Below are 113,199 nucleotides of genomic sequence, written 5' to 3' on the forward strand. Positions count from 1 at the left end.
AGTCCGAGGCTTACCGGCGCCAGGGCGCGGTACCCGGCGGCACCCGTCGCAACCGTGACGCCCTGGGGGCCAGCCTGCCGCAGATGGATGAGGCCCACTGGCAGTGGCTGTGTGATCCGCAGACCTCGGGCGGTCTGTTGATCTCGGTACACCCGTCCTGGGAGGACGATGTCGAGCGGGTCGGCCGCGAGTTCGGTATCGAGCTTGCACCCTTCGGCGAGGTCGTCGAGGCCAGCGGTGAGGCGCTGATCGAGGTGCGCGGATGAAGTTGCCGCTGGTCCCGGCGGATCCCGCCCTGCTGGTCGAGGGGCGCACCTTGATCGACGTGCGGGCGCCGGTGGAGTTCGCCCAGGGCAGCCTGCCCGGGGCGGTCAACCTGCCGCTGATGAACAACGAGGAACGCCATCAGGTCGGGATCGCCTACAAGGAGTCCGGCCAGCAGGCCGCCATCGCCCTGGGCGAGCGGCTGGTGTCCGGCGAGATCAAGGCCGCGCGCATCGAAGCCTGGAAGCGTCAGCTCGAGGCGGCCCCGGACGCCATCATCTACTGTTTTCGGGGTGGCCTGCGCTCGCAGATCGCCCAGCGCTGGCTGCTTGAGGCCGGCGTCGAACGACCGCGCATCGAGGGTGGCTGGAAGGCCATGCGCCAGGCGTTGTGCGCACGCATCGATGACGCCGCCGCCCAGCCCATGCTGGTGGTGGGTGGCCTGACCGGCTGCGCCAAGACGTCCATCGTGCAGGCCCTGGACAACGGTCTGGATCTGGAGGGCTGCGCCCGTCACAAGGGCTCGGCCTTCGGCCGCCATCCACTGATCGCCCCCAGCCAGATCGACTTCGAGCACGCCATGGGCCTGCGACTGCTGTCATTGCACGGGCCGCTGGTGCTGGAAGACGAGTCGCGCCACATCGGCGCGGCCAATATACCGCTCGAGTTCTGGCGGGGAATGGAGCCGGCGCCGAGGATCCGCGTCGAGATGCCGCTGGACTGGCGCCTCAACCAGATCCACAAGGACTACATCGACGACCTGTGGACGATCTATCGCAATCAGTTCGGCGAGCGCCTCGGCTGGTCACTGATGCGCAAGCAGTTGTCGACGGCGCTGGGGCGACTGAAGAAGCGCCTGGGCAGCGCGCGACTGGCCCGCCTGCAGCGGCTGCAGGCGCTGGCCTTCCGCGAGCAAGAGGCCGGAAACCGCCAGGCCCACGAGGCCTGGCTGGCGCCTTTGCTTACCGAGTACTATGACCCCATGTACCGCTACCAGCTGGAGAAGCACACCGAGCGTCGCTTCCTGCATGTCGGTGACTGGGACAGCTGCCTCGAGTTTGCCAGGGCCTGGAGCCAGCAGCAGCGGGACGGGGTGGCGAATTAGACGTCCGGTGCCGTGCGCAGCCACTGGCTCAGCAGGCGATCCAGCAGCGGCGCCAGGGTATCCAGGCGCCGGGCCTCGGCAAGGATCGTTTCTGGCGACTGGGTCCTGGGGCTTGCGTCGGCGCCTTGCGGCAACGGCATCGTCTCGAGAAAGGCCGTCAGGCTCTCCTGGTGATGATGCAGGTGGCAGGCCAGGCCAACCACCCGGCCGGCGTCCCAGGCGAAGCCGAGCACCGGGCTTGTCGGCGTGCCGCCCAGCGGCAGGGCGTCATCGGGTAGTCCGAACACCTGGCGATGCCACAGCAGGGCGGGGAAGTCGTCGGGCAGGTCGAAGGGGCTGTCGTCGGCCAGGCTGACGGTCTGCCAGCCGGCTTCGGCCTGGGTGCCACGGCCCACTGGAGCGTCCAGCGCTTCGGCGATGCGCCGGGCGCCGGCGCCGAGCCCGAGCAGCGGCTTGTGGCCGTCGAGCATCTGGTCGATCAGCTTGCGTTCGGCCTTGAGCCAGGGTGCCTGGTCGCGGTCCTCGAGATCGTCGAGGATGATCAGGGCGTCGCAGTCCCCGGGGCGCGGCACCAGCTCACCGTCGTAGAGGTGGAAGACGGTGAAGCTGTGGCCCATGCTAGCAAGCCAGTCGCCGATGCGTGCGGGGCCCAGGTCAGGATGGTGCTTGAGCAGATGAAGGTGCATGGGGGCCTCGCTCAGACTGAGGGTGGGCGGCGCCATCCCTCGATGAAAATGCAACCAGAACGAAAGGTTACATGAATCCGGACGTCCGAGAACAGATTCTTACCATCATCAGCGAGATTCCTTCGGGGCGGGTGACCAGCTACGGACGCATCGCCGCCATGACCGATGGGGCCAGCGCACGCATGGTCGCGCGGGCGCTGCGCGATCTGCCGTCGGGGCATGAGCTTCCCTGGTTCAGGGTGGTGACGGCCTCGCGCAAGCTCGCCGACCATGGTGGAGCCGACGAGCAGCGCAAGCGTCTGATCGATGAAGGTGTGGCCTTCGATGAGCGTGGACGGATCGCCCAGGAGCGCTTCTGGCCTTGAGTCGCCCAGTCCGCTTTCGGCCATCGCCGTTTTCCCGACATTCGACACGCGACCCTCGACCTTCGACTCTCGCCCCTTGAACCTTGAATAAAGGGACCGGCAGCCCGTTTATTGCCAGCACAGGAGCCATCATGGCAAAGCCAGGATTTCACCAGCGCCTGCAGGCGCTGACTCTACGTCAGCAACAGGCCTTCATGGCCGCGTTGACCGAGCGCATGCTGCCCAACTATGCGCTCTACGCCGATACCAGCGGTCACGGGGATCTGGCGGGCATGAGGGCGATCCTCGACCTGGTGTGGGAGCAGTTGACGGTCAAGGACGCCAAGATCGACTTCGATCTCCAGGCCGAAAAGCTCGGCGAGCTGGAGCCACCCCAGCAGGACGACAGCTTCGGTGCCCGTCGTGCCCTTGATGCGGTGGTCGCGTTGTCGGCGATCCTCGACACCCTGAGGGGCGATGCGCCGGACGCGGTGCTTGAGGTCAGCAAGGTCTCGAAGGCGGCGGTGCGCTCCTTTATCGAGCTGACCGAGGGAGAAGACGATGCCGAAAAGCTCGCCCAACTGGTCAAGCAGCACCCGCTGATGGAAGACGAGAACGACTTCCAGGATGCGGCGCTGGAGGCGGCCGAGGAAGAGCCGAGCAAGAAGCACGTCAAGGCGTTGAGAAAGCTTGGACGCAACGGTGGTGTCAGCAATCTGGGGCTGACCCTGGACTGACCCAGGCCACTGCCCGCACAACCAACAACCCCCGCCGGGCTACCCGGGCGGGGGTTGTTGGTTGCTGGCTCCGCAAGCCCTGGCTGAAGAGCCAGCCAAAGGCGTCGGTCAGAGGCGCATGGTGATGCCCTTGTCGGCCATATAGCGCTTGGCCTCGGGGATGGTGTACTCGGCGAAGTGGAAGATGCTGGCCGCCAGCACCGCGTCGGCGTGGCCTTCGGTCACGCCCTCGACCAGGTGGTCGAGGTTGCCGACACCGCCGGAGGCGATGACCGGCACCGCCACCGCATCGCTGATGGCGCGGGTGACGCCCAGGTCGAAGCCGGCCTTGGTGCCGTCGCGGTCCATGCTGGTCAACAGCAGTTCGCCGGCGCCGTACTCGACCATCTTCTTGGCCCATTCCACCGCGTCGAGCCCGGTGGGGCGACGGCCGCCGTGGGTGAAGATCTCCCAGCGAGGGGCTTCGCCTTCCTCGCTGACGCGCTTGGCGTCGATCGCCACCACGATGCACTGGCTACCGAAGCGCTCGGCGGCTTCACGCACGAACTCAGGGTTGGTCACCGCTGCGGTATTGATCGAGACCTTGTCGGCGCCGGCGTTGAGCATGGTGCGGATATCGTCGCAGGTGCGGATGCCGCCGCCTACCGTCAGCGGGATGAACACTTCGCCGGCGATGCGCTCGACCATCTCCACCGTGGTGTCGCGGTCCTCGTGGCTGGCGGTGATGTCGAGAAAGGTGATCTCGTCGGCGCCCTGCTGGTTGTAGCGCTGCGCCACCTCCACCGGGTCGCCGGCGTCACGGATGCCGACGAAGTTGACACCCTTGACCACTCGGCCGGCGTCGACGTCGAGACACGGTATGATGCGTTTGGAAAGAGCCATGGAGCCTCCTCAGCCTTGGGTCAGTTCGTCGCACAGGCGCTGCCCTTCGGCGACGTCCAGGCTGCCTTCGTAGATGGCGCGTCCGGTGATGGCGCCGAGAATGCCCGGCTCGCCAGCCGCCACCAGGGCGCGCAGGTCATCGAGGTTGGTCACGCCGCCGGAGGCGATGACCGGAATGCCACCGTCCCGGGCCAGGGCTGCCGTGGCCTCGACGTTGACGCCGTTCATCATGCCGTCGCGAGCGATATCGGTGTAGACGATGCTGGAGACGCCGTCGTCGGCAAAGCGCTTGGCCAGATCCACCGCCATCACCTCGGACACCTCGGCCCAGCCGTCGGTGGCCACGCGGCCATCATGGGCGTCGAGGCCGACGATGATATGGCCGGGGAAGGCGCGACACATTTCGGTCACGAAGTCAGGCTCCTTGACCGCCTTGGTGCCGATGATCACCTGGGAGACGCCGGCCTTGAGGTAGTGCTCGATGGTCTCGGCGCTGCGAATGCCGCCACCGATCTGGATCGGCAGGTCGGGGTACTGGCGGGCAATGGCGGTCACCGCCTCGCCGTTGATCGGACGCCCCTCGAAGGCGCCGTTGAGGTCGACCAGATGCAGGCGCCGCGCGCCGGCCTCGACCCAGCGAGCGGCCATGGCGACGGGGTCGTCGCCATAGGTGGTGGCCTCGTCCATGCGGCCTTGCTTGAGACGAACGCACTGTCCGTCCTTGAGATCGATGGCGGGAATTACCAGCATGTTGTGTCCTCGGGGTGCCTTTTCAGGGGCGTGCCAGTGTGATCGATGCAGGCAGGGCGTAGGCCGTGCCGGTGCAGATGTCGGGCGGCGGCCAGGGCAAGCGAGCGCCTGCCCGGCCGGCGCTCAGGTCTGGGTCAGGGGTTCCACTGGACAAAGTTCTCGAGCAGCCTGAGGCCAGCACGAGCGCTCTTTTCCGGGTGGAACTGCACCGCAAAGGTGGCGTCACGACCCACCGCCACATGGGCGCTGACGCTGCCGTAGTCGGTGGTGCCGAAGACCTCGGCGTCATGCTCGGCGGCCACATAGTAGCTATGCACAAAGTAGAAGTGCGAACCGGGCTCGATACCCTCCCACAGCGGGTGGGCGTTGGGCTGCGCCACCAGGTTCCAGCCCATGTGCGGGACCTTCAGGCGAGCGCCGTCACTGTCCTGCATGTCCAGCGGAAACCGCTTCACCTGACCAGCGAGGTGGCCCAGGCAGTCGATGCCGCCGTTCTCGTCGCTGTGGTCCATCAGCATCTGCTGACCCACACAGATGCCCAGCAGCGGCTTGGACTGGCTGGCCAGAAGCTCGCGAACCAGGCCGCTGAGCTCGGTACGCTCCAGTTCGCCCATGCAGTCGCGGATGGCGCCCTGTCCCGGCAGCACGACACGGGTCGCGCCCTGGATCGAACGAGCGTCGCGGGTCACCAGCACGTTCTCGTGGGTGACGTGTTCCAGTGCCTTGGCGACGGAATGGAGGTTGCCCATTCCGTAGTCGATGACGGCAATGGTCATGAAGCGCTCCTTGGTGGTTGGCCCGGAGGGGCGCCGCTGCCGGCGACCGCCTCGCTTGGTGTCTTGTCGTCTTGTTGCTGTTGGACCGCAGCCGGCGGCGTTAGAGGCTACCCTTGGTGGAGGGCAGCTTGCCGGCCATGCGGGGGTCCTCGGCGGCGGCCATGCGCAGGGCGCGGCCGAAGGCCTTGAAGATGGTTTCCGCCTGATGGTGGGCATTGAAGCCCTTCAGGTTGTCGATATGCAGCGTGACCTGGGCGTGATTGACGAAGCCCTGAAAGAACTCCCAGAAAAGCTGGGTGTCGAAACGCCCGATGGTGGCGCGGGTGAACTCGACGTTCATGGACAGGCCGGCACGGCCGGAGAAGTCGATGACCACCCGGGACAGTGCCTCGTCCAGCGGCACATAGGCGTGGCCGTAGCGATAGATGCCGCGCTTGTCGCCGATGGCCTGGTTAAACGCCTGTCCCAGGGTGATGCCGAGGTCCTCGACGGTGTGGTGGTCGTCGATGTGCAAATCGCCGTTGACGCTGATGTCCAGGTCGACCATGCCGTGGCGGGCCACCTGGTCGAGCATATGGTCGAGGAAGGGAACCCCGCTTTCACCCTTGAGGTTGCCCTCGCCGTCGAGGTTGAGGGTGACGCTGATCTGGGTTTCCTTGGTGTCACGGCTGACCGTGGCAATACGCTCGGACATGTCGTCTCCTGCGCTCACGCGCATGTCGGAATTGGGGGCCTTGTTTCTAAGGTGGGCCGGTCGCGGTGCGAGGCGCACAAGACAGCCATTATAGTGAATCGGCACCCCCATCCGCTACAATGCAGCCATTCCAGTGGCGGCCGTCGCCGCCCTCCGGCCAAGGGAGACAGCGTATGCCGGTGACCCTCTTTCGCGTCGACCAGGATGTCTGGGACGCCGATGAACAGGTGCGGATCGATCTGACCCGCATTTATGCCGATGCGCCGGAGGAGCGCATCAAGCTCCCGCCGGGAGCCTACGTGACCCGCCAGCTTGAACATGGCTTCTTCTGGGCGGCGCGCTTCAATGATCGCCTGCTCGGTGCTGTCGCCGTCAGTCCTGGTGACGGGCGCTGGCGCATGTTCGACCTCTGTGTTCGCAAGACCACTCGCCGGCGCGGCGTGGGCTCGCGCCTGCTGGCGCTGATCAGCGCTGCCGCCAACCGTGACGGCGTGGCGCTGAGCGTGGCCGGTTCGCAGCTGACCCTGGCCGACCAGATGCTGCTAAAGCGTCTGGGCTATCAACTGACGCGAAGCGGCGATGATTTCCAACTCGATCTGCCCACCGGAGAAAGCGGCAAATGAAACGACTCGTAAGAACCCTGCTGGCGGTCGTCGGCGTCCTCGCCCTGGTCACGGTGGGCGCGGTGGTCTACGTCACCACCTTCTTCAACCCCGAGGACATGAAGCCGAGGCTGGTGTCCGTGGTGAAGGAGCACACCGGGCTCGAACTGTCGCTGGAAGGCCCATTGGAGTGGTCCTTCTATCCGCGCATTGGTGTCAGCGTGGCCGAGGCCGAAGCGCGCCTGCCGGATCAGGCGGATGACGCTCAGGCCTTTGCTGCCTTCTCCGAGGCCTCGGTCAGCCTGGCGTTCACACCGCTGTTGCGCGGCGAAATCGCCATCGACGGCCTGACCTTGGATGGGCTGTCGCTGAATCTCGAGCGCGACAGTGATGGCACCGGCAATTGGGAGGCGCTGCTCGAACGCCTCGAAAACAGGGCCGATGACGCCGAAAAGGCGCTGGCGCCGGCTAGCGCAGGCCCCAACCCGGATGATGAAGGCGGTCTGTCGGTGGCCCTGAACATCGCCAGCGTCGAGGTGACCAAGGGCCATCTGAGCCTGGTCGATCATCAGGCCGGCCGCGAGTGGCAGGCCGAGAAGCTCACCATCAACGGCAGCAACGTCAATCCGGATACCGCCTTTCCGCTTAGCTCCACCTTCCAGCTGAAGGTGTTCGACCAGCTCGATGGCGGCGGTGAGGGCGAAACAACGGAAGAGCGCACCCCTGGCCTGCAAAGCGATGTCACCCTGGAGAGCGACGTCAATCTGGGGCTCGCCGACAGCCGCCACGTGCTCAGCGACGTGATGCTGGAGACCAGTACTCTCCTGGCCGGTGCCTCGGAACCCCAGGAGGCGACCCTGACCAGCGACGAGGTGGTGCTGAACCTTGGCGAGCAGCGTCTGCACATGGCGCCGAGTCAACTGGACGCCAGCCTGCTGGCACCCCAGTTAGGCGAGAAGCGTGTGGCCATGACGCTTTCGTTCCAGCTGGAGTCGGACTTCGACGCCGGTACCGCCCAGCTGCGCGATATCGCCTTGAGCGGCCCCGATGGTCTGTCGATCAAGGGTAATCTCAACCTGAAGGAGCTGAATTCGGCGCCACGCTATGACGGCCAGGTGCGTCTGGCACCGTTGTCGCTGCGTGCCTGGCTTGCGCGCATGGACGCCATGCCCAGCATGTCCAGCGACGAGGCGCTGTCGGAAGTGGCGCTGACCAGTCCGGTGGAAGGCACCCTCGAGCAGCTCTCGCTCAATGGTCTGACGCTGGTGCTCGATGACAACACCTTCTCCGGTTCCCTCGGTGCACGCTTTGATGGCACCCGGGTCGATCTCGATCTGGAAGGCGACCGCCTCGACGCCGACAGCTATCTGCCGCCGCCCGAGCAGGACACCGCCGCCAACGGCATTCCCGGTATCGCGTCGGCGCTGGCCCAGGACCAGGACAGCGCACCGGCGATCCTGCCGAAAAGCTTTCTGGCCGGGCTGGACGAGAGCGTATCGCTGGCGCTGGGTCAGCTGATCCTGGGCGGCCAGCGCTACCAGGATGTGTCCTTGAGCATGCAGGGCGAGGGTGGCAGGCACCGTCTGACCGGCTTCGAAGCGGGCTTCCATGAAGGTCGGCTTAAGGCCACCGGGGTGCTCGACGCCAGCGGCGATGACCTCGCCTGGCAGCTGGCGCCGGAGGTCGAGGGCGTGCGTCTGGAGTCGTTGCTGACATCGCTTGGGCAGGAGCCTGCCCCGCTCAGCGGCTCGCTGCATGCCAGTGGTGAACTGACCACCCGCGGCAACGCTCGCCATGAGCTGACCCGTCACCTCAACGGCACCCTGGACACGCGGATCAACGAGGGCAGCATTCCCCGCGCCAATATTTCGCGTCAGCTGTGTACCGCCGTGGCGCGCCTCGAAGGCGAGCAGACCACGCGCGAGTGGAGCGAGAACACCCGCTTCGAGAACATCAGCGCGCGCTTCACCATCCGTGACGGCGTCGCCCATAACGACGACCTGCTGATCACCCTGCCGGGTATCGAGGTCAGTGGTGGTGGTCAGCTCGATCTGGGCAGCCAGCGTTTCGATGCCGACGGGGCGGCGCGCTTTGTCGACACCGCCGATGCCGCCTGCAGCGTCAATCGGCGTCTCGAAAAGGTGCCCTTCCCGGTGCGCTGCGAAGGCAGCCTGGAGGGTGACAGCAGCCAGTGGTGCGGCTTTGACGCCGACGCCTTCAAGGCCAATCTGGGCGAGCTGGTCGCCGAAGAGGCCCGCTCCCGCGTCAACGAGGAAGTCGAGGAGCGGCTGGGCAAGGAGCTCGAACGTCTCGACGAACGCATCGGAGAAGAGGCGGGCAAGGAACTTCGTGACGCCGTCCGTGGTCTATTTAATTGAGCATCAAGCAAGCCAGTCACTGCGCCGACCTCCGTGTCGGCGCTTTTTTTCGTGTCTGACTTTTGAGTGATGATAACTAATTGGTTTTATGAAATATTTATCAGAAGTCTCTGGCCCTGACAGTCGGGTGAAAGGCGACAAGGATAGCGGTCGAGTGTCGCCGCTGCTCAGTACAGAGGTGTTTTCCCGGCGCCTGCTCGACTGGTTCGATGTGCACGGTCGCCACGATCTTCCCTGGCAGCATGATCGTACTGCCTATCGGGTGTGGGTCTCGGAAATCATGCTGCAGCAGACCCAGGTTACTACCGTCATTCCCTATTTTGAGCGGTTCATGCAGCGCTTTCCTGATGTAAAGGCCCTCGCCGAGGCCAGCCAGGATGAGGTCCTTCATCTGTGGACCGGGTTGGGCTACTACGCCAGAGGCCGGAATCTGCACAAGGCGGCCCGGGTCGTGGTGGAACAGCATGCAGGCGAGTTTCCCACTGACAGCCTCGATGCCATGGCCGCGCTGCCCGGCATTGGCCGCTCGACCGCCGGGGCGATCATCGCCCAGAGTACCGGCAGGCGAGCCGTCATTCTGGATGGCAACGTCAAGCGCGTACTGACGCGCCTGCACGCGCTGGAAGGCTGGCCCGGCCGGCCAGCGGTGGAACGCGAGCTCTGGCACCTGGCCGAGCACTACACGCCGGAACAGCGAGTGGTGGATTTCACCCAGGGCATGATGGACCTTGGGGCGACGCTGTGCCGCCGTGGCCAGCCGGACTGCGAGCGCTGCCCGTTCGCCGATGTCTGTGTGGCCCGCGCCCGAGGAGAACAAAAGCGCTTCCCGGAGTCCAAGCCGAAGAAAGCGATCCCCTTGCGCCATACCCGCATGCTGGTGCTGAGCGACGAGGCCGGGCGCATCCTGCTGGAGCAGCGGCCTTCCCAGGGGCTTTGGGGCGGGCTGTGGGGGCTTCCCCAGTTCGACAGCGACGCCGAGATCGATGCCTGGCTCGATACCCACGCGCCAGGAGCCGAGCGAGACGAGCCTTGGTCGAGCTTCGTCCATGTGTTCAGTCACTTTCGCCTGGAAATCACGCCGGTGCCGGCACGTGGTGGGCGAGTCGATGGCGTCGCCGAGGGGCGGCTGTGGTACGACCCCCAGGCGCCGGAGTCGGTGGGACTTGCCGCACCGGTAAAGAAGCTGCTCGCGTCACTTGCTCCCTTTGCCTTGAGCCAGCCACCGTCGCGTTGACGTCCGTGCTGCCCCCCCCCCCGTGCTGCCCCCCGCGCTGACCTTGGCGCACAGGGAGCCCGGGACGAGCGCCACGGCTCTGCAGCAACAGAACGCTTAAGTCTGGGCGGGGCACACTGCTATCCTCGTGCCAGCAGGCCACACCGTAGCCAGCAGGCCGTACCATAGAAAGGAGACCGCCATGAGTCAGACCGTGTTTTGCCGCAAGTACCAGAAGGAGCTCGACGCCTTGCCCTTCCCCCCGCTGCCGGGCAAGAAGGGGCAGGAAATCCAGGCGAGCGTGTCACGCCAGGCCTGGGAAGAATGGCAGGCGCTGCAGACCCGTCTGATCAACGAGAAGCATCTGAACATGATGGACCCGGCTAACCGCGAGTACCTGATGGAGCAGATGGAACGCTTCTTCGACAATGAAGAGACCGACCGCGCCGAGGGCTATGTCCCGCGTGACGCCTAGCCTTGCGACGCCTTGAAAAGCGCTCGCCATCATTTTGAAAGAAAAGGGGTTGACGGAAAACGGAGGAATTGGTTTAATACGTCGCGTTGGCAAGGGGCCAGATAGCTCAGTTGGTAGAGCAGGGGATTGAAAATCCCCGTGTCGGCGGTTCGATTCCGTCTCTGGCCACCAACTCTGCTGGGGTATCGCCAAGTGGTAAGGCACCGGTTTTTGGTATCGGCATGCGCAGGTTCGAATCCTGCTACCCCAGCCACGCCAACCCCGTTTCGGGTGAGACGCCCAAGGCGTAACACCAGAGCAGCAAGCGACCTCCCGGTCGGCCCGAGCCGGCATAGCTCAGTTGGTAGAGCAACTGACTTGTAATCAGTAGGTCCCGGGTTCGACTCCTGGTGCCGGCACCATCTAAAGCAGTGCAAAATCAGCTACTTACGAGCAAGAGTGGAATCCCCACCTGGCGTGTCAGTAGACCTGACAGCTTCGTGAAATAGAGACAGATCATCAGCCTCACACTTGTTTCCATCTGGAACCGAGGTGAGGTTATGCGCGTTGTATCTGTTATTTCGACCAAGGGCGGGGTCGGCAAGACCACCGTCACTGCCAATCTGGGCGGCCTCCTGGCCGATGCGGGCCTCAAGGTCCTGTTCATCGACCTGGACAGCCAGCCGACGCTCTCCAGCTACTACCCCCTTCGTACCGAAGCCCCCGGCGGCACCTACGAGCTGATCGCGCTCAGCGACACGGCGCCCGATCGCGTCATATCGCAGACGGCCCATCCCAACCTGGATGTGGTGATCTCCAACGATCACGCCGGCCAGCTCCCTCAGCTGCTGCTCAACGCCCCGGATGGCCGCTTCCGGCTAGCTCAGCTGCTCTCCAACCTGTCGGGTTATGACCTCATCCTGATCGACACCCAGGGCGCACGCTCCATCACCCTGGAGATGGCGGTTCTCGCCTCCGATCACGCTCTCTCTCCCATCACCCCCGAGTTGCTCTCCGCCCGCGAGTTCGTGCGCGGCACCGTTGGCCTGCTGCGCGATCTTGAAGCGCTCAGCCAGTTCACCCACCTCTCCGTTCCCCCCGTTTCCGTACTCGTGAATCGCCTGGATGAAACCGCCGATGCGCGGGGTATCCACCAGACCCTGGCAGAAATGTTCGCCGCCGGTGAGCAAGGCGTCACCGTCATGCAGAGCACCATCCGCGCTGGTGTCGCCTTCCGACAGGCGGCCAGCGCCGGCCTGCCGGCTCACCAGTTCGAGCCGCGCAAGCCCACCGGCCGCAAGTCACTTTCTGCTGCCGACCAGGTCAAGGCGATGGCCCGTGAGCTCAACCCCGACTGGCAGCCGCTGATCGACGCCATGGTTAGCACCACCGCTATGCAGGGAGGCTGCCACGATGAGTGCCATTGAGAATCTGGTCGAACTCCGGGTGGCAGAAGAGCGCCCGGAAGCCGGCTATCTGCCTCCGCACAGCCTGGAGGCGGAGCAGTCGGTGCTGGGCGGTCTTTTGCTGGATAACGCCATGTGGGACGAGGTCGCCGACCGCCTGGCCCCTGCCATGTTCTATCAGCAGGCTCATCGTCTGGTGTTCCAGGCGATCCAGGGGCTGGCCGAGCGCGACCAGCCGATGGACGTGGTGACGGTCTCCGAAGCACTGGAGGAAGCCCACCAGCTGGATCAGGTGGGGGGGCTCGCCTTTCTGGCAGAGCTGGCCCGTAATACGCCCAGCGCGGCCAATGTGGCGGCCTATGCCGAGATCGTGAAGGACCGCCATGCGCTGCGTCAGCTGATCCACACCTGCTTCACGCTGAACCAGCAGGCACTGAATGCTCAGGGCCGCACAGCCGCCGAGCTGATCGAGGAGGCCGAGCAGAAGCTCTTCGCCCTGACGGAGGAACGCCATGAGCGGCTGAGCTCCATGAAGGAGATGCTGGGGGAGGCCATCAACGTCATCGATCAGGCCTTCAATGCGCAGGGTGGGGTGACGGGGATCCCGAGCGGCCTGAGCGAGCTGGACGCCATGACCGCGGGCTGGCAGCCGGGGGATCTCATCATCCTGGCCGGCCGCCCCTCCATGGGCAAGACCGCCATGGGGCTCGGCTTTGCGGAGCATGCCCTGATGGCAGAGGAGGCTGCCGGTCCGGTGTTCATCTTCTCCCTGGAGATGCCCGAGTCGCAGCTGATGCTGCGGCTGATCGCCAGCCTGGGCAATGTCTCCCTGCAGAAGCTGCGCACCGGAAAGATGGAAGATGAGGACTGGCCCAAGGTAACCGCCGCGGTTAATCGGCTCACCCAGCTGGACGGGAAGCTCTTGATCGATGATGCCTCGGGCATCACCGCTTCCAGCCTGAAGGCCCGCGCTCGTCGCATGACGCGGCGCTTCGGGCGCCCCTCCATGATCCTGGTGGACTATCTGCAGCTGCTTCAGGAGCCGGGCAGCGAGAATCGTACCCTCGAGGTGGGCAAGGTCAGCCGCATCCTCAAGGAAACCGCCAAGGAGCTGCGCACTCCGGTGATTGCGCTGTCGCAGCTCAACCGCTCCCTGGAGACCCGCCCCAACAAGCGCCCCTGCATGGCCGATCTGCGCGACAGCGGCGCGCTGGAACAGGATGCCGACGTCATTGCCTTCATCTACCGCGACGAGGTCTATCACCCCGACAACGAAGAGAGCCACGGCCTGGCCGAGCTGATCCTGGGCAAGCAGCGCAACGGGCCCACCGGCACCGTGCACCTGGCGTTTCAGGGGGAGTCGGCGCGCTTCAAGCCGTTGGCCTGGCAGCATCAGGAGGTGACCCCATGAGCCAGTATCGCGTGCACACACCCGAACCCCGTTCCCGACTTTCACAGGCTCTGGCTCAGGTCATGAACGAAACCCGCCAGCGTCAGCTTGAGGCTGAGAAGGAAGGGCTCCCAGCCCTTGAGCATCTGATCCGCGTGGCCGAGGGCCACAGCGGCCAGTCCCACCACCTGCGCCGCCTCCTGCTCGGGCTCTACAACGGTTACCGCTGGCCCTTTGAGATGCAGCGGCTTCGCGGGCTCGACCCTGACTTGCAGGAGGGCGCCCTCGCGGTGATCCAGATGGCCACCTATAGCGGCCACGAGATCCACACCTTCATCGAGGGCGGTGATGCCTTGCTGAAACGCTTCTGGGAGATCGAGGAGGGCAACGATGAGTAAGTCGCTGTCGGCAGCACGAGGGTGCAAGGGGATGCAGCGCCTGCTGCGCTATGCCGCCACCCGGGGGTGGGAGGTGCAGCGTACGAGCGGTGGGCACCTGAGGTTCAGCAAGCCCGGCTGTGCGCCGGTTTTCACCTCCTTCACCACCAAGGACCGCCGTGCCGAGCTCAATGCACGCTCGCAGCTGCGCCGGGCGGAGGGGCAGCAGAGGGGCCGCCATGACGAGTGATGCCACTGTCATCAGCACCCAGGCGCCGTTAGCCGGCGCCCTCTCTGCCCGCTTCGTCACCGAGGAATACCGCCGATGAAACGCCCGACCGACCAGCAGCTTCGCGAGCGCCTGATGCAGCCCGGCCCCAAGCGTCAGGGGCAGCCCGTGGATGCCGTGACCCCGCCCGATCAGGAGATGGCCGTCTGGGTCACCCTGGACATGCTCAAGCCCTACGAGCACAACCCCCGGCAGGTTCAGAACCCCAAGTACGAGGAGATCAAGGCGTCGATCCGTGCCGCGGGCCTCAAGCACAAGCCCCCTGTCACCCAGCGGCCGGGGGAGCAGCACTACACCATCTGCGACGGTGGCAATACCCGCCTGCAAATCCTGCGCGAGCTCTATGAAGAGACCGGCGAGTCGCGCTTCCACGCCTTCTATGCCCTGTACCGACCCTGGCAGTCGGAAGTGAAGATGCTGACCGGGCACCTCAGCGAGAACGACAACCGCGGCCAGCTGCTCTGGATCGAGCGTGCCAAGGGCGTGGTGGACGCCAAGGCGATGTATGAAGAGGAGAGCGGCAACACGCTCTCGCAGCGCGAGCTGGTCAAGCGTCTGGCCGAGGACGGCTACCAGGTCGCCCAGAGCCATATCAGCAAGATGCTCTATACCGTCGAGCATCTGCTGCCCACCCTGCCCAACAGCCTTTACAGCGGCCTGGGGCGGCCACAGGTCGAGAAGCTGATCAGCTACCGGGAAGCCTGCCGACTGCTCTGGGAGCGCTGTACCGAGGAGGTCACGCTCGAGGGCTTTGGCGAGGCGTGGCACCAGACCATGGCCTGGTTCGATGACGAGGGCCAGACCGAGATGAACTGGAGCATGGTGGTGGACCGGCTGTGCGGCATGCTGGCGGACCACACAGGGGTGCACTTCAACGTCTGCGAGCTGACCCTCGATAACATCGTCACCTACCGCAAGCGCCGCTGGGACCTGGAAGAGCATCAGGCTTTTGAAGCCCTGGATGTAGAGCTGCAGCAGATGCGCGACCCCAACGCCCAGCCGCCCTCGCTCTATCCGCCGCTGCCCGAGCCCGCCACGGGCGGCGCGCCGGTGGCGAAGGGGCCCGTTTCTGATCCTGGCCGTGAGCCTCAATCTCAGCCTCAATCCGACTCCCAGGCCGAGCAGCTGCCATCGCCTCGCACCCTCAGCAGAGATGCGCCTACCGACGATGAGAGAGCAGAGAGCGCCGAGCTGATCCGGCTGCGTGAGCAGGTTGCCGCGCTGGAGCGCGAAAAGCAGCAGCAGAGCGAGTCACCGTCTCCCATGGCGCCGGTACTCAGCGAGCCGGCATCGGAGGCTGACTCAGGGCCCATGGTGGCACCCGCAGAGGAGGCGTGTGACTGGCCAGAGGGTGCTGCGCGGACGGAGGCCGAGCGGGCTGCCCGCCTCGAGGGGCTGACCCAGTCCCGCTGGGAAGAGACTCCGGGGAAGCGCGGCTACCGTCACCATCTGGCCAGCGAGCTCGGCGTGCCCAGCTTCGACTTCGAGCAGCTGGCCCCCCTGGCGGTACCGGTGCTCTCCGGCGAGACCACCCCGCCCATTGCCGACGTCTGGTTTATCGAAGGCGTCGAGGATGAGCCTCGCTCACTGCATATTCGTATCCGGGAACTGGTGCAGGTCATCGCCCGCTGGGGCGGCTTCGGCGGCAGCGATGTGGTGATCGCCGATGACGACGGCATCGGTTTCGACCTAAACCCGCTGCCCGAGTCGGCCGACCGCCGTGCACGCTTCGCCTGGCAGGCGCTGGCCAGCCTGCGCGGCGAGCTCAATCCCGAGTACCCCGCCGATGCCACCCTGTGGGGAGCGCTGCTGGGCACCCATCGGGAAGAGGGCGCTGAGAGCGCCTGGGACGATGCGGTACTGCTTCGTTTCTTCCGTCTGGTGCGGCTGATTCGCCGCCTTCGTGAACACCTGCAGGGACAACAGGAGGCCCAGTCATGAGCTCTTCATCCGCCAACCTGAATCAGGCGCTGCTCAGCCAGGTCATGGGGTTTCTTCGTGAGGGCAATATGCGCCGTGCGCTGGCCCTCGGCTTCAGTGAGGATGAGCTGCGGACCCTGCGGCGGCTGAGAGCGAGCGATATCGACTCGCTGGCCTGCGCAGGGCCGGTGGTAGCGCGCTTCTCGGTGGATCACGCCGCACTGCGCGGCGTCCTGGCGCGCATCGATCGTGACCAGGACCGTGAGACTCTGATCGACCGCTGCCTGAGGCTGGGGGCCAGCGTCAGCATGATGGGAGCGTTCTTCGGCCTGACCGGCAACGACTGCTCGACGCGCCGTCAGCTGTTGGGCATCGCGCCGCGCCAGGGGCGGCTGGCGATGCCGTCGGAGCAGGCTGAGCACGATGCCTGGGAGCGCTGGCAGCATATCGCCCTGGACCCCAAGGCGACCGATGACCTGCAGGGTATGGTGACCCTCGCCGAGGAGACCGATATCCCGCTGGCGGTGGTGTGGCACCTGGTCAAGCAGTGGGTCGACCCCGGCCAGCCGCGCACGGCGCCGCCGGCCGAAGAGTGGGCGTCACCTGAAGGAGAGCGGTGATGGTGCAGCTTCGCGATGCCACTCGGAAGAGGCTGGATCGCCTGATTGGCCAGGCGGCTTCCGAGATGACCCAGCGCCGGGGCGAGTCCCCGGCGTCCTCCGTTGTGAACGGTGAGGTTGCGCAGTCTGGAGAAGCCGCATCCTCGGGCCTCGATGGACTGCTGTTCTTCGGGAACCCCCATGAGACCGTGCCGCGGTCTCTGCTGCTGGATCCTCGCCTCGGGCACGTCGACAAGCTTGGCTGGCAGATGATGCGGATGCTGGTCAATCCGGACCGAACCACGGCGGTGCCGACCTATGACGAGCTGCAGCCCTTGCTGCGGGGGGCGCCGGGCCAGAAGGCATCGAGGGCCACGGTCGCCCGCGTTATCGCTGTGCTTCGCCTGACCCGCTGGGTCAGCCTCGGGCACCGGGCGCGCAACGAGCAGAACGGCCGCATTATCGGCAACGTCTATATCCTGCACGACGAGCCGCTCTCGCCCGCGGAAGCTTCGGTGCTGGATGCCGACTACGTGGAGTATGTGTGTCGCTGCCTGGATCACCAGAACAAGGTGGTCAAGGCCGTTGCTGCCATGGTGCTCGAGGAGCTCCAGGAGGCGGGAGCCCTGCATGAGCTGCCGACGCGTCTCGATACCATGGCCTCTCGGCCCAGGCAGGCCCAGCGCCGGTCGCCTGACAGGCATGACGCTGCCCAGTTCTCTACCGTGACTGACCAGAAGAACCAGGGCAGGCAGCCGAGTTCTCAGCGAGAACCCGGCCGAGTGTGCCGAGAGAACTCCCCTGGTTTTCAGAGAGAACCAAGTCTGGAGTCAAAGGCTTACCGGGCTGTCGAGGCAGTTTTCGATGAAAACTCGGGCAGTTCTTCCCGTACAGTACGTACTTCACACTGTGTAAAACCTACAGGTACTTCAGCCGTGAACCTGCACTGGCCGGCATGTCTCTCGATGGATGAGAGCGAACGCCAGGCGACTCAGCTGCTGATGGCTGAGCTGGCCGGCGACACCCAGCAGGCGATTCTCGACGAGGCGGCAGGGCGCGTGAGCGGTGGCTCGGTGCGAAACCCCAAGGGCTTCCTGCGAGGGCTGATCAAGCGAGCCATCGGCGGCGAGTTCGTGGCGACCGGCTATGCCCAGGCTCAGGCGAAGCGCCGGGTGGGGAGGGCGCCACAGGGGTCTTCCGCTGCCGCCGAGCAGCCGGCAGCTCGAAGCGTGCCGCCGTCCCCCACCCGTACAGCGGAGCCGTCGATTGCCGAGCCGAGCACCACCTCGCCCGAGGAAGCCCAAGCCGCCCGAGAGCAGTGTCTGCGCTCGCTGGGGTTGTGGCCATCGGCCGGGAAAAACCCACTCAGCGGCCATTAACGATTCCCCTGTCTTCCCCGCATCAACTGATTGACAGTGCCTGCCGTACCGCGGACACACATCAGCATGAGGGCAACGCGATATGGCCGTTGATCGCCTGGGAGCACTGCGCAGCAAGATCGAGCTGACGCTACACACCCATCACGCAGCACGGGTCTGGAAGGGGCGAGGCGTCGAGACAGGGCGTCCGCAGATTATCGGCATGCGGCAGTTTCTGCTGATCTGCGGCGCGATCAAACAGAACGCCGCCAAGGATGACCCCTACGCGGATCACTGGCTGCTTCAGCTGGATGCCAAGCTCGCCGAAACGCGAACTCAGCTGGACCAGCGTCTCCATGAGCTGGATAACCTGCTGGCTCAGCTGCCGCCAGAGCTGGACGTGGAAGAGAATCTCAACCAGCAGCCCCTCAAGATTCCCGTCTATACGGGCGGCCAACACGGCTGGCTCGCTCTGCGCCTGCTGATCGACTTCGACCGCTTCGTCAGGCGCGTCATGCTTGCTCACCATATCGCCCTGATTGGCCGGCGTCAGATGGAGGAATACGTCCGGGTGGGTGGTCACCTCCTGCGCAGCCTGTGCGCGAGCACCCAGAAGTACCCCGGCTTCAGCGGTGCCACCCGGGACGACTTTGCCGCCAACAATGCCAAGGCTCGAGACGCCATCGAGAAGTTCGGCGCACTCCCTGACGATGTGCTCTCCGGCAAGCGGCGCAGCGAGTTTGCTCCGCCAATTGCCAAGCCGGCCGAGGCCGGAAGGGCCGGCAGCGACGGCGAGTCGAAAGGAGACTCACCGCCTTCCGCTGGGGAGCCAGGAGACGCTCCCTCGACGTGATTCCACTGGAATCACTTGATCGGCGGTGCCGGAGAGAGCTCCGAGGGTGATTCCAGTGGAATCACCTGGGCTGTGGTGCCGAGGAGGCCTCTGGTGTGATGCCAGTGGCATCACTTGGACGGCGGTGCCGGAGGGGGCTCCGGGGGTGATTCCAGTGGAATCACCTGGGCGGCGGTGCTGAAGAGGTCTTCGAGGTGATTCCAGTGGAATCACTTGATCGGCGGTGCCGAGGAGGTCTTCGAGGTGATTCCAGTGGAATCACGGCAAGTGCATGAGGGGGCAGCTTGGATACCGCATCGAATAGCTATGGCAACGACGCATTCAACAGCTACGCAAAGGGTTTTTTAAAACCCTTTAAGGGTAAGGGGGAGCTGATTCGGCTCCGCGATGAGTTGGAGGAGTCGGCAAGGGCGGCGCGGCAAGAGGCGATCGATATAGCCTCGCAGGCGAATGGGGGGTTGCTGAAGTCGACCGACCTCTGGCTGACCCCATGGGGTAAATCAGGCGTTCCTGCCAGAACGCTGCAGTGGCGCGATAACAGGCAGAGGAGCATGGGGCTGTGGCTGCTGGAAACGTTCCTGTCTCGCGACGACATATCCGAGGCGATGCGGCAGCCCGTCATCGATCTCGAGGTGCAGCGCTGCGTGTTCAATGCCAAGGCGGCCACGATCAACTGGTCGATCAAGCGAATCGGCAAGGCGCTGGCCGATATCGAGCATGCCGTCTCATTTCAGCGATAACGACCAAGGAGGAGACCCATGGGCACACGCTTCTACGGTGAGGGAAATATCGGCAGCGATCCGGAGGTGCGGACCTTCCCCGTGCGTGACAACCAGCCGCCCCGCACGCTGCTCAGGCTCAATGTGCGGTTCGATAACCTGGTCCCCAAGGATGGAGAGGTCGTGGACCGGGGAGGCTTCTGGGCCGATGTGGAGTGGTGGCACCGGGACGCCGAGCGCTGGTCGCGACTGTACCAGCGGGGCATGCGGGTAGTGGTGGTAGGAAAGATGGTCCAGGACAGCTGGGAGCAGAACGGCGAGACGCGAACGGCGTTCAAGGTGCAGGCGGACCGGGTCGCTATCTTACCTCACCGGGTGGGTCAGGTAATCATGGATACACCCCATAGCCATCAGCAGCCGGCTGAGCAGTATGCCAGCGGCCCGGGAGCCAGCCAGGAAGGCTACGCCTAGTAGCGTTTCCGCATGGCGCTCCGTTAGCGCAGACAGGAGGGCTCTCGGTGACATCGCCAGCGCTGAGAAAAGAGCGGATCGGCATTGGCCACGCGGCGCAGCTGCTGGGCGTTCGTGTGACCGAGCTCAAGGATGCCCTTCGGTATGGCCGCGATCTTCGCGGCCATGCGCCACCCCAGCCCATTGCCAGAGGCGCCGGCTCGTCCGGCACCCAGATGCTGTTTCTCCTGGGCGACGTGATGGACGTTGCCGAGCTGATGGCCAACCCATAAAGACGACGGTGCAAAGCCGTTTCGCTGTCGTTCCCATTCTTGCTTCGCTCCCTCCCACTGCCTTGCCATGCTGCCCTCCACGCTTATGAGGGAGGTGTGTCAATGCGTCTATTCCTGTGCGAGAAGCCTTCGCAGGCCCGAGATATTGCCCGCGTGATCGGTGCCGGCCAGCGCAGTGAGGGCTTCCTGAAGGGCGAGGGGTGTGTGGTGACCTGGGGGTTCGGCCACCTGCTCGAACAGGCCCCGCCGGAGCAGTACGACCCGGCGCTCAAGCGCTGGTCGCTGGAGATGCTGCCGATTCTGCCTTCGACCTGGAAGATGGAGATCAAGAAGAGCGGCCGCAAGCAGTTCGGGGTGGTGAAGAAACTGCTGGGTCAGGCGACCGAGGTGGTGGTGGCTACCGACGCCGACCGGGAAGGGGAAGCCATCGCCCGTGAGCTGCTGGATTACTGCGGCTATCGGGGGAGGGTCACCCGCCTGTGGCTCTCGGCCCTGGACGACGCCTCGATCCGCAAGGCGCTGGCCGGCATCAGGCCCGGCGAGGCGACCTACCCGCTATACCTGGCTGGGCTTGGGCGTAGCCGGGCCGATTGGCTGGTCGGGATGAATCTGACCCGGGCCTACACGGTGCTGGCCCAGCGACAGGGGCATCAGGGGGTGCTCTCAGTGGGACGTGTGCAGACCCCCGCGCTGCGGCTGGTCGTGGATCGCGACAGGGAGATTGCCAACTTCGTCCCCCAGCCCTTCTGGGAAGTCGTGGCGCATCTGCAGGCGTCGAGTGGTACCTTCCAGGCGAAGTGGCGGCCGGGTGATGCCTCGATCCAGGATGCCGCTGGGCGCTGTATCAGCGAGGAAGCCGCTCGGTCGCTGGCTCAGCGAATCACCGGGCAGCAGGGGCGTGTCAGCCACCTCGAGACGAGCCGTAAGAAAGAGGCGGCGCCACTGGTGATGGATCTCTCATCGCTGCAGCAGGAGGCATCGCGCCGCTTTGGTTATGGTGCCCAGCAGGTACTGGACATCGCCCAGGCGCTCTACGAAGTCCACAAGGCGACCAGCTACCCCCGCACTGACTGCCGGTATCTGCCGGAGTCGCAGTGCGATGATGCCGAGCGCATCGTGACGATGCTGCTGCACTCGGATGAGGCGCTGTCACCGCTTCGCCAGCGCCTGGACACGAGCCGCAAGAGCCGTGTCTGGAACGACAGCAAGATTACCGCACACCACGGCATCATCCCGACCGCGACCTGCGACCTGGCCAAGTTGAGCGATGACGAGCGCAACGTCTACGACCTGATTCGTCGCCACTACCTGGCCCAGTTTCTGCCAGCCCACGAGTATGACCAGACCGAAGTGCGGGTAGACCTGGAGGGCGAAGCGTTCGTGGCCTCAGGGCGGCAGGTGCGTGAGGAAGGGTGGCGCGCACTCTTTCCCCGGGCGGCGGCTGGAGAGGGCGACGAGGAGGAGTGGGAAGCGACTCCGCTACCGCCGCTAAGCGAGGGCGAATCCTGCCAGGCTAAGCAGCTTGAAGTGCTGGCCAAACAAACGACACCCCCCAAGCCCTTCACCGAGGGCACCCTGATCGCCGCCATGAAGCATGCCGCCCGGTTCGTGACAGACGAGCGCCTGAAGGCTCGCCTCAAGGAGACGGCCAGGATCGGTACCGAAGCAACCCGGGCCGGCATCATCGAGACGCTGCTGAAGCGGGGCTTCATCAAGCGGCAGAAGCGCGCCCTGGTCTCGACGCCGACCGGCCAGCAGCTAATCGATGTGCTTCCTTCTGTCATCACCAATCCCGGCATGACAGCGCTCTGGGAGCAGGCGTTGGATGATGTTGCGGCAGGGCGGCTGGAACTGCATGACTTTATGGCACGTCAGGCCGGCATGGTGGAGAAGCTGGTGCAGCATGCGCGGGAGTCCACGGTGACGATGCCTCAGTCGAAGAGCAAGACGCCAGGAAAAGATGCCGGCAGCCGGCGCAAGGCGCCATCATCTTGACCCTAGGAGGGGTAGGCTCAATAATGAGAGCCGTACCCCGTTGGTTGCTGACGGTCATCACGCAACGCCCTTTGAGCGCCAACGCTCAATCCCCCAAAGTATTCGCACCTCGCGAGACGAATACGCCCCATCCCGCCTATACGGCTCACACTGCATCATCAACAGTCGGGGTTCGAGGTTCATTAGTCCCAGGCCAGCTTGGTTGGTTGGCCACCTGTCTCATACGACGACCGGCCTGCCGGCTACCTTGACCCAGGGTAGCCGGCAGGCCGGTTGACGTTTCCGGACTGGAAACGCCTGCCCTTCTGCGGAGCCCGCCGCATCACCAACGGGAGCCCTTTGTACAGGGATCTGTGCTTGATCGACCGAATGCGTCCGCGAAGAGATTCGGGTGCCACCGTGAGCGAAGCATGGCAACGGGGACATGCCTTGGCTCCAATTGCATGGCGGACATCCTGGTACTTGTCGATACGGCGACGACCCTGTTGATGCCCTCTATGGTCTTCAATCCCAAGACGTGGCGTGCCGCGTCTTGCGAGTGGGGATATCGAGGAGACGCTGCCGAAGGAGTGAGCAGCCTCCCAGTGGGCAAGTGCCGCCGCTGGCGGCCCGGTGGTCTCGACCGGCTCCAACCGAGACACCCCAGGCACCCAGGCGTTTCAAGGGTGCGCCGCTTGGCGGTATGCCGCCTCCCAAGGCCTCGCGCATCCCGAGACGAGGCCGCCCATCAGGGCTGGATGCCACTGTTACCACCCATTCGGGGAGATGCCTCCCCAGGGGGCGGACCCCCTGGAACCTGGAGGAATGCCCCATGGCCACGATTGTCGACGACCATGTCATGGTCTGTGAGGACTGCCTGATGATCATCGCCAATGACGATGCTACCGGGCTGGATCACTTCCTGGATGAGGAGAGCGCTGCCGCCCGCGAAAGGGAGGTGCGTGAGTCCATCTACGCAGTGCAGCGTGACGGGAACACCCTCGTCGTCGGCGATAGCGAGCACGACGAAGCATTCTCGACATCATCCTGCGACTGCTGCCACACCCACCTGGCGGGCGCTCGGCACCACTGCGTGCTGATGGGCTGAGCCAGCGTCTGAATCCACCCTTTGCCCACCCGGGAAACCACTCGACTTCCCGCAGGGGGCGAGTGTCTCCCGGGTGCAAACTGCAACCCACCGAGGAGACACGCTATGACGGTCACCACTCACCCGAGTGCCAATACTGGCTTCTTCGACCTGCATATCACCGGCCTTGGCTACCTCAATCGAATCCGTGAGGTGAAGCCGAAGCGCGGAGACGCGTTCTGGGCCTGCGATATCGCGGCCCTGAATGGCCCCGCAGACGATGTGGGCTACACCCGCTTCGACTGCCGGATCAGCGGCCGCGATGCCGAAGCGCTCGTCAAACGCTGCCGTCAGGCGGTGTACCAGGGCCGCAAGGTGCTGGTGGGCTTCAAGCTGGGCGACCTCTGGACAGACACCTTCGTCTACTCCAAGGGGGACAAGGCCGGCCAGACCGGCGTCAGTCTCAAGGCGCGCCTGCTGTTCATCAGCTGGATCAAGGTAAACGGCGAGATGGTTTACCAGGCGCACCGCCGCGACGAGCAGGGTGCCGGCAACGACAGATCCGCTGCCTCAGCGGAGCCGTCTGAAGCCGGCAATGGCTACGCCGCTGCCCACGCGGGAGAAGCGGCCGGCTCCTTCGATTCGCCGGCCATGCACTGATCCACAGCGTTTCCATTCAACCACCCAGCCGGGGAAACGCCTCCCAGCTGGGAAGGTTCTCCCCGGCGTTGCCATGAACGGGAGAACCATGATGGAACACTTTGTCCCCAACCCCTATGCGGTCGAAGGTGCGCTGATTCGGGAGGCGGTGCTGCGCGAGCAGTTTCGTCTCACGGTACACGGCACGCGCTGGGAGTATGACGACACCGAGCCCTCGGATCCCTGGTTCGAGGTGACGACGGTTATCGACGCTGGCAGCTTTGCGACGGTCACCGAGATCGTTCATGCAGAGCCCGACCTTCTGGCGCATATCGGCCCGGAGGTCATGCTGTCTCATGCCGAGGTGCGAGACCGGTATGGGCGCCTTGTGGCAGCAGCACGCTTTACGGCGGGTGCCTTCGCGTGGCTCATGCCGCCCACCGTTCAGGAAGCGTCTGCGCTACGCGAGCGCGAGCAGGCACTGGAGCAGCGGGCCAGGGAGGAGATTACCTTGGCAGACAACGTCAGCGCAGCGCGCTGGCTTCGCGAGCAGGCAGCAGGCCTGCGGCTGCAGCTGGCTTTGGACCACTACTATCGACCCTATGTGCGCCGAGAGCTCGAGGCGCTCAGCGTCATGCCAAGGCACTGACGATGCCCAACCCGCGAAGAACGCCCCACCCCGGGGCGTTTTTCCTTTCCCCGCCTGATTACGCTTTCCAATCGACCCGCCCCCGCAAACCCGAGAACCTCCTGCCTCAACACCATTGAATGGACTCCCTTGAGGCAACTCATGCTCAACCTTCCCACCCTCTCGACCGCTGCGCTGATCGCCACCACGCTGCTGGCGGGTTGTGCTCATCAGTCTCAACAGACTCCCGAGCCCTCGAATGCCGACCCTCTGGTGCTCTCGCTGCCGTACTTCGACGTAGACGGCGAGCGGCATCGGGCCGTGGTCACCGGCCCCAATCCGCCGACGACCGAGGCCGTGACCCCGGACATCTACAGCGACGAGTTGCCCTCCGTCGAGGTGATTCGCACTGGGCGTTACCAGTTGGTGGCCACTCAGGCCTCGCTGGGTCAGCGCTACCTCCTGGAGCAGACCATCGATGTGCGCATTCCGGCATCCATGATCACCACAGTGGAGGACGCGCTGCATCACACCCTGCGCCATACCGGCTATTCGCTCTGCCCCGCACCCGGTCCCGCCCAGCGCACCCTATACCGCAAGCCGCTGCCGGCAGCCCACTACCGGCTGGGGCCCATGCCGCTCCGCGAAGCCCTGCAGGTGCTGGGCGGAGATGCCTGGGAGCTGGAGGTCGACCCGGTGGCAAGAGAGGTCTGCTACCAGGTGCGAGATATTCGCTATGTGCCTGACCACGACAACAGCCGTGACGAGAGCGCTGCAGCGGTGGCGGAGGTGAGCGATGCGTGAGCCCACCGAGCTGTCGCCCGACCAGAAGCAGGCAGAGCCGCAGCATCGCCGCAAGCGCGGGGCAGGGAAGGGCGGCAGGAAGGCCCTCTACGGCCTGCTGGCGGTCAGCCTGGCCGGCGCCGTGGTGTCAGGGGCGCTGCTGTTGAGGCCGGTGCCCGAGGAGGTGCCGATGGAGTCCCTGGTGCAGTCCCAGGTGCAGCAGGCCGTGATGCCCCTGGAGGAGACGCTTGCCCGAGTGGAATCACAGCAGGCGGCGCTGGAGCAGCGCCTGACGAAGCTGGATCAGCGTCTCGAACGGGCCGAGCAGCGCGTGCAGGAAAGTGCTTCCGGCATCACGGCCACGCAAGCGCAGCTGGAGCAGCTTGAGCCACGCATGGCCGGGCTGGCGGAGGACCTTAACCGCCTGGATAGCGGGCTCAACCTGCGCGTCACCGCTCAGAACGAGCAGATCCTGGCGCTGGAGGAGCGCCTCGAGCAGAGCCGGCAGACGGCGCCACGTCCGGCTCCTGCCCGCCAGACGCGGCGGCCGGTGGCCCCGCCGTCTCCCCGGTTTCAGGTCACCGGCGCCGAGTCTCGTGGTGGTCGTCCCTACGTGGGTGTTTCTCCCAACGGCCTGTCGAGCCTGCGTGACGTCCATCTGCTGGGTGTCGGGGATCGCCAGGATGGCTGGGAACTGACGGCGATTCGTGGCACCCATGCCGTCTTCAGTCGCAACGGCCGTTCGGTCGACGTCCAGATTCCCTGATGCCACCGGAGATCTCGCGATGATCACCTCGAAACCTGCTGTCCTGCCGGTTGTGACAATGGCCCTTGCCATGACGCTGCTGGGAACCCTGGCCAATGCCCAGCCCACCCCGGAGAGCCGCTCTGACGCCTCTGACGTAATGCATGAGGCCCTGCAGCGGCTCGAGAGCGAGCGCACCCGCACGCGCACCGAGCAGGCCGAGGCCTGGCAACTGACCGAGCGCGACTGGGAGCGCTATGAGTCCCTGATGGAGGGGCCACGAGGGATCTGGTCGCCCAACCTCGACCCGATCACCGCCCTTGGCGTCGAGGCGCGCACCGCCGAGGAGCGTCGCCGCTATGCTGAATTGCTGGTGGAGGTGGAGCGCGCCCGCACCGAGCGTGAGCTGGCGTTCCAGCGGGCCTATGACGCGGCCTGGCAGCGCCTCTACCCCAACGAGATGCCGGTGGATGAGTTCACGCTTAGGCCACGCAATGCCTTCAATTTCACCGACGAGGGCGCGCTGCAGGCGCGCTTGACGGTGCACGTGGCAGTGAACGGCTGCGAGCGTTGTGACAGCACCGTCCGCGAGCTGTTGGCCCAGGGCACCCAGATGGACATCTTCGTGCTCGACAGTGACGGAGACGATTCGGTGATACGTGACTGGGCGCGACGTGTGGGGGTGCCGGCCGACCGCGTGCGCGCACGAGACATTACCCTGAATCACGGCCAGTCGGACCCCGAGCGTGGCATCGCCGTGGGGTCGCTGCCTCAGGTCTACCCGAGATGAGGGCGACGATATGGGGCTGAAAGCGTATCGGCGCCTGGTGATGGGCTGTGCCGTCGGCTGCAGCCTGGCGGCGTTGTCATCGCTGGCGAATGCCACCGCGGTACCGCCGGCCTACTTCGACGCCGCAAGCCTGCACCAGGTCCCACCAGAAGTGCTCTATGCGGTAGCCACGGCCGAGTCGGCGGTCAGCCTGAAGGTGGGGCACCGGCCTTGGCCCTGGACCCTGAACGTGGCAGGGGAGGGCTTCCACTTCGCGACCCGCCAGGCGGCCTGCGACGCCTTGCTGCTGGCTCTTGAGGAGACCCGCCTCGTGGACGTGGGCATCGCCCAGCTCAATGTTCGCTGGCAGCCGCAGCTGTTCGGTGCTGGTAAACGCTTCGCGCAACCCTGCGATGCCTTGAATCCCTACGCCAACCTGGAGGAGGCGGCACGCCTGCTGCGTGGCCACTTTGATGCCGCCGGCGACTGGGTGCAGGCGGCCGGACGCTATCACCGTCCCGCCGGGGGTGAGCCGGCGGCCCGCTATCGCCGCCTCGTGGCCGCCGAGCTCGAGCGGTTGAAGGCGTCTCGCCAGCGGCAGCTGGCGGCCAACTAAGGGAGGTTCCACCGATGATTCACTCTGCCCCCTATCGCTGCCCTTACTGCGGGGCACCGGCATGGAGAGAGCCCCGCGAGATCGAGCCCCCGATGGACTACTGCCATGGTGATGCCCATGGCTCCCGGGAGGAGTACCTAGAGGAGTGCTATGAGGATGCGTTTGGAGGGGACGCTGATGGTGACGTGTGATCACTGCCGCAGGGCGTTAGCCGCCCTGGTTGGGCTCGTCGGGGGGCTTGCCGGGAGTGTCCAGGCCGAGACGCTGCCCCGAATGCCACTCACCGATCGGCCTGCTCTGGAAGTGCTCGCCGATCATGGTGGAGAGCCGGCACGCCCCTACTTCGTCGCCATCGGGATGGCCGGCGTGGCGGAGGAGCAGGGCTATGCGCCTGATTCGCGCGCACCGGTGGCATTCAGCGAGGCGGATATGCTGCCGGTGACCAGTGAGCGGCTGTCGCCCGGCGAGGTGCACTTTCGCCCGCTCGAGCTCCCGGGCCGCATGACGCCCTTCTTCCTGGTCGGGGACGACCCGCTATCGCTGCGCTGGCTGGAGGCCCGCGGAGAGATCCTGCGCGAGCTTAACGCCGTGGGGCTGGTCGTCGAGGTGGCCACACCCGAGGGGCTTGAGCGCCTGCGCGAGGCGGTGCCGGGGCTCGAGCTGCGCCCCACACCGGGGGACGACCTGGCCGGTCGGCTGGGCCTTGCCCACTACCCGGTGCTGGTGACGGCTCAGGGGCTGGAGCAGTAGGAGCGAGCGATGAGCCAGTCACACCCTCTGGAAGCGCTGCTGCGCCCTGCGGTAGAGCTCAACACTGCCTTGGTCTGTGTAGCCTGTGCGGTGCTCTGCATTATGGCGCCCTGGTCACTGGCCTTGTCACCCAGCGTGGGCTACGGCATGGCGGCGGGTTTTGCTGCCTTCGGGGTGTGGCGTGCCCGACAGGCCTGGGTGGTGCTGCGCTACCGCCGCAACATGAAGCGCCTGCCGCGCTTTGCGTTGCGCAGCCGGCAGATTCCGGTCAGTCAGCGGCTGCTGTGGATGGGCAAGGGCTTCAAGTGGGAGGCGCGCCACACCCAGCGGTTGCATGAGAGCCAGCAGCCTCATGTGCAGCGCTATCTGCGCCCGGGGCCTGCCTACCGCGTGGCCCGAGGGCTGGAGAACCTGCTGGAGCGCCATGCTGTCGGCCGGCCGCTGGTGAAGCTGCTCGCCGCGGACGTGCCCTGGAACCCGCTGCGCCCGCTGCCGCCGGTAGGCGGCATGGCGGCACTGCATGCCGTGGAGTGGAGGGAGCGCGATGTCTACCTGCCCTTGGGGGAGCGGGTGGGTCACACCCTGGTGGAGGGCACCACCCGGGTCGGCAAGACCCGGCTCGCCGAGATCCTGATCACCCAGGACATCCATCGCGGCGACGTGGTGATCGCCTTCGACCCCAAGGGCGACGCCGACCTGATGATCCGCATGTATGCCGAGGCACAGCGCGCAGGTCGCGGCGACGAGTTCTACGTCTTCCACCTGGGCTGGCCGGATATCTCGGCGCGCTATAACGCCGTGGGGCGCTTCGGGCGCATCTCCGAGGTGGCGACCCGGCTCGCCGGCCAGCTCTCAGGAGAGGGCAACAGTGCCGCCTTCCGCGAGTTCGCCTGGCGCTTCGTCAACATCGTGGCCCGGGCCCGTCATGCCCTGGGGCAGCGCCCCACTTACGAGCAGATCCTCTCGGACGTGGTGAACATCGACGGCCTGATGATCGAGTACGCCCAGCAGACCCTGACCCGCCACGACCAGCACGCCTGGGAGCGCATTACCACCATCGAGGGCAAGCTCAACGACAAGAACATCCCTCGCCAGTTTCAGGGCCGCGACAAGCGGGTGGTGGCCATCGAGCAGTACCTGCAGCAGGTCAAGGTGGTGGACGCCGTGCTCGAGGGGCTACGCAGCGCCGTGCGCTACGACAAGACCTACTTTGACAAGATCGTGGCGAGCCTGCTGCCGCTGCTGGAGAAGCTGACCACCGGGCGCATCGCCGAGCTGCTCTCGCCGGACTACGACGACATCGAAGACCCCCGGCCGATCATCGACTGGCAGCAGATCATCCGCAAACGCGGCATCGTCTACGTGGGCCTGGATGCCATGTCTGATTTCGAGGTGGCCCAGGCAGTGGGCAACTCCATGTTCGCTGACCTGGTCTCGGTGGCCGGCCATATCTACAAGCACGGCATCGATGACGGTCTGCCGGCGGTAAACGGCAAGCGCATGGGCAAGGTGCCGATCAACCTGCACTGCGACGAGTTCAACGAGCTGATGGGTGACGAGTTCATCCCGCTCATCAACAAGGGGGGCGGCGCCGGCATCCAGGTCACCGCCTACACCCAGACCCTCTCCGACATCGAGGCGCGCATCGGCAATGCGGCTAAGGCTGGTCAGGTGGTGGGCAACTTCAACAACTTGGTGATGCTGCGAGTTCGCGAGGAGAGGACCGCCGAGCTGCTGACTCGGCAGCTGCGCCAGGTCAACGTGGCCACCCGCATGCTGGTCAGCATGGCCTCCGACTCCAGCGATATCGCCAACGACATCGACTTCACCAGCAGTGGTGGCGACCGCATCAGTACCGTGCAGGTGCCGATGATCGAGCCGGCCGACGTGGTCTCGCTGCCGAAGGGGCAGGCCTTCGCCCTGCTCGAAGGGGGCCAGCTCTGGAAGGTCCGCATGCCGCTACCGCTACCCGATAAGGATGAGGACATTCCCGGCAGCATCGCCGAGCTCGCCGAACGTATGAAGCGCGATTACACCACCGGCGAGCAGTGGTGGACGGCGGTCATGCCGCCGCCGGTGAACCTGGAGCTGAGCGATCTGGGGGCCGAGTTCGCCGTCATGGGTAATGACGTCTCGGCGCGGCAGCCAGGTGCCATGGCGGCATCACCGCTGGAGGCAGCAGGGTCGCCGGATCAAGCAATGGAGAATCGTGATGAACCTCGAGACAGCGCCCGTGACGGGTGACGCGGCGGCAACTGCCATCGTTTCCAGCGTCGCCCTGGAGAGTGGTTCCCTGAGTGAGCTGCCTCAGGCCCTGTTCGGATTGCTCGACTACGTGGTCATCGGTATCGATCGCGTCGAGTTGACCCAGCGCGCCTATCGCAAGGGGCTCTCGCCAGTGTGGGAGCAGGGCGAACACCCCCATGAGGGGCGGCTGATCCTGCATTACCACGATCGCCGCTGGTCGCTGCTTTGCTCGCTGACCCCGGTAAGGGTGCACTGAGATGGCCACGGCGGAACGCGCCCAGGAGACTCGGCGAGGTTGGCTCACTACGCTGTTTGGCCTGCCGTTTCAGATCATGGCGGTGCTGGTGGTGTCCCTGCTGATGTCGGTGTTGGTCGAGTGGGCGGGGATCCACTGGCAGTGGTGGAGCCAGCCCGGGGCCCAGCATGCCCTGGAGACCCTGGAAGCCGAGGTCTCCCGGCTGGATACCACCTTCACACGCTCGTTGCTGGTCTCGGATCCGGTCGCCCTGGCGACCCGAGCCGTCACCAGCGCCCACGAATGGCTGTTCGTGAAGAGCGGGGTGTCGGCTTGGCTCGCGACCAGCGCCCATCAGGGTGGCTGGCTCGGCACCCTGCATGTCTACGTACAGGCGGCGCTCTACGTCACGCTGATGACCCTGACCCGGGTGGTCATCCTGCTGCTGACGTCGCCGCTCTTCGCCCTGGCGGCCCTGGTCGGCTTCGTCGACGGTCTGGTGCGTCGTGACCTGCGCCGCTTCGGCGCCGGACGCGAGTCCGCCTTCATCTACCACCATGCCAAGCGGGCCATCACTCCGGTCTTCGTGGTGGGCTGGTTGCTCTACCTGAGCGTGCCCTTCGCCATTCACCCCAACGCCTTCCTGCTGCCCTGCGCGGCCCTCTTTGGTCTGCTGGTCAGCATCGCCACGGGTAGCTTCAAGAAGTATCTCTGAAGCCTCGAAGCGGAGGTGTCGCCGCTGGCCGGAGCCTGTACGGCTCCGGCACTTGTGTCCCTATCCGGTTGAGCCGGCACAGATAAACGTGGTGTGCGGCGCTTATGGTTTCCTGCTGCGCTGCAGCTTGGTGGGCGACAGGATGACGGCAATCCCAGCCAATGGAGGGACTGTCTCGCCATGTCGTTTTGCCGCTTCCCCCGGGCCCTGTCGCCCCTGCTCCTGACGCTGCTGACGACTCAGGTCGGTGCTGCCCATGCCGCCGAGCGCGACGGCGTTCGCGATGAGATCGCCCGCCAGGACCTGGCCCTGATCCAGGATCAGCTGGCTCAGATACAGCGCATCGTGGATCGGCTCGAGAGCCGCGTGGGGGAGTTCGACCCTGAGACCACCCGTGTCTTCGTGGATGTGCCGCGCCTGCGCCGCGATATCCAGGCCGTGGACAAGGGCATCGATGACGTGCTCGCGCCTCCTCGTTTGCCACCCCGCCAGCCGGTGCCCCTCGCCGGGGACTACCTGCAGGAGCTGCGCTGATGGAGGCCTTCGCCGCCGGTGCCGGCTTCGAGGCGCCACCCCTGGGTGTCCTGGTCGCCGGGGTGGGCTGCACCGTGGTGCTGCTGTGGGCGTGCTGGAGCGCCATATCCGCATATCGAGGCTACGCCAAGGGGCGCGTCAGCGGCGATGACTTCGGCTTTGCCGCGTTGCGCGCCGTCTTCCTGGTCGTGGTGATGTTCTGGATTTTCCTCTGAGGTCACCGGCCTCGCACTCTGCGTCATTCAGCAATTCGTCACTCAAGAAGGAGCTTGTTATGACTACCGTGCGTTCACTCTTCTCTCGTGCCCGTATCCGGGGACTCGCCGCCTCGGCGACGGCGGGGCTCGTGCCGCAGGTCATGGCGCAGGGTCTGCCCACCATGGAGGCACCCTCACGTGGTGAAGGGAGTGGCCTGATCGAGACGCTGCAGAACTACCTCTACGACTTCGGCGCCCTTGGCGGTCTCATCCTGGCCACGGTGGCGTTCATCATCGTCGCCATTGCATCCATCGCCACCTTCAACGAGGCACGGGTTCGCGGCGAGTGGTCGAAGTTCGGCGTGGTGGTCGTCGTGGGGGTGGTGCTGATCGTGGCCATCATCTGGCTGGCGACCAAGGCCGCGGAGATCCTCTGATGGCAAGCCGTCTCGACTTTCTGCCGACCCGCCTGAACGCCGCGCCGGTGGTGTTTCGGGGCATGACCGGGCACGAGGTTGGGATGATGGTCCTGGGCGGTCTGGTCGTCGGCCTGCTGCCGGGTGTGATCGGCGCCTGGCTGCTGGGGGCCATCGCCATGGTGCCGACCGTGGCCTTCGCCAGCGCCGGGATGGCGCTCTACGTCGGTGGTGCCGTGATGCGGCGGCTGCGACGTGGCCGTCCCGCCGCCTGGCTCTATCGCAGCCTGCAGTTCCGTCTGGCCCGGCAGGGCATACGGCTATGGGGCGGCGAGACCCTGATCACCCACTCCGGTCCCTACTCGCGGCGCCGGATGCGGCATCAGCCAGGAGGTCGGCCATGAGTCGCTTTCGTCACGCCCTGAGCGCCCGAGATGCCCATATCACCACTCTGCGCCTGGTCATCGCGGTGCTGGCCCTGCTCTGCGCCGGCCTATGGTGGGGCTGGAAGTCCGCCCCGGAGAATCTGACCATCCACAACCCGCCTGATCTGCGCTCGGGCAGTACTCGCGCCTGGTGGGAGGTCGACCCGTCGAGCGTCTACGCCTTCGGGTTCTATGTCTGGCAGCAGATCAATCGTTGGCCCGCCGATGGCCAGGCCGATTACCGCCGCAACCTGCGGGCCTACTCCGCCTTTCTCACCCCCTCCTGTCAACGCTATCTGGCCAAGGATTACGAGGATCGCGACCGTCGTCAGGAGCTTTCCGGCAGGGTGCGCGGCATCTATGAGATTCCCGGCAGGGGCTACCGTCCCGAAGCCGTGGAGATCCTCAGTCGCGACGCCTGGGTAGTCACCCTGGATATGGCCATCGACGAGCAGTACGCCGGCACGCCGGTTCGCGATCTGTTCATTCGCTACCCACTGCGGGTGGTGAGGGCCGACGTGGATCCACAGCGCAACCCCTGGGGACTTCAGGTGGACTGCTTCGATGGCATTCCCCAGCGCCTATCGGTCCCAGAAACCGTGACGCAAGGAGGCTCCTCATGAAGCGGGTGATACTGGCGGGCTTGGCGAGTGTGTTACTCATCAGTCAGGCCATGGCAGTGGAGGTCATGCACTGGGAGCGACGCCCCCTGGAGATACCGCTGCCGGTTAATGAAGAGCGCATCGTCACCCTGGACCGCAACGTGCGCGTGGGGCTGCCGCCAGCGCTGGCCAACCCCGACGTGCTGCGCGTCCAGAGCGCCGGTGGCGTGCTCTACCTGAAGGCCTTTGACGCCTTCGAGACGCAGCGTGTGCGGGTGCAGGACGTGGAGAGCGGGGATGTGCTGCTGCTGGACCTGTCGGCCGGGGAGGGAGTGAGTAGCGAGGAGATCCTGGTGGTGGATAGCCGAAAGGCATCCCCGACCAGCGCTTCCTCGGGCAGCGGCGGGGCGAAGACGGTGTCGACCCCGCCATCGTCGGCGCAATCGCCTGGAGGTGACGCCCAACAGGCCTCCTCCACGCCGGTGCCGGTGCTGCTGACCCGGCATGCGGCCCAGTCCCTCTACGCACCGCAGCGGACCATCGAGCCCCTGCGCGGAGCGACTCGCGTGCCCATGCGGCTGCCCGAGTCGCTGAGCACCCTGCTGCCGTCACTGCCGGTGACTGCTACGCCCCTGGGCGCCTGGCGGCTCGATGGTTGGACGGTCACCGCGGTCAAGCTGGAGAACAACGATCGGCGCCGAGCCTTCGAGCTGGATCCGCGCTGGCTACAGGGAGACTTCTACTCGGCAACCTTCATGCACCCCTATCTGGCACCGCGGGGCTCCACGGAGGACACCACTACGGTCTTCCTGGTCACTCGGCGTGGCGGTCTGGACAGGGCGCTGATCCCGCTGGAGGCGCCGGAGGAGACCGAGGAGGGCACCTCATGACGCTGCGCAGCAATACCCTACTGAAGGTGCTGGTCCCGGCGCTGCTGGTGATCGTGCTGCTGATCCTGGTACGCGGCCTTAGCGGCGACAATGCCGGCACGGATGCCGAGATGGCCGAGGCAGACCCGACGCTGACCTTGAATGACGACGAGCTGAAGGCGCTCGGCATCGAGGGCGATACTCCGAGGGATACCGTGGCCACCCTGGTGGGGCACGTCCAGGCCATGCGCCGTGACCTGGAGCAGGCTCAAGCGGAAACTCAGGCGCTGCGTGATCAGAACGAGCAGCTGATGAGCCGCCACAAGGACGTGGACGGTGCCATCGACGAGGCACTGCGCCGTGAACGCGAACGGCTGCGTCAGGAGATCGCCCGGTCCAAGCCGGACAGTTCCATGCTGGGCACCTTGCAGCGTCAGTTGGACCAACTGCGCCGCCAGGTGGATGGGCAGCGTGATGATGACCTGCCCATCGGCCTGGGTCTTGAGGGAGGTAGTGGCCCTGATGGGACATCCTACTCGGGCCCTGGCTCGGAGCATGCGCTGACCTGGGTCGAGCCCCTGGATGCTCAAGAGGACGAACGTGGGCGGGGCGAGATGACCTTTCCAACCCGCTTCGGCGAAGCTGCTGGCGAGCTGAGCGAGTCGGCACAGCGTGCCACCAGCGCGGTGGAGAGCCGGGTGACGGGGCGTCCCGATGAATCCACCGTGGAGCCCGTCTACACCCTGCCGGAGAACTCCACCTTGATGGGCTCGGTGGCCATGACGGCGCTGCTGGGCCGGGTGCCGATCGATGGCACGGTCAACGACCCCTATCCGTTCAAGGTGGTGATCGGCCGCGAGAATCTCACCGCCAACGGTGTCACCTTGCCGGAGGTGGAGAGCGCCATTGTCAGCGGCACGGCCACCGGTGACTGGACCCTCTCCTGCGTGCGCGGCCAGGTCAACTCGATGACCTTCGTCTTCGAGGACGGCACCGTGCGTACCCTGCCGGCCCCTGAAGACGTCAACTCGGATGAGGGCTCAAACCGCACCACCCTCGGCTGGCTCTCCGACCCTCGGGGACTGCCTTGCATTCCTGGGGATCGCAAGACCAATGCCCAGCAGTTCCTGCTGACCAGCTTCATCCTGGGCGCTGCCGAGGCCGGGGCCGATGCCATGGCAATGAACGAGGTCACCACCAGTGTGGACAGTGGCGGAGTGGTGAGTGGCCTGACCGGCGACTCGGGCCGCTATGCCGCCAGCCAGGCCCTGGCCGGCGGTGTGTCGGACGTGCGCCAGTGGGTTCAGGAGCGTTTCGGCCAGACCTTCGACGCCGTTTACGTCCCGCCGGGGCAGCCGGTCGCCATTCATATCGAGCGTGAGCTGCCCATCGACTATGAAACCCAAGGAAGGAGGGTGCGATATGACCGCTCGAGTGCGGCCAATCTCGATCTGCCGTAGCGCCACCATGTCGATGGCGGCCTTGTTCACCAGCCTGACGATGACCGGGTGTGCGACCTCCCAGGAGGAGCTGATGCCGGTGGGCGACACCACCATGATGGAGATCTGGCAGCACCAGGCCGGCCACAGCACCGGTGAGCGCCGCCTGCTGGATGTGCGCAGCGAGCTGCGCCGTCCGCTGAAGAGTGACGATATGGTCACGGAGCAGCTGCGCTACAGCCGCGATGTGGGCAACGAGATCTACAGCCAGTTCCGCCGTCTGCCCAACCCGGACCTGGTGATGTACGTCTTTCCCCACCTGGCAGGCACGGAGCAAGTGCCGGTACCCGGCTACTCGACGGTGTTTCCCCTCTACCAACGCATCCAGTACGCCATGCCCGGTGAGAGTGCACGAGCCACCGCGGACTGGGTCGACGGGAGGACCCTCTGATGTCCCAGTTCGATGCGCTGATGAATCGCCTATTCGGCAGCGCCAAGGCCGATGACAGCAACCAGGCGAGGGGGCTGGATGAACTGCTATCGGCGCCGCCCCAGGCACGAGACCATGAGGCCCCGTCGATCGAGCCCGATGCCCTCGCTGCCCTGAGCCATGATATCCAGGGGCGGCCGTTGGCTCTGCCCCGGGGCAAGGCGCCCTCCGTTGCCGAGCTTCGCTCCCACTTCCGTCGGGCACCGTCGTTCAGCAACTACCTGCCCTGGGTGGAGTACCTGCCCGAGTCGGGCTGCTTCCTGCTCGAGGATGGGGTCTCGGTGGGGGTGGTAGCCGAGGTCTTTCCCATCGCCACCGAGGGGCGCGCACCGGAGTCCCTGGAAGCGATTCGCGACCAGGTCGAGGCCGCCTTTCAGGACAGCCTGCCCGAGTATGAGCAGCACCCCTGGGTGGTGCAGCTCTTCGTCAAGGATGAGGTCGACCCTCGCCCCGACCTGGAGCGCATGCGCGACTACGTGCGGCCGCGAGCCCGGGAAACCGAGTTCACCCAGGACTGGCTTGCGAGCATGGCCGCCCACCTCAAGGCCATCTCCAAGCCCGGCGGGCTATTCCAGGATGACGGCGTGACCCAGACCCGCTGGCGGGGCCAGACCCGCCGCACGCGCCTGGTGCTCTACCGTTGGCTCGGCAAGAAACGCAAGGCCGGGGAACGCCAGCGAGGGCTCTCCCCCGAGCAGGCCGCGAACCAGGTCTATGAACGGCTGGCCGCGGCCCTGAGCGGTGCGGGCCTGCGCCTGGAACGTTATGACGGACGCGCCTTTCACCGCTGGCTGCTACCTCGCTTCAACCCCCGCCCACGGCTGGCCCCCGATGACCCGGCGCGCTTCTACGCCCTGTGCGACTACCCCGAGAATGCAGAGGAAGTGGCCTGGAACTATGACCTGGCCGAGGGAATGCTCTTCAACTCGCCCCGGGGGGATGTCGAGACCGGGTATTGGTGGTTCGATGGTCTGCCCCAGTGCTGTGTGGTGGTGGAGGAGATGCGCCGGGCGCCGGTGGTGGGCCACCTCACCGGTGAGGTGCGACGTTCGGACGGCCAGGCCAGCAACGCCCTGATGGACAAGCTGCCCGAGGGTACCGAGGCGGTGCTGACCATCGTGGCCACGCCCCAGGAGCCCCTGGAGGACCACATCAACAGCTTGCACAGCAAGGCAGTAGGCGACAGCGTGCTGGCTCGGCAGGTTCGCGAAGACTGCGAGACCGCCCGCCGCTATCTGGGACAGAACCACAAGCTCTACCAGAGCACCCTGGCCTTCACCCTGATGGGCAAGGACGAGCAGGATCTCCAGCAGCGCAGTATGGCGCTGGCCACTCAGCTGCTACAGGTCAACCTCTCGCCGGTGGACCCCGAAGACGAGGTGGCGGGCCTGAACACCTATCTGCGCTGGTTGCCGATGAACTTCGATCCGGAGCAGGACCGCAAGAACCGCTGGTACACCCAGTTCAACTACGTCCACCACCTGGCCAACCTGGCGCCGGTGTTCGGGCGCGGCCGCGGGACCGGGCGCCCCGGGATGACCTTCTTCAACCGCGGTGGCGAGTCCTTCAGCTTCGATCCGCTGAGCCTCGAGGACCGCTCGGCCAACGCCCACATGCTGGTGTTCGGCCCCACCGGTGCCGGCAAGTCGGCCACCCTGAATGGTGTGCTGAGCCAGGTCATGGCCATGCATCGCCCTCGGCTCTTCATCATCGAGGTGGGCAACAGCTTCGGACTGCTGGGCCAGTATTTCGAGCGCAAGGGGATGAGCGTCAACCAGGTCAAGCTGTCGCCGGGCTGCGGGGCCAGGCTGCCGCCGTTCGCAGCGGCCACGCGGCTGCTGGAGAACGAGGTGGAGGAGCGACGCCTGGCCCGAGACGTCGAGGACGCCAACCCCTTCGAGGAGGCCCCCCTGGAGGAGGAAGAGGAGCAGCCCGACGAGGAGCGTGATCTGCTGGGTGAGATGGAGATCACCGCCCGGCTGATGATCACCGGCGGCGACCCCAAGGAGGAGCGGGAGTTTCGCCGCGCCGACCGGCGCATGGTGCGCGACGCCATCTACCGGGCGGCGGAGCGCTGCAGGGATGAAGGCCGCGACTGCATGACCCAGGACGTGCGCGAAGCGCTCTATGGGATCTCACACGACACGGAGATCCCCGAGGAACGGCAGCGCCGCGCCTACGACATGGGCGAGGCGATGGGGCTGTTCTGCGACGGCTTCGACGGTGAGGTGTTCAACCGCCCCGGCACCGCATGGCCCGAGTGCGACGTGACCATCATCGACCTGGCCCACTTCGCCCGGGAGGGCTACGAGGCCCAGCTCGCCCTGGCGGTGATCAGCGTGACCAACATGATCACCAACTTGGCCGAGCGCGACCAGTACAGCGGGCGGCCCATCGTCCAGGTCATTGACGAGTGCCACCTGCTCACCGTCAACCCGCTGCTCAGTCCCTACCTGGTCAAGGTGGGCAAGATGGGACGCAAGCTCTCCCACTGGATCTGGATGGCCACCCAGAACCTCGAGGACTTCCCGGACGCAGCCCGCAAGCTGCTCAACATGATCGAGTTCTGGCTGTGCCTCTACATGCCGCCGGACGAGATCGAGCAGGTCAGCCGCTTCAAGGAGCTCACTGCCACCCAGCGCAAGCTGATGGCCTCCGCCACCAAGGTCTCGAAGAAGTACACCGAAGGGGTAGTGCTGTCAGGCCGGCTGGAAGCGCTGTTCCGGGTGGTGCCTCCCAGCCTCTATCTGGCCCTGGCCGGCACGGAGGGCGAGGAGAAGGCAGAGCGCATGCGGGTAATGCGCGAGCAGGGCTGTTCGGAGCTCGAGGCCACGTTGGAAATCGCCCAGCGGCTAGACGAGGCTCGGGGGATCGGGCACGAGACGTAGATATCGGTTTAGAAAAGTTGCTAAAATTGGCCTAATCTTCCATTTCAGACGTTAAAATTAAACCGATTTGGTTTAAGATGAGTGTCATAGTTGGCAGATTGGGCAATCTATGGCGACGAAAGTAAACCAGCTGTGGCAGCAGATCCCCCACGGCGCCGTGGTCACCACGGCGTGGCTGGAGTCCCACGGCATCAGCGCCAACCATGCTGCCAAGCTCGCAGAGGCCCGCTGGTTGAAGCGTCTCGGGCGAGGTGCCTACTGCCGGGCGGGCGACCCGCTGACCTGGGAGAGCGGACTCTTCGCGCTGCAGGCGCTCAGCGACCCCGCGGTACCGCCGTTCTGGCCGGGTGGCCAGACCGCCCTGGCCCTGCAGGGCTTTGCCCACTACCTGCCGATGGGGCACGACACCATCCACCTGCATGGGGCGGAGCGCCGCTCCCAGCTGCCACTATGGCTGGAGAAAGCCGAGTGGGCCGGGGCTATCGATCTGCACCAAGATAAAGGGCTGCCGATGGATCTGCCTGGCAGCTTCACGGACTACAACCCGCCTAGGGTGGGTTTTTCCCTTCGGGTCTCGACGCCGGAGCGCGCCATCCTTGAGTGGATCGCCATTACGCCCAACGAGCTTCTGTTCAGCAGCGAGCTGGTGGATACCTTCACCGGGCTCAATACGCTGCGCCCGCGCCGGCTACAGGCATTGCTGGCAGGATGCCACTCGGTGAAGACCAAGCGCGCTTTCCTGGTGTTGGCCCGCCATGCCGGCCACGCCTGGTACCATCGACTGGAGACCCATGCCCTCGACCTGGGGAAGGGCAAGCGGCAGCTCTGCAAGGGAGGGCGGTTGGACAAGGAATATCAGGTCACGGTCCCGGAGGCGTTCACGGATGAGCATTGATGCCCGCTATCACGAACAGGTGCGCCTGCTGGTCGCGCTGTTGCCCTTTCTGAACGACGAGCCCTGCTTTGCCCTCAAGGGCGGCACGGCCATCAACCTCTTCGTCCAGCCCTTCCCGCGGCTGTCTGTCGATATCGACCTCGCCTACCTGCCGCTGGAGCCACGTGACGAGGCCCTGCACCACTGTCGCCAGGCGCTGCAGCGGCTATCACAGGCCATCGGCACCCAATTGCCTGGGGTTAAGGCCGAGCTCCAGGATAACCGCCGCGATGAGCTGAGGATCCTGGTGTGTCGCGGCCGCACCCAAGTGAAGGTGGAGGTATCACCGGTACTGCGCGGCACTGTGCATCCGCCTCAGCAGCTCGACGTGGTCGAGGCGGTGGAGGATGAGTATGGCTTCGCCTCGGTGCAGGTTGTGTCGCTGCCGGACCTCTATGGCGGCAAGCTCTGTGCTGCGCTGGATCGTCAGCATCCCCGGGATCTTTTCGATGTGAAACTGTTGCTGGATCAAGGCGGCCTGGATCGCAGCGTCTTCGAGGGCTTTCTGGTCTACCTGCTCGGGCACCCAAGGCCCATGAACGAAGTCATCAACCCGAGGATGAAGTTGCTCGAGGCCATTTACCGCAAGGAGTTTGTCGGCATGGCCATAACCGACATTCCGCTATCGCAGCTGGAGGATGTGCGCCATAAGCTGCTGGAACAGCTGGGTCAATTGATCACCGATGATGATGTTCGCTTTCTACTTTCGTTTAAACAGGGAAAGCCTGACTGGTCGCTATTTCCCATCGCGGATGTAGACCAGCTGCCCGCTGTAATGTGGAAGCTTGCCAATATCAGGAAGATGGAGGAAGAGAAAAATAAAATATCGTTAGAGGCTCTGGGACAGTCGCTGTTTGATTTAAGAGATGAGTAGGTTTTTTCACTGGACAGCATGCTAATCAATAGTTAGTGTATATTGAGTTTTTTATGCTGGCCTCTGTCGGGCAAAAGCGGGCACGGCGGAAAAGCAGCGTGTTCGTTCAGCTGTTATTATGCAATCGAAACGGGGGTATGAATTATGATCGATGAAACTAATCCGGCCGGGCGACTATATCGTATTCTGGGTGAAGCAAAATCTCAACCACAAAATCAAAAAGTCCGGCAGGTGTGGGCGAAAGCTCTTGATTGTGATGAGAATGATGACGCTGAGATATCTCGCCGTGTAGTGGAGGTTTACAGTTTGTCTAAGGAGGTGAAGGGTCTCATCGAGTTGTTGCCAGACCTGAATCATGAACTTTATCTAAAATCTTACGAGAGAGTTGATAAAGCTAGTTTCCGTTGAACTTGAACTCAAGTTGGCAGGGGCAGCAGCAAGCTCTTTCCGATGACCTTCTCGCGCGCTTGCAATTTTGTGCTGAAGAGCTTGGTCGGCATTACTCGGAGGAGACGTTAAGTGATGAGGATTTAGCGGAGGTAGATAGTCTAATCTCTGAGCTTTTCACCACCATATCACAAGGTGATATTGAGATCCCCTTGAGGATGGCGCTTCTAGAAGAGCTCGAAAAGATACGAAGATCTTTGGCGATTTATCGAATAAAAGGAGGTCGGGGTGTAAAGGAGGCGTTACAGTCTCTACTTGGTGCAGTTGTCGTTAACAAAGATGCCCTTTCCGAAGCAGGGGAAAAGAACCCAGCTATGCTAAGGAAGCTGGGTTCTCTCGTAGAGAAGCTGGATGCGTTTACCGCGAGAGCTTTGCGACTTCACAAAGTGCTTTCTGGCCCAATAGGTAAAGCATTGGGATTTCTTACAACCGGGTCACTGTAGGTCCTTGCGCATGCATAAAAATAGTGCATAAGAAAAATTCCAAGTTTCGATTCTGGCCGACATCTGCCCTGCCTGTTGGGGAAACAAGTAGGGTGGGGCTGATTAATCCTCAGTCCTCACCAGCCAACCCTCAACCGTCTCGGCACCGTACTCGTCTTTCCACGACTTCAGCGTCTTTTGGTTGCCGCCGCGGGTTTCGACGACTTCGCCGGTGTTGGGGTTCTTGTAGGTCTTTAGCTTGCGCTTGGCGCGGCCGGTGCTCGTGGTGCCGGAGGCCTTGGCAGCAGCCGGCTGTGGGTTCAGCAGCTTGATGACATCGGCGGCTGACTTGTCGAACTCGCGCATCAGGGCCTCGAGCTTGTCCTTGAACTCCAGCTCGGCCTTGAGGCGATCATCGTTCTTCAGCTTGTCGAGCTCTTCCTGGAGTTGCTTAAGCTGCTGTTCTTTCTGCATGTAGGTGTTGAGAATGGACATGGACTTCCTCGCGGTGGGTGAGTGTTGGGGAATATTATGGTGGTGGTTCGGGAATGATTCAATGTTCCTCGTCATTTAAACATGATGAGTTTGGCTGCGATAGCGATAACCCGATCCGTTGGCCTTTGATGACGGCTCCAGAAAATATCTCTAAACGGAATTAACATTTCTTGCTGTCTCTCTTGATGTACTCGGCAATGCTGTGCTCATTCCTTGTACTACTGGAGTGGCACGCATGGAGAGACACCACCCACGGCGCTGGCTGATTGCCTTTGGGCTGTCTGCCTGCCTGGCAGGCCCCGCACTCGCAGAGCAGACCACCGAAGTCTTTACCATCTCCGGACAGCCGGTCATCAATGTGCCATCTGGTGTAGCGGTCATCGAACTCGATGCGCCCGGCCGATTGGATGCAGAGTTGTCGCAAGACCTTCCTGCTGATCCTGAACTCGCGGAGGCCTTGATGCGCGAGGGCATGGCGGCGCCTGAGTGGCAGGAGACTGCCGACCGCTATGCCGATAGCTATCTCGGGCTAGCCAGGGCCTGGCAGCTGGGTGTGGAGAAAGTCCCCGCCGTGGTGATCGATGGCCGCCATGTGATTTACGGCCAGCCGGATGTGGCCGCGGCGCTGAGAGAAGCCGAGCGTCTACTGCGGCAGGAGGGGCGCCAATGATGCGCTTCAAGATCCTCGGGCCCTTGTTGGGCGGTGCGTTGCTGAGTCTTGGTGTGGCGGACAGGCCCGCCCATGCCCTGACGACGCCAGAGATCGTCGCGTCGTCGATTTCTACTCAGTGCCTGGACTATCAGGTCATCGGCATCTGCGTCTGGCTCAACTGCTCCTGGTCGGGCTGCTCGATACGCACCTCGGTCCAGGTGCGCCACTACGTCCCCGAGCTAGTGGTCTCCAGCTACGAGAACACCGGCGACAACCCCTGGCGGGAGGTGGCCACCCTCTCGCCACCCTTGGGCGATGCCTTGGCAGGCGGGCAAAGCACCTCGGATGGCAACCAAGAGCGACATGAGCACCTGCGCTTCAAGAACGTGAACGCCATCGGCCACCCCGCCGGCGGTGCCTTCAGCAGCTTCGCCAGCGCCTTCGGCATGTCGTGCGCTGGGGCAGCGACGCCTTTCCAGCCCTACCACCTTTCGACCCTGGATGCGTTGGCGTGGCGCAGCGGGATCCCCGAGTCGCTCTACCCCGAAGCCCTGACGCCCGGCATGCGTGAGCTGGGCCAGCCCGGCGACCTGTGGGGCAACGTCTATCCGCGCAGCGGCTTTCTGACCCAGGTGCATGACTACAAAACCGCGGCGACCATCGCCCAGCGCTCCGCCGACATCGTCACCCGCACCGGGCAGCCCCACGTCTACACACCACTGGTGGCTACTGCCCGTGACGGCTACTGGCCGCCCGGGCCGGTCAAGGAGGGCGATGCCACCACCCATCGCTGGCAGCGCCTGACGCCCAGCATGAGCAAATCCTGCCGGGTGTGGCCGGACCGCAGCGTGGCCGACACCTATAGCGACCGCCTGGACACGGGCGGTGACTACGCCTGGTCACTGTGGCGCCCTTATCGCTGCTGCAAGCGTCGTGGGCAGACCCTGCTCTACGCAGTCCCCTGAAGGAGAGAGGACGATGAAAGGATCTCGTATGCGGTGCGTCATCCTCATGCCGTTGGCAGGCGCCTTGGTGGTGGGGCTGCTGTCGACCCAAGCCCAGGCGCAGTCTGCCGATGCGCTCTATTACCAGGTTGGTGGTGCCTCTCCCTTCAGCGTTTCCGCTGGCCGGGGCTACAACCCCAACAGCCGCGGCATCGGCATCAGCTGGAACATGAACGCCTCCTGCGGCAACTTCGATATCGGCGCCACGGTCTCCAACCAGCTCAACGGCATCACCAATGGCTTCCAGAACCTGATGGGGACGGTGGTCCAGAACGCTCAGGGCGCCGTGGCCTCGCTGCCCGCCATGATCATTCAGCGAGCCAACCCCGGGCTCTACGACCTGCTGAGTAACGGGGTGCTGCAGGGGCGGGTGGACTTCGACCGGGCGTCGATGTCCTGCCGCAAGATGTCCGAGCGCATGGCCGATATGGTCACTGGCCAGGGATGGCAGCAGGTGGCCATGGCTGAGAGCTGGCAGAGCGCGGCCCAGTCCAACGCCGATGTCGTCGCGGCGCAGGAGCAGGTCGACCAGTCGGGCGGCAACCAGGGCGTGACCTGGGTGGGTGGCCAGCACCGCGGTGGCCAGGGTCAGGCGCCAATTCGTGTGGTAGAGGACACCGCACGCGCCGGCTACAACCTGCTGCATGGCCGTACCGATACCACCAGCACGGCCCCCATCGCCGGTGGCGGAGGCGGCTGGGGATCGGTGGCCACCAACGAGGGTACCTGGATCGGCGGCGGTGGGCTGTCGGCCTCTTCCGGTGCGGGCGGCTCAGGTACCGGCGGTGGTTCGGGGTCTTGCCTGGGTGGCATGTGCACGGTGTGGCAGAGCCCGGAAGAGGCCGCCGAGTGGACCCAGACCGTGATCGGCGAACAGTCGATTCGTACCTGCGACGGCTGCGAGCGCAGCGAGACCCAGGCCGGTAGTGGCCTGGTGCGTGAACTGGAACGTGAGCAGCAGGAGGTCTACGGTAAGCTGCTGAGGCTGATCGACGGTAGCGATCCCTTGACGCCGGACAACCTGCGCCAGGTCTCCGCCGGCGATGGCCTGACCGTCTCCCGCGGGGTGATCGAGTCGCTGCGCAGCGACCCCGAGGCCTCGCTGCTGATCCACCGCCTGAGCGGTGAGATGGCCCTGGCCAGAACCCTGACCAAGGCGCTGTGGGCGCGCCGGCTGCTGCTGGCCGGCAGCAGTGATCCGGGCATCGCCGACAACGAGCAGGGCATGTCGGCGCTGGATCGCAAGCTGGTGGCCCTGGATCGGGATATCGAGTCGCTGCGCTCCGAGATGGAGATCCGCCAGGCGCTGGGCAACAGCGCTGCCGGCATCGCCCTGGAGCGGGCTGCCCGGCGCAGCCATGGGGCCTCGCAGGGCGAAACCTTCAGGCCGGATGCGGCCCTGGACGGCCGCGGCCGCCCTGCCGGCGAGGAGGGCAGCGACGAATGACGCGACGCGCTTTCTCCTGGATGAACCCGGCCCGCTGGCCGTCGCTGCTGCTCGCCATGGCCGTGCTGGTCGTCATGTTCCTGCTGAGCGGCGCCATTCTCGCCGTCAGCGTGAGGCTGCTGGGAGGGCTCGAGGCCCACCATAGTGCCTGGCAGACCGCCTGGCCGTGGCTGCTGGCCTGGCGGCTGAGCCTCTACGCCGCGCTGGCTCTGGTCTGGTGGCGCAAGGTGCGCCCCCGGGCGGTGGTGCGACTGCGCCGAGATCGCGACGACGGGCGACAGGCGCTTGCCAAGCTCCGCCGGCTCGAGCTGATGGCACTGGGCATCCTGGTCCTGCTGGAAGTCACCAACCTGATCAACCAGCTGGGAGGTGCCTGATGGGGGGCTTGCTGACCGCGCCGCTGGTGGTGTTCGACTACTTCGCCAACGCCATGACGCTGCTGGGCTGGATCATCAACAACGCCATCTGGCACGTCATGGTCGGCACCGGCATCGCCGCGGTGCCGTTCATCACCCTGGTGCTCTCCGAGTGGTTTAAGGCCCGCCAGGAGGGCGACGAGGCGGGGACCAAGGGCATCCTCACGGTCAACCGCATCGAGACCCGGCTCTATGCCATGATCCTGGCCTACGCCTTCACCTGCCTGCCGCTGCTGCAGGTCCAGCTGGCCACCGCCGATATCGATGAGAGCCGCTCGCTGGAGTGCGGCACACGCCAGTTCGCCGCTGGCGGCTGGTCCGAGGGGGCGTTCGGCGCGACCGAGAGCTCGATCGGTGGCCAGCAGGCGAGGATTCCGCTGTGGTGGGCGGGCGTGCATGCGGTGTCCCACGGGCTCACCGCCGCGGCGATTCACGCCATTCCCTGCTCGACGGACTTCGAGTCCATCCGCATGGAGCTGGACCTGCACAGCGTCGAAGATCCGGGGCTGCAACAGGAGGTTGGCGAGTTCCAGCGCCAGTGCTTTGGCCCGGCGCGCAACCGGCTGCTGCAGGAGGGCGGGACCATCGAGTCTACCCGCGCCATGGACGTGGACTGGATCGGCTCGAACTACTTCCAGGCCACGCCCGGCTACTACGACAGCTTCTACGCCGGGCGGCCCATCGCTGGCTTCCCCTACGATGCCGACCGGGATGTCTCCCGTCCCAACACCGGCCCCGGCCTGCCCGGCTATCCCTCCTGCCAGGAGTGGTGGTCAGCCGAGAGCGTAGGCCTGAGGGCCCGGCTGCATGATGAGGTGGGCGCGGGGTTCTGGGATGGCTTCCGCAGCGTCTTCACCGGCAGCGACGCCGAGGACTATGTGATTCGGCGCTTGGTGAGCCCTCGCTCCGGCGCGGCTAGCGGCAACCTGGATCAGGCGGTGGTGGGCTTTCGGGGGCTGGATGGTGGTAGCAGCTTCTGGGATGCCACCGTCACCGCCGGTTCGGCCATAGGCGGCGCCCTGTCGATCCTCCCGTTCCAGGCCGGCATGGACATGCTCAAGCAGGCGCTGCCGATGGTGCAGGGCATCCTGGTGATGGCCATCATCATCTGCCTACCCTTCGTGATGGTCATCTCCAGCTACAGCTTCAAGGTCGCTGGCATGGCCACCTTCGGGCTCTTCGCCATGTGGTTTCTGACCTTCTGGTGGGAGCTCGCCCGCTGGATCAATTCGAACCTGGTGGACCTGCTCTACCGCAGCGACGCCGCCAAGCTGAGCTGGCTCTCCGCCGCCAACAACCTCTACGACCGCATGGTGCTGCAGTTCGTGGAGGGGATGATGTTTCTGGCGCTACCGACGCTATGGGTAGGAGTACTGAGTTGGGCTGGAATGCGGGTTGGGAGTGCCGTTGGCAGTGGCTTACGCCAAGGTAGTGGTGATGCACAGAGTGCTGGCAAGTCCGGCGGTCAGAAGGCTCAGGCCACTTCATCGGGCGGGAAGCTGTGACAGGCTTGCCTAACTCCAGCCTAAGGTATGTCGGCATGGATTGGGGTTATGACCTGCCTCCATGATAATCGTCTTCGTCCTCATCCATCCGCCACTCGCCGATATAATAGCCATAGCCTGCATGGCCGCTTCTCCAGCCGTCTTTCACTTCTTCTGCCTCTTCAGAATCCACAGACGCCGACTGGAGCATTCCCTGAGCCACGCCACCGGCCACCACGGCCGCACCACCGACCACCTTCCCCGCTCCACGAGCAAGTCGTCGCCACCCCTCCTGGGTGGTGGCAGTTTGGGCAGTAGACTTGGCCGCATCGGCGGTGGAGTCGCGCAGTACGCGCAGCACCTCCGTGGTACTTGCTCGAGTGTGCCAGCCATCGGACCAGCCGTCCTGCTGATCTTGGCGATGTGCCTGCTTGCCAGCTGCGACGGCTCGGGTCAGGAGTGATTTCAGCACCATGGGCCTCCCTCCCTGGGAATATCAGATCTTAAGCATAGACCCTATGATGGAACCCCTCTACCTGGGTCAATTGAGCGATGCCAAGTGTTCGATGGTCTCGGGGTACCTCTGTACGAGCCGAATCAAGGTCTTGGCCTGAGCATTGGGCTTGGCGCGCCCTTGCTCCCAGTTCTCCAGTGTCCTGGGGTTGGTACGCAGGTACATGGCGAACACCGGGCGAGACATATGCAGCTTCTCGCGTAGCGCGATGAGCTCACCGGCCGTGATATCGGGGACTTCCTCCAGTGCTACGGAGTGAGAGCGCAGCGTGCGCTTGCCTTGGCGCTCATCCGCCAGAGCATCAAAGCCCTCGACGAGCTCGTCAAAGATATTACGGCCCATGGTCATGTCCTCGCGTTGAGCTCCGCATCCAGCAGCTGTTTCAGGGTCTTACGCTGGGCTGGCGTCAGGTCATCCTGTGAATCCTTGTCGTACAGGGTGAACAGCCAGAACTGGGATCCACCCAGCCACCAGTAGTAGATGATGCGAACACCGCCCCGTTTGCCCTTCTGCCGCTTGGGGTCGCTGAACCGTACCTTGCGCAGCCCTCCTGTGCCCTGGATGACGTCTCCCGCAGCTGGGTTCCTGAGCAAGAAGCTCTGGAAGGCACGAAACGCAGCGTCGTCAAAGTGGCTGGAGCGATGCCGCTCGAAGGCTGGCAGCTCGACAAAGGTGGCTTTCATAGAGGTGTACGTAGTCTGCGTATATTTTTGCCGCTGCACCTAACTCTGTCAAGCGCCTCGATGCTCGGCCTAGTGGTATTACATCAGCAAATGGTGAAAATTCCAAAAGGGCGGAAAGGGGAGTAAGGGAAGTAAGGGAAGTAAGGGAAGGGGGCTCAAGGGGAAGGGGCTTGCCCCGAAAAGTTAGCATATTGCGAACCCCCCAAAGGGGAAAGGGCAAAGGGTTGCTGCCGGGAACCGGTGCTGCTCGACAGGACCACTGCCGCTTTGAGCACACGGCTGCCGTGCAGAAAGAAAACTCCACCGCTGCAGAAAGAGCTGCTGCTAACCTGCTGAATCTGCAGTTTCTTACGCCGCTTTCGGTGCCCCGCCTTCAGCAACGGCTCGCAGCAGTGCAGAATGAAAGACTGTCTGCATCTACCGACAAGGAGGTCGCCGTGGGCCTTCACCCTGCGCCGCGACATGACCAAGACCGGCATCTTCCGCGATATCGAGCCGTTCAAGCTGGTATAGGCCAACCTGAACGGCTCCTTCTCACAGGTACCTCTCGATGACGTCCCGCGTCTGCGCTGGCTCGAACACGGTGTCGAAGGCCCACTGGCCGAAGCCGCCCTGGTCGTTGACGGCCTTGACCCAGGTCTCCATGGCGGCACGCTTCTGGGCGTTCTGCTGGCTGTCCTGGCCCTTCACCTCGAGCACCAGGGTCCTGCCATTGGTGAGTCGGATCAAATAGTCGGGCACGAAGTTGCGCGAGGAGCCGCGCCACAGATCGAGAATTTGCACAAGCACATGGAGCGTACACCGCTGACGACTGAAAACCGCAGGAAGGTGGTGGCCGACTCGGCGGTGGAAGTGGGACCGGCCCTCTTCTTCAGCTTGCTGATCATCACGGTCAGCTTCGTGCCTGTGTTTACCCTCGAGGCCCAAGAAGGGCGGATGTTCTCACCGCTCGCCTTCACCAAGACCTATGCCATGGCCGCCAGTGCCGGGCTGGCGGTCACCCTGGTTCCGGTGCTGATGGGCTACTTCATCCGCGGCCGTGTACTGCCTGAGCACAAGAATCCGGTCAATCGGCTGCTGGTTGGGGCCTATATGCCAGTGCTCAAGGCAGTATTGAGATTCCCGAAGACGACAATCGCCTTGGTGCTGGCGATAACCCTGGTGGGCTTCTGGCCGGTCAGCAAGATCGGCAGCGAGTTTATACCACCCCTGGATGAAGGCGACTTGATGTACATGCCCACCACCTATCCAGGGCTGTCCATCGGCAAGGCAAGGGAGCTCCTTCAGCAGACCGATAAACTGATTGCCAGTGTGCCCGAGGTGGATACCGTGTTCGGCAAGATCGGACGGGCCGATACCGCGACCGACCCGGCGCCGCTGACCATGATCGAGACCTTCATTCAGCTCAAGCCACGGGAAGAGTGGCGAGAGGGAATGACCACCGACAGGCTCAAGAAAGAACTCGACAGCCTGGTGCGAATACCGGGGGTATCCAATGCCTGGGTGATGCCCATCTCGACGCGCATCGATATGCTGGCGACCGGGATCAAGACGCCGGTGGGCATCAAGGTGGGGGGAGAAGATCTCAAGCAGATTCAGTCCATCGGGCAGCAGCTGGAGACGATCCTTGCTGATGTTCCTGGTACCGCTTCGATCTACTCCGAGCGGGTGGCCGGAGGGCGCTATATCAAGGTCGATATCAACCGCGCTCAGGCGGCGCGCTATGGCCTGAACATTGCCGATGTGCAACAAGTGGTGGCGACCGCCATCGGTGGTCGGAACATCACGCAGACCATCGAGGGACTGGAGCGCTACCCGGTCAACCTGCGCTATCCACAGGATTACCGAGACTCTCCCGAGCGACTGGCCGAGCTACCGATCGTCACCGCCAATGGGCAGCGCATCGCTCTAGCCGATGTGGCGGACATCTACGTGGAAGACGGCCCACCGGCGATCAAGAGCGAGAATGCGCGTCCCAATGGCTGGACCTTCGTGGATATCGAAGGCGTGGATGTCGGCACCTATGTGCAGCGCGCCATGGACGTTGTGGCCGAGGAGCTCGAGCTGCCCGCCGGCTATTCTGTGACGTGGTCCGGGCAGTATGAATACATGTTGCGCGCCAAAGAGAAGTTGAGCTATGTGGTGCCTTTCACGTTGGCCATCATCGTGATCCTGCTCTACATGAGCTTCAAGCGCTTCAGTGAGGTAGCCATCATCATGGGCACGCTGCCGCTGGCCATGGTAGGAGCGATCTGGCTGATGTACCTGCTGGGGTATAACTTCTCCGTGGCCGTGGGCGTGGGGTTTATCGCTCTGGCAGGAGTGGCAGTCGAGATCGGGGTGATCATGCTCGTGTATCTCAACCAGGCGTATCAGCAGATGATCGAGCGCTGCCAATACAAGGGAGTACAACCCCGCCGGGAGACACTACGTCACGCCGTGCTGCACGGTGCTGCGCTGAGGGTGAGACCGGTAATGATGACGTCGGTCTCGACGATTGCCGGTCTTCTGCCGCTGATGTACAGCTCCGGCACAGGTTCCGAGGTCGTCAGTCGCATTGCGGCTCCGATGGTAGGGGGTATGTTGAGTGCTGTGATATTGACGCTTCTGGTATTGCCTTGTGTCTACTATCTGTGGAAATGCCGTCGAGTGAGCCATTCCTAGCTAACAGGCTCGGCGAGGCTGGGTGGCACATTATAGACGTTGCGAATGCAGTATCTTGAAGGTACCCAGCCTAACGCGAACGATTATTTGTATTATTGATGTGAGGATTGCCAGCGATGGTGCCTCTCGCCAGATTGATTGGCGCGTTGTGAGCCCAGATTCAGCTTGTATTCAGGCCTCGGGGCTATGCTGAGTCATAAGGGATCACGCTTGACGATGCGCGACCCCGCTGGCGTAACGTCGAACGGTTCGTAGAAGCTTGAACGTCGTGAGGAAATCGCCATGATTGCGTACCCACAAATCGATCCAGTGGCATTATCGCTCGGACCGGTACAGCTTCACTGGTATGGGCTGATGTACGTGGTGGGGCTGACGGCCGCATGGTGGCTGGGGCGGCGGCGAGCACACCGCCTCGGCCTGACCCACGATGATATCGGTGACCTGATCTTCTATGGCGCTCTGGGCGTCATCATCGGAGGCCGCCTGGGTTTTGTGCTGTTCTATGGTCTCGATCAGGTGCTGACCAACCCCTTGTGGTTGTTCAAGGTGTGGGAAGGGGGCATGAGTTTCCATGGGGGCCTTGCCGGCGTCCTGATAGCTGCATGGCTGTTCGCTAGACGTCGCCGTCTGGCCTACCTTAAGCTGACCGATTTCATCGCACCGCTGGTGCCGATCGGTCTGGGTGCCGGGCGCCTGGGCAACTTCATCAATCACGAGTTGCCGGGGAGGGTCAGCGACGTGCCCTGGGCAATGGTCTTCCCGCCCATGTTGGGATTGGGTTCCGAGCCGCGCCACCCATCAGCACTCTACGAGTTTGCCCTGGAGGGTGTGGTGCTGTTTGCCGTGCTGTGGTGGCTGTCACGGAAACCGCAATCGCAAGGTCTTATCTCGGGGCTATTCCTGCTCCTATACGGTACCTTCCGCTTCATCGTGGAGTTTGCACGCCTGCCCGATCCTCAGTTGGGCTTCATCGCCTTTGATTGGCTCACCATGGGGCAGCTGTTGACGGTACCAATGTTGGCAGCCGGTGCGCTCCTGGTCATCACTGCGCGTCGTAGCCAGCAAACCTTGGTTGCTGAAACGGGTCTGTGAGCTAGGTAAGTGCCATGGGAGACATGGCGATAGCAATTGAAGGATGTTAACGATATTACAGTACGAGGAGAAGTCTCATGACGCACAAAAAGCATCGGTTGGGAGTCTCTGAAACGACCTTGGTGAAACGGCACTTAAAACTTGACTCTCGCGATCTGGATGCGGTGAAAGCGGCTGTTTCGGATATAGATGAGCTCTACGGGCTAGACAGTGTTTCGTTCGATGAAAAGAAACGAAAGCTTCACCTGGCCTATGATGCTTCACGTCTCTGCCTCGACTGTGTTGAAGATATCCTCGAAAAACATGCGGTCGAAATCAGTCATGACTGGTGGAACCGCTTCAAGGAAGAGCATTATCGGTTTGTCGATCAGAATGTGAAGGACAATGCCAAGCAAGAGCCTTGGAGCTGCCATTGAGTGCTAGGCATAACCACGCACGGGCTAGCCTTGGGGTGAACGCTGCATGAAGCTACGCGTATTCCGCTCGGCCCCGGAGCTTCATGTCGCGCTTTTTGCCTTTCTGCTGAATCTGCCTTGGGAGTTTCTACAGGTTCCATTGTATGCGGGCATGCCTGCGATGCCACATTGGGAAGCTGTGCAGGCTTGTACCCAGGCGGCCCTTGGCGATGTGGTAATCGCGTTGATGGCGTATTGGTCGGTGGCTGTATGGCGTCGACGTCGTGACTGGCTTCGGGTCTATGGGACCAAGGAGTGCTTGGGCTTCGTGCTGGTGGGTGTCAGTATCACGGTGGCGATGGAGTGGTACGCGACGCTAGTCAGTCAACGCTGGGAGTATGCACCGCTAATGCCCCGCGTTCCGTGGTTGGGCACGGGCCTCTCGCCGTTACTCCAATGGTTGATCTTGCCGCCGCTGATGCTGTGGATGTCGTACCGTCAGCTGCTAGGATCTGAGGTTGTAACCAAAGAAAATATTTGACTATTGGGTAGCACATAGGTTCTACGCTTTGACCCAATTTTGTCAATGCATGCTCTACTCTTCGTTATCGGGCGAATGTCGGAATGTCAAGAGGCCTTTCAGTAGGATCCTGTTTCATGACCCAAGGAGAGAGATGATGGAGTCAATGGATAGAACCCCACAGTATGAGCAGAATAGCCTTTCTCTAATTGGTGCGATTGCCTTAGGTACCGGGGTCATGATTGGCGCTGGTATTTTTGCCTTGACGGGACAGATGGCCGAGATGACGGGAGAGCTTTTCCCATTAGCCTTCTTGTCGGCGGCACTAATCGTCTCCTTCAGTGCTTATTCCTATGTGAAAATGTCCAATGCCTACCCGTCAGCTGGTGGTATTGGCATGTACCTCCAAAAAGCGTATGGACCGACCCTGACCACCGCTTTTCATGCGCTTTTAATGTATTTTTCCATGGTGATAGCGCAAAGCTTCTTAGCGAGAACCTTTGGGTCCTACACGCTAGAGCTTTTCGATGTGGGGGATAGGTCACTGCTTGTCCCCTTGCTGGGTGTTGCGCTGCTGATATCTGCATTTTTACTTAACCTCTCCGCCAACAAGATGATCCAGGGTGTTGCCTCGGTACTCGGGTTCATAAAAATTGGTGGGATCATCTTGTTTGGGGTCATCGGTGTCATCATCGCCGACTCGGTCGGCATGGAAACCTCGGCGTCGGCGCCCGAGGGGTCTCTTGCAGGCTTCCTGGGAGCAACCGCGTTGGGGATCCTGGCCTTCAAAGGGTTCACGACGATCACCAACAGTGGTTCAGAGATAGAAGATCCCCATCGCAACGTTGGCAGGGCGATCATGATCTCGATCGCCCTATGTGTGGTGATCTACGCGCTGGTGGGCTTCGCTGTCGCCAGTAATCTGTCGCTGAGCGAGATCATCGAAACAAAGGATTACTCTTTGGCAGCTGCTGCGCGGCCGGCTCTTGGAGAGGCCGCTGTCTGGTTCACCGTCATTCTCGCCATGTTGGCCACCGCGGGGGGTATCATTGCCAGTATATTTGCGGTCTCACGCATGTTGGCGATGCTGACGGAAATGAAGCTGGTGCCGCATCGTCACTTTCATATGCCAGGAAGTATCCAGAAGCATACCCTGGTCTATACGGTCGTGCTTGGCTTAGTTCTGACGGCATTCTTTGACCTTAGTCGTATCGCTGCGCTTGGCATCATTTTCTATTTGATTATGGATATAGGTATCCATTGGGGAGTGTTGCGTCATCTGCGCAAGGAGGTTGATGCAAGCCCAACTGTGCTAGTGATTGCAATATTCCTGGATATGGTCGTATTGGCAGGCTTCCTTTGGGTAAAGGCTACGACAGATTATTTGGTATTAATTGTTGCTCTCGTGGTGATGGGGGCTATCTTGCTTTCCGAGCGGCTCTTTCTGTCTCGTAAAGGAGATTCTGCTTCAAACGAGAAGACTCATTCTCATTGAAGTTTCAAGTTTTCCTGCATCGGCTTTGCCGGGAATGCGCTCGATTGGCAAAACGTGAATAAGTCACCATCTGCCGGCAGGCTTGTGCGTAGGTGGCGTCAGACTAGAACCTGCCCGCCGAAGGGGGCACGGCAAAGGATGTCATGGCGAGCTGGGGAGATGAGTTGAATGAGGTGGGGCTGTTGGGACAAGCTATTCACGCGGTTGCTTATCCCGTAATACTGACCATCGGGAGAAAGAGAGATGAAACGACATCCTGTAAGGCTCATCCAGAGGCTGCGAGGGCAGGTTGGCGACTTAGTCATCTTGAGCGTGCGCCGAGCGATCAGCCGGCTACAGGAGGCCGGTAGTCCCGTTCCGCTGGTGCGGAGTGCGAGAGTATCGCACGAATTCTCTGTCACGGAACTGGATCTTTCCAAATCCGTCATTCTGCGAAATCCTGAATGCCTTACGTCCAACTGAATGTCGCAGCAGGCCACGGGCCAGGGGCAAAAGTGCGACAGACATCCTGTCCTAGGAGGTGGTAACGCCTTGGAATCTCTCTCGTCTGTCGGTTTGCTTGGCGCTTTCGCCGGTGGTCTGATCTTTTTGCCTTGCACACTGTCGTTGCTGCCTGCCTACCTGTCGGTAGTCACGGGCGGGGTGCCGGAAAGGCTGACAGGTGGCTCGAGGCATTGATCCTAAGCGCCTTCTTCGTTTTCGGTTTCAGCATCGTGTCCAGCCTGCTGGGCCTGTTCACGACCGGGGTGTTCCGCTTGCCGATGTTCGAGCCCCCTTCAGTTCACACCGAACGTCCAGGTTACATTATAGCTGACCGGGCTGCTGAGGCTGCTTGGCTGGTCATTCAACAAACGTCGGTCTGGATGACAATCCAGCTGGCGAAAGGAGAGGGGATGATGCCTTTGTCGAAAGTTCACTCCGGGTCAGCGAGACAGGCCTCACTGTGGCAGCTCCGAATGCGCACACTGGTGGGGATGCTGGCCGGCTGGCTGGCATTTTCCGGCCTCGTTCTGGCCCAGGAGGAGGACAAGAGGACCCTCGGCCATTTTCCGCTGCCCGAGACGGGAAACGTGATAGGTGACACCTACCGCGTATCGGTGGCAGATCAGGAACAGACCCTGATCGACATCGCCAGGCAACACAACCTGGGGTATAGGGAGATCGTGCGCGCCAATCCAGACGTGAGTCTCTGGATTCCCGGCGAGGGTACCGAGGTGACCATTCCCGGACGCTTCATCCTGCCCGAAGCCGAGCGCACCGGTATCGTCATCAACATCGCCGAGCTGCGCCTCTACTACTACCCGGAGGTGGGCGATGGTGAGACGTCACGCGTCGAGACTTACCCCATCGGTATCGGTCGCGAGGGGTTCGATACGCCACTCGGCGTCACCGAGACCACCATGAACATCAAGAATCCCGCCTGGTATCCACCCGAGTCGGTACAGCGAGAAGCCAGAGAGCGCGGAGAGGAGGCGCCAAGCGTGGTCCCTCCTGGCCCGGATAATCCGCTGGGGGACCATGCCATTATCCTGGGGTTCGATGGCTACTTGATCCACGGCACCAATCAGCCGGATGGCATCGGCATGCGGGCAAGCCGAGGTTGCATTCGCATGTTTCCCGAAGATATCGAGTCGATCTTCGACCGCGTACCCGCCGGCACCCAGGTTCAGATTGTCGATCAGCCCATCAAGATCGGCTTGGGTAGCGGCCGGCCCCTCGTGCAGGTGTTTCCTCCTCTGGGAGAGGAAAAGCATGATATGTCGACACTGGCCGACACTCTCGCACGCCTCGATCAACTCGGCAGCGAAGGCATAGCCTTGGACTATGGGCAGCTCGCGAGGCTGCTCGATGCTTCGAGCGGTCGCATCATGGCGCTGTCCCCAGCGCCGCCGGACGAGCCGGAGAGCCAAGAGGAGGATCTGCGCTACGGAATCTATGCCGAGTTGGCACACAGTGGGAAAGACCGGCAGCCATAGGATCGCCCAGGGTCTCGCAGGGTAACGCCATAGCGTTGGCGGCACCCGCTTGCGGCAGGACAAAGCTCGCCTCGAGGATCACCATTTCCACGCTGGGGATGGAGGAGAACTCTTGATCTCTACACGCTCTGGGCTAACTGCTGTTGTGGGAGGTCTTGCTGAACTGGGCGGCGGCCTGCCGATTGGCCATTGTCGTCTCGCCTACCTTCGTCGGGTAGAGCCATCCGTCTAAGTAGAGGACGTTACCTCAGCGGGGTATGCACTCGATGTTGATATGATCTCCGACCTGATCAGAACAGAAAGAAGGTGGGTGGAAGGAAGAGCATGGCCACTGCCAGAGACGATTGACCGGATGAGAAAGGGCCAGTAGGGCATCGGTGTCGTATGTCTGGCACCGATGCCAATGGGCTCTTTTTCAGCTTGCCTCCTGTCGGTTGGTGTGGGTCGTTTTCCTGGCGTTAACAGCTTCTGGAGCACATGACACGGGCCGTTCTGTCACGATATTGATCGGCACCGCAGGGCAGCTGGCGTTACGTTACTCATCCCGGTCACCGTGATGATGCCCGAGATGACGGTGCATCAGGAAATGCATGCCGAGACAGAGTGCCAGCGGCAGTACCAGCCAGGCTCCGCTGGCAAGCGATTGGCCGTGCCACATGAAGAGCAGCACAGCGCCTCCCATCAGCACCAGGCAGGCGGTCATCATCCATTTATGAAGCGCCCCGCCATGTGGTGATGGTGCCTTCTGCGGCTCGGCCTCTCTTGTGGGGCGTTTGGTGGGATGTGGCTGTGTCATGAGAGGTCTCCCTTGGCAGGGGACTGGTCCGATTGGGCTGCAGTTGATGGCTCACGGCGGGGTTGCTCCCGGGCATAGCGCCGTTTGAGCAGCAGCGAGTTGCCGATCACCGAGAGCGAGCTGGTGGTCATGGCGATGACGCCGATCATGGGGTGCAGCAGCCCGATGGCGGCGATGGGAATGGCGGCCACGTTATAGGCGCTGGCCCAGATCAGGTTTTGGACGATCTTGCCGAAGGTGGCACGGGAGAGGTGCATGGCGTCCACCACGGCAGTGAGCTCGCCGCGTACCAGCGTCACGTCCGCCGCCTCGATGGCCACGTCGGCGCCGGCGCCGATGGCGATACCCACGTTGGCCTGCTTCAGCGCCGCGGCGTCGTTGATGCCATCGCCGACCATGGCCACGTGGTTGCCGTGTTTTTCTTGAAGGGCGCGGATGGCATCGACCTTGCCTTCCGGCAGCACGCCGGCCTGGACTTCGTCGATGCCCACCTCTTCAGCCACGGCGCGGGCTGCGCGTTCATTGTCGCCGGTGATCATCACCACATGCAGGCCGAGGTCGTGCATGCCGCGGATGGCTTCCACCGACTCCTGCTTGAGGGTATCGGCCACGGCCACCAGGCCGAGTGCCTGGCCGTCGGCGGCGACTATCACCACGGTGCGGCCCTTGCCCTCGAGCTCGCCCATGGCGTCATCCAGGGCCTCGAGGCCGGTCACGCCTTCCTCTTCGAGCAGGCGTCGGTTGCCGATCAGCACGCTCTCCTCGCCGACCTTGCCCGAGACACCGCGCGCACCAGTGGAACGGAACTCGCTGACCTCGCCGGGTTTCACGTCGCGCTCCCGGGCACCGTCGACGATGGCCCGGGCGATGGGGTGCTCCGAGGCGTTCTCCACGCTTGCCGCCAGGGTGAGCAGGCGGTTTTCGTCGACGCCCTCGGCGGCGACGGCCTCGGTGAGTTTCGGCTCGCCGCGGGTAATGGTCCCGGTCTTGTCGAGTACCATCACCTTCACGTCCTTGAAGGTCTGGATCGCCTCGCCGGAACGGATCAGAATGCCACGCTCGGCACCGATGCCCGAGCCGACCATTAGCGCCGTGGGGGTGGCCAGCCCCAGGGCGCAGGGGCAGGCAATGACCAGTACAGCGATGGCAGCGAGAATCGCCAATACCGGCGTAGCGGCCTCGGGGTTCACCCAGGGCAGGAAGGTCGCGCCCCAGTCGAGGATCGGCCGCAACGCATCCGGGAACAGTGCCCAGGCCGCGAGGCTCACCAGGGCAATGGCCAGCACCGCCGGCACGAAGCGGCCGGTCATGCGATCGGCGAATTCCTGGATGGGCACCCGCGAGCCTTGCGCCTGATCGATCAGGCGCACCACCTGGGAGAGGAAGGTATCGCCGCCAACGCGGGTCGCCTTGACCCGAAGTCGCCCCTCCTTGTTGATGGTGGCACCGATCACGCTGTCCCCGGTGCTCTTGTAGACCGGTATCGACTCGCCGGTGGCGATGGACTCGTCGAGATGGCTCTCTCCCTCGACCACCTCGCCGTCGGTGGGAATCTTGTCCCCGGGGCGCACGATCATGATGTCGCCCGGGGCAAGCTCCTTCACCGATACCTCGATCTCCTCGCCATCGCGCTCCACCCGTGCGGTCTTGGCGCCCAGGGTCATCAGGCGGCGGATGGCCTGGGAGGCGCGGCCCTTGGCCAGTGCCTCTAGGTAACGCCCCAGCAGGTGGAAGGTCATGATGGTGGCGGCCATCTCGATGAATGAGGTCATGGGGTAGACGAAGCCAGCCAGACCGATCAGGTAGGGCGGCAGGCTGCCCATGGAGATCAGCACATCCATGTTGAAGGTGCCGTTCTTCAGCGAGCGCCAGGTCGACTTGTGGGTGGCGATCCCGCCGTAGAGGAACACCACCGGAAAGCCCAGCACGGCGATGAGCGCCAGATACCCCGGGATCGGCTGCCAGAACATGTGCGGCATCATCAGCAGCATGATCAAGGTGGTGGGCACGGCGGCGATGATCAGCCGCTTGCGGGCCTGGCTCAGATAGGCTTCCTCGATCTCGGCGTCGCTGTCGGCGTCCTCCGCCTCGTCGGTCTGCACGGCGGCCACGTCGTAGCCGGCCCCTTCCACCGCGCTCTTGAGCGTATCGCCATCGGGGCCATCGGCGGCAACCGCGACCAAGACGCGATGGCTGGCGATATTGGTGTCGATCGATTCGACCCCCTCGAGCCGTTCCAGGGTGCTACGGATGATGCCGGCGCAGTGATCCGATCCCATGCCGGGAACGGTCAGGCGGACCTCTTGCTTGCCGCTACCACCACTGACGGCGGCCACGTCATAGCCGGCGCCCTCGACGGCTTCCTTCAAGGTGTCGCCGTCGGGCCCACCTGCCTCGATGGTCACGCTGACATGGTGGCTGGCGATATTGGTCTGGATATCGCCCACCCCATCGAGGCGTTCCAGTGTCTTGCGCACGATACCGGCACAATGGTCGCTGCCCATGCCGGGTACCGTCAGGGTGGTCGTTCTTGTCACGGTGTCTCTCATCCCGTATCTCCTACTGGCGAAGCCGAAGGGGCGGCTCTTCTGTGGCCGCCCGGACGTTCTGGCGCTTCAACCGAAGCGAGTCAGTGATGCTCGTCGTGGTCGTCGGGATCGACACCACCCTCGGGTTTCGCCTGTTGCAGCTGCTGAAGCTGCTCATCGGTCATGAGGTCATGCATGGCATTTCGCATGCGCACCATCTCGGCCATCATCTCGCCGTGCAGCTCGGCCATCTGGCCGTGCAGCGCCTTCACCTCCTCGGCGTCGGGGCGTTCGCCGTGCATCTCGGCCATCAGGTCGTCGCGCAGGTTCATCAGGCGTCCCATGCGCTCGAACTGGGTGGGGCGGTGTTCCTGCATCAGTTCACGCATCTCGTCGCGCTGCTCCGGCTCGAGCATTTCCTGCATCATGCCCATGCCAGCGCCGCCCATCATCGAGCAGGGCATCATCCCGCCACCCATCATTCCACCCATCATGCCGGGCCCCATGCCTTCCTGGCCGCCGCCCATCATTCCATCCATCATGCCGGGCCCCATGCCGCCCTGGCCGCCGCCCATCATGCCACTCATCTTGCCGGGCCCCATGCCGCCCTGGCCGCCGCCCATCGTTCCACTCATCATGCCTGGTCCCATGTCACCTTGACCGCCGCTGCCGCTCATCATGCCGCTTCCTTGATCGGGCTGATTGGTCGGCATGCTCTGGGCGAGGGCGACGCCGCTACCACTGGCACCGAGTATTAGGGCGAGTCCGAGGGCGAGAGTGTGCTTGCGAATCTTCATGATCGTTCTCCTGGCGAGCTTTTGGGCCCATTCAGGCCCTTTGCTTGCATTATTTCGGCTGTGTGCTGCACACAGGTCAATCTCATGCAACAACGACTGGGGGTGTGGAAAGTTACCCAGGACTCAGGATCTGAATCGTTGTGTCAGCAGATAGACGGGAAGCGGAGAAGGATCGGGCAGGGCTTGTGGGACACCAGTGCTGGCGATTAGTCGAAGAGTCGGATCCATACCGCCCCAGGAGGGGTGAACAGTCGCGAATTTGATGTCCTGCTGCGGCACATGCGTCATGGCACCGACGAGGTAGCGCGTACCATGACCGTGATGGCAGTTGGGGGTATCACGGGGGGCGTCGAGGTGTTGCCCGGTCTGTGTGCTCCCCTGAAGGAAGCCGGTCTCATGGTGAGCGTTAGACTGAATCGCAACCAGGAATAGACCCAGTAGCATCAGTACGGCCATACCGATACGCAGCCACGGCAAGGCGTGGGCAAGGCTGAGGCGGCGTGTCGGTGGGCTCTTGGCCATAATGGCAGACAAATTGTTGAGAAGTGGCTCTCTCACCTTAGACCAGTGATGCTAACCGTCCATTGATATGCATCAAGATCGAAGAAAGCAGGAAACGTATGTGCAGGGCCCAGGTTGTCAGATTCAGTCTTCACCATGAAATACTGCCTTTAATCCTGACGCGGTGTGTGGCTAACCATTGCTATCACGCGAGGATGATAGTGAATAACGAAAGTGAGGATAGCGGTAACGAAAAGCACGATCGCAAGACCCCAGTACGTGCCGAGCGCACTACCCACGAACAGCAATCCGGCACCGGCAGACCCAACGGCCTGCCCGAGGCTGGACAAAGCGGTCTGCTTGCCCAGCGCCGCACCCTGTGCCGGTCCGCTGGCCAGGGAGACCTGATAGGCGAGCAACGGAATCAACAGCCCCGATCCAGCCCCCAGCAGCGCAACCACGACGACTGCCTGCCAGAAGCCCGAGGCGTAGGGGAGGCCAAGAATGCCCATGGCCATCAACAGGAAGGCTCCGCCGATCAAGTGGCCGGGGGTGAGTCCTTTCGGCGGGTGTGCCGACCACAGCAGCTGCACCGCCAGCATCACCAGGCTGCACTCCGTGAACAGCAAACCGACCTTGAAAGGATTGAGGCCGATCGATTGCCGCCCCTGCAGGCTGAGGCCCACCTCAAAGGCCCCCAGGCCGAGCATCGCCAGCAGCGTAAGCGCCAGGAAGCCACCGACGGCCCGAGGTGACGCTGGCTCCGAAGCGGGTGCGTCGGAAGAAGAGCGCTGTACCGGCTGTTCACGAACGTGGTGGTAGGTCAACAACCACACCCCTGCGGCGAATCCTGCCGTGGCCACGAAGGGCCAAGCCACCGGCCCGCCGAGCACCATGTCGGATTGAGGCATCACCATGGGAATGCTGGCGAGCCAGCCGCTGAGCATGGGGCCGGACAAGAAGCCCAGGGTGGCGGTGGCACTGAGCCAGGCAAATCGCCGAGCACGGAGCGTGGCATCGTCACACTCGGCCGCCTGCGCCAGTGCCACCGGGATCACTGCTGCCGCAAAGGCGCCGGCAAGGGCCCGTACTCCATAGGCGAGTGGCAGGTTGCGCGTCAGGCTGAATCCCAGCATGGCCAGCGCAAACCCTGCCAGCCCCCATAACAGGACGGGGCGACGGCCCAGGCGGTCGGAGAGACTACCCCACAGTGGGGCGAAGCCGAACAAAGCCAGGGTATACATCCCCGTTAGCAGCCCGGTGTGCCGCGATACGTCCCCAGGGGTGGTCACCGCCAGCACCCGGTCGAGGAACAGCGGCAGGATCGGCAGCACCGTGCCGTAGCCGAGGAAGACGACGAAGGTGGCGGCGAGCAGGGCAGTGAAGCCCGCGCCTGATTTGGTGAGGACCCCCACCACTAGTGAAAGACCATACCGGCGATATGAAAGCCGGCATCGACGTGGAGCACTTCGCCGGTAATGCCGCTGGTGTAGTCGCTGGCCAGCACCAGGGCGGCGCGACCGACCTCATCGGCTTCTACGGTGCGGCGCAGCGGTGACCGCTTGACGGACTCATGGAGTAGCTCATCGAAATGCTCGATGCCGGAGGCGGCCCGGGTCGCCACCGCCCCCGCAGAGATCGCGTTGACACGGATATTCCGCGGGCCCAGCTCGTGAGCCAGGTAGCGTACCGAGGCCTCCAGCGCGGCCTTGACCGGACCCATGACGTTGTAGTGGTCGACGACCTTCTCGGCGCCGACGTAGCTCAGGGTCATGAGGCTGCCGCCCCGGTCCATCAACGGCTCGGACAGCTGGGCCATGCGGATCAGCGAGTGACAGGAAATGAGCATCGACTCGGTGAAGCCTTCGGCCGAGCAGTCCGTGAGGCGTCCGTGCAGCTCCTCCTTGCGTGCCCAGGCGATGGCATGCAGGAGGAAGTCCAGCCGCCCCCACCGCTGGCGGATGGCGTCGAACACTGCCTCCAGCTGTCCTGGTACCGTCACGTCACAGGGGAGAAACAGCCCGGCGTCCACTTCCCGGGCCAGTGGCTCGACATGGGGGCGAGCCTTGTCGTTGAGATAGGTGAGCGCCAACTCCGCACCGGCATTGCGGAAGTGCTGGGCAGCCGACCAGGCCAGACTCTGATCGTTGGCCACGCCCACCACCAGGCCCTTGCGGTCATTCAAGTTGAGGTATTCCATGTGCATTCTCCGTCACTTCCGGTGTCCAGTGCCCAAGGTCTTCTGCCGCGCTGCGAGAGTCTCCAAGATGATATGCCGCTTGCACAGGCAGTGTAGGCAGGTGCAGTTGCAGCAGTCGGGGGGTCGTGCAGGGGGATGCGCCCGTGGCCGATGCGCGGGGCCGGGACGACCGAGGTCTGGGTCAGGATGAAGGCCCTCTACGCTCACTCACGTCTCAACCCATGCTGGCGGTGTCCCCTAACGTAGCGCTCGGGGTTCGCTTCGAATTGGTCGCGGCAGGCCGGCGAACAGAAGTAATAGCGCTTGCCCTGGTATTCACTCCCCGTGGCGGCGGTCTTGAAGCTGATTGCCATGCCACATACCGGATCCACGAAAGACTTCTGTTCCACTCGTTCATGGTTCATCGCGGTTCGCCCCTTGTCATTATTCAGAACGGTGCATACGGGCTGCGTCCCCCGTCTACACATGCAGCCCGTCATCTAGCTCCAGGATGCGGCCATTGATGTAGTCGTTATCGAAGATGAACTGTACCGAGTGTGCGACCCCTTTGGGGCCAGCCGTCTCTCCGGGATCTGGGCCCGCAGCTTGTCGAGGACCTTGTCGGGCATCGCCTCCACCATGGCCCGGTAAAACCCCCGGGCGATGGCCGCGACGCAGGTATTGTGGCGGGCGAAGTCCTTGGCCCAGGTGGCGCCCATCGCATCCCCCCGGATCGGTTACTCGGCCGTCAATAGCATCTTGATGGCCTGCTCCTTCGATGCCCGGGAAAACACGTCGTAGGCCTTCTCGATGTCGTCGAGCTTGAAGCGGTGGGTCACCAAACCTGCGGGCTCGACGCCACCGGCCTCGACGATGCGCATTAGCACCGGGGTCGTGTTGGTGTTCACTAGGCCAGTACGCACCGTGACATTCTTGATCCAGAGATCCTGCAGGCGGAACTCGACGCTCTTGCCGTGCACGCCGATATTGGCGATATGCCCCCCCGGGCGCACGATGCGCTGGCAGATATCGAAGGTCTCGGGGATTCCCACTGCTTCCATGGCGACGTCCACGCCTTCGCCACCGGTCAGCTCGTCGATAGCGTCGAGTGGATCCCGGGCGATGGTGTCGGTGGCGCCGAGCTGCTTGGCCATGGCCAGACGGTTCTCGTCGGGGTCGATCATGATAATCCGTGCGGGAGAATAGAAGCGCGAGGTCATCAGGGCCGCCAGGCCGATGGGCCCCGCGCCGACAATGGCCACCGTGTCGCCGAGCCCTACCTCGCCGTTCAAGGCGCCGATCTCATGGCCGGTAGGCAGAATGTCACTGAGCATCACCGCCGCGGCGCGGTCCATGTCCTTAGGCAAGCGGTGCAGGCTGTTGTCCGCGTGCGGGATACGCACGTACTCGGCTTGGGTGCCGTCGATCAGATGACCGAGGATCCAGCCGCCGTCGCGGCAGTGGGCATAGAGACCCCGCTTGCAATAGTCGCAGCGGCCACAGGAGGTGATGCAGGAAATCAGCACCTCATCGCCGACCTGAATATGGCTGACGCCGTCGCCGACTTCCTCGACGACGCCGACGCCCTCGTGGCCGAGGGTACGACCATCCTCCACGGCGGGCACGTCGCCCTTGAGGATGTGCAAGTCGGTGCCGCAGATAGTGGTATGGGTGATGCGCACTACCGCGTCCGTGGGCTTGGTCATGCTCGGGCGCGGCTTTTCCTCCCAGCGTCGCTGGCCCGGTCCGTGATAGACGAGTGCTTTCATGATGTTACCTCATTGAGTGGCACAGCTCGGCAGCTCATGGAGAGCTACGCATTCGGGTCAATTCGCGGTTACAGTTGCACCGCTTCCTCTAGCAGGCCCGCAGGACGGGCTCATTACTCCAGTACATAACGCCCTGGCGCTTCGTCCAGCGCTGGATAGCCTCTGGTCACCCCCGGCTCCCGAGCGGGTATGCGCTGGGTACTGTGACCTTCCAGCCAGCCCTGCCAGCAGGGCCACCAGGAGCCGTCATGATGCGCGGCAGTGGCCTGCCAGCCATCCGGATCCATGAAGGGGTCCTCAGCCTGGATGGTCGAGATCTGGTGGAAGCGGCGGGAATCACCGGGCGGGTTGACGATGCCGGCGTTGTGCCCGCCGCTGGAGAGCACGAAGGTGACGTCCGCCGGCGTCAGCCACTGGACCTTGTAGACGGAGCGCCAGGGGGCGACATGATCCTTGAGCGTGCTGACGGCGAACACGGGAATCTCGATGTCGGTCAGCGATACGGGCCGTCCGTCCACCCGGTAGCGCCCACCGGCGAGGTCGTTGTCGAGGAACAGCCACCGGAGGTACTCGCTGTGCATGCGCGCCGGCATGCGGGTGCCGTCGGCGTTCCAGGCCATCAGGTCGAACATGGGCGGACGTTCGCCGGCGAGATAACTGCGCACCATCCTCGACCAGATCAGGTCCTGGGAACGCAGCAGCTGGAAGGCGCCGGCCATCTGCCGGGTGTCCAGATAGCCCCTGACGGCCATGAGGTCCTCGAGGAAACGCACCTGATCCTCGTCGATGAACAGCATCAGCTCACCGGCCTCGCTGAAGTCGGTCTGCGCGGCGAGCAGCGTCAGGCTGGCCAGGCGATTGTCACCGTCCCGGCCCATGGCGGCCGCGGCAATCGACAGCAGCGTCCCGCCCAGGCAATAGCCCACGCCGTGGACACGCTGCTGCGGGCAGATGGCCGTGACCGCGTCGAGGGCCGCCATGACCCCCAGCCGCCGGTAGTCGGCCATGCCCAGGTCCCGCTCCTCGCTGCCCGGGTTCTTCCAGGAGACGACGAACACCGTATGGCCCTGGGCCACCAGGTAGCGGATCAGGGAGTTCTCCGGGGAGAGGTCGAGGATGTAGTACTTCATGATCCAGGCCGGCACGATCAGCACCGGTTCGGCATGGACCTCCTGGGTGGTGGGCGCGTACTGGATCAGCTCGATGAGCCGGTTGCGGTAGACCACCTTGCCAGGCGTCACCGCCACGTCTCGGCCGACCCGATACGCTTCGACCCCCACCGGCCCTTCGCCGGCCTGGCGTCGCTGCCAGTCCTCCAGCAGATTGGAGGCACCACGGGCCAGGTTGGCGCCACCCTCGCGCCGCGTCTGCTCCTGCAGTTCGGGGTTGGTGGCGAGGAAGTTTGACGGCGACCAGATGTCGAGCATCTGCCGCGCGCCGAAATTCACCATCGCCTCATGGTGGCGCGAGACGCCCGGTACGCCGGTGGTGGCCACATGCCACCACTGCTGCTGCAGCAGGAAGCCCTGATAGAGCATGTTGAAGGGCCAGCGCTGCCAGGCCTCGTCGCGAAAGCGTTTGTCCTGGGGCAGCGGCTCGATGCAGGGCTCACACGGCGCCTGGCCGGCGCGCTCGCAGTAGCTGCCGAAACGTTGCCACTTGCGCAGGGCCTTGCCGACGAGTTCCGTCTGCTTGTCCGGTGACAGCAGCAGGTGTTGCGCCCAGTCCCACCAGGCCTGCTGGACGGCGGTCGGTGACAGCCCCCCTGTGAAGAGGCTCATCATGGCGTGCAGGCGCGCGTCGGTGGTCGTCGCCGGTGGGCTCGCTGTCGTCCCGTCGATGGTGGCTCGGGTGGTGGTTCGGGTCGTGGTGTCCATCAGCGCACCTCCCTGGGGCAGCAGGCCGACTCGGGTTGCGGGGAACAGCAGAAGGTGGATTCCGCTTCGTCAGGGGAGGGCACGGGCAGGCGGATCCCCGCGCGGTACATCAGCGCCGCCACGGCCAGTCCGGCCAGGCGCGCCTCGGGCGGGTCGGCCCGGGAACTCAGTACCGCCGGCACCGTCAGCCCCATGACCACCCCGGCCGCCGTGGCGCCGGCATGGTACTCGAGGTTCTTGGCCAACACGTTGCCTGACACCAGATCCGGCATGAGCAGGATGTCGGCCTTCCCCGCCACCGGGGAGTCGATGCCCTTTTCGCGCGCGGCCCGTTCCGAGATGGCGTTGTCGAAGGCCAGTGGCCCGTCGACCTCGGCGCCGGCAATCTGGCCGCGGCGGGCCATCAGGGTCAGGCAGGCCGCATCCAGGGTAGAGACGATGGCCGGATTGACCGTTTCCACGGCGGAAATGACCGCGGCATGTGGCCGCTCGAGCCCGATCATGTGCATCAGCTCGATGGCGTTCTGGAGAATCTGCGCCTTGGCATTGAGGTCGGGGGTAATGTTCACGGCCGCATCGGTCACGGCCAGCAGGCGTGGGCAGTCGGGCACGTCCACCAAAAAGACGTGGCTCACTCGCCGGCCGGGCTGTCGCAGGCCATTGCCCAGCAGGGCATGCATGAAGGTATCGGTGTGGAGGTGCCCTTTCATCAGCGCATCCGCGCGTCCGGCCTGCACGAGCTCCACCCCGATGCGGGCGGCCTCCACATCCGAATCGGCCTCGATCATCGCTTGTGGATCGAGGTCCCACCCGATCGCCGCGGCGGCCTCGACGACCTCGGCGGGGCGGCCGATGAGCACCGGCTCGGCGATGCGTCGCCTCGCCGCCTCGCGAAGCGTCTCCAGCACCGCCGCCTGGGCCGCATTGACCACGGCGACGCGGATCGGGTCACCGCCACCGGCCTGCTGAATCAGGTCATCGAGCGTCGCAAGGGCCACTGGCGTTGCCATCTGGGTCATGTCACCTCCTGGGTGTTGGTTAATGTGCGCTGCACGTGCCGGGCGATCATCCGTTCTTCATCGGTGGCCACGGCCTCTACCCGGACCGGGCCCTCGTCGGCGGAAATCACCGGCCCGGGCGTGCGGTTGCGTCCTTCCTCCAGTGTGATGCCGAGATACCCCATTCCTGCGCAGATCTGTGCCCGGATCGCCGGTGAGTTCGCGCCGATGCCGCCGGTGAAGATCAGCCGGTCCAGCCCGCCGAGCGCGGCGCTCAGGGCACCGATGAAGTGGCGGGCACGATGGCAGAAGAAGTCGACGGCTTGCGTGGCCTCCGGCGTGTCCTCGCGGTGCGTCAGGAGTTCCCGCATGTCGGCACTCACCCCGGAAAGCCCCAGCAGCCCCGAGCGTCGATAGAGAAGTTCCTCGATCTCTGCGGCATCGAGCCCGTCATGACCGGCCAAATAGAGCAGGATACCGGGGTCCAGATCGCCGCTGCGGGTACCCATGGGCATGCCGCCCAAGGCGCTGAAGCCCATCGTGGTCTCGACGCTGCGCCCGTGGCGGATCGCCGCCATCGACGCCCCGTTGCCCAGGTGTGCGACGATCAGTCGTTCGTCGAGCGCTGCGGGGCCGTGGCGCCGTCTCAGGTCGTCGACGATGAACTCGTAGGAGAGGCCGTGGAAACCGTAGCGACGCACCCCTTGGGCCGCGTATTCCCGGGGCAGGCCGGTGTGCCGGGCGACCGCGGGCAGGCCGTGATGAAACGCCGTGTCAAAGCAGGCGAGTTGGGGCACGTCGGGGAACTGCGTGCGCATGGCGGTGATGCCGGCCAGGTTGTGTGGCAGGTGCAGCGGAGCCAGTGGCACCAGAGCGTGAAGCCGGTCCAGCAGGGAGGCATCGATCCTTTGGGGGCAGTCGCAATCGGGGCCACCATGGACCACCCTGTGCCCGATGCCGACGAGGTCCAGTCGGCTTGTCTGCTGTTGAAGAAGGGTGTCGACCTTCTCGATGGCGGTGGCATGATCAGCCAGTCGCGCGGGGTGGTCGTCAACCGTTCCCTGTGCACTCGACATCTGGAGCCGGCCTTGTGACGTGCCGATCCCACTGGCCGATCCCCAAACCAGCCGTGCGAGCCCTTCCGTCAGACCGAATACGGCAAACTTCAGGCTGGATGACCCGCAGTTGACCACCAGAATGGCCGATCGGCGGCTTGGCATCGTCGAGTCCTCCTTCTCCGGGGGCGAAAGGTGATCCCTGTTCAGCGCCTGGCTACAGGTCTCGGGCTCGGTTGATCTGTTGGGACAGACGCATCGCCTCGTGTTCCTCCAGCTTCAAGAGCTCGCGAACGAGATCCCGAGCCTCGGGGATGTCGGCGCGTCCTTCCAGGTAGCGGTATAGCGCGATGACCTGATCGTGCAGCGAGAAGACTTCCCGGCTGATGTCTTCGAAGCCCATCTCGGCATAGGGCAAATTGCACGCCTGATGGGGTTTGATAGGCGCATGCGATAGATAGTCGTAAACCCACGTGTGCAGGGCCTTGGGGTCGGCCTGCTTCTCGAAGCTGGCCACGGTGTGCTCCAGGACCGCCTCGTGATCGGCGAGGTACTCCAGCAGCGATTTGGCCCGTGCCTCCTCCTGCTGGGTGGCACAGTGCCTGAAGCATTCGGCCAACTGGGCATGCAGCTGGCGAGTCCAGTCGATCAGGTCATGAAAGGTCTCGATCTTCATTTATTGCTCTCCATTAGTGGGTTGCTCTATAGGTATTGGCTGTAAACCGGGTTGGCTTCGACTGGGTCACTCGTTCTCGCTCCACCATCCCCCGCCGTAGAGGCTGTGAAACCCCATCTCGTACACGCTGTCGCGGGTCGTGCCGGCCAGCTCCAGCGTCGAGGCGATAGAGTCGCTCACCAGCGTCTCCCATTGCCGATAGGGGGTGTCACTATCGACCGGCGCCGGCGCGGTCTCCACCATCTCGGCCAGCCACTTCACTCCGGTCATCCAGGGGGAGAAGCGTTCCGAGAACATCAGCCGGCTGGTCCGCGCCGGATGTAGTTGTCGCAGCGCTTCGGCGGACCAGGGGGTGGTGTAAAACCGCACCCAGGGCCCGACGAAGGTCTCGTAGAGGGCCACATTGTGCTCGGAGAGCGCTCGCACCCCTTCGAACGCCGGGGCCTGGTCGGGAAAGTCCAGGTCTTCCACGCGGCGCTCCTCGAAGCGCACCTGGAACTGGGGCTTGTGACAGTCGGGGTCGCCGGTGGGGTTGTCGATGCGCATCTCGTAGAGGCCAGGGGCCAGGTCATTCAGATTGCCGACGCTCTCGAGGATCGCTCGGTGCTCGAGGCGCGCCACCTTGGAGGAGACGAAGATGCCCAGATGCCCGACGTGGGGATTGAGCAGGTAGACGATACGCTGGTCGGCGGCCTTGAGTGCCGCGGTATCGGGATAGACCGCGGGGATCCAGTTGAGCGCCTGATGGGGCGGGGTGATGTTGTCGCCGCCGGAGGCGAAGATCACCAGGGGGTTGCGGATGCGCTTGAGGTCGACGCTACAGCCGGGGCAGAGCTCGAGCTCGCCACGCTCCAGCTTGTTGCCAACGAAGAAGTTCTCGACGATGGCAACGATCTCTTCCTTGCTCAGGCTATAGAACCCCGTCCACCAGCGCTCGAACTCGAGGAAGCGTTCGCGCTGGCCGTCGATGTCGGCGAACAGCTGATAGTCCTTCTGCCACAGGGTATTCGCCGGCTTGAGGGCTTCGAAGTTGGTGGCGAGGTTCGCACCGTCGAAGCGCCCGTCTCCCAGGTCGGCCATCAGGTGCGTCAGCCAGGCACCGCCCAGCAGGCCGCCGGCGAGGCGCATGGGATTGACGCCGGATTCGCCGGACCAGTAGGAGAGCGGCGAGCCGTTCAGCACCGCCGGCCCGACCAGACCCTCGCAGTCGGCGGAGAGCAGCGCGATGGCCCAGCCCGCCTGGCAGTTACCGTAGAGCACCGGCGGCTGGCCGGGGTGGCGCTCGGCCAGCGTCTCGACGAAGCGGCGCAGGACGTGCAGCACGTCCTCCAGTGTCTGGCCGGGGACGGGCTCGGGGAAGAAGATCACGAAGTAGACCGGGTGTCCCTCGTGGAGCGCCATGCCCACCTCGGAGTCGCGCTTGAAGCCGCCGATGCCTGGGCCGTGGCCGGCACGCGGGTCGACGATCATCACCGGCGGCCTAGTCTCGTCGAGGCAGTCCTCCAGGCAGTCCTCGCCGACCCGGGTGATGCGCAGCAGGGCATAGTTGGCGGGGCGCGCCAGTCGACGGCCATCCACGAGCATCTCGTAATCGAAGTCGAGCAGTGGCGGCTTGCCCGCCTGCTCATGCTCGAGCATGTTGTCCGCGCGCTCACGCAGCGTGTCCAGGTAGCGTACGCCGCGTCGCCACAGGTCGGTCTGATAGGCGAGTAGCTCCGTGGCCGGGTGGCTCGGGAGGGTGCCTTCTTCGGGCTCGGGTGCGGTCATCGGGGCGTCCATCTCTGGTGGGGCGGTGGGTTGGCGCTTGCGCGGGGTTTTATGAGCCGTGGGTGGCTTGGTGGTGGATGTTTTGGCGGTCATAGTGGATACCTCTCAGTGTCAGGATGTCGTGGGCGCCGATCTCGATCCGGGACTCGGACAGGAAGCGGTACGGCGGAACCTTCAGGTTGATCGGCGCCGGCACCGCCTTGAACACGCGTCCGGCGAAGTCGAACTGGGAGCCGTGGCAGGGGCAGAAGAAGCCCCGGGCGAGTCGTCGCTGACGACCACGATCGTGCCGACGAGAAAAACGTCTGCTTTTCATGACTGCACCTCTGGGATTTTGTCCTTACAGGCGCCAGCCACTCGTACTCGCCATCCGCAGGTGCGGAATGAAGCGTGGCGTGCGGGCCGCGTAGGTCTGCCATTTGTCGCCAAACTGGCGCGCTACCTCGCGCTCTTCGTGGATCGCCAGTCGTGAGTACATCCACACCAATACCGGGAACATGACCAGGGTCAGCAGGGTGGGCCACTGCAGCAGGAAGCCGGTCATCACCAGCACGAAGCCGGCGTACTGGGGATGCCGGACATGGGCATAGAGCCCGGTGGTGGCCAGTTCTCCCCGCCGCTGGGCGGTATAGAGTGACCGCCAGCCGGCGGCGATGAGCCAGAAACCCGCGGCGATGAACACCATGCTCAGCAGATGGAACGGCCCGAAATGCGGGTTGGCCTGCCAGCCGAACAGCATCTCCAGCAGGTGGCCCGCATCGTGGCTGAACCAGTCCACCTCCGGGTAGCGCGACTGCAGCCAGCCGGAGAGGAAGTAGAGGGTCAGCGGGAAGCCGTACATCTCCGTGAACAACGCCACCAGGAAGGCGCTGAAGGCCCCGAGCGAGCGCCAGTCCCGGCGCGTCTGCGGCTTGAAGAAACTGAAGGCGAAGAAGATGAAGATCGCCGAGTTGAGAATGACCAGGCCCCACAGCCCGTAGGCGGGTACGTCATCACTCATCGCGTCCTCCCTTGTGATTGTCATGCTCGCCATGGCCTCCATGCCCACCATGGCCTCCATGCCCGCCGTGCATGAACACATGCATCAGCGGGCAGGCGAGCAGGATCACCCAGGGCAGGGCACCGAGCAGGTGCACCTTGTGCTCCTCCCAGAGCAGGAAGCCCATCACCGCCAGGGCGATCGCCACCATGAGCCAGAAGCTGCCTTTGCTGGGTCCTCGCTCCAGCCACCCCTTTTCGTCATGCATGATCAAATCCTCACCCGGCGCAGGCGCAGCGAATTCATCACCACCGACAGCGAAGACGCGCTCATCGCGAAGGCGGCGAACATCGGCCCGATCAGGATGCCGAGGAACGGATAGAGGATCCCGGCGGCGATCGGTACGCCGGCCCCGTTGTAGACCAGGGCGAAGAACAGGTTCTGCTTGATGTTGCGCATGGTGGCCAGCGACAACTTGCGGGCCCGAACGATGCCGTCGAGGTTGCCCTTGACCAGCGTGAAGCCGGCGCTTTCGATCGCCACGTCGGCGCCGGTGCCCATGGCGATGCCCACATCGGCCTGGGCCAGGGCGGGAGCGTCGTTCACCCCGTCGCCCGCCATGGCCACCTTGCGGCCTTGTTCCTGCAATTCGCGGATGATGCGGGCCTTGTCCTCGGGCAGCACGTCGGCGCGGATCTCATCGATACCCAGTCGCCCGGCCACCGCCTTGGCCGTCCGCTCGTTGTCGCCGGTGGCCATGATGATGCGAAAGCCAAGTTTGTGCAGCGCCTTCAGGGCCTCGGGGGTGGTCTCCTTCACCGGGTCGGCGACGCTGACCAGGCCGGCGATCTGGCCATCGAGCACGACGAACATCACCGTTTCGCCTTCATCGCGGCGGGCGTTCGCGGTCTCGGAGATCCGGCCGCCATCGAGGCCCAGTTCGGCCATCAGCTTGGCGTTGCCGAGGGCCACCGACTTGCCGTCCACGACCCCCTTGACGCCCATGCCAGTCACGGCTTCGAAATCGGTGGCATCGGCGAGGGACACGCCGCGCTCCTCGGCGCCGGCGACGATGGCCTCGGCCAGTGGGTGCTCGGAGCCTTTCTCGAGGCTGGCCGCCAGGCGCAACACCTCGGCCTCGTCATGCCCTTCCTCGGGCAGCACCGCCACCAGCTTCGGCTTGCCTTCGGTCAGGGTGCCGGTCTTGTCGACCATCAGCGTATCGACCTTGGCGAAACGTTCCAGCGCCTCGGCATTCTTGATCAGTACGCCGGCCTGCGCGCCGCGCCCGGTGGCCGTCATGATCGACATCGGCGTGGCCAGGCCCAGCGCACAGGGGCAGGCGATGATCAGCACCGCCACCGCCGAGACCAGCGCATAGGACAGCGCCGGCGCCGGACCCCAGATCGCCCAGCTAATGAAGGAGAGAATGGCGACGCCGATCACCGCGGGCACGAACTTGCCCGCCACCTTGTCGGCGAATTTCTGAATCGGTGCGCGCGAGCGCTGGGCAGCGGCCACCATCTCGACGATCTGGCTGAGCATGGTGTCGGCGCCGACGCGGGTGGCTTCCATGACCAGGCTGCCGGTGCCGTTGATCGTGGCCCCCGTGACCTGGTCGCCTTGGACCTTCTCCACCGGTACCGGCTCGCCGGAGATCATCGACTCGTCGATCGAGGAGCGGCCCTCGACCACCATGCCGTCCACCGGTACCTTGTCGCCGGGGCGCACCCGCAGGTGATCGCCGACCTGCACGTCTTCCAGCGGTATCTCCTCTTCGCTGCCGTCGGGCCGGATCACCCTCGCGGTCTTGGCGGCCATGTCGAGCAGTGCCCGGATCGCCTTGCCGGTGCCCTCGCGAGCGCGCAGCTCCATCACCTGGCCTAGCAGGACCAGGGTTACGATTACCGCTGCGGCCTCGAAGTAGACTCCGACGGAGCCGTCTTCCCGGCGGAACCCGTCGGGAAAGATGCCGGGCGCCAGCACCGCGACGATCGAGAACAGGTAGGCAGCGCCGACCCCCATGCCGATCAGGCTGAACATGTTGAGGTTCATCGTCCGGAACGAATTCCAGCCGCGCACGAAGAACGGCCAGCCGGACCACAGGATGACCGGCGTGCTGAGCACCAGCTCGATCCACATCGCGTTGCGTTCACCGAAGAAGTCGCGAATGGCCCCGAGGCCCAGGTAGGGGCTCATCGTCAGAATCAGGACCGGAAGCGTGAGCACGGCCGCGACCCAGAAGCGTCGGGTAAAATCGACCAGCTCGGGATTCGGCCCTTCATCGCCGACGGCCGCCGATTCTAGCTCTAGCCCCATGCCGCACAGCGGGCAGGCCCCGGGGGTGGTCTGGCGCACCTCGGGGTGCATCGGGCAGGTGTAGACGGCGCCGGCATGTCCAGCCGGCACCTTGTCGTACTTGCCGCCGCGCACCGGTTCGCTGACTGCATGGTCGGTGCCATGTCCGTGGCACGGGGCATGCTTACCATGATCGGAAGGCGCCTGAGCGTCGTCACTTCCCATGGGGACGAGGTGCATGCCGCACTTGGGGCAGTCACCCGGCTGGTCGGAGACGACCTCCGGGTGCATCGGGCAGGTGTATTGGGCGCCACCCTGGCTGCCGGCGGTGTGTTGGTCCGTATCGCCGCTGCCTCGTGTCGGTGCCTCGTGCGAGGCATGCCCGTGACAATGGTCGTGTTGGTGTTGCGTCATGGAATCGTCTCCGTCGCTTCCGCGTCTTGATTCAACCTCGTGGCCCTATCTCGATAGGGTCGAAACTAATAGTGCCGTATCCAATAATCAGGAGGTGCGATCAAAGCAGAAGATCGCGCCTGCGTTGCTCGTATTCCTCGCGGTCGATCTCGCCGCGGGCATAGCGTTCTTGCAGAAGGTCCAGTGCCGTTGGCCGCTGTTGAGACATGGCCTCGCCCCGGCCTCGGGTCATGCCACGCACGAGGAGAACGGCCAAGGCAATGACGGCGCCCCAGAACAACACCATCATGAGCCCGCCGAAGAGCATATGCCCCCAGCCGTAATTCCCCATATACGCCATCATGTCGCCCCACATGGTCGGATCTCCTTTCATGTTGAATTACCCTGCCCTGATGTCAGGCTAAAACCTGTGGGTAACCCAAGGATCAAGAAAAATAGAGGTGAAAGCATGCGGCTCTTGATCCCGGTCAGCTTTCGTCATCCTCGTTGGAATGGAATCACCACCGCAGGCATGCGTTGATGTGTGAATCCATGTTAGTGCCCCCCGCTCATCGTGAGTATTGCGTGAGGTATCGGCTAGCTTCCGCCACTGTCCCCAGCGAGGAATAAACATCGGTACTCGCCGCTGATAGGCGCGAGATGTCGCTGCCAATTCCTTGGCAACATCGAATATGGCCGAAAAAGCTGAAACAAGCTTGAATGGCTGCTTGGAGCGTTACATGTGTTGTCCATGGGGCCTGCCTCCCGCCGATTCTCACCGTCCAAAGCGTGTGGCAAAGAAGTTGTAGAGCGGGCCGAAGACCAGGGCGACGTACCAGCCGTAGCCGAAGCTTTCAGCCAGGCCCAGGAAGAAGCTTGACCAGCTCAACCAGGTGAAGCCAGGCAGCAGGCGAAGCCAGCTCTCATACATCGCCTGGTCGGGAAACAGCAGGTCGAAGCCGACGCATAGGGTGAAGGTCACGGCCAGAAACAGCCCCAGGCTCATCCCGAGCGTGATCACGGGAATCCGTGGCGTAGCCTGGACCGGCAAGCGGGTTCCGGAGCGAGGCTTGGCTGTCGACGGAACATCGGCATCAGGCATCTTCGTTCTCCGGTTGGGTAGTAAAGTCCTTTGCTGCAGGTGCGAGATATTGTTCGGGCGCGGCCTCGAAGCGCTCCCGGCAGTCACGAGAGCAGAAGTAAAAGACGTGGCCATCGTGGACGCTCGGCTTGGCCCTTTCGGTTCTGACGGTCTTGCCGCAGACGGGATCGACGTCCTCGGCTGGCGGAATCCACTTCAGCCCCTCGGTGGCGTGTGGATCCTCTCGACTATCGTCGCCATGCTTGCTCCTGCCATGGCGGTGCCCCATGACGTGGGCACCACAGCCAAAGCGCATCATCAGAAAGAGGATCGCTGCCCAGATCAGGAAGTAAAACAGTGCGTTCATAAATGCCTCCTCGTGACTTCCGCTAAGCTGTACCCGATACCGAGCCCGCTGGCGTGCTTACGAATGTGCATGCGAAAGAGACTCTCCACGCACAGCGGCCACTCCGGCAGTTGCCTGGATCAATGTGGGGCGGGCACGGGTTTCTCCCGCACAGCCATGTCTGGAAGCGCGGGATCAGGGAGCGAGTCGACTTAGACTCTGTAGCGTTGGGTCAAAAGGTAGACTGGAACCGAAGAGGGGGAGAGGAGAGCGCTTGGCCTGCCGCTGGCGGTGACAACCCGGGGCGCTATGGCTGGGGCCGTCATGCTCAAAGGAAGAGGCTCGAAGTCCAAGTCCTGGCGCTCCAGGCGCAACAGGGCGCTGCCGACATTACGAGTGCCATGGCCATGGTGGCATCGCGGTTGAGGATAGTCTGCGTTGATGAACTCGATGTTCGAGTGCGCATCTGCGTGAGGCTCAACGCCAACCTGGCCAGACACAGTAGAGGAGGGAGCATCTGCCGAGGAAGGGACATCTGCCATTGTGGCGGCGCTAGAGAGCAGTAGCACCATGCCCAGCAGGATGACCAGACCAAAGCGATGCCACGCGGTGGCAGACCGCGAGGATTGCTTGGGAAATGACGCGTGCCTGGCCATGCGGCAGGGCTCCTGCAGAGTGATGTACATCTTACCCTAGCGCAGAATCGAATCCTGTCCATTGACATGGATCAAGATGGAGCTTGCCGTAAGCTGCAGTGGCCTCATTGAAGTGGTGACCTGGGCGAATGGCTGGGATGACTTTTACCATAGGTTATACCGTTTCGGCATGGATGTATGTTCAAAACTTTGGTCTTGGTTGGTTATTCGGCATGACACCAGCGCAGTATTAACTTCTTGAATCCTTTGTACCGCTCATGCGTATCTGTTTTTTTACCCTTGATTCAAGGCCACATTTTGGAGGTGCAGCACTACGATGGAGACCGCCATGGGTCGACCCAGCTCGATCTTGACCTTTGGGCAGCCTCAAGGTTGTAAGCTGACGTAGAATGGATATGTAGGGAAAGGGCAATGCGAGTCACAGAATTGGCTCGGGCTGGTGGCGTAACTGCGGAAACGGTGCGTCACTATACACGTGAGGGCCTGTTGCAGCCGCAGCGGGATCTGTGCAACGGCTATCAACTTTACGATGAGGAGGCGCTGGGGCGCCTTCGCTTTATCGATTGCCTTCGTTCGTTGGGCGTTGGTCTACCAGCAATCAAGAATATATTGAGTTGGGCGGATGAAGACAGACCTACAGTTGTCGATAGGTGCGCGCCGCTGGCTGATCAAGGGCGCCACATCCGCTTGCGGATTCAAGAACTCCAGGCGATAGCGCAATGGCTGGAGAGCATCGACCACGATGATGCTCCCGATAATCCCAGCCTGGGGGAACTGATTGAAGCACTGGGATCGTCGGAGTCAGCGGTCATTACGGATGGTTCGCACAGAGGCCAGCAGTGATGCGACTGAGGTATTCTGTCGGCGGTATCTTCCCGACTTGTTATGCACTGCTGGTGTCAGAGTTGCTATACACCAAACGCAATTGTTAGTAGTCCGTAGATTCCCGTTGCCGAGCGCTTAGTCGTTTGCAAACGCTGGCGGGGATATGTAAATGAGTACCATGATTCTATTCCCTGAATTCAAGCAAGCCGCCAAGCACGTGGCTCTGTGGCTTGACTGTGGTCGGCGGTGACGTAAGCTAGTTCTTGCAAGCACCGTCCATGGCGGTCCGGTGGTCTCGACCGGCACCAACCGAGGCACCCCAGCACCCAGGCGTTTCGAGGGTGCGCCGCTTAGCGGTACGCCACCTCCCAAGGCCTCGCGCATCCCGAGACGAGGCTGCCCATCCGGGCTGGATGCTGCACCTCTTCCTCGGCACTTGTGTGCCATCACCCACCAGGGGATCCACATTCCCCGGTGGGGAAGGTGTTTCCCCTGTGTGCACTACCGCAGGAGATCCACCATGAAATCCTACGATATGTCGTTTCTGGCTCGTGACCACGGCTTTGCGGGCAAGGTCCGCGTCAGCGAGCGGGTCATGGACGACTGCATGTACGTCGCAGAGCACGTGGTCTCGGAGCATGGGGTTACGCCCATCGAACGATTCCAGATGCTGCTGCAGAGCGTGGCCCGCCAGCTGTCCGGGTACCCAGCAGGGACCCAGGCGGTGCGGCTGACTCACCATCGCATCCCGCCCAGCGGGAATCCCCACCAGCCTCTGGCTCTCGAGCTCGAGGCGTTGGTCGTGCAAGGTGACCGCCAGCATGGTGACTACCTGCTGGTGGCACGCCACGACGAGCTGAACCACGCGCAGCTTTTCGCCGCGTAACCCTTCCTCACTACCCACCCCGACCGGGACATCGCTCCCGGAGGGGGCGGTCTCGGTCATGTCCGGAGGTTCTGGTCATGACACACACTTCAGCAGCTGCCTTCCCGGCAGAGTCTCGCTACTCCCCATCCAACGCGCCTCAGCTGTTCGTGCGCGACAGCGACGGCAACTACCTGGCGGCCCCCGATGACCGCGTCATCGATGCGGCGCGACAGGTGGTTGAGCGTTCCGTCTCAAAAGGCATGAAGCTCAACACGCCCAACCGGGTGCGTGAGTTCCTGTGGCTCAAGCTGGCTGGCTACGACCATGAGGTGTTTGGTGCCATCTTCCTGGACACCCAGCACCGCGTGATCGAGTTCAGCGAGCTATTCCACGGCACCCTTGATTCCGCCTCGGTCTATCCGCGGGAGGTGGTGAAGGCGGCGCTGCACCACAACGCCGGTGCGGTGATCTTCACCCATAACCACCCCAGCGGGGAGCCCGATCCGAGCGATGCGGACCGACGCATCACCCAGCGCCTTAAAGAGGCACTGGGTCTGATCGAAGTTCGCGTGCTCGACCACATCGTGGTGGGCGGTTCGGACTCGGTCTCCTTCGCGGAGCGGGGTTATCTCTGACACCTCGGGCGCTTGCCCGTGACTTCTTGGACGGGTGCCGGAGCTGCCGGCCCCGTCCGCTCTTTTTGCATCCTGACAAACAGGAGTCTGGTGATGATCAAGATCCCCGGGCGGCTCACCGTCCGCACCATTCATGGGCGCAACGGCCCCTTCAACGTTGGCCGGCTGGCGGCCTCGATCGGCGAGTTCGTCATCAAGGACCCTCAGCTGGATCAGTTCAGCGAAGGGGTATTTGAGGGCGAGTTTCTGCTGCTCGAGATTCGCCCGGCGAGCTACTTCGCCAGTGGCCGGCTGGTGGTGGAGGTCCGCGCCAAGGTCGGCGAGATGCTGCTGACCGAGGACGGCATGCTGGTGAATCAGCACGGCCCGCGCTTCGACTCCGCGGAGATGGACCCGCTGGAGGAGGAGGCCGCTCCTGCGCCACCCGTGCCGCCAGCCACTCCTGCGCCTGGATCGGGTGAGCCGATGGCTCCGCCTGCGCTGCCGTCTCAGGTTGATGCTGGCGAGGGGCCAGGGCCGCAAGCCCCGGATACCCACGCCGCTGGCCAGGAGGCCAATCCCGACGCCGAGCTCTTCGGCCTGCTCTGGCCCCTGGGGCAGAGCGTCAAGCTCGATCCCACCGTGGACCGGGCTCTGTTCCGCCGTCAGGTGAGTCGACTGAAGGAGCTGGGCTACCGATTCCAGGCGCCGACCCAGACCTGGCAAGCCGCTGCCTGAGGCAGCCACTCCCCACCGGGGCATCTCGATGCCCTGGGCTCGGGATGTCCCCATCGCTCTTCGCTAACCGATGGAGACCCTCATGCCCGAGCTCTACACCCTCGACGAGTGCCTGGACCTGTACGCCGATGCGTTCTGCCTTGGCCGGCAGCGTGAGTGCCTGTTTCTCTCCCTGTGGGGGCGGGATACGGCGCTGCAGGAGCTGCTTGCCAGGCTGACGCTACCCGCGGCAGACAATGGCCTGGGTACCCTGCATCTCTGCCAGGGCGACACTCGCCACCCCATGGTCTTTGGCGACATGGACCGCTACTCCCGGCGCTCTGCCCGGTTGCGCCAGACGCGCTTCGGCACCCTGGTGCACGTGTGGCTCTTCGACCAGCGCTGCATCACGCCGGATCGCGCCAACCTTCACAGCATCGTCCTGCTCGACGGCGAGGAGGGCGCCTGCCCGGTGGATGACCAGCTGTGGCCCCGCGTGCGGGAGCTCTGCCCGCTGCCTCTGCTGGATCACTGGCAGGGGCCGGTGATGACGCTGCTGCATGCCCAGCAGGCGGTACTGCCGGCCTCGTTCTCACAGGGGCCGATCCAGGCCTGGGAGATCTCCCTCGATGAGAACGACCTGGCCCCACGCCTCAGCGGCATGATCCGCGCCGGCGTACTCACACCCGAGCCCTGAGCTCTCGCTCCACCCTGGTGCGGCCGTTCTGGCCGCGCCTACCACACCCAACCGACAGGAGGTGTCGCATGGCACTGATGTTTCAGCGCATCGCGCGCAACTTCGCCAGGAATGGCTACTTCCCCACGGATAAGGCGTCGCTTGAGCGGGTGCTTCAGGCGCTCCGCCCTGCCAGCACCGGCCGGATGCGGGTGCTCGACCCCTGTGCGGGGGAGGGCGCTGCCATCGCCGAGCTTGCCCACCACCTGGGGCGCGAACGCGTTCAGGCCTGCGCCGTGGAGTATCACGCCGAGCGGGCCGCCTCGATGCATGGCCTGGTGGATAGAGGCCTACAGGGCGACCTGATGGACACGGTGATCTCACCGCGCAGCGTGGGCTGCCTGTGGCTCAACCCGCCCTATGGCGACCTGCTGGCCGACCACGCCGGCTACGAGAGCTATCAGGGCAAGGGGCGCAGGCGCCTCGAGAAGCTGTTCTACCAGCGCACCGTTGGCACCCTGCAGTACGGGGGTGTGATGGTGCTTATCGTTCCCGACTACGCCCTGGACAAGGAGCTGACCGGCTGGCTGGTCAACCACTTCACCGAGCTGAGGGTCTTCCGCGCCGCCGTGGATGACTTCCAGCAGGTGGTGATCCTGGGCCGCCGGGTGCGACGCCGTGAGGCGCAGCGCAGCCAGGAGGCCAAGGCGATACGCGCCCAGCTGCTGCGCGTGGGAAGCAAGGAGGTCATACCCGAGGTGATCCCGGCGGTGTGGCCCTTCGAGCCCTACGTGATACCGGCGGCTCAGGGCGAGCTGCGCCACTTCTACCGCGTCTCGCTCGATGCCGAGCAGCTGGCCGATGAGGTCGGGAAGCTGCAGGGGCTCTGGCACGAGGTGGGCAGCGTGTTCGGGAAGACCGGCCTGTCGCCGCGTCCCCCAGTGCGCCGGCTCTCCTCTTGGCATCTGGCCCTGTCGCTGGCGGCCGGGGCCATCTCCGGCGTGGTGACCGCGCCCAGCGGCCGCTGCCTGGTGGTCAAGGGCAACACCCACAAGGATAAGGTCGCCAAGACCGAGTTCACCGAGCGGGAGGATGGCTCCATCACCGAGACCCGCGTGCTCACCGACCGCTTCGTGCCGGTGATCCGCGCCTGGGAGATGACGCCTGACTCGCCTCGCTGTGGGCAGCTGCTGACCATTACCTCGACGCCGGCGGCCAATGATGGCGAGCCGGAAGAGGGTGATCAGATGGCAGACGCCGAGGCAGGCGATGCCCCTGAGCCGCTCAACCGGGTCGCCGAACGTGCCGCGAGGCCGGATCCACGCCGCTTCGAGGTGGGGCGAGTGGTGATGACCCGGGCCGTCAACGAGTTGGTGGAGCAGGGCGAGGTCTCGCCCATGGCGCTGCTCCGACGACACGTCACCGGCGACTGGGGTGACGTGCCTGAGGAGGACCGCCAGAGCAACGAGCAGGCCCTGGTTCACGGTGACAGGCTGCTCTCGTCCTACCGGATCGGTGAGTCGCTCACGGTCTGGATCATCACCGAGGCGGACCGCAGCGCCACCACGCTGTTGCTGCCAGACGACTACTGACCGGCGCCCCGGGCGCCATTCCCCACGGCGGGCCTTTCCAACCCGCCAGGGGAGGGGAGTGTCCGCCGTTTTCTTGTGAACAAGGAGACGGACATGAACGACATCACTCAGCTGCCGGCGCCGGCCGGCATGGCGCAGTCTGGCGAGGTCTTCGGGCCTCAGGTGGACCTCAACGCCTTCGTGGAGGAATTTGGCGATGGCCTGCTGGCCTCGCTCAACCGCTCCCATCCCCCGGTCTATGACGGCGAGGCCAACCCTCGTCGTCAGGCCATCATGGATGCCCTCAAGCGGGCGCCTTTCCCCGAGCAGGCCGAGGTGGTCCAGGCCATCTCGGCGCTGCTGCTCGATCGGCACGAGCCGGCGGGCATCATCAACGCCGAGATGGGCACCGGCAAGACCATGATGGCCATCGCCACCGCGGCGGTCTGTCACGGCGAAGGCTATCGGCGTTTCTTGGTGATCGCACCGCCCCACCTGGTCTACAAGTGGCGGCGGGAGATCCTGGAGACAGTCAATCAGGCCAGGGTCTGGGTGCTGAACGGCCCGGATACCCTGGTCAAGCTGCTCAAGCTCCGTGAGGCCCTGGGCCAGCCGTCCGATGGGCGGCCGGAGTTCTTCATCCTGGGGCGTGTGCGCATGCGCATGGGCTTCCACTGGCGACCCGTTGCCGCTCGCAAGCGCGTGCCGGGCGGCGAGCTGGCGGCCTGTCCTCAGTGTGGCGACACGGTGGTCGACTGCGACAACGAAGCGGTATCGCTGTCGCAGTTTCTCCGTGAGGAGCGGCGCCACAAGTGCCGGCACTGTCACAGCCCTCTCTGGACGCTGATGCGGCCGCAGCGGGCGACGGGCAGCCTGCAGCGCGACCTGGTGCTCAAGGCGCTGCGCAAGCTGCCTACCATCGGCAAGGTCTCCTCGGAGCGCCTGGTGCAGCAGTTTGGCGAGGAATTCCTGGCCACGCTGCTGGGTGACAACATCCACGAGTTCATCAACCTCATGGATGAGAACGGGGAGCTGGTGTTCTCCGACCGACAGGCGGCCCGTATGGAGCGGGCCATGGCCGCTATGGAGTTCGGTTTCGGTGAAGGCGGCTATCAGCCGACCGAGTTCATCAAGCGGCAGCTGCCGGATCACACCTTCGATCTGCTGATCGTGGACGAGGGCCATGAATACAAGAACGCCGGGTCGGCCCAGGGCCAGGCCATGGGCGTGCTGGCAGCCAAGGCGCGCAAGTCGCTGCTGCTGACCGGCACCCTGATGGGCGGCTATGCCGACGACCTGTTCCACCTGCTGTTCCGCATCCTCACGCCGAAGATGCTCGAAGACGGCTATCGCCCCAACGGGCGCGGATCGATGGGGCCTGCGGCCATGTCGTTCCTGCGTGACCACGGGGTGTTGAAGGACATCTACACCGAGCGCGATGGCGAGTCGCACAAGACAGCGCGAGGCAAGAAGCTGTCGGTGCGCACCGTCAAGGCCCCGGGCTTCGGCCCCAAGGGGATCATGCGCTACGTGCTGCCCTTCACCGTCTTCCTCAAGCTCAAGGACATCGGTGGCAACGTGTTGCCGCCCTACGATGAAGAGTTCATCGAAGTGCCGATGGACGACGAGCAGGCCTTTGCCTACCGGCGGCTCGAGGGTCAACTGACCGCTGAGCTCAGACAGGCGTTGGCACGCAAGGACACCACCCTGCTGGGCGTGGTGCTCAATGCGCTGCTGGCCTGGCCGGACTGCTGCTTCCGACCGGAGACGGCCAAGCATCCGCGCTCGGGCAGCCTGCTGGCGTTCGTGAAGAGCCTCTACGGCGAGCAGCAGCCGATGCCCAAGGAGCGCGAGCTGGTGGAGATCTGCCGGCGAGAGAAGGCGGAGGGTCGCAAGGTGCTGGTCTACACGACCTACACCGGCAAGCGCGATACCAGCAGCCGACTCAAGGCGGTGCTCACCCAGGCCGGCTTCAAGGTCGCGGTGCTGCGCTCCAGCGTGGAGACCCAGAGACGCGAGGACTGGATTGCCGATCAGGTCGACCGCGGTGTCGACGTGCTGATCACCAATCCGGACCTGGTGAAGACCGGGCTCGACCTGCTGGACTTCCCCACCATCGTCTTCATGCAGACGGGCTGGAACGTCTACACCCTGCAGCAAGCCGCCCGCCGCTCCTGGCGGATCGGCCAGCGGCAGCCGGTGAAGGTGCTCTACCTCGGCTATGCCGGATCGTCGCAGATCGCCTGCCTGTCGCTGATGGCCAAGAAGATCGCCGTGGCCCAGAGCACGTCGGGAGACGTGCCCGAGTCGGACCTGGATGCCCTCAATACGGACGGAGACTCCGTGGAGATGGCCCTGGCCAGACAGCTGGTCAGCTGATCGATACCCAACCTATGCCCCCTCTTCGGAGGGGGCTTTTTGTGGCTGCAGTAGGGAGTAACTCACTGATGCGACTTTGGTTGTAAGTTAGGTGATACAGATAAATTAAGAATCTTCTCAGAAAGTATATGCGGATGTTCTCAATGAAATAAATTTCCTGATCAATACAATCATCTGCGCTTGGTTTGCATCCCATAGCTATTGCACCAGGGCAAGGAGTGCCCCGGAGTAAACCTCTCTCATCGCATTTAACGTTTCTGCTGGTGCCCGTCAAGGCCCAGCGTTGTGATGCACGGACTGCATCCAGAGGAGCGAGCATTGCGGATTCTCAACATTCTACGCGGCCGCCGCAGCGCGACCGACAGCGACAGCGTCCAGGATGACGCCGGATGGGAAAGCCCGCGTACCGGCGCTGAGCTTCTAGCCACGCCCTATCGACAGCAGCTGATCAGAGCGATTCAGGAAAGCACATCGCTGACTGCACCGGTGTTTGAGGCCTACGTCAAAGAGCCTCTGCAACGATACGCAGAGCGTGTCCAGCTGCTGCCAGCCTCGGAATCACACCACCATAGCTACCCGGGTGGAATGCTGGATCACGGCCTCGAGACCTGTGTGTTTGGCCTCAGGATCCGACGACAGCACCTACTCCCTCCGAAAAAGTCGCCCGAAAAGCAGTCCTCTACCGGTGAGCTGTGGAGCGTGGCGGTCATCTATGCTTGCTTGCTACACGATATCGCCAAGGTCATCGTCGACGTCGATATACACCTGAAATCCGGCCGAAGGTGGTGCCTGTGGGAGGGCATCATTCCCGACCAGTATCGCGTTCGCTATATCAAGGGGCGAGACTACTTCCTTCACGCTGCGGCCAACCCCCTCTTGTGCAAGGAGGTGATGGGCAATGCCGGGCTTGAGTGGTTGAAAAGCCAGCCGGAGCTGTTTGGCCTGGTGATGTACGCGATCAGTGGCCACTCGGAGCGCTCCGGGGTTGTCGGTGAGATTGTCAGTCAGGCTGACAGGGCTAGCGTGGCCAAGTCGTTGGGTGGCAAGGTTTCCAATATCGACAAGGCACCCCGGGAATCCCTGCAGAGCAAGCTCAAAGGTGCTATTCGCCACATCGTGACAGAAAAGATCCGCCTGAATGAAAAAGGCGCTCAGGGGTTTGTCACTCCCGAGGCGCTGTGGCTAGTGACGCCGCTGGTGCCACGAGAAATCAAGAGCTACCTCCTTTCCCATGGCATCGATGGCGTGCCATCCAATGAGTCTCGCCTCTATGACGAAATGCAGTCCCATGGCCTGATTATAGAGAACCCGGAGGGGCGTTCGGTCTGGAAGTGCAGGGTCGAGGTGGGAGAGTGGCAGACCAATCTTTCCATGCTCAAGGTTCATAAATCGCTCGTTTGGAGCGGTGATGAGGAGCCTGAGATTTTCTCGGGGAGTGTCGAGATCATTGACGTCGGTGAGAGTGGTGAAGGTAGTCAGCCAGCTAGGCAACATCGTAAAGATCAGGAGCCAGGTGACAAGCCTGCAACTCCAGAAACTTCAAGTGAGATGGCTGAGTCGAGTCGCACTGAGGAAATCCAGGATGATCTGGAAGCCTCCATTCTTGATATTGCAACAGGCGGCGATGAGAAAGAAGCGCCAGATTTGGAGCCGCAGCCAAGTCGTAATCCTGATGAGGATGTCGAGAACCTTACGGGTCAGGCATCGCCTGGACAGTCGTCATCCGGGGAAGAGTTTCTCGCCTGGCTGCGAGGCGGGTTGAAAACCCACAAGATTTTGATGAACGACTCCAAGGCTCTGGTGCATGCCGTGGATGGGATGTTGATGGTGGTCAGCCCCAAGGTGTTCAAGCGCTATTGTCAGGAGGTGAGCGGAGAAGAGAAAGGCTGGAAAGAAGTTCAGGATTCATTCCAGAAGCTGAAGCTGCACAAGAAAAACAAGGATGGCGGAAGTTTTCACAAGGTAAGGGTGGTCGGTCCAAACAAGAAGTCGAGCACGCTTTCTGGGTATCTTGTGGGTAAGGATGACCTGATGGAGGAGGGTAAGGAGGTTTTTGATAACCCCTTTATTGACCTGATTGATGGGAAGCCTGAAGAATGAAAACATTTACCTTTGATGACTTGCTGCAATCCTATTTTTCTGAGCGCTGGCTGACCGAAAGAAGTCGCATTTCCTATAGCGTTCCGGTGAAGCTATTCCGGAGGTTCGTGGGCCAGGATAAGCTGCCTGCGGAGGTGACCCGTGATGATGTCAGGGAGTGGAGGGAGTTCTGCTTCTCGGAGGAGGGTAGAAACCTCGCACACTCAAGTTGGAATAACTACTGCCGGCACAACCGAATCCTCTTCAAGCATGCGATCGATCACGCCTTGATCGACATCTCGTTCAATCCTTTTGCCAAGATGGAGGTCAGCTCTCCCAAAAAGAGAAAGAAGACCCTTAGCAAGCGGCAGGTCGAAATGGCACGTGAAGCTATTGGCCTGTATAAAAAGATGGAGTGGTACCGAAAAAAGCCCTCAGTACTTCACCCTGTCTGGTTTTGGGAGATCGTGTTCGAGACGTTCTACCATACGGGCATCCGTCTGACTCAGCTGTTGCTGATGAAGCCTGAGGATATCAACCTTAAAAGTCGCGTGCTCACCGCTACCTGGCAGGGGGCCAAGAACAACCGCGAACACTTTGTCCCTATCTCCAATGCTCTCTACCCGCACCTAGAGAACTTGATGAACTCGGCCAAGATGGTGGGTATCCAGCGTGGCGAGCAGCTCTTCAATGTGAACCGATTCAGCGTTCGGCACCGAATGGAGACGATGGACTCCTGGCAGGTGGAGAGCTTCTATCAGAAGCTCTCACAGATTTGCGGCTACCAGATGAGTCCACACCGATTCCGGCATACCCTGGGCACTGAGTTGATGAAGGAACCGGACCGCAACCTACACATCGTCAAGGCGCTGCTTGGCCACAGCAACATCAGCACGACGCTGGAGTATGTCGAGGTCGATATCGGCAGCCTGCGCAGCGCCATCGAGGGGCGTGTCTAGGGCACTTGATGTCAAGGCCTGCCTTGTACTTTAACCCAGCCCCTGGTGCTGCCAGGGGCTGGGTGGAAACCTACCGATATGTTGGACGAGAGCTTCTCTTGTTCCGATGGCTGGCTAGAACGACACAACTTCGCCGTCGGCAGGAATAAGCACGCGATCTGCAATGTCATTATCTTCCACGTACTCACCCAGTTCCTCACGGGTCAGGGTCATGTGATTCACCGCGTCCATATGCACCGCGATGATGGTGGCATTTGGAGCCGCTTGATAGGCGCGCAGAGTGTCTTCCTTGCCCATGATGATCGGGTCGTTCTCGAAGCCGGTGAATTCGGCTGCACCAGCATTCAGCACGATTACCTCGGGCAGGTAGCGCTCTAGCGCCTGGTCGACCTCGTCACGCCAGACCGTATCCCCGACCACATAGGTGGTCTGGCTGTCTGGTGCCTCGAAGACCACGCCCATTATTTCGCCGAGTGCCTCCGCAAGCTCGGGGACGGAATAGATGGCGTCGGAGCCGTGCTGGCCGCCAGTGCGGTGTAGATCGACCCCGCCGAACTCGGCAGTGCCATCCAGGACTCGCACGTCCTCGAAGCCTTGTGAGCGAATCAGTTCGGCATCGGACTGGTGTTGGGCGAACAGCGGGATATCCTTGGGCAGCAGGGCCTGGGCAGCATCATCCCAGTGATCCAGGTGGGTGTGAGTGACGATGACCGCGTCTACGCCATCGATCACCTCCTGCACTGACATCGGCAACTCCACCAGGGGGTTGCGTAGCTCACTGCGATAGGTGCCATCGAAGCCGGGATAGGCACCCTTTTCGGCCAGCATGGGATCGATCAGGAAGGTGGTCTCACCATAGGTGATCTTCACCGTGGCATTGCGGATATGTTGCACCTGCAGGGTTGTGTCCTCTGCTAGCGGTGCGGCGTAGGACGCGCCGCTGGCGAGGGCGGCGGCCAGAAGCAGGGGGCTGACAAGCGTCTTGAATGACATCGAGGTTCTCCGCGTATGGTGTTGGATGGAGCACACTGTAGGAGAATCTGCTTGGCCAGATAATCGGCCCAGGAGACAATAATCGAAAGAATTGGGCCAAGAGAGGCATTATGTCGCTTCCCCGCGTGGGGCTGATTCTCTATCCGCACTTCAGCCCCTTCCATTTCTCGGTACCCTATATGGTATTTGGCACGCCGTCCCCCGAGGGACCCCTGTTCGATCTGTGCATCGTGGCACCGACGGGACAACAGCTAGAAGCCGAGCGAGCCATGACGGTGCGTCCCGATGGTGGTCTTGAGCTGCTGGAGAAGGTGGATATCGCTGTGGTTCCCGGCTGGCACGACCTGGGTGAGCCACCGGCGCCGGAGTTGCTCGAGGCCCTGGTACGCTGCCATGAGAGGGGCGCCCATGTGGTAGGGCTCTGCTATGGGGCCTATGCCCTGGCCTATGCGGGGCTGCTGGATGGTCGGCGGGCCTCGACCCACTGGCTGGCCGAGGAAGATTTCAGCCACCGATTCCCCGCCATCGCGCTGGATACCAATGCCCTCTATGTGGAAGACGATCGCCTGGTGACCTCTGCTGGGACGGCCGCCGGGCTGGACTGCTGCCTGTTCCTGGTGCGCGAGTACCATGGGGCTCGGGTCGCTAACCAACTGGCCCGGCTGCTGGTGGTGCCGCCCCACCGGGAGGGAGGGCAGGCGCAGTTTATCGAGCAGCCGATGGCCGCCTCCACCCAAGACTCCCAGATCAACCTACTGCTCGACTACCTGCGCACACACTTGGCGGAATCGCACAGCATCGATGCACTGGCCGCTCGCACCAACATGAGTCGTCGCTCCTTCACCCGCCACTTTCACCGCGCCACTGGCATGACGGTGGGGGAGTGGTTGATCAACGAGCGCCTGAGGCGAAGCTGTGAGCTGCTGGAAACTACGACCTTGCCGATCGACCAGGTGGCAGAGTGCAGTGGCTTTAACACGGCGACCTCGCTCAGACAGCACTTCCAGCAACGTTTCCGCGTGAGTCCCAGGGAGTGGCGAAGGGCTTTTGGCATCAGGTAGAGACATCAGGGGTGGCCGCACAACCCGTCAACTCACCTGCATTATACGATCGTCTGAATTAGTCCGCCCTGATGCAGGTTGACAGCTGGGGCCTCGTCCTCTTCAATAGCTACTCGATGATGCCGTGTGATGCTGGTGATAACTCCTGATCTCCCAGGCTGTCCCTATACGCATTTCACGAAGCCTTACGCCAGGCGTAATGCACTGATTTTTAACGGTTTTTGGTGGTGTGACTTGTAATCAGTAGGTCCCGGGTTCGACTCCTGGTGCCGGCACCATCTAAAAGATGGTTATGGATCAACGACTTGCTGCAACATCAAAACCGCCCATCGAGGCGGTTTTTTTGTGCGTGGGTGAATCATGGTGTCGTGCCCGGCAGCGCGGGTGTACTTCAGGCGTTCGGCACCTGCGCAGGCACTTTTCGTACAAGCCCTAGCGCTTGAGTTCGTCTCTCAGCGTCCTGACCTGCGCGATGTCCAGCCCCGACAGATCCGCCACCGTCTGGTCATCTAGCTGAGTCCGCTCGATCATGTTGCGGGCGACCTCCAGACGAGCCTTCTGTTCGCCCTTCTGTTCGCTTTCCAGCAGGCCTTCCTGACGTCCTTGCTTGCGGCCTTCCTCACGTCCTTCCTTGCGGCCTTCCTCACGTCCTTCCTTGCGGCCTTCCTCACGTCCTTGCTTGAGGCCTTCTTCAAGACCCTGTTGCTTCCACTGCTCGGACCATCGTTTTGCACGCTCGGCCAGCATGTTGTGTACCTCATTGAGTTCGTTAAGATTCTGCCACTCGGTTCCTTCGCTCTCGGGTATCCAATTGGGCAGCAGCACGCGCTTGATCCAGATGGCGAAGTGACGGCGCAGACGAGTCTGGTCCGGCGCTTCGAGCCGTCTTGCCAGTAGCCCGATCAGTTCGACCGCCTCCCTGGAGCCTCGGTGGTGTTCCAGACGAAATATGGCGGCCACCACGCTGCGGGCCTCTGGCGACCAGTGCTCTGAGTCCACGATGGCGCCTCCGTCCAGCAGAAGATAGGGCATTCGTGGGCGGTATCGCTCCAGCTCCCTGGGCACGCTTTGAACGAGGTCCGATACGTCGACGGCGGCGTTCCAACGTTTCTCTCCATTGTAGATGAAGCCTATCAGGAGGACTCGATATTGAGCATTGATTGCCCTGGTTAGGCTGTAGGAGATGGTTTTACTTCTTGATCCACATCATGAAGTTGTATGGCTTTCTCGATGGCGCATTGTTCTTGGTGGCGAGATTGACCTGATGTTTGTTTGTCTCTTCTGGTTCCCGCTCACCATTCACGAATCATTGTTGTTGTGTGTGGCAGTTGGCAATGGTCAGTCATGATGGTAAATCATGTGTTTTTTGTATGTTTATGGGTGAAATCTTACAGGTTTGCCACATCCGGGATTAGGCGATGCTTTGAAGAAGGTATCGCTGATATTGCAAAGTTTACGTGTACTTTTATTCAAGACGTGGGAATAGGATGGGAGAGAAAGTCGTCCTGACTGAAGGTGTGCAGGTATATCACAGGACACATGGTTTTCTCGAAAAAATGTGGCGTTTTGGTTGCTGTATAACTCAAAAGCGGTATAGGCGCAGTCAAGGTTAGGATTTGGGTCGCGCTAGATGCCTTTTATCCGGACAGATCACAGGGAAATATCGAAAAAATGAAGAAATCCCATTTCGATACCATGATTGAAGAATCGAGCAACAAGGTAAAAGAGTCGCAGCGAAAAATTGCCGAGGTCACTGCCAGTGTTGAAGCCGCTCGTGCCCGCGCAGATGCAGGAGACTCAGTAGGCTTCAACATCGAAGTTGCTACCTTGGATGACGTTCATGCCCACACCGAGACCATGAACGCCAATATCGCAGAGTTGATCATGGGGCTTGATGACACTACAGCCGGATTTTCCAAAGATTTTGACGAAATGCGCAACAAGTCCAGTATGGAGAAGTTCGTCGGAATCTTTGGTAAGGGAAAGGCTGAGTCCATGCGTCAGGAGCGAATGAGGAGCGCAAGCATAGACGAAAAGCTGCAGGACCTTATCGCCAAATCCGACATCATCGTAAAACTTCTGGATGGCCAATTACAGGAGCTCGAGAGCCAGCAGGAAAAGGTCCAGAAGAATCTGGAACGATCGCTGGGTGATAGAGAGGCAGCGGTAGCAGAGCTTGAGTCGCTGAGAGCCGAAATAGAGGCACTTGACCCACAGCTCATCGATCTGGAGAGCAAGATATCCGTGGAGCAGGATGCAGCACAGCGTACTCGCCTGGAAACCGAGCTTGCAGACACGAATACACGCTACAACGCGCTGGTCCAGGATGAGCAGGTCAGCATCTCCCGCTCGCAAACGCTCGAGCGCTACATCGAGAAGGGGAAAACCTGGTTGGACAGTCTTCAGAATCAGGCAGCGACTCAAAAGGTGCTGATCAACAAGCTCCAGACAGATACTCAGCAAAGAGTTGTGCTATATGACGCCCTGAGTAAGTCGTTGAAGACGGCTCAGCAGCAGGACGTAGCGCACAGGATCAACGAAATTGGCTCGCAGACAGACCAGGAAGCTCAGACTGCGATGGCGGGCATCGGCAGTGCAACCAACCAGCGCATGGCCGATATGCTCGAAGCACATGAAGGCCAGATGGTGTATGCAAGAGACGTCTTGGAGAAAAAGGCCCGCGCTGACGAGCGCTTTGCTCGAAGATTTTCAAAGATCGTCGAGAAACATGACAAGAATCTGTATGGGCGTTGAGGGGCAGGTTCCCCATCACTCGAGACGTGATAGGTAGAGGTTCTATACCAGCTTCCTTCTGGGGGCGATCATTCGGTGAATGATGTCATCGTTGAATGAAAATGATGTGCTAGCCGGTACTCGCCGAAAAGAGGGTGCGATGGATTCGTCAGATTGTGATCATCTTGAGTTAGCTGACGTGTATGCTTCGCGTCATTACTTTCGGAGATTCAGCGAGATCCTCCAGCGGCTCGAGAGAGTGGCGGCAGCCATGCATGCCAGCGATCAACTGAACCGCATAGATGCAAGAGCACTGACGGATTATCTGAAGCGCCTTGATTTTACCTTTGACGCGTTGAGCACCAAGTATTTGATGGTGGGGCAAACCCCCTCCCGTAGTCTCGGTAGCCTCACCGTGGACAGACGCGAGAGTGGCTTTCCGGTCGCCAGCGAGTTGATGCGTATGGCTAATGACGCTCAGCAAGCTTCACGCCATCTGACAAATATGCCAAGTACACGCGAACTCAAGGCTCAGATGATTCGCACCATCCTTGGTGAGTGCCGTTCGCCTACCCGACTTCAGTATGCCATGTCCCAGCGACTCTATTACGAGCAAATCTCTCGAGGCGCTCTTTTCTGGATTCAAAATGACCCTCAGTGCGAGATGCTGGACAGTGACGGTGGGCGAAGGCGTTTTTTCATCCATTGGGCTGTCTACGACAGCCAGGTCAATCTACCTGTCATCTACTTGATGGAGGTCGATGACAGTGGTTCTGCCCCTCTGCCAAAAGACGAATACCGTTGGCCAGCTGTCCAGGCTCACCTGATGGCCCAGTCCCTTGCTGGACTGACATTGCTGACCATTGCCCGTGGGTTGGATGCGGACTTCGATGACGTTCATCCAAAACGGCTCCACCGCTATCACATTGGGCCCATGTACTCGTCCTCCTATACCGAGCAGGCCGGACCGTTGCGGCAGATTCTCGAGCAGGCCTGTCCAGGGGGAGAGGACGATTGGGCCTTGGCCTGGACCCAGGAGGAGCTCGATAGTGATGGGACGCAAGAAGAACGTAGTGGATGGTTCAGTAAGGTCGAGCGCGAAATCTTTGCCCTGGACCCCTTCTCTGATGGTGCAGGTCATTCCGGAGCTACTCGTACGTTACGCTCCATCATTTTGCCTCAGCGTCCGTATCAGGTTCTGGCTGAGCTGGCCCCCTCCGGGTTTGCCGATGTGCAGAAGTTTGTGGTCAGCCCATCGGGACAGGTGCTGCACTTATAACACGATGATGGCGCCGTCCTGAGGTGCGAAGCAACAATAGATAACCGTGGCAGGAAGGCCCGGTAGCGAGGGATTCATGAGTCTTGACAGCGATCAGATGGAACTGCGCGAAGATGATATCCAGAGGCACTACGCTGCGGCTGAAAGGATGCTGGAGGGCTTTGATCACAGTCCCCGTATCGCACGCCCACGGCAGCAGCTTACGCTTGACGAGAAAGAAATATCTCCAGGTATAGGTCGTACTCGCAGGCTTCGATCGACCACGCCGGGGCTCGCCACACGCTCCACGGGGCGCCCGGATGGAGTGCACTTGGGCGAACGGATAGCGACAAGCAAAGGAGGAGACCCATTGATGTCTCCGCTCCAGGCGACCGTCCAGCATGGCCTCCGGCGATCCATCGCGATTGCTCTGGCGATTGGCGAATGCTGGGCCGAGCGCAATGGGTTGCTGGAGCTTAAACAGGCCAATCTCTCTGGCTCACTGGCTTCATCGCGGCGTACCGAGTTCACGGAGCTGCTTGCCGCCGAGGCGCTGATCTCCACCCATGTTCTTGCCAACGCCTTGGCATGGCTATTGCTCGATCATGGCAGCGAGACACAGGTTGAGGTGGGCGAGTTACAAGAACTGGTTACTGACAACGCTCAACTGGCTCTTCATGGTGTCTTGTGGGAACTGGATCAGATTGTCGCTTTACATGCCAGCGATGACGTTCACCTTGTTGCCGCCCTGCTTGCCTGGACCGAACAGTTGTTGGAGAAGGTGGTTCTAAGAGCAGAGAACGCTCCGCGACTGGGATCCTTCACCGCCAGCGTATGGAGAGTAGAGGCAGATAGGCTCACATTGAGAGGTTTCGAGCCGGCGCGTCGAGGTGGATCCAGTAATTTGAACATGGTGTTCAAGCGACCTGAAGAGGTCATCGGAAATCATATCGCCAAGCACCAGGCGCAGAGGCTTGCCCGTATGGTGATGGCGTACGACTTTGAACGTCGCATGAACCCCTTCGCCGAGCTGGGAGGTTTTATCTTCACCTTCATGGGGGACGGTAAACCAGGCACCGGCAAGACCACTCTGATCCAGATGATGGCGGGATTGATTCATGACTACTGTCAAGTGGCGGGTTACCCCTTCCGCTACCAGAACTTCGGTGTTGACAATATTGACAGTTATCAAGGCAAGTCGGGACAGAACGCCAAGGCCTTCATTCATCATGTCATGGATCCTTCGGTGATAGGATTTGGAACTATTGATGATATCGACCAGATTGCTGGAAAACGCGGTGACCGTCAGTCCTCCGCCGGGCAGCAGGAGGTGACTGCCGTGTTGATGGAGGCATTTGCCGGCGCCAATACCGTGGTAAGAGGGAATTGTACTTTCGGAATGTTTTCGAACTATCCGGAAAATGTCGACGACGCTCTTCGCCAGCGGGCGGGTGCCAGATTTCTGGTTGATGGACCAAAAACCAGAGAGGACTATATCGATATTCTGCATCTTTTGCTGGGCAGTCACCATGGTATCCCACTCGGAAAGCACGAACTCTATTCTTCTCAGAGCATAAAGCAAGCAATCGCTCAATCCTTTTCTTCCTACAATAGGCCTGCTGAGCCACGCCTGAAAGAGGTTCTTGAACGAGTTTTCGAGAAATTCGGCGATATTGATTCAGTTGCTGCTTTGGGGACATATCTGAAGGAGATTCAACAGGTTGATGAGAGATTTACCGGCCGCGCAATAAAAAACATAAGCGACGCGGTTAAAGTTCGCTCGATGGATTTCGATATACCTGATGAGTGGATGGAGGTTCCGGATGTCTTTCTGGCCAAGGACTATGAAACGAAGAAGGCGATGATTTCAGAGCTTCGTGTCCCGATCACTTCAAACATGGTCCTTCAGGAAATCAATCGCTACGCCGACAGCGAGTTTCGCTATGCAGGAAGCTCCGATGAAGCAGCGATTGATGCGTTGGTACGTGATATGGAACGTCGTCACGAAGCTCAGCGTCGCTTCCAGGATGGCAGAGGGTGATCCTATGCAGCGGCTGATCGAAAGTGGTCTGATGTATTCCAATCTTTTCCACGTCGACTCGCCTGTGTTGGTGGATCGCTATAACAGAGCACTCGAGCACCTGACTGGTGCGACCACCCAGCTTTCCGAGTTTCATGTTGATGTTTCCGGGTATTCCCCGGAAGTTGGTTCAGAGTTGGGTGATCATCAGTACTTGAATCATGGCGGAGTCAATCGTCAATTCATTCTATTGAGTAACGAACAAGGCCGATGCCCCTTGCTCAACGCCCATTTTTCCACCAGTCGACAAATCTTGAACCGATTTATCAGAGAGAACGAACGACAACTATTTGCCTTGACAGCGACCGACGCCATAGCCGGTGAATTGGAGAATTCTGTTTTCAGTGTCGAGAGCCCCCGGGACCTTTTCGATATTCGTCAAATCAAGGTGGTTGCGGACACGACGAATGGCACCATTGCCAAGGCAGGCCACCTTGCCAGGCTGGTGGATCGTTTCCACGATGAGAAGGATGGCTGGTTCAATGAACAACTGATCAACGAAATGATCGATGTTGCTCGTTGTACTGGTGATGTCACGCGGAACCCGGTCCAGCTCCAGCATGCTGTCTTCGAGCAGAGGAATTTCTGGACGTCTTTGTTTGGCGGTCTGTATATCTTTCAAGATATGGAGAAGCCGAGTGTTGTCGTGCGCGAAGAGAAGTACCGGCGCCAGCTGCCGTCGGCGCTTGTAATGCTGCTCGATGATCGACGTGATGTGGCCCGTTTTTTGAGTGACAACGAGCTTGTCGAGACTGTCGTCAAGTTTCCAGGCGATGAGGGTGTTGCTGTCCTGCGCCGAAAGCTGGACCTTATGCTTGGTCTGGAGTTGGCGAAAAAGTCTGTTGATTCAACTGGACATGCCGGGTCTCGACTACGTCGTCTTGCGGCCCGCAGTGGTGTCTCACTACCCATGGAGTATGAAGGGCTGGCGTCCATTGTCCGGTGGGCAGAGGCCGGTGGAACAAGGCCAAAGGTCGGCATAAGTCATCCCGCCTACTTTGCCACCCTTCGTGCTGCTGACACGCCGGTGAAGGATCTGGTCAATATGCTGCTGGCGGAACTGGTTCCGAATGACGTTCTACAGCTCTACATCTGTCACAAGGATGAGTTCTATCGCCGCTACCGAAGCTGGCCGCGTGAGGTCAGAGATTTTTCCGTCGATGCTATCGTTCGTGAGTATATCTCCGATAAAGACTCCGCTCGCGCCATGCTATTTGGCAGTAACAAGGAATAATGCGTGATTGCTTTTGCTCGCCTGATCCTGGTCGTCATGGTTCTTATGACGATCTGTTATATCATTGTCAATATTTACTTTTTTTTCGTTGGCGCAAGGGGCTTGAAGATGAATGGGAAAGGCGTTCTTCAGCGGGTGACGAGAGAGTCTTTGTGCGCAGATCGACGCGTCGGTATCGTCGCCGCTGGCGGCCTATATTGATATCCTTGATTTATATCTTTCCCGTCACGTTGATGACTGTTTTGGTGTTTGTTATCAATTTTTTCTAGGGGGCAGTCAATGGCAATCGTGAAGTGGAGTTTCTGGGGTGTTTTCTGGCTGATGGTCGGAGCGGTCATGCATTATAGCCTTCCCCAGTATGACGTCGTTCGTATCGTCGATACCTACGAGAAGCGACAGGATATCAACGATTGGACGCGCATCTTTTGGTCTGATCCGGATGATTTGACCAATACGCTGGAAAATCGTGATGTTCAGTTCATACAAGCAGTTTTCCCCAGTGGTAAAGCGATCGTCTATCGCAATGAGGATACCGGCTGGAGCTGGCCACCTTACTTCAAGTTCGATACCGCAAATCTTTATACGGAGGCCAGTGACCGGATTTCGACACGGGCGGATCCTCAATGGGTTTCCATCATGCATTACGGTTGGCGCAACCAATTCTTTTCCATCTTTCCTAATGCTGTCTCGATTGAGTCGGTCGAAGGCCCGAATGACAAGCCATTCAATTGGTTTACATACGGTTTTCTGGTGCTGATGGGAAGCGCTGTCGCTTTCTTATGGCGAGCCTGGGTGCGCTTCAGGCGGCGCCATCTCGACCCGGTGATGGAGGAAGTTGAAGGTGGCCTCGATAGTGCTGGTGAAGCTGTAAATTACCGTTGGCACCGTCTACGCCGATGGCTGGATACATGGAAGGGCCGCAACAGGCGCTAGGTGTCGGGTCGCGGATGAACCTCGGTTCTTGGAAAAACCGCATTGAAGGTGGTGTACTCGGAAACTGCGTCCGCGCACGCTCTGCTCGAAGTGCTTTGGCATCAGACGCAACGCCGGTGGAACAGATCGCCGAGCGCCGCCGGCAACGCTAGACCTATTGGCAGATTGCCCAGGCGCTGGGGATTGGCTAGGGCTTGTCTGAAAAGTGCCTGCGCTCGGTAATACGGCGTTAAAAATCGGCTGGTGCGCCAGCCCGGTCAAAATGCTCATTTACACCCCGTAAACTGCGCTTTCTCACCGATTTTTGCCTTGTCTAACCTTCGCTCGTCGACTTTTCGGACAGCGCCTAAAGCACGGTGGCACGTATTCTCAAGCGCGAGTGGGCCTATCCCTGGTTTTACGGAGCTCGGAGGAGTGAGGCCAGCAGCTGCGCGCCTGGCTTCATCAGGACAACTGGCACCGACCACATGCCTTCCTGAATGATCAGTCTCGCGTTGGCCGGCTGGCCCGTTCCGTGAACAACCTGGCGGGTTTTCACACCTAGCGTTTGAGTTCGTCTCTCAGCGTCCTCACCTGCGCGATGTCCAGCCCCGACAGATCCGCCACCGTCTGGTCGTCCAGCTGAGTCCGCTCGATCATGTTGCGGGCGACCTCCAGGCGAGCCTTCTGTTCACCTTTCTGTTCGCCCTTTTGTTCGCCCTCCTGCAGTCCTTCCTGACGTCCTTGCTTGCGGCCTTCCTGGCGGCCTTCTTCAAGACCCTGTTGCTTCCACTGCTCGGGCCATCGTTTTGCACGCTCGGCAAGCATGTTGTGTACCTCATTGAGTTCGTTGAGATTCTGCCACTCGGTTCCTTCGCTCTCGGGTATCCAGTTGGGCAGCAGCACGCGCTTGATCCAGATGGCGAAGTGACGGCGCAGACGAGTCTGGTCTGGCGCTTCGAGCCATCTTGCCAGCAACCCGATCAGTTCGACCGCCTCCCTGGTGCCACGGTGGTGTTCCAGTCGAAATATGGCGGCTACCACGTTGCGTGCCTCTGGCGACCAATGCTCCGAGTCCACGATGGCGCCTTCGTCCAGCAGAAGATAGGGCATTCGTGGGCGGTATCGCTCCAGCTCCCTGGGCACGCTCTGAACGAGGTCCGATACGTCGACGGCGGCGTTCCAACGCTTCTCTCCATTGTAGAGCACGACGGGCAGCACCGGGGGCAACCTGGCGTGGGGCGAGAGCTTCTGCTGCTTGATCAGGTCCTGATACAGGAGGCCCACGTAGGTCATGATGCGCAGCGCCATGAAGGGATCGATGGTGCTCTGGAATTCGATCAACAGATAGACGTAGATCCAGTCATCGCCGAAGCGTGCGCGCCAGATGACGTCGGACTCCCGATCGCGCAGGTCGTCGCTGACAAAGCTGCTGCTGACCTTCTCCAGTGAGTCGAGGTCGAGATGCGCTATCCATTCCTCCTTGATGAAGCCTGTCAGGAGGTCTCGAATGACTCTAGGTTCGCTGAACAGCAGTTTGTAGCTGAGGTCGTGCTGGTGGTTCATGGGATATCAGCCGCCGACTGGCGAGAGCCAGTAATGGAAGGAGATGGCAATCATCCTGGCGGCTAATGGCTGGCATGTACGGCTACGGAGTCGATTGGGTGGAAACCTGACCAAATGTCAGAAGTTTGAGCAAAGTCTTGTTCAGATCTTTTTCAGAGAGAGGCGTAGTGATAAGCCCTCAACCCCCCAGAATGGCCTTGGTTTCCAGATATTCCTCCAGGCCCTCTTCGCCCCATTCACGACCGTTGCCGGATTGGCCGTAGCCGCCGAAGGGGGCATCGAAGGAAAAGTCCGCCCCTTGCAGGTAGCACTGGCCGGCCTTGAGCCGGCGGGCGATGGGCAGGGCGGCTTCGGCGCTGGCGGCGTAGACGGCGGAAGACAGCCCATAGGGCGTGTCGTTGGCGATCTCGATGGCCTGTTCCAGGTCGTCGTAGGGAATCAGGCACAGCACCGGGCCGAAGATTTCTGAGCGTGCGATCGCCATGTGGTTGCTGACGTCGCTGAAGAGGGTGGGGCGAACATAGTAGCCCTGCTCCAGCCCCTCAGGGGCCTCGGTACCACCCAGCATCAAGCGCGCTCCCTCGGCGATACCCTGCTGAATGTGCTGGCGTACGCTGTCGCGCTGGCGTCGGGACACCAACGGCCCCATGGTGGTGGCGGAGTCCGTCGGGTCACCTGCCACCTGCTCCCGGGCGACCGTCAGGGCGATGCGTTCGGCGTCGGCCAGACGTGAACGTGGTATCAGCATGCGGGTGAAGGCATCGCAGGTCTGACCACTGTTGGCCATCACGTTTTCCACCCCGAAGCGCACCGCCCGGGGCAGGTCCGCGTCCGCGGTGATGATCAGCGGCGACTTGCCCCCCAGCTCCTGACACACTCGCTTGACCCCGGCGGCGGCGTTGATGGCCACCTCGATACCGGCGCGGGTGGAGCCGGTGAAGGACACCATGTCGACCTCGGGATGGCTCGCCAGCAGAGGGCCGATCTCGCTGCCGGAGCCCGTCACCAGGTTGAAGACCCCGGCGGGGAGGCCGACGCTGTGAAAGATCTCGGCCATGATGAAGTCCTGCAGCGGTGTCTGTTCGGCCGGCTTGGTGACCACGGTACAGCCTGCCGCCAGGGCCGGGGCCAGCTTGCCGACCAGCTGATGCAGTGGGTAGTTCCAGGGGTTGATCAGCGCGCACACGCCGACCGGCTCGCGGACGATGGCGACGCCATTGCGGCGTTCGATCTCTTCGGAACGCAAGACCCGCTCGGCGTAGTAGCGCATGCCTTCGATGGGGCCATCCACGTGCATGGCGGGTGTGATCTGGACCGGGCAGCCCAGGGTGATGACGTGCGCCTCGACCAGGTCTGCGTGGCGCCTTTGCATCTCGTCGGCGACGGCGAGAAGTATCTCGCGCCGTTGCCCGGCGGGGGTCGCCGACCAGTCGGGCAGAGCGCGCCGCGCCGCCTCGACGGCGGCGTCGATATCCGCTCGGTGCGCTCTTGGCACCGAGGCGCACAGATTCTCGGTGGCAGGGTCGAGGATGCCAAAGCGCTCGCTGTCGCTGGGCGTGTGCCAGCGGCCATCGATAAAGAAGTGTTCTCTGTAGTGCATGGCGAGGTCCTCGTTGGCTCGGATGATGATCAAGACCGGCGTATACCGTCGCGGTCAGCCTGGCAGCCCTTTATCCGGACCTGCCGCGCACGACCACTTCATGGCCGACCTCTTCCGGCTCGGTGTCGGTCAGTTCGGCGGGGAAGCCGTCGCCGAGCACCTCGACGTCGCAGTCGTCCTCAAGGCGCCGGATGATGTTGGATGACCACTCACGGGGGCCGTAGCGCTCTTGGCCATCCTGAAAGATGTCGAGCAGCAGCGGCGATATCTCGAGGGGCACCTCGAGGCTTCTGGCCAGGGCATCGAACAGTCCCACGTCCTTGAGCACCAGATCCATGGTGAAGCTGATATCGCGGCTACCGTTGAGAATGACCTGGGATTCGGTCTCGTGGACAAAGGAATTGCCCGAGGAGATACGGATGGCCTCGAAGGTGGTGTTCATGTCCAGGCCGGCCTTGCGAGCCACGGTCAAGGCCTCGGCCACCGAACACAGGTTGGCGGTGGCGAGGTAGTTGGTCAGTACCTTGAGCACCGAGGCCGTGCCCAGAGGTCCGGTGTGCAGGACCCGACGCCCCAGGGTGGTCAGCACCGGCAACACCCGTTCAAAGGTGTCGCGATCACCGCCGGCGAAGATCGAAATGTTGCCGGTGGCGGCGCGGTGGCAGCCGCCGGAGACCGGTGTCTCCATGGCGAGGGCGCCGGTGGCGGTGACCCTGGCGGCGATGCGTACCAGTTCCTGGGCATCGGTGGTGCTCATCTCCAGCCACACCTTGTCGGCAGACAGCCCGGCGATGACCCCATCCTCGGCTTCCATTACCGCGCTGCAGGCGCGAGGAGATGGCAGGCAGGTGATGATCATGTCGCTGGCCTCGGCCACTGCTCTGGGGCTGCTGGCGGCGGCTGCGCCCTGGTCGATGAAGCGTCGGGTGACCTCGGGGTCGAGGTCGCGGATCGTGACGTGATAGCCGTTGCGCAGCAGGCTGCCGGCGAGCTTGCCGCCGACGTTGCCAAGTCCGATAAAGCCGATGTTCATGGGATGTCATCTCATGCCGGTGAGCCGATCACCTTGCAGTGACATCCTTGTGCGGGGGCGGATGAAATGCTGCAGGTAGGCTTCACGCTAGGCACGGCGGGGGCAGACGACAATTCATCTTTTCTTGGTGATTGGTCACTTTTGTTGAGTGAAGGCGACTCAGCCCCGCTGACTCAGCAGCCAGGTGCTGAAGGCCTCAACTCGCGGATCGTCGGCCAGATGGGAGGGGTAGGCGATGCCCCATTCGCCGCTGGCGGGCTGTACCTTGCCCGCCGGGTTGATCAGCCGGCCCGTGGCCAGGTCATCCTCGGCGAAGGGGCCATTGACCAGGGCGACGCCTTCACCTCGGGCGGCCATCTCGAGCGCCGCCGCCAGGGTGTCGACCTGAAGGGCGCGTGATGGCGCGGGCCGTGTGGCAGAAGGCGACTGGGTGTCGAACCAGCCCTGCCAGCTCCAGCTCTCGGTGTAGACGCTGATCAGCGGGAAGGCCTGCAGCGCCTCGGGGGATAGCGGCAACGAATGCCCCATCACCAGCGAGGGGCTGCACACAGGGGTCAGCGTCGAGGGAAACAGCGGTGTCCAGTCAAGTCGAGAGGGCAGAGGGCCATCACGGAAGAGGATGGCGATATCGGCGTGAGCGCTGTCGAAGGTCCAGTCCAGGCTGTAGGTCTTTATCCTCAGTTCGGTCTCGGGATAGCGCTGGTGAAATTGTGCCAGTCGTGGGGCCAGCCAGCGGATCGAGGTGGTTACGTAGACCTGCACGCGCAGGGGTTCAAGGCAGGGCTGGCGACGCAGTGTTTCGGCGCCCAGGATCAGCGCTTCCAGGGCGTCGCGCACGACAGGGTAGAAACGTCGCCCGGACTCGGTGAGCTCGATATGCCGACCCCGGCGGGCGAACAGTTTCGTCCCCAGGCTCTGCTCCAGACGCTGTATCTGGTTGGCGATGGCGGGGTGGGAGAGGTGCAGCTCCTCGGCTGCGGCGCGCAGGCTTGATAGTCGCGCCGCGGCCTCGAATCCCTTCAGCGCACTCAAGGGCGGCAGGCGATCCAGCGGCAGCGGTGCCGTGGATGCCCGATGACGCGGGACGTCAGACAACGCGGGACGACAGCTGGCGCGCGGCCTGCACCAGGTTCTTGGAGTAGCGGCGCGCCTCCTGGGGGCTCAGGGTGTCGCTGCTGATGGCGGCGCTGATCGCTGCGATGGGCTCGTTGCGCAGGTTGAGCACCGGTGCGGCGATGCAGCTGACGCCCTGCTCAGGCGCGCCGTTGGAGGTGGCGTAACCGAGCCGATGGGCCCGCCCCAGTTCCGCCATGACGCCTTTCACCCCCTTGTTCTCGGGAGCAAGACCAAGCTCGTCGGCGAGATAGCCCTGCCAGGAGTCCTCGTCGCGCATCGCCAGGATGATCTTGCCACTGGCGGCTTCGTGCAACGCCATGGTCTTGCCGACGTAAAGGTTGAAGCTTGCGCCACTGGCACCGTCGATCTTGGACACCACCACTACCTTGTTGCCGATGGGCACGCACAGAAAGATGGTCTTGTGGATTTCGTTTTTCAGGATTTCCGCGATCGGATAGAAGTAGGGTATCAGGCTCTGCTTGTTATAGATGGTGGAGGATATCTGGAAAATGCGTGAGCCGATGCAGTAGGACTTCTTGCGGCTTGGATCCTGGGCCACCAGCTGGTGGTGAAGCAGGGCGTTGATGACACGGTGACCGGTGGCCGGCGAGATACCGGTAGCGTCACAGATTTCCGAAAGCGTCATGGGATAGCTGGTGGCCGCCAGCAGGTCCAGGATCATGACGCTATGATCGACCGCCGGAGCCTTGGTCTTTTCCGAGGTCCTTTCCGAATTCATGATCAGCCGCGGTCTCCAAAACGCGAATGCGAGGACGAATGCAGATGACTCGTCCGGTCAGACTCAGGGGCGATGTGGCTCCTGGGCGTCGTTCAGATCGGGTGGTCCTGAAGGATCAGGTCGGCCCCCTTTTCCGCCACCATCATCACCGGTGCATTGAGGTTACCCGAGGTGATGTTGGGAAAGATCGAGGCGTCGATGACCCTGAGCCCGGACACGCCATGCACCCTGAGACTGCCATCGACCACCGCCTCGCGAGGGTCGGGCCCCATGGCGCAGGTACCGCACAGATGATAGATGGAGCCTGCGTTGGCGCGAAAGTACTCTAACATGCTTTGGTCATCGTGGACGGCATCCGCCGGGGTGACCTCGGCGTCGATGACGGCACCCAGGGCTGCCGTTTCGGCCAGCGCGCGAATGAGCCGGCTGCCCTGAATGGCCTCGTCCTGATCTCGTCGGGTTCCCAGATAGTTCGGCCGGATCACCGCCGGCTCATTGGCATCGGCACTGGCCAGCTCGATGGTGCCACGACTGTCGGGACGGCAGGAATTGAAGGCCAGCAGGAAGCCGGAGTAGGCATCCGCGGTCAGTGTCGTGTCCGGAAGCGCCGGGATGCGATAGGACAGCGGGTTGAAGTAGAGCTGGATATTGGGCACGGGTTCGTCGGCATGGCCGCGAAAGAAGCCGCCGGCCTGGTTGACGCTCATCGCCAGCGGGCCGCTGCGATTGATCAGGTACCTCATCGTTGCCCTGGTCAGGCCGGGCAGAGAGTTGAAGTCGTCGTTCAGGGTCCGGCAGTTGGCGCGATAGAAGTAGCTGACGGCCAGGTGATCCTGCAGGTTTCGGCCCACGCCGGGCAGCTGCTGGAGCGCTGCGATCCCGTGTTGTCGCAGCTTCTCGCTGTCCCCGAGCCCCGATAGCATCAGCAGCTTTGGCGAGTCCACCGCACCGGCGCAGACGATCACCTCGCGGCGTGCGCGCAGGGTCTTCAACTGGCCTTGCTCTCGGTATTCAATGCCGCTGGCGCGACGCTGATCGTCGAACAGCACCCGTTGAACCTGGCTGACGTGCTTGAGGGTGAGATTGGAGCGCTCGAGCGCCGGCTTCAGGTAGGCGGTGTTGCTGGAATCGCGACGGCCTCGGCGGATGTTCGTCTCATAGAGGCCGGCACCTTCGATGGAGGCGCCATTGAAGTCGTCATTGAGCGGGTAGCCGAGTTCATCGGCAGCCCTGAGGTAGGACTGGCAGATCGGATGGGCGATTTCCTTGAGCGGGGTGATGCCGATCAGTCCCTGGCTCGAGTGGAATTCGGTATCGCCCGCAGGGTGCTGCTCGAGTTTCCTGAAATAGGGCAACAGCGCCTGGTAGCCCCACCCCGGGTTACCTGCGCGCTCCCAGTCATCGAAGTCCGATGGCTGGCCTCGCACATAGATCATGGCGTTGATCGAGCCCGATCCTCCCTGGACCTTGCCCCGGGGTGTGTAGATCCGCCGGTTGGCCAACGCCGGCTCCTCGGCGCTGTAGTACATGTAGTTGTAGCCGGGGTGATAGTAGGTCTTGGCAAAGCCCACCGGCACCCGAAGCCAGGGGGAGCTGTCACGGCCGCCGGCCTCGACGATCAGTACCTTGTGGCGTCCGCTGGCACTCAGCCGGTGGGCCAGCACGCAGCCTGCGGAACCTGCACCGACGATGATGAAGTCGTAGTCCATCGCCTCAGGCCTCCGGTCGGGTCTTCCAGCGGGTGCAGGACTGCTGGACGACGTCGTAGGGCGTGGCGTCCATGCTCAGGTGCAGGCGCTTGCCGGTGTAGGGCGAGTGGGCCCTGACCACCGCCATGTCCAGTTCCACCCCGAGCCCCGGTCGATCGGAGGGAATGATAAAGCCGTCACTCCACTCGATCTTGGCTTCGAGCACCTCGGCGTGGAAGCCGTCCCAGGTGCCGATGCTCTCCTGGATCAGGAAGTTGGGTGTGGTGGCGGCGAGCTGAATGCTGGCCGCCGCACCCACCGGGCCGTTGTACAGGTGGGGCGCTATCTGGGCGTAGTGGACCTCGGCCAGGGCGGCGATCTTCTTGCCTTCGAGGATGCCGCCGACCCGGCCAAGGTTCATCTGCAGGATCGAGGCGGCCTGGTGGCGCAGCAGGTCATGGAACTCGTACTTGGTGGTCAGCCGCTCACCGGTGGCCACCGGGATGGAGGTATGGTCGGCGACCCTGGCCATGGCCTCGCTCTGGCCGGGTGGCACCGGCTCCTCGAACCACAGCGGGTCAAAGGGTTCGAGGCGCTTGGCCAGGCGGATCGCCGAGGCCGGCGTCATCTGGCCGTGGGTACCGAACAGCAGGTCGCAGCCGTTGCCGACCGCCTCACGGATGCGCTGGCAGAAGGTTGCGCTCTTTTCCAGCGCCTCCAGTGACAGCATATGCCCGCAGTAGGCGGTGTAGGGGCCCGCCGGATCGAACTTGAGCGCGGTAAAGCCGAGGGCCTTCTGCTCCAGGGCGCACTCCACCGCCAGCTCGACATTGTCGTAGTCATAGTCGCCGCCGGGGGCACGGGGGTAGAGATAGGTGTAGGAGCGCAGCCGATCGTGGAGCTTGCCGCCGATCAGTGCATGTACCGGCTGGCCGGCCGCCTTGCCGACGATGTCCCAGCAGGCCATCTCGAGGCCGCTGAGCACCCCCATCATGGTCAGGTCCGGGCGCTGGGTGAAGCCGCTCGAGTAGGTCTCGCGATACAGCCGTTCCAGATGGTGGGGATCCCGTCCCTTCAGGTAGCGCTCGAACACGTCCTCGATGGCGGCGACCACCACTTGCGGGTGGAAGGTCGCCGCATAGACCTCGCCGACGCCCTCGATGCCACAGGCGGTTCCCAGTTTGACGAAGATCCAGTACATGCCGCCGATGTGGGGCGGAGGTGTGGCGACCACATGGCTTTCACAACTGACGACTTTCATGAACGGCGAGTCCTCTGAAAAGGGCAGCAAGCGGCCGACCGCCAGGCGTAGACGCGGCGGTGATGGGCTTGGGTGTGGGGTGGCGCGGGATGGCGTCAGTAGTTCAATACCACCAGCCGGGTCTGGGTGTAGTCCAGCATGCCGTGCTTGCCGTCGTCGCCACCGAGGCCCGAACGCTTCCAGCCGGCGTGGTAGCCCTGGTAGGGGTCCGATGGGGTGCGATTGATGTAGACCTCGCCTGCCTCGATGTTGTGGGCCACCTTCATGGCGGTGCGGTAGTTCTCGGTGAACACCACCGAGGCAAGGCCGAACTGGTGGTCGTTGGCCAGCGCCAGGGCTTCATCCACATCGGCGTAGGTCAGCACCGGCAGTACCGGGCCGAAGATCTCTTCCTGGACGATCTCCATGTCCTGGCGGCAGTCGGTCAGCAGGGTCGGCGGGTAGAAGTGTCCGGGGCCAGGGGGAATCGCGCCGCCGGTGGCCAGGGTGGCGCCGTCGTCGATGGCACGCTCGACCATCTGGTGGACATTGAGGCGGGTGTTCTCGTTGATCAGGGGGCCCATGTGGCTAGGGTCCTCGGCACGATTGCCGAAGGTGCAGGCCTCCATGTTGGCCTTGAGCAGGGCGATGAAGGGCTCGGCGATGGACTGATGCACGTAGACTCGCTCGATGGCGGTACACAGCTGGCCGCAGTTGGTGGTCTTGGAGGCCACGATCTGACGGGCGGCCTGCTCGAGGTCGGCGTCGGGCTCGACGATGGCCGGTGACTTGCCACCCAGTTCCAGCGACGACTTGGCGATATTGACCTGGGAGTACTCCAGCACCTTGCGGCCGGCGCCGACGCTGCCGGTGAGGGTGATCATGCCGACCCTTGGGTGAGTACACACGGCCTCGGCGGTGGCGTGGTCCATGCTCAGGATGTTGACCACCCCCGGCGGGATCTCGGCCGCCTGGACGGCCCTGGCAATTTCGAAGGCCGAACGCGGAGTGTTGTTGCTCGGGCGCACGATCACGCTGTTGCCGGTGATCATCGCCGGGGCAATCTTGCGCAGCAGGGTGAAGACGGGGTAGTTGAAGGGAATCAGGCAGGCCACCACGCCGATCGGCTCCCGAGTGAGCAGCAGGCTCTCGTCAGGGGTGTCGCTGGGCACGATATCGCCCTCGATCCGTCGCGCCCATTCGGCGTGGTAGCGGGTGATATCGGCCGCGTATACCGCCTCGTTGATGGCGTCCTCGAGGCTCTTGCCCGACTCTTCGGCCAGCGCCCGCCCAATGGCCTCGCGACGCTCCATCAGGGCGTCGGCCAGGCGCTGCATATGTACCGCCCGCTCGGCACTGGTCAGCCTGCGCCAGTGCTTCTGGGCCCTGGCCGCGACCTCGACAGCTTCCATCGCCTGGGCGTTGGTGGCGGCCTGGACCTCGCCCACCACCGCTTCCGTGGCGGGGCAGTAGACCGGGATCATGCTGGCATGGGGGGCGCTGACAAAGTCGTTGTTGATGAAATTCCCATCGGTGCTCATGGCTGATTCCTCGTCAAGTTCAAACCAGCCTAGGAAGCGACCCTGAGGGCGTCAAGAAAATTCCTTATGTAGAAATAAAATTCCACATATGGAATATGTGGCGGTGTGCTGGTGCCTGTATGCGAGCCGGCAGGAAGCCAAGACAGCGCCAGGTAAGCGCCAGGTAAGGCCCAAGAAAGCGCCGAGGAAAGCAACATCAGGCGCCCTGCCGGCGACGGCCAGCAGGGCACGTGTCATCGGGCCTAGCGGGTGGCGACCACCACGCGACCTCTGACCTTGCCTTCCATCAGGCGCTCTGCGGTGGTGATGGCCTCGCTCAGCGGGATCTCGCTGGCGATGTCGTCGAGACGCTCTTCAGGCATCAGCTCGGCCAGGCGCTGCCAGGCTTCCAGGCGAACTTCTCTGGGCTGCATCACGCTGTCGATGCCGGCCAGGGTCACGCCGCGCAGGATGAAGGGCATCACCGTGGCGGGAAGGTCCATGCCCTGGGCCAGGCCGCAGGAGGTCACCGTGCCGCCGTAGCGGGTCGAGGCCAGCACATTGACCAGGGTGTGGCTGCCGACGCTGTCGACGGCACCCGCCCAGCGTTCCCTGGCCAGGGGCTTTCCGGGCTGTTCGAGCTCGCCGCGGTCGATGATCGAGGTGGCGCCGAGCGCCTTCAGGTAGTCCGCCTCCTCGACCTTGCCGGTGGAGGCAACGACTTCGTAGCCCAGCTTGGCCAGCAGGGTGATGGCAAAGCTGCCGACGCCACCGCTGGCGCCGGTGACCAGCACCTCGCCCTGGTCCGGGGTCACCCCGTGGCGCTCCAGCGCCAGCACCGAGAGCATGGCGGTGTAGCCGGCGGTGCCGATGGCCATGGCGTTTCTGGTGCTGAAGGCTTCGGGCAGCGGGATCAGCCAGTCGCCGTTCAGCCGTGCCTTCTGGGCCAGCCCGCCCCAGTGCTTCTCGCCGACGCCCCAGCCGTTCAGGACCACCCGGTCACCCGGCTGGAAGTCCTGGTGCTGTGAGGCTTCCACCACGCCGGCAAGGTCGATACCCGGGACCATGGGGAAGGACTTGACCACCGGGCCCTTGCCGGTGATGGCCAGCCCGTCCTTGTAGTTCAGGGTGCTGTATTCGACGTTCACGGTCACGTCGCCCTCGGGCAGGGCCTGGTCATCCAGTGACTCGATAGCGGCCTTCTGAGTGTCGCCTTCCTTGCGGATCACGATGGCGTCGAACATGGCGGTCTCCTTTTTAGACGGTTTGTCTATAAATTGGCGCAAGCAGTATCAGGGCGCCGTATACGACCCCGCAGGAGCGGGCTCTTGGTTCAGTGTCGGACTATTGTCAAGTCAGGTCGGCTCAGTTCAGTTCATGGCGACGGACGACCCTGGCGTTGGGTGTCCAGGCCCGAAAAGAAGCTGTCGGTGAACACATCGATCGGGCGCGGGCTGCGTTCCAGCCTGGCGCGCATGATGGCGCCCTCCCAGCCGATCCAGAAGGCCTCGGCCAGCCGGTCAGGGTCTCTGTCGGAGGCGATATCGCCGTGGTGGCGGGCTTCTTCCAGGCAAGCGGCGAGACGTCGTTGCCAGTCGGCGAGCGTGGCGATCAGCCGCTCGCGGTAGTCCGGTGGCAAGCCAGCCGCCTCCTGACCGAGATTGCCCACCAGACAGCCACGGCGATAGTCGTGGCGCGCCATGCCGGCCTTGGCATCGTCGACAAAGGCCTGCACGCGCTCGAGCGGTGGCCGGGAATCGTCTTGCAGATGGCGGTCGAGCTTGTCGGCAAAATAGCGGGCGTAGCGCTCGAGCACCGCCTGGCCGAAGGCTTCCTTGCTGGCAAAGTAGTGATAGAAGGAACCCTTGGGCACCCCGGCACGCTTGAGCATGCCGTCGAGTCCCGCGCTCAGAAAGCCGTGTTCGGTCAGGGTCTCGAGGCCGCTGGCGATCAGCGCCGCTCTGGCGTCGCCCTGGGTGGCGCCGACGCTGTAGTCGGTCTTCGGCGGTCGCCCCCGGCGCCTGGCTATCGTCGGATTGGTCATGCAATGATTTTAGACCAGGTGTCTATAAAATCAATGATGGGGCTGACCACGAGGGCAAACGAGAAGACACGCGAGGGTGGCCACGGGGGGCGACAGCATCACCTGACACGACACCAGCGGCCCGGTATCGGGCCGCTGGCGATTGGAGCAGGTCATCGACGAGGGTCTATCAGACCTGGGGTGACAGGCACTCGACCGGCGAGCGAGACTCGCGCGACTTGCGCATCAGGCTGATGACGACAAAGATCGCCGAGTTGACCACCAACCCGCAGAAGCCCGGGTGCCAGCCGAAAGGCGCATCGATGCCGAATTGCAGCAGCAGGGTGATGACGGCGCCGACACTCAGCCCGATAAAAGCCGCGGTCTGGGACGCGCGACGCCAGAACAGGGCACCCAGCAGCATCGGCAGCAGTTGCACAATAATGCCGTAGGCTCCGAGCAGCAGGCTGACCAGCGAGCCGGGGTTGGCCAGTGCCAGCAGGTACGCCATCAGCGATATCGCGATGACCCCGTAGCGCGTCAGTGACAGCGCCTTGTGCTCGGGCAGGGCGCGCATCCTGGGCGTGAACTGGACCACGTCACGTACCAGGATGGTGGCCGAGGTGTGGGCCAGGTTGGCGGCGGTCGACATGGCCGCCGCCAAGGCGCCGGACAGTGCCAGTCCGATCACCCAGGCGGGCAGGTCGGCGAGTTCCACCACGATGGTCAGCAGCACCCGGTCAGGCGAATCCAGTGGCGTGTCGGCGAGCAGCACGATGCCGGCGAAGCCGATGATCAGCAGCGGTACCAGCAGGTAGCTGTAGAGCGGGTAGAGCACAAAGACACGCTTGAGCGTCCTGACGTCCTTGGCGCTGTAGAACTTCATGAAGATGTGAGGCCACATCACGCAGCCCAGCGCGCTGACCAGTACCGCAGTGGAGAAGGCGCCCCAGCCCATCCCGGTGGCGCCGGGCATGGTCAGATATTCCGGCGCCTGGTCCTTGATCTGCTGGAACATTTCACCGACGCCGCCAAAGAACTGCTCGGCCGTGGTCAGCCCCAGCGCCCAGGCGATGACGACCATCATCAGGCCCTGCATCAGGTTGGTCCAGCCGATGCCCTGAAGGCCGCTGGCGTAGACGTAGGCGGCCACCACGCCGCAGGCCAGTAGACTGCCCAGCCAGAACGGAATGGTGCCGGAGGTCGCCGCTTCGAACAGCATGCCGGCACCAGCGATCTGGATGGTCAGGTAGGGAATCATCGCCAGCACGCTGACGACACCGATGACTAGGCCCAGCACATTCTTTGGAGTGGGGTAGCAGGCCGACAGAAACTCGGCCTGGGTCAGAAAGCCGTGGCGGCGACCCAGCCGCGAGATATGCGGCGCGATCAGCCACCACACGATTACCGCCAGCGTCAGGTAGGCGATGATATAGAACGCCGGGGCGCCCTTGCTGTAGGCCCAGCCAGGTGCACCGAGGAAGGCAAAGGCGGAGAAGATCTCGGCACCGAGGATGAAGAACAGCACCAGAAGGCCCATATGGCGACCGCCCGCCACGTAGCCTTCCAGCGAGGAGCCCTGGCCACGCCTTGCGCGCAGGCCCACCAGCAGCACGATGACCAGATAGCCCACCGTCATGGCGGTGATCAGCAGAGAATCACTCATGGTCTGCCTCCTCGCCGGTATCCTTGCGATAGGCGATCAACAGGCCCACGAACAGCGCGAAGACCCAGGCCACGTACCAGAACATGAAGAACGGCATGCCGAGCACCATCGGATCGATGCGATTGGCGATCAGCGCACCCGGCCACACCATGGCCAGGGTGCACAGCACGAAGTAGATCAGCAGGCCCTTGGAAGGCATGCCTTTTTGGTGGTTCATGGGAAGACCTCTTGTTGTTGAGTGTGGTCGTTGTC

The 113,199-nt window shown here is 62.9% G+C and carries 111 protein-coding genes, 3 tRNA genes and 4 pseudogenes; 75 read left to right on the top strand and 43 right to left on the bottom strand.

From position 1 onward, the window contains the following. Positions 1-266: pseudogene (locus tag NH448_RS01845) on the top strand (selenide, water dikinase SelD); the annotation flags it as partial. Continuing rightward, positions 263-1,369 (top strand): tRNA 2-selenouridine(34) synthase MnmH, encoded by a 1,107-nt coding sequence (gene mnmH / locus NH448_RS01850; protein ID WP_253028363.1) that lies wholly within the window; start codon positions 263-265, stop codon positions 1,367-1,369. The pseudogene NH448_RS01845 and the gene mnmH, both read left to right, overlap by 4 nt. Here mnmH and NH448_RS01855 read toward each other — a convergent pair. After that, entirely contained in the window at positions 1,366-2,055 is a 690-nt protein-coding gene (locus NH448_RS01855; protein ID WP_108131591.1) for a type 1 glutamine amidotransferase, read from the bottom strand. The two genes, mnmH and NH448_RS01855, sit on opposite strands and share 4 nt — an antisense overlap. Before the next feature lie 71 nt (positions 2,056-2,126). Here NH448_RS01855 and NH448_RS01860 point away from each other — a divergent pair, with 71 nt between their 5' ends. Together NH448_RS01860 and NH448_RS01865 are read left to right on the top strand one after the other, a co-directional pair. After that, complete coding sequence (locus NH448_RS01860) at positions 2,127-2,420, top strand: MGMT family protein (RefSeq protein WP_045994664.1); 294 nt, start codon at positions 2,127-2,129, stop codon at positions 2,418-2,420. Positions 2,421-2,551: 131 nt separating this feature from the next. After that, entirely contained in the window at positions 2,552-3,136 is a 585-nt protein-coding gene (locus NH448_RS01865) for a YjaG family protein (protein ID WP_045994665.1), read from the top strand. Between the two features lie 108 nt (positions 3,137-3,244). Here NH448_RS01865 and hisF read toward each other — a convergent pair whose 3' ends face one another. From hisF to hisB, 4 genes are all read right to left on the bottom strand, one after another. Beyond that, positions 3,245-4,018, bottom strand: coding sequence for an imidazole glycerol phosphate synthase subunit HisF (gene hisF / locus NH448_RS01870; protein ID WP_045994666.1), 774 nt, complete (start codon positions 4,016-4,018; stop codon positions 3,245-3,247). Positions 4,019-4,027: 9 nt separating this feature from the next. Continuing rightward, positions 4,028-4,768, bottom strand: a complete 741-nt coding sequence (hisA, locus tag NH448_RS01875) for a 1-(5-phosphoribosyl)-5-[(5-phosphoribosylamino)methylideneamino]imidazole-4-carboxamide isomerase (protein WP_045994667.1) — start codon at positions 4,766-4,768, stop codon at positions 4,028-4,030. A gap of 134 nt (positions 4,769-4,902) precedes the next feature. Continuing rightward, positions 4,903-5,544: an imidazole glycerol phosphate synthase subunit HisH gene (gene hisH / locus NH448_RS01880; protein WP_045994668.1), complete on the bottom strand. Its 642-nt coding sequence runs from the start codon at positions 5,542-5,544 to the stop codon at positions 4,903-4,905. Positions 5,545-5,644: 100 nt separating this feature from the next. Next, complete coding sequence (gene hisB / locus NH448_RS01885) at positions 5,645-6,238, bottom strand: imidazoleglycerol-phosphate dehydratase HisB (RefSeq protein ID WP_045994669.1); 594 nt, start codon at positions 6,236-6,238, stop codon at positions 5,645-5,647. A 173-nt stretch (positions 6,239-6,411) separates the two neighbouring features. Here hisB and NH448_RS01890 point away from each other — a divergent pair, with 173 nt between their 5' ends. The 43 genes from NH448_RS01890 to NH448_RS02100 all read left to right on the top strand — a co-directional run bounded on the left by NH448_RS01890 (position 6,412) and on the right by NH448_RS02100 (position 42,285). Continuing rightward, entirely contained in the window at positions 6,412-6,861 is a 450-nt protein-coding gene (locus tag NH448_RS01890) for an acetyl-CoA sensor PanZ family protein (RefSeq protein ID WP_045994670.1), read from the top strand. Next, positions 6,858-9,218: an AsmA family protein gene (locus tag NH448_RS01895; protein ID WP_045994671.1), complete on the top strand. Its 2,361-nt coding sequence runs from the start codon at positions 6,858-6,860 to the stop codon at positions 9,216-9,218. Before NH448_RS01890 ends, NH448_RS01895 begins: the two co-directional genes overlap by 4 nt. A 154-nt stretch (positions 9,219-9,372) precedes the next feature. Continuing rightward, the gene (mutY, locus tag NH448_RS01900) at positions 9,373-10,452 is read left to right on the top strand and encodes an A/G-specific adenine glycosylase (RefSeq protein WP_045994672.1); all 1,080 of its coding nucleotides are present in this window, start codon (positions 9,373-9,375) and stop codon (positions 10,450-10,452) included. 181 nt (positions 10,453-10,633) lie between these two features. Beyond that, the gene (locus NH448_RS01905) at positions 10,634-10,906 is read left to right on the top strand and encodes an oxidative damage protection protein (RefSeq protein WP_045994673.1); all 273 of its coding nucleotides are present in this window, start codon (positions 10,634-10,636) and stop codon (positions 10,904-10,906) included. A 95-nt stretch (positions 10,907-11,001) separates the two neighbouring features. Then, positions 11,002-11,077, top strand: a tRNA-Phe gene (locus tag NH448_RS01910). A gap of 7 nt (positions 11,078-11,084) precedes the next feature. Next, positions 11,085-11,159, top strand: a tRNA-Gln gene (locus NH448_RS01915). Positions 11,160-11,231: 72 nt separating this feature from the next. Beyond that, a tRNA-Thr gene (locus NH448_RS01920) sits at positions 11,232-11,307 on the top strand. A 138-nt stretch (positions 11,308-11,445) separates the two neighbouring features. Then, positions 11,446-12,312: a ParA family protein gene (locus NH448_RS01925; protein WP_253028364.1), complete on the top strand. Its 867-nt coding sequence runs from the start codon at positions 11,446-11,448 to the stop codon at positions 12,310-12,312. Beyond that, complete coding sequence (gene dnaB / locus NH448_RS01930; RefSeq protein WP_045994675.1) at positions 12,299-13,702, top strand: replicative DNA helicase; 1,404 nt, start codon at positions 12,299-12,301, stop codon at positions 13,700-13,702. The genes NH448_RS01925 and dnaB overlap by 14 nt, the downstream gene beginning before the upstream one ends. Beyond that, positions 13,699-14,079 (top strand): hypothetical protein, encoded by a 381-nt coding sequence (locus tag NH448_RS01935; protein WP_253028365.1) that lies wholly within the window; start codon positions 13,699-13,701, stop codon positions 14,077-14,079. The genes dnaB and NH448_RS01935 overlap by 4 nt, the downstream gene beginning before the upstream one ends. After that, entirely contained in the window at positions 14,072-14,308 is a 237-nt protein-coding gene (locus NH448_RS01940; RefSeq protein WP_045994676.1) for a hypothetical protein, read from the top strand. The genes NH448_RS01935 and NH448_RS01940 overlap by 8 nt, the downstream gene beginning before the upstream one ends. 75 nt (positions 14,309-14,383) lie before the next feature. Next, complete coding sequence (locus tag NH448_RS01945; RefSeq protein WP_045994677.1) at positions 14,384-16,288, top strand: ParB family protein; 1,905 nt, start codon at positions 14,384-14,386, stop codon at positions 16,286-16,288. Then, positions 16,285-16,887: a DUF2857 domain-containing protein gene (locus tag NH448_RS01950; protein ID WP_023004696.1), complete on the top strand. Its 603-nt coding sequence runs from the start codon at positions 16,285-16,287 to the stop codon at positions 16,885-16,887. Before NH448_RS01945 ends, NH448_RS01950 begins: the two co-directional genes overlap by 4 nt. Continuing rightward, positions 16,887-18,245, top strand: coding sequence for an STY4528 family pathogenicity island replication protein (locus tag NH448_RS01955; protein WP_045994678.1), 1,359 nt, complete (start codon positions 16,887-16,889; stop codon positions 18,243-18,245). Before NH448_RS01950 ends, NH448_RS01955 begins: the two co-directional genes overlap by 1 nt. A gap of 82 nt (positions 18,246-18,327) precedes the next feature. Then, positions 18,328-19,077 carry a PFL_4669 family integrating conjugative element protein gene (locus NH448_RS01960; protein WP_045994679.1) on the top strand — a complete coding sequence of 250 codons (750 nt, stop codon included), beginning with the start codon at positions 18,328-18,330 and terminating at the stop codon, positions 19,075-19,077. A 284-nt stretch (positions 19,078-19,361) separates the two neighbouring features. Beyond that, a complete protein-coding gene (locus NH448_RS01965; protein WP_083970629.1) occupies positions 19,362-19,817 on the top strand; it encodes a DUF3158 family protein in 456 nt (151 codons plus the stop codon). A gap of 18 nt (positions 19,818-19,835) precedes the next feature. Continuing rightward, the gene (locus NH448_RS01970; protein WP_045994681.1) at positions 19,836-20,267 is read left to right on the top strand and encodes a single-stranded DNA-binding protein; all 432 of its coding nucleotides are present in this window, start codon (positions 19,836-19,838) and stop codon (positions 20,265-20,267) included. A 47-nt stretch (positions 20,268-20,314) separates the two neighbouring features. Next, positions 20,315-20,539 (top strand): hypothetical protein, encoded by a 225-nt coding sequence (locus tag NH448_RS01975; protein ID WP_045994682.1) that lies wholly within the window; start codon positions 20,315-20,317, stop codon positions 20,537-20,539. A gap of 102 nt (positions 20,540-20,641) precedes the next feature. Continuing rightward, a complete protein-coding gene (locus NH448_RS01980) occupies positions 20,642-22,534 on the top strand; it encodes a DNA topoisomerase III (protein ID WP_045994683.1) in 1,893 nt (630 codons plus the stop codon). Positions 22,535-23,345: 811 nt separating this feature from the next. Then, a complete protein-coding gene (locus NH448_RS01985; RefSeq protein ID WP_045994684.1) occupies positions 23,346-23,621 on the top strand; it encodes a hypothetical protein in 276 nt (91 codons plus the stop codon). Positions 23,622-23,726: 105 nt separating this feature from the next. After that, positions 23,727-24,260, top strand: a complete 534-nt coding sequence (locus tag NH448_RS01990) for an STY4534 family ICE replication protein (RefSeq protein WP_045994685.1) — start codon at positions 23,727-23,729, stop codon at positions 24,258-24,260. 88 nt (positions 24,261-24,348) lie between these two features. Then, positions 24,349-24,888 carry a hypothetical protein gene (locus tag NH448_RS01995; protein ID WP_162197846.1) on the top strand — a complete coding sequence of 180 codons (540 nt, stop codon included), beginning with the start codon at positions 24,349-24,351 and terminating at the stop codon, positions 24,886-24,888. Positions 24,889-25,029: 141 nt separating this feature from the next. After that, positions 25,030-25,671 carry a PilL N-terminal domain-containing protein gene (locus NH448_RS02000; RefSeq protein ID WP_045994687.1) on the top strand — a complete coding sequence of 214 codons (642 nt, stop codon included), beginning with the start codon at positions 25,030-25,032 and terminating at the stop codon, positions 25,669-25,671. Then, positions 25,664-26,416, top strand: a complete 753-nt coding sequence (locus NH448_RS02005) for a hypothetical protein (protein WP_045994688.1) — start codon at positions 25,664-25,666, stop codon at positions 26,414-26,416. Before NH448_RS02000 ends, NH448_RS02005 begins: the two co-directional genes overlap by 8 nt. A 70-nt stretch (positions 26,417-26,486) precedes the next feature. After that, entirely contained in the window at positions 26,487-27,185 is a 699-nt protein-coding gene (locus tag NH448_RS02010) for a TIGR03759 family integrating conjugative element protein (RefSeq protein ID WP_162197847.1), read from the top strand. Between the two features lie 10 nt (positions 27,186-27,195). After that, positions 27,196-27,780 (top strand): transglycosylase SLT domain-containing protein, encoded by a 585-nt coding sequence (locus tag NH448_RS02015; protein ID WP_052704514.1) that lies wholly within the window; start codon positions 27,196-27,198, stop codon positions 27,778-27,780. Between the two features lie 273 nt (positions 27,781-28,053). Continuing rightward, on the top strand, positions 28,054-28,530 hold the full coding sequence (locus NH448_RS02020) for an integrating conjugative element protein (RefSeq protein ID WP_045994689.1): 477 nt from the start codon (positions 28,054-28,056) through the stop codon (positions 28,528-28,530). A gap of 9 nt (positions 28,531-28,539) precedes the next feature. After that, positions 28,540-30,774 carry a type IV conjugative transfer system coupling protein TraD gene (gene traD, locus NH448_RS02025; protein ID WP_045994690.1) on the top strand — a complete coding sequence of 745 codons (2,235 nt, stop codon included), beginning with the start codon at positions 28,540-28,542 and terminating at the stop codon, positions 30,772-30,774. Beyond that, positions 30,743-31,033 (top strand): hypothetical protein, encoded by a 291-nt coding sequence (locus NH448_RS02030; protein ID WP_045994691.1) that lies wholly within the window; start codon positions 30,743-30,745, stop codon positions 31,031-31,033. The genes traD and NH448_RS02030 overlap by 32 nt, the downstream gene beginning before the upstream one ends. Position 31,034: 1 nt before the next feature. After that, positions 31,035-31,727 (top strand): TIGR03747 family integrating conjugative element membrane protein, encoded by a 693-nt coding sequence (locus NH448_RS02035; protein ID WP_045994692.1) that lies wholly within the window; start codon positions 31,035-31,037, stop codon positions 31,725-31,727. A gap of 180 nt (positions 31,728-31,907) precedes the next feature. Continuing rightward, positions 31,908-32,261 (top strand): RAQPRD family integrative conjugative element protein, encoded by a 354-nt coding sequence (locus NH448_RS02040; RefSeq protein ID WP_052704515.1) that lies wholly within the window; start codon positions 31,908-31,910, stop codon positions 32,259-32,261. Then, positions 32,261-32,476, top strand: a complete 216-nt coding sequence (locus NH448_RS02045; RefSeq protein WP_045994693.1) for a TIGR03758 family integrating conjugative element protein — start codon at positions 32,261-32,263, stop codon at positions 32,474-32,476. The genes NH448_RS02040 and NH448_RS02045 overlap by 1 nt, the downstream gene beginning before the upstream one ends. Positions 32,477-32,535: 59 nt before the next feature. After that, positions 32,536-32,895 (top strand): TIGR03745 family integrating conjugative element membrane protein, encoded by a 360-nt coding sequence (locus NH448_RS02050; RefSeq protein ID WP_071211154.1) that lies wholly within the window; start codon positions 32,536-32,538, stop codon positions 32,893-32,895. Continuing rightward, the gene (locus tag NH448_RS02055) at positions 32,895-33,278 is read left to right on the top strand and encodes a TIGR03750 family conjugal transfer protein (protein WP_253028366.1); all 384 of its coding nucleotides are present in this window, start codon (positions 32,895-32,897) and stop codon (positions 33,276-33,278) included. Before NH448_RS02050 ends, NH448_RS02055 begins: the two co-directional genes overlap by 1 nt. Next, entirely contained in the window at positions 33,275-33,922 is a 648-nt protein-coding gene (locus tag NH448_RS02060; RefSeq protein WP_253028367.1) for a PFL_4703 family integrating conjugative element protein, read from the top strand. Before NH448_RS02055 ends, NH448_RS02060 begins: the two co-directional genes overlap by 4 nt. Next, entirely contained in the window at positions 33,919-34,791 is an 873-nt protein-coding gene (locus NH448_RS02065) for a TIGR03749 family integrating conjugative element protein (RefSeq protein WP_045994696.1), read from the top strand. Before NH448_RS02060 ends, NH448_RS02065 begins: the two co-directional genes overlap by 4 nt. 2 nt (positions 34,792-34,793) lie before the next feature. After that, entirely contained in the window at positions 34,794-36,230 is a 1,437-nt protein-coding gene (locus NH448_RS02070; protein WP_204249004.1) for a TIGR03752 family integrating conjugative element protein, read from the top strand. A gap of 7 nt (positions 36,231-36,237) precedes the next feature. Further along, positions 36,238-36,660 (top strand): TIGR03751 family conjugal transfer lipoprotein, encoded by a 423-nt coding sequence (locus NH448_RS02075; RefSeq protein ID WP_045994707.1) that lies wholly within the window; start codon positions 36,238-36,240, stop codon positions 36,658-36,660. Then, positions 36,660-39,587 carry a conjugative transfer ATPase gene (locus tag NH448_RS02080; RefSeq protein WP_052704516.1) on the top strand — a complete coding sequence of 976 codons (2,928 nt, stop codon included), beginning with the start codon at positions 36,660-36,662 and terminating at the stop codon, positions 39,585-39,587. The genes NH448_RS02075 and NH448_RS02080 overlap by 1 nt, the downstream gene beginning before the upstream one ends. Positions 39,588-39,696: 109 nt before the next feature. After that, positions 39,697-40,482: a type IV toxin-antitoxin system AbiEi family antitoxin domain-containing protein gene (locus tag NH448_RS02085; protein ID WP_045994698.1), complete on the top strand. Its 786-nt coding sequence runs from the start codon at positions 39,697-39,699 to the stop codon at positions 40,480-40,482. Next, entirely contained in the window at positions 40,472-41,395 is a 924-nt protein-coding gene (locus NH448_RS02090; protein WP_045994699.1) for a nucleotidyl transferase AbiEii/AbiGii toxin family protein, read from the top strand. Before NH448_RS02085 ends, NH448_RS02090 begins: the two co-directional genes overlap by 11 nt. Before the next feature lie 144 nt (positions 41,396-41,539). Further along, positions 41,540-41,803 carry a hypothetical protein gene (locus NH448_RS02095; protein WP_253028369.1) on the top strand — a complete coding sequence of 88 codons (264 nt, stop codon included), beginning with the start codon at positions 41,540-41,542 and terminating at the stop codon, positions 41,801-41,803. Then, complete coding sequence (locus NH448_RS02100; protein ID WP_253028370.1) at positions 41,800-42,285, top strand: hypothetical protein; 486 nt, start codon at positions 41,800-41,802, stop codon at positions 42,283-42,285. The genes NH448_RS02095 and NH448_RS02100 overlap by 4 nt, the downstream gene beginning before the upstream one ends. Positions 42,286-42,387: 102 nt before the next feature. Here the strand turns inward: NH448_RS02100 and NH448_RS02105 are convergent, their stop codons facing one another. Further along, positions 42,388-42,759 (bottom strand): histone-like nucleoid-structuring protein, MvaT/MvaU family, encoded by a 372-nt coding sequence (locus NH448_RS02105; RefSeq protein ID WP_045995027.1) that lies wholly within the window; start codon positions 42,757-42,759, stop codon positions 42,388-42,390. Positions 42,760-42,994: 235 nt separating this feature from the next. Here NH448_RS02105 and NH448_RS02110 point away from each other — a divergent pair, with 235 nt between their 5' ends. The 5 genes from NH448_RS02110 to NH448_RS02130 are packed head-to-tail and all read left to right on the top strand — an operon-like array spanning position 42,995 to position 47,783. After that, a complete protein-coding gene (locus NH448_RS02110; protein ID WP_045995026.1) occupies positions 42,995-43,429 on the top strand; it encodes a TIGR03757 family integrating conjugative element protein in 435 nt (144 codons plus the stop codon). Beyond that, positions 43,426-44,376 (top strand): TIGR03756 family integrating conjugative element protein, encoded by a 951-nt coding sequence (locus NH448_RS02115; protein WP_045995025.1) that lies wholly within the window; start codon positions 43,426-43,428, stop codon positions 44,374-44,376. The genes NH448_RS02110 and NH448_RS02115 overlap by 4 nt, the downstream gene beginning before the upstream one ends. A 13-nt stretch (positions 44,377-44,389) precedes the next feature. Then, entirely contained in the window at positions 44,390-45,862 is a 1,473-nt protein-coding gene (locus NH448_RS02120; protein ID WP_052704548.1) for an integrating conjugative element protein, read from the top strand. After that, positions 45,859-46,239 (top strand): hypothetical protein, encoded by a 381-nt coding sequence (locus tag NH448_RS02125; RefSeq protein ID WP_052704547.1) that lies wholly within the window; start codon positions 45,859-45,861, stop codon positions 46,237-46,239. Before NH448_RS02120 ends, NH448_RS02125 begins: the two co-directional genes overlap by 4 nt. After that, on the top strand, positions 46,239-47,783 hold the full coding sequence (locus NH448_RS02130; protein WP_052704546.1) for a conjugal transfer protein TraG N-terminal domain-containing protein: 1,545 nt from the start codon (positions 46,239-46,241) through the stop codon (positions 47,781-47,783). Before NH448_RS02125 ends, NH448_RS02130 begins: the two co-directional genes overlap by 1 nt. A 46-nt stretch (positions 47,784-47,829) precedes the next feature. On the opposite strand, the gene NH448_RS02135 is transcribed toward NH448_RS02130, so the two are convergent. From NH448_RS02135 to NH448_RS02150, 4 genes are all read right to left on the bottom strand, one after another. Next, positions 47,830-48,237 (bottom strand): hypothetical protein, encoded by a 408-nt coding sequence (locus tag NH448_RS02135; protein ID WP_045995024.1) that lies wholly within the window; start codon positions 48,235-48,237, stop codon positions 47,830-47,832. A gap of 66 nt (positions 48,238-48,303) precedes the next feature. Continuing rightward, the gene (locus tag NH448_RS02140) at positions 48,304-48,618 is read right to left on the bottom strand and encodes a transcriptional regulator (RefSeq protein ID WP_071211161.1); all 315 of its coding nucleotides are present in this window, start codon (positions 48,616-48,618) and stop codon (positions 48,304-48,306) included. Positions 48,619-48,620: 2 nt separating this feature from the next. Beyond that, the gene (locus NH448_RS02145) at positions 48,621-48,959 is read right to left on the bottom strand and encodes a hypothetical protein (protein ID WP_045995032.1); all 339 of its coding nucleotides are present in this window, start codon (positions 48,957-48,959) and stop codon (positions 48,621-48,623) included. Between the two features lie 534 nt (positions 48,960-49,493). After that, positions 49,494-49,742 (bottom strand): hypothetical protein, encoded by a 249-nt coding sequence (locus NH448_RS02150; protein ID WP_045995022.1) that lies wholly within the window; start codon positions 49,740-49,742, stop codon positions 49,494-49,496. Between NH448_RS02150 and NH448_RS02155 the strand changes: the two are divergent. The 6 genes and pseudogenes from NH448_RS02155 to NH448_RS02180 form a co-directional block, all read left to right on the top strand. Continuing rightward, positions 49,728-51,623 (top strand): annotated as a pseudogene (locus tag NH448_RS02155) (efflux RND transporter permease subunit); the annotation flags it as partial. The gene NH448_RS02150 and the pseudogene NH448_RS02155 overlap by 15 nt on opposite strands. Positions 51,624-51,905: 282 nt before the next feature. Further along, complete coding sequence (lgt, locus tag NH448_RS02160) at positions 51,906-52,715, top strand: prolipoprotein diacylglyceryl transferase (RefSeq protein WP_045995021.1); 810 nt, start codon at positions 51,906-51,908, stop codon at positions 52,713-52,715. Positions 52,716-52,792: 77 nt separating this feature from the next. Then, on the top strand, positions 52,793-53,131 hold the full coding sequence (locus NH448_RS02165) for a hypothetical protein (protein WP_045995020.1): 339 nt from the start codon (positions 52,793-52,795) through the stop codon (positions 53,129-53,131). Between the two features lie 46 nt (positions 53,132-53,177). After that, positions 53,178-53,651, top strand: a complete 474-nt coding sequence (locus tag NH448_RS02170; protein WP_045995019.1) for a hypothetical protein — start codon at positions 53,178-53,180, stop codon at positions 53,649-53,651. A gap of 133 nt (positions 53,652-53,784) precedes the next feature. Further along, complete coding sequence (locus tag NH448_RS02175) at positions 53,785-55,125, top strand: APC family permease (protein ID WP_045995018.1); 1,341 nt, start codon at positions 53,785-53,787, stop codon at positions 55,123-55,125. A 956-nt stretch (positions 55,126-56,081) separates the two neighbouring features. Beyond that, positions 56,082-57,101 carry a L,D-transpeptidase family protein gene (locus NH448_RS02180; protein WP_253028382.1) on the top strand — a complete coding sequence of 340 codons (1,020 nt, stop codon included), beginning with the start codon at positions 56,082-56,084 and terminating at the stop codon, positions 57,099-57,101. Positions 57,102-57,636: 535 nt separating this feature from the next. Here the strand turns inward: NH448_RS02180 and NH448_RS02185 are convergent. The 19 genes and pseudogenes from NH448_RS02185 to NH448_RS02275 form a co-directional block, all read right to left on the bottom strand. Beyond that, entirely contained in the window at positions 57,637-57,897 is a 261-nt protein-coding gene (locus NH448_RS02185; RefSeq protein ID WP_157033146.1) for a DUF2933 domain-containing protein, read from the bottom strand. After that, entirely contained in the window at positions 57,894-60,446 is a 2,553-nt protein-coding gene (locus NH448_RS02190) for a heavy metal translocating P-type ATPase (RefSeq protein ID WP_045995017.1), read from the bottom strand. Before NH448_RS02190 ends, NH448_RS02185 begins: the two co-directional genes overlap by 4 nt. A gap of 80 nt (positions 60,447-60,526) precedes the next feature. Continuing rightward, positions 60,527-61,222: a Spy/CpxP family protein refolding chaperone gene (locus tag NH448_RS02195; RefSeq protein WP_045995016.1), complete on the bottom strand. Its 696-nt coding sequence runs from the start codon at positions 61,220-61,222 to the stop codon at positions 60,527-60,529. A gap of 671 nt (positions 61,223-61,893) precedes the next feature. After that, positions 61,894-63,138, bottom strand: a complete 1,245-nt coding sequence (locus tag NH448_RS02200; RefSeq protein ID WP_045995029.1) for an MFS transporter — start codon at positions 63,136-63,138, stop codon at positions 61,894-61,896. A 2-nt stretch (positions 63,139-63,140) separates the two neighbouring features. Next, positions 63,141-63,923 (bottom strand): enoyl-ACP reductase FabI, encoded by a 783-nt coding sequence (gene fabI, locus NH448_RS02205; protein ID WP_045995014.1) that lies wholly within the window; start codon positions 63,921-63,923, stop codon positions 63,141-63,143. Between the two features lie 203 nt (positions 63,924-64,126). Beyond that, entirely contained in the window at positions 64,127-64,327 is a 201-nt protein-coding gene (locus NH448_RS02210; RefSeq protein ID WP_045995028.1) for a YHS domain-containing protein, read from the bottom strand. Between the two features lie 312 nt (positions 64,328-64,639). After that, positions 64,640-65,671 (bottom strand): zinc-dependent alcohol dehydrogenase family protein, encoded by a 1,032-nt coding sequence (locus NH448_RS02215; RefSeq protein WP_045995012.1) that lies wholly within the window; start codon positions 65,669-65,671, stop codon positions 64,640-64,642. 113 nt (positions 65,672-65,784) lie between these two features. Beyond that, positions 65,785-67,548: an alpha/beta fold hydrolase gene (locus NH448_RS02220; protein WP_045995011.1), complete on the bottom strand. Its 1,764-nt coding sequence runs from the start codon at positions 67,546-67,548 to the stop codon at positions 65,785-65,787. Further along, entirely contained in the window at positions 67,548-68,567 is a 1,020-nt protein-coding gene (locus NH448_RS02225; protein ID WP_204249010.1) for a bifunctional enoyl-CoA hydratase/phosphate acetyltransferase, read from the bottom strand. The genes NH448_RS02220 and NH448_RS02225 overlap by 1 nt, the downstream gene beginning before the upstream one ends. Next, positions 68,564-69,766, bottom strand: a complete 1,203-nt coding sequence (locus tag NH448_RS02230; RefSeq protein ID WP_023004660.1) for an acetate/propionate family kinase — start codon at positions 69,764-69,766, stop codon at positions 68,564-68,566. The genes NH448_RS02225 and NH448_RS02230 overlap by 4 nt, the downstream gene beginning before the upstream one ends. Before the next feature lie 52 nt (positions 69,767-69,818). Further along, entirely contained in the window at positions 69,819-70,277 is a 459-nt protein-coding gene (locus NH448_RS02235; protein ID WP_045995010.1) for a hypothetical protein, read from the bottom strand. 66 nt (positions 70,278-70,343) lie between these two features. Further along, entirely contained in the window at positions 70,344-72,044 is a 1,701-nt protein-coding gene (locus NH448_RS02240) for a DUF3141 domain-containing protein (RefSeq protein WP_204249009.1), read from the bottom strand. Positions 72,045-72,093: 49 nt separating this feature from the next. Beyond that, positions 72,094-72,300: pseudogene (locus NH448_RS02245) on the bottom strand (hypothetical protein); the annotation flags it as partial. 84 nt (positions 72,301-72,384) lie between these two features. After that, entirely contained in the window at positions 72,385-73,044 is a 660-nt protein-coding gene (locus tag NH448_RS02250) for an isoprenylcysteine carboxylmethyltransferase family protein (protein WP_045995008.1), read from the bottom strand. Continuing rightward, a complete protein-coding gene (locus tag NH448_RS02255) occupies positions 73,037-73,234 on the bottom strand; it encodes a DUF2933 domain-containing protein (RefSeq protein WP_342586460.1) in 198 nt (65 codons plus the stop codon). The genes NH448_RS02250 and NH448_RS02255 overlap by 8 nt, the downstream gene beginning before the upstream one ends. A 59-nt stretch (positions 73,235-73,293) precedes the next feature. Next, the gene (locus NH448_RS02260; protein WP_253028371.1) at positions 73,294-75,735 is read right to left on the bottom strand and encodes a copper-translocating P-type ATPase; all 2,442 of its coding nucleotides are present in this window, start codon (positions 75,733-75,735) and stop codon (positions 73,294-73,296) included. Between the two features lie 100 nt (positions 75,736-75,835). Then, complete coding sequence (locus NH448_RS02265) at positions 75,836-76,090, bottom strand: SHOCT domain-containing protein (RefSeq protein WP_023004667.1); 255 nt, start codon at positions 76,088-76,090, stop codon at positions 75,836-75,838. 399 nt (positions 76,091-76,489) lie between these two features. Beyond that, positions 76,490-76,816 carry a DUF5676 family membrane protein gene (locus tag NH448_RS02270; protein ID WP_083970599.1) on the bottom strand — a complete coding sequence of 109 codons (327 nt, stop codon included), beginning with the start codon at positions 76,814-76,816 and terminating at the stop codon, positions 76,490-76,492. Beyond that, a complete protein-coding gene (locus NH448_RS02275) occupies positions 76,809-77,162 on the bottom strand; it encodes a YHS domain-containing protein (RefSeq protein WP_023004669.1) in 354 nt (117 codons plus the stop codon). The genes NH448_RS02270 and NH448_RS02275 overlap by 8 nt, the downstream gene beginning before the upstream one ends. A 1,046-nt stretch (positions 77,163-78,208) precedes the next feature. On the opposite strand from NH448_RS02275, the gene NH448_RS02280 reads away from it, so the two are divergent. The 10 genes and pseudogenes from NH448_RS02280 to NH448_RS02325 all read left to right on the top strand — a co-directional run bounded on the left by NH448_RS02280 (position 78,209) and on the right by NH448_RS02325 (position 88,485). Beyond that, the gene (locus tag NH448_RS02280; protein WP_045994462.1) at positions 78,209-78,640 is read left to right on the top strand and encodes a MerR family transcriptional regulator; all 432 of its coding nucleotides are present in this window, start codon (positions 78,209-78,211) and stop codon (positions 78,638-78,640) included. Between the two features lie 502 nt (positions 78,641-79,142). Continuing rightward, the gene (locus NH448_RS02285) at positions 79,143-79,508 is read left to right on the top strand and encodes a hypothetical protein (RefSeq protein ID WP_045994463.1); all 366 of its coding nucleotides are present in this window, start codon (positions 79,143-79,145) and stop codon (positions 79,506-79,508) included. A gap of 77 nt (positions 79,509-79,585) precedes the next feature. Further along, positions 79,586-80,125, top strand: coding sequence for a DNA repair protein RadC (gene radC, locus NH448_RS02290; protein ID WP_045994464.1), 540 nt, complete (start codon positions 79,586-79,588; stop codon positions 80,123-80,125). 93 nt (positions 80,126-80,218) lie between these two features. Then, on the top strand, positions 80,219-80,842 hold the full coding sequence (locus NH448_RS02295; RefSeq protein ID WP_045994465.1) for a DUF3275 family protein: 624 nt from the start codon (positions 80,219-80,221) through the stop codon (positions 80,840-80,842). Positions 80,843-80,924: 82 nt separating this feature from the next. Beyond that, a complete protein-coding gene (locus NH448_RS02300; RefSeq protein WP_045994466.1) occupies positions 80,925-81,518 on the top strand; it encodes a hypothetical protein in 594 nt (197 codons plus the stop codon). 68 nt (positions 81,519-81,586) lie between these two features. After that, positions 81,587-82,696, top strand: a pseudogene (locus NH448_RS02305) (DUF6094 domain-containing protein); the annotation flags it as partial. 150 nt (positions 82,697-82,846) lie between these two features. Further along, positions 82,847-83,089 (top strand): plasmid related protein, encoded by a 243-nt coding sequence (locus tag NH448_RS02310; protein ID WP_204248990.1) that lies wholly within the window; start codon positions 82,847-82,849, stop codon positions 83,087-83,089. A gap of 129 nt (positions 83,090-83,218) precedes the next feature. Next, positions 83,219-85,447 carry a DEAD/DEAH box helicase gene (locus tag NH448_RS02315; RefSeq protein ID WP_366077392.1) on the top strand — a complete coding sequence of 743 codons (2,229 nt, stop codon included), beginning with the start codon at positions 83,219-83,221 and terminating at the stop codon, positions 85,445-85,447. Between the two features lie 318 nt (positions 85,448-85,765). Further along, positions 85,766-87,547, top strand: a complete 1,782-nt coding sequence (mobH, locus tag NH448_RS02320) for a MobH family relaxase (protein ID WP_045994469.1) — start codon at positions 85,766-85,768, stop codon at positions 87,545-87,547. Beyond that, positions 87,544-88,485, top strand: coding sequence for a site-specific integrase (locus NH448_RS02325; RefSeq protein WP_045994470.1), 942 nt, complete (start codon positions 87,544-87,546; stop codon positions 88,483-88,485). The genes mobH and NH448_RS02325 overlap by 4 nt, the downstream gene beginning before the upstream one ends. A gap of 114 nt (positions 88,486-88,599) precedes the next feature. On the opposite strand, the gene NH448_RS02330 is transcribed toward NH448_RS02325, so the two are convergent. Further along, positions 88,600-89,478, bottom strand: coding sequence for an MBL fold metallo-hydrolase (locus NH448_RS02330; RefSeq protein ID WP_045994471.1), 879 nt, complete (start codon positions 89,476-89,478; stop codon positions 88,600-88,602). A 110-nt stretch (positions 89,479-89,588) separates the two neighbouring features. On the opposite strand from NH448_RS02330, the gene NH448_RS02335 reads away from it, so the two are divergent. Further along, positions 89,589-90,539, top strand: a complete 951-nt coding sequence (locus tag NH448_RS02335; protein WP_045994472.1) for a helix-turn-helix domain-containing protein — start codon at positions 89,589-89,591, stop codon at positions 90,537-90,539. A gap of 432 nt (positions 90,540-90,971) precedes the next feature. Here the strand turns inward: NH448_RS02335 and NH448_RS02340 are convergent, their stop codons facing one another. Beyond that, positions 90,972-91,571: a hypothetical protein gene (locus NH448_RS02340; protein WP_253028372.1), complete on the bottom strand. Its 600-nt coding sequence runs from the start codon at positions 91,569-91,571 to the stop codon at positions 90,972-90,974. Between the two features lie 639 nt (positions 91,572-92,210). Here NH448_RS02340 and NH448_RS02345 point away from each other — a divergent pair. From NH448_RS02345 to NH448_RS02370, 6 genes are all read left to right on the top strand, one after another. Continuing rightward, on the top strand, positions 92,211-93,293 hold the full coding sequence (locus NH448_RS02345; protein ID WP_253028373.1) for a hypothetical protein: 1,083 nt from the start codon (positions 92,211-92,213) through the stop codon (positions 93,291-93,293). Positions 93,294-93,432: 139 nt separating this feature from the next. Beyond that, positions 93,433-94,551, top strand: a complete 1,119-nt coding sequence (locus tag NH448_RS02350) for a hypothetical protein (protein WP_045994474.1) — start codon at positions 93,433-93,435, stop codon at positions 94,549-94,551. Positions 94,552-94,627: 76 nt separating this feature from the next. Continuing rightward, complete coding sequence (locus NH448_RS02355; protein ID WP_253028374.1) at positions 94,628-96,571, top strand: AAA family ATPase; 1,944 nt, start codon at positions 94,628-94,630, stop codon at positions 96,569-96,571. Continuing rightward, the gene (locus tag NH448_RS02360; RefSeq protein WP_162197840.1) at positions 96,489-97,844 is read left to right on the top strand and encodes a DUF6638 family protein; all 1,356 of its coding nucleotides are present in this window, start codon (positions 96,489-96,491) and stop codon (positions 97,842-97,844) included. Before NH448_RS02355 ends, NH448_RS02360 begins: the two co-directional genes overlap by 83 nt. Positions 97,845-97,847: 3 nt before the next feature. Further along, entirely contained in the window at positions 97,848-98,045 is a 198-nt protein-coding gene (locus NH448_RS02365; protein ID WP_253028375.1) for a hypothetical protein, read from the top strand. A 78-nt stretch (positions 98,046-98,123) separates the two neighbouring features. Continuing rightward, positions 98,124-98,777, top strand: coding sequence for a DUF1523 family protein (locus tag NH448_RS02370; protein WP_045994036.1), 654 nt, complete (start codon positions 98,124-98,126; stop codon positions 98,775-98,777). Positions 98,778-99,317: 540 nt separating this feature from the next. Here NH448_RS02370 and NH448_RS02375 read toward each other — a convergent pair. The 12 genes from NH448_RS02375 to NH448_RS02430 all read right to left on the bottom strand — a co-directional run bounded on the left by NH448_RS02375 (position 99,318) and on the right by NH448_RS02430 (position 113,164). Continuing rightward, positions 99,318-100,322: an Rpn family recombination-promoting nuclease/putative transposase gene (locus NH448_RS02375; RefSeq protein ID WP_045992602.1), complete on the bottom strand. Its 1,005-nt coding sequence runs from the start codon at positions 100,320-100,322 to the stop codon at positions 99,318-99,320. 178 nt (positions 100,323-100,500) lie between these two features. After that, on the bottom strand, positions 100,501-101,922 hold the full coding sequence (locus NH448_RS02380; protein WP_045992603.1) for an aldehyde dehydrogenase family protein: 1,422 nt from the start codon (positions 101,920-101,922) through the stop codon (positions 100,501-100,503). Between the two features lie 70 nt (positions 101,923-101,992). Beyond that, a complete protein-coding gene (locus NH448_RS02385; RefSeq protein WP_045992604.1) occupies positions 101,993-102,955 on the bottom strand; it encodes an NAD(P)-dependent oxidoreductase in 963 nt (320 codons plus the stop codon). 159 nt (positions 102,956-103,114) lie between these two features. Further along, positions 103,115-104,050, bottom strand: a complete 936-nt coding sequence (locus NH448_RS02390; RefSeq protein ID WP_052704335.1) for a LysR substrate-binding domain-containing protein — start codon at positions 104,048-104,050, stop codon at positions 103,115-103,117. Next, positions 104,043-104,810 (bottom strand): IclR family transcriptional regulator, encoded by a 768-nt coding sequence (locus NH448_RS02395; protein ID WP_045992605.1) that lies wholly within the window; start codon positions 104,808-104,810, stop codon positions 104,043-104,045. The genes NH448_RS02390 and NH448_RS02395 overlap by 8 nt, the downstream gene beginning before the upstream one ends. A gap of 92 nt (positions 104,811-104,902) precedes the next feature. Then, a complete protein-coding gene (locus NH448_RS02400; protein WP_045992606.1) occupies positions 104,903-106,519 on the bottom strand; it encodes a GMC family oxidoreductase N-terminal domain-containing protein in 1,617 nt (538 codons plus the stop codon). A 4-nt stretch (positions 106,520-106,523) separates the two neighbouring features. Continuing rightward, positions 106,524-107,759: a mandelate racemase/muconate lactonizing enzyme family protein gene (locus tag NH448_RS02405; protein WP_045992607.1), complete on the bottom strand. Its 1,236-nt coding sequence runs from the start codon at positions 107,757-107,759 to the stop codon at positions 106,524-106,526. Positions 107,760-107,854: 95 nt separating this feature from the next. After that, complete coding sequence (gene aldA / locus NH448_RS02410) at positions 107,855-109,279, bottom strand: aldehyde dehydrogenase (RefSeq protein WP_045992608.1); 1,425 nt, start codon at positions 109,277-109,279, stop codon at positions 107,855-107,857. Between the two features lie 242 nt (positions 109,280-109,521). Beyond that, on the bottom strand, positions 109,522-110,502 hold the full coding sequence (locus NH448_RS02415; protein ID WP_045992609.1) for an MDR family oxidoreductase: 981 nt from the start codon (positions 110,500-110,502) through the stop codon (positions 109,522-109,524). A gap of 131 nt (positions 110,503-110,633) precedes the next feature. After that, positions 110,634-111,302: a TetR/AcrR family transcriptional regulator gene (locus NH448_RS02420; protein ID WP_045992610.1), complete on the bottom strand. Its 669-nt coding sequence runs from the start codon at positions 111,300-111,302 to the stop codon at positions 110,634-110,636. Between the two features lie 169 nt (positions 111,303-111,471). After that, positions 111,472-112,947, bottom strand: coding sequence for a sodium:solute symporter family protein (locus tag NH448_RS02425; protein WP_045992611.1), 1,476 nt, complete (start codon positions 112,945-112,947; stop codon positions 111,472-111,474). Continuing rightward, entirely contained in the window at positions 112,940-113,164 is a 225-nt protein-coding gene (locus tag NH448_RS02430; protein WP_045992612.1) for a DUF3311 domain-containing protein, read from the bottom strand. The genes NH448_RS02425 and NH448_RS02430 overlap by 8 nt, the downstream gene beginning before the upstream one ends. Positions 113,165-113,199: the final 35 nt, after the last annotated feature.

Origin of the sequence: Halomonas sp. OfavH-34-E (assembly GCF_024124525.1) — a bacterium.
Taxonomy (GTDB): Bacteria; Pseudomonadota; Gammaproteobacteria; order Pseudomonadales; family Halomonadaceae; genus Halomonas; species Halomonas litopenaei.

Bases quoted from the DNA above. Each gene is read 5' to 3' on its own strand.
- mnmH (WP_253028363.1), top strand. From the start codon at position 263: ATGAAGTTGCCGCTGGTCCCGGCGGATCCCGCCCTGCTGGTCGAGGGG.
- NH448_RS01855 (WP_108131591.1), bottom strand. From the start codon at position 2,055: ATGCACCTTCATCTGCTCAAGCACCATCCTGACCTGGGCCCCGCACGC.
- NH448_RS01860 (WP_045994664.1), top strand. From the start codon at position 2,127: ATGAATCCGGACGTCCGAGAACAGATTCTTACCATCATCAGCGAGATT.
- NH448_RS01865 (WP_045994665.1), top strand. From the start codon at position 2,552: ATGGCAAAGCCAGGATTTCACCAGCGCCTGCAGGCGCTGACTCTACGT.
- hisF (WP_045994666.1), bottom strand. From the start codon at position 4,018: ATGGCTCTTTCCAAACGCATCATACCGTGTCTCGACGTCGACGCCGGC.
- hisA (WP_045994667.1), bottom strand. From the start codon at position 4,768: ATGCTGGTAATTCCCGCCATCGATCTCAAGGACGGACAGTGCGTTCGT.
- hisH (WP_045994668.1), bottom strand. From the start codon at position 5,544: ATGACCATTGCCGTCATCGACTACGGAATGGGCAACCTCCATTCCGTC.
- hisB (WP_045994669.1), bottom strand. From the start codon at position 6,238: ATGTCCGAGCGTATTGCCACGGTCAGCCGTGACACCAAGGAAACCCAG.
- NH448_RS01890 (WP_045994670.1), top strand. From the start codon at position 6,412: ATGCCGGTGACCCTCTTTCGCGTCGACCAGGATGTCTGGGACGCCGAT.
- NH448_RS01895 (WP_045994671.1), top strand. From the start codon at position 6,858: ATGAAACGACTCGTAAGAACCCTGCTGGCGGTCGTCGGCGTCCTCGCC.
- NH448_RS01905 (WP_045994673.1), top strand. From the start codon at position 10,634: ATGAGTCAGACCGTGTTTTGCCGCAAGTACCAGAAGGAGCTCGACGCC.
- NH448_RS01925 (WP_253028364.1), top strand. From the start codon at position 11,446: ATGCGCGTTGTATCTGTTATTTCGACCAAGGGCGGGGTCGGCAAGACC.
- dnaB (WP_045994675.1), top strand. From the start codon at position 12,299: ATGAGTGCCATTGAGAATCTGGTCGAACTCCGGGTGGCAGAAGAGCGC.
- NH448_RS01935 (WP_253028365.1), top strand. From the start codon at position 13,699: ATGAGCCAGTATCGCGTGCACACACCCGAACCCCGTTCCCGACTTTCA.
- NH448_RS01940 (WP_045994676.1), top strand. From the start codon at position 14,072: ATGAGTAAGTCGCTGTCGGCAGCACGAGGGTGCAAGGGGATGCAGCGC.
- NH448_RS01945 (WP_045994677.1), top strand. From the start codon at position 14,384: ATGAAACGCCCGACCGACCAGCAGCTTCGCGAGCGCCTGATGCAGCCC.
- NH448_RS01950 (WP_023004696.1), top strand. From the start codon at position 16,285: ATGAGCTCTTCATCCGCCAACCTGAATCAGGCGCTGCTCAGCCAGGTC.
- NH448_RS01955 (WP_045994678.1), top strand. From the start codon at position 16,887: ATGGTGCAGCTTCGCGATGCCACTCGGAAGAGGCTGGATCGCCTGATT.
- NH448_RS01960 (WP_045994679.1), top strand. From the start codon at position 18,328: ATGGCCGTTGATCGCCTGGGAGCACTGCGCAGCAAGATCGAGCTGACG.
- NH448_RS01970 (WP_045994681.1), top strand. From the start codon at position 19,836: ATGGGCACACGCTTCTACGGTGAGGGAAATATCGGCAGCGATCCGGAG.
- NH448_RS01980 (WP_045994683.1), top strand. From the start codon at position 20,642: ATGCGTCTATTCCTGTGCGAGAAGCCTTCGCAGGCCCGAGATATTGCC.
- NH448_RS01985 (WP_045994684.1), top strand. From the start codon at position 23,346: ATGGCCACGATTGTCGACGACCATGTCATGGTCTGTGAGGACTGCCTG.
- NH448_RS01990 (WP_045994685.1), top strand. From the start codon at position 23,727: ATGACGGTCACCACTCACCCGAGTGCCAATACTGGCTTCTTCGACCTG.
- NH448_RS01995 (WP_162197846.1), top strand. From the start codon at position 24,349: ATGATGGAACACTTTGTCCCCAACCCCTATGCGGTCGAAGGTGCGCTG.
- NH448_RS02000 (WP_045994687.1), top strand. From the start codon at position 25,030: ATGCTCAACCTTCCCACCCTCTCGACCGCTGCGCTGATCGCCACCACG.
- NH448_RS02005 (WP_045994688.1), top strand. From the start codon at position 25,664: ATGCGTGAGCCCACCGAGCTGTCGCCCGACCAGAAGCAGGCAGAGCCG.
- NH448_RS02010 (WP_162197847.1), top strand. From the start codon at position 26,487: ATGACGCTGCTGGGAACCCTGGCCAATGCCCAGCCCACCCCGGAGAGC.
- NH448_RS02015 (WP_052704514.1), top strand. From the start codon at position 27,196: ATGGGGCTGAAAGCGTATCGGCGCCTGGTGATGGGCTGTGCCGTCGGC.
- NH448_RS02020 (WP_045994689.1), top strand. From the start codon at position 28,054: ATGCCACTCACCGATCGGCCTGCTCTGGAAGTGCTCGCCGATCATGGT.
- traD (WP_045994690.1), top strand. From the start codon at position 28,540: ATGAGCCAGTCACACCCTCTGGAAGCGCTGCTGCGCCCTGCGGTAGAG.
- NH448_RS02030 (WP_045994691.1), top strand. From the start codon at position 30,743: ATGAACCTCGAGACAGCGCCCGTGACGGGTGACGCGGCGGCAACTGCC.
- NH448_RS02035 (WP_045994692.1), top strand. From the start codon at position 31,035: ATGGCCACGGCGGAACGCGCCCAGGAGACTCGGCGAGGTTGGCTCACT.
- NH448_RS02040 (WP_052704515.1), top strand. From the start codon at position 31,908: ATGTCGTTTTGCCGCTTCCCCCGGGCCCTGTCGCCCCTGCTCCTGACG.
- NH448_RS02045 (WP_045994693.1), top strand. From the start codon at position 32,261: ATGGAGGCCTTCGCCGCCGGTGCCGGCTTCGAGGCGCCACCCCTGGGT.
- NH448_RS02050 (WP_071211154.1), top strand. From the start codon at position 32,536: ATGACTACCGTGCGTTCACTCTTCTCTCGTGCCCGTATCCGGGGACTC.
- NH448_RS02055 (WP_253028366.1), top strand. From the start codon at position 32,895: ATGGCAAGCCGTCTCGACTTTCTGCCGACCCGCCTGAACGCCGCGCCG.
- NH448_RS02060 (WP_253028367.1), top strand. From the start codon at position 33,275: ATGAGTCGCTTTCGTCACGCCCTGAGCGCCCGAGATGCCCATATCACC.
- NH448_RS02065 (WP_045994696.1), top strand. From the start codon at position 33,919: ATGAAGCGGGTGATACTGGCGGGCTTGGCGAGTGTGTTACTCATCAGT.
- NH448_RS02075 (WP_045994707.1), top strand. From the start codon at position 36,238: ATGTCGATGGCGGCCTTGTTCACCAGCCTGACGATGACCGGGTGTGCG.
- NH448_RS02080 (WP_052704516.1), top strand. From the start codon at position 36,660: ATGTCCCAGTTCGATGCGCTGATGAATCGCCTATTCGGCAGCGCCAAG.
- NH448_RS02085 (WP_045994698.1), top strand. From the start codon at position 39,697: ATGGCGACGAAAGTAAACCAGCTGTGGCAGCAGATCCCCCACGGCGCC.
- NH448_RS02090 (WP_045994699.1), top strand. From the start codon at position 40,472: ATGAGCATTGATGCCCGCTATCACGAACAGGTGCGCCTGCTGGTCGCG.
- NH448_RS02095 (WP_253028369.1), top strand. From the start codon at position 41,540: ATGATCGATGAAACTAATCCGGCCGGGCGACTATATCGTATTCTGGGT.
- NH448_RS02105 (WP_045995027.1), bottom strand. From the start codon at position 42,759: ATGTCCATTCTCAACACCTACATGCAGAAAGAACAGCAGCTTAAGCAA.
- NH448_RS02110 (WP_045995026.1), top strand. From the start codon at position 42,995: ATGGAGAGACACCACCCACGGCGCTGGCTGATTGCCTTTGGGCTGTCT.
- NH448_RS02115 (WP_045995025.1), top strand. From the start codon at position 43,426: ATGATGCGCTTCAAGATCCTCGGGCCCTTGTTGGGCGGTGCGTTGCTG.
- NH448_RS02120 (WP_052704548.1), top strand. From the start codon at position 44,390: ATGAAAGGATCTCGTATGCGGTGCGTCATCCTCATGCCGTTGGCAGGC.
- NH448_RS02125 (WP_052704547.1), top strand. From the start codon at position 45,859: ATGACGCGACGCGCTTTCTCCTGGATGAACCCGGCCCGCTGGCCGTCG.
- NH448_RS02130 (WP_052704546.1), top strand. From the start codon at position 46,239: ATGGGGGGCTTGCTGACCGCGCCGCTGGTGGTGTTCGACTACTTCGCC.
- NH448_RS02135 (WP_045995024.1), bottom strand. From the start codon at position 48,237: ATGGTGCTGAAATCACTCCTGACCCGAGCCGTCGCAGCTGGCAAGCAG.
- NH448_RS02140 (WP_071211161.1), bottom strand. From the start codon at position 48,618: ATGGGCCGTAATATCTTTGACGAGCTCGTCGAGGGCTTTGATGCTCTG.
- NH448_RS02145 (WP_045995032.1), bottom strand. From the start codon at position 48,959: ATGAAAGCCACCTTTGTCGAGCTGCCAGCCTTCGAGCGGCATCGCTCC.
- lgt (WP_045995021.1), top strand. From the start codon at position 51,906: ATGATTGCGTACCCACAAATCGATCCAGTGGCATTATCGCTCGGACCG.
- NH448_RS02165 (WP_045995020.1), top strand. From the start codon at position 52,793: ATGACGCACAAAAAGCATCGGTTGGGAGTCTCTGAAACGACCTTGGTG.
- NH448_RS02170 (WP_045995019.1), top strand. From the start codon at position 53,178: ATGAAGCTACGCGTATTCCGCTCGGCCCCGGAGCTTCATGTCGCGCTT.
- NH448_RS02175 (WP_045995018.1), top strand. From the start codon at position 53,785: ATGATGGAGTCAATGGATAGAACCCCACAGTATGAGCAGAATAGCCTT.
- NH448_RS02180 (WP_253028382.1), top strand. From the start codon at position 56,082: ATGCGCACACTGGTGGGGATGCTGGCCGGCTGGCTGGCATTTTCCGGC.
- NH448_RS02185 (WP_157033146.1), bottom strand. From the start codon at position 57,897: ATGACACAGCCACATCCCACCAAACGCCCCACAAGAGAGGCCGAGCCG.
- NH448_RS02190 (WP_045995017.1), bottom strand. From the start codon at position 60,446: ATGAGAGACACCGTGACAAGAACGACCACCCTGACGGTACCCGGCATG.
- NH448_RS02195 (WP_045995016.1), bottom strand. From the start codon at position 61,222: ATGAAGATTCGCAAGCACACTCTCGCCCTCGGACTCGCCCTAATACTC.
- fabI (WP_045995014.1), bottom strand. From the start codon at position 63,923: ATGGAATACCTCAACTTGAATGACCGCAAGGGCCTGGTGGTGGGCGTG.
- NH448_RS02210 (WP_045995028.1), bottom strand. From the start codon at position 64,327: ATGAACCATGAACGAGTGGAACAGAAGTCTTTCGTGGATCCGGTATGT.
- NH448_RS02215 (WP_045995012.1), bottom strand. From the start codon at position 65,671: ATGAAAGCACTCGTCTATCACGGACCGGGCCAGCGACGCTGGGAGGAA.
- NH448_RS02220 (WP_045995011.1), bottom strand. From the start codon at position 67,548: ATGGACACCACGACCCGAACCACCACCCGAGCCACCATCGACGGGACG.
- NH448_RS02225 (WP_204249010.1), bottom strand. From the start codon at position 68,567: ATGACCCAGATGGCAACGCCAGTGGCCCTTGCGACGCTCGATGACCTG.
- NH448_RS02230 (WP_023004660.1), bottom strand. From the start codon at position 69,766: ATGCCAAGCCGCCGATCGGCCATTCTGGTGGTCAACTGCGGGTCATCC.
- NH448_RS02235 (WP_045995010.1), bottom strand. From the start codon at position 70,277: ATGAAGATCGAGACCTTTCATGACCTGATCGACTGGACTCGCCAGCTG.
- NH448_RS02240 (WP_204249009.1), bottom strand. From the start codon at position 72,044: ATGACCGCACCCGAGCCCGAAGAAGGCACCCTCCCGAGCCACCCGGCC.
- NH448_RS02250 (WP_045995008.1), bottom strand. From the start codon at position 73,044: ATGAGTGATGACGTACCCGCCTACGGGCTGTGGGGCCTGGTCATTCTC.
- NH448_RS02255 (WP_342586460.1), bottom strand. From the start codon at position 73,234: ATGGTGGCGATCGCCCTGGCGGTGATGGGCTTCCTGCTCTGGGAGGAG.
- NH448_RS02260 (WP_253028371.1), bottom strand. From the start codon at position 75,735: ATGACGCAACACCAACACGACCATTGTCACGGGCATGCCTCGCACGAG.
- NH448_RS02265 (WP_023004667.1), bottom strand. From the start codon at position 76,090: ATGTGGGGCGACATGATGGCGTATATGGGGAATTACGGCTGGGGGCAT.
- NH448_RS02270 (WP_083970599.1), bottom strand. From the start codon at position 76,816: ATGCCTGATGCCGATGTTCCGTCGACAGCCAAGCCTCGCTCCGGAACC.
- NH448_RS02275 (WP_023004669.1), bottom strand. From the start codon at position 77,162: ATGAACGCACTGTTTTACTTCCTGATCTGGGCAGCGATCCTCTTTCTG.
- NH448_RS02280 (WP_045994462.1), top strand. From the start codon at position 78,209: ATGCGAGTCACAGAATTGGCTCGGGCTGGTGGCGTAACTGCGGAAACG.
- NH448_RS02285 (WP_045994463.1), top strand. From the start codon at position 79,143: ATGAAATCCTACGATATGTCGTTTCTGGCTCGTGACCACGGCTTTGCG.
- radC (WP_045994464.1), top strand. From the start codon at position 79,586: ATGACACACACTTCAGCAGCTGCCTTCCCGGCAGAGTCTCGCTACTCC.
- NH448_RS02295 (WP_045994465.1), top strand. From the start codon at position 80,219: ATGATCAAGATCCCCGGGCGGCTCACCGTCCGCACCATTCATGGGCGC.
- NH448_RS02300 (WP_045994466.1), top strand. From the start codon at position 80,925: ATGCCCGAGCTCTACACCCTCGACGAGTGCCTGGACCTGTACGCCGAT.
- NH448_RS02310 (WP_204248990.1), top strand. From the start codon at position 82,847: ATGACCCGGGCCGTCAACGAGTTGGTGGAGCAGGGCGAGGTCTCGCCC.
- NH448_RS02315 (WP_366077392.1), top strand. From the start codon at position 83,219: ATGGCGCAGTCTGGCGAGGTCTTCGGGCCTCAGGTGGACCTCAACGCC.
- NH448_RS02325 (WP_045994470.1), top strand. From the start codon at position 87,544: ATGAAAACATTTACCTTTGATGACTTGCTGCAATCCTATTTTTCTGAG.
- NH448_RS02330 (WP_045994471.1), bottom strand. From the start codon at position 89,478: ATGTCATTCAAGACGCTTGTCAGCCCCCTGCTTCTGGCCGCCGCCCTC.
- NH448_RS02335 (WP_045994472.1), top strand. From the start codon at position 89,589: ATGTCGCTTCCCCGCGTGGGGCTGATTCTCTATCCGCACTTCAGCCCC.
- NH448_RS02340 (WP_253028372.1), bottom strand. From the start codon at position 91,571: ATGCCCTATCTTCTGCTGGACGGAGGCGCCATCGTGGACTCAGAGCAC.
- NH448_RS02345 (WP_253028373.1), top strand. From the start codon at position 92,211: ATGAAGAAATCCCATTTCGATACCATGATTGAAGAATCGAGCAACAAG.
- NH448_RS02350 (WP_045994474.1), top strand. From the start codon at position 93,433: ATGGATTCGTCAGATTGTGATCATCTTGAGTTAGCTGACGTGTATGCT.
- NH448_RS02355 (WP_253028374.1), top strand. From the start codon at position 94,628: ATGAGTCTTGACAGCGATCAGATGGAACTGCGCGAAGATGATATCCAG.
- NH448_RS02360 (WP_162197840.1), top strand. From the start codon at position 96,489: ATGAAGCAGCGATTGATGCGTTGGTACGTGATATGGAACGTCGTCACG.
- NH448_RS02370 (WP_045994036.1), top strand. From the start codon at position 98,124: ATGGCAATCGTGAAGTGGAGTTTCTGGGGTGTTTTCTGGCTGATGGTC.
- NH448_RS02375 (WP_045992602.1), bottom strand. From the start codon at position 100,322: ATGAACCACCAGCACGACCTCAGCTACAAACTGCTGTTCAGCGAACCT.
- NH448_RS02380 (WP_045992603.1), bottom strand. From the start codon at position 101,922: ATGCACTACAGAGAACACTTCTTTATCGATGGCCGCTGGCACACGCCC.
- NH448_RS02385 (WP_045992604.1), bottom strand. From the start codon at position 102,955: ATGAACATCGGCTTTATCGGACTTGGCAACGTCGGCGGCAAGCTCGCC.
- NH448_RS02395 (WP_045992605.1), bottom strand. From the start codon at position 104,810: ATGAATTCGGAAAGGACCTCGGAAAAGACCAAGGCTCCGGCGGTCGAT.
- NH448_RS02400 (WP_045992606.1), bottom strand. From the start codon at position 106,519: ATGGACTACGACTTCATCATCGTCGGTGCAGGTTCCGCAGGCTGCGTG.
- NH448_RS02405 (WP_045992607.1), bottom strand. From the start codon at position 107,759: ATGAAAGTCGTCAGTTGTGAAAGCCATGTGGTCGCCACACCTCCGCCC.
- aldA (WP_045992608.1), bottom strand. From the start codon at position 109,279: ATGAGCACCGATGGGAATTTCATCAACAACGACTTTGTCAGCGCCCCC.
- NH448_RS02415 (WP_045992609.1), bottom strand. From the start codon at position 110,502: ATGTTCGACGCCATCGTGATCCGCAAGGAAGGCGACACTCAGAAGGCC.
- NH448_RS02420 (WP_045992610.1), bottom strand. From the start codon at position 111,302: ATGACCAATCCGACGATAGCCAGGCGCCGGGGGCGACCGCCGAAGACC.
- NH448_RS02425 (WP_045992611.1), bottom strand. From the start codon at position 112,947: ATGAGTGATTCTCTGCTGATCACCGCCATGACGGTGGGCTATCTGGTC.
- NH448_RS02430 (WP_045992612.1), bottom strand. From the start codon at position 113,164: ATGAACCACCAAAAAGGCATGCCTTCCAAGGGCCTGCTGATCTACTTC.